The following is a 112,000-nucleotide window of genomic DNA, read 5'->3' on the forward strand; positions in this document are numbered from 1 at the left end:
ATGGATTCACCCTACAGAGCGGGCAGTACGGGCAGGAGCCCGCCGTCGCATTCAAGGCCGCCGCCCTCGCGGCGGCCCGCGAGCCAGCCCAGAAGCGCGGGCGCGGGGCCGATGACCGAGACCGGTTCGCCGTCCGTGCGGCCGGTGCTCCACTGCCCGCCGTCCGTCGAGGTGATCAGGATCCGGGGGACGGCCGCGTGGCCGGCGAACCGGTCCGCGAGGAAGGAGATCTCGCGGCGGGTGAAGTCCGCCGGCAGGTCTTCGAGCTCGTAGCCGATATTGAGGTCCACGTGATGCAGCTCGACCTCGATGAGACGGCGGAAGGGCAGCCGGGAGGCGCTGTCCGTGACGCCGTTGCGCAGCTCCACGGTGCGCGACCAGTCGGTGACCGCGGCGGCCGCCTCCTGGAACCGCTCCGCGCTCTCGCGTACGTCGGCAAGCTGCTCGGCCGGCGGGCGGGGCGCGTCGCGCTCGATGTCGCCGTCGCGGGCCTCGGCGCTGACGTACATCGGCCGCCCGGCGAGCACGTTGACGAGGGCGTCGGCGTTGCGGGCGAGATGGGCGAGGACATGGCCGCGGCTCCAGCCGGGCAGGCGTGACGCCTCGCCGGTTGCCGCGTTGTCCAGTTTGGCCGCTGCGGTGAGCAGTCGGTCCGTCGCTTCACGTACTGAGACCAGGTCGCGCACATGATCATTCATGGGCCCGACGATAGTCCTGCCACTCAATCGGGTGAAGGTGCCGGACCGCCCCCTTAAATCGAATGCGCGTGCTATAGGCTCGGTCGAGGCATCCTTGGCCGTCGGAATTCGAAGCGGTGCCGAGCAGTTTCAATCAGTGCAGTCCATGCAGTCCATCGCTGTGGCGGCCCCCCATAGTCTTGTGGGACGGGGGCCCCGCCCCCGCTTCTCTAGTGAAAGGTGCGGACCGGCGTGGCCGACCGTCTCATCGTCCGTGGCGCGCGCGAGCACAACCTCAAGAATGTCTCGCTCGACCTTCCGCGCGACTCGCTCATCGTCTTCACCGGTCTGTCCGGTTCGGGGAAGTCCTCGCTCGCGTTCGACACGATCTTCGCCGAGGGCCAGCGCCGGTACGTGGAGTCGCTCTCCTCGTACGCCCGGCAGTTCCTCGGCCAGATGGACAAGCCCGACGTCGACTTCATCGAGGGCCTCTCTCCGGCCGTCTCCATCGACCAGAAGTCCACCTCGCGCAACCCGCGCTCCACAGTCGGCACCATCACCGAGGTCTACGACTATCTGCGCCTGCTGTTCGCCCGCATCGGCAAGCCGCACTGTCCCGAGTGCGGCCGCCCCATCGCGCGCCAGTCCCCGCAGGCCATCGTCGACAAGGTCCTGGAGCTCCCCGAGGGCAGCCGTTTCCAGGTCCTCTCGCCGCTGGTGCGCGAGCGCAAGGGCGAGTTCGTCGACCTCTTCTCGGACCTGCAGACCAAGGGCTACAGCCGCGCGCGGGTGGACGGACAGACCATCCAGCTCTCCGAGCCGCCGAAGCTCAAGAAGCAGGAGAAGCACACCATCGAGGTGGTCGTCGACCGCCTCACTGTGAAGGACTCCGCCAAGCGCCGCCTCACCGACTCCGTGGAGACCGCGCTCGGGCTCTCCGGCGGCATGGTCGTGCTCGACTTCGTCGACCTCCCCGAGGGCGACCCGGAGCGCGAGCGGATGTACTCGGAGCACCTCTACTGCACGTACGACGACCTCTCCTTCGAAGAGCTCGAGCCCCGCTCCTTCTCGTTCAACTCGCCCTTCGGCGCCTGCCCCGACTGCACCGGCATCGGCACGCGCATGGAGGTCGACCCCGAGCTGATCGTGCCCGACGAGGACAAGTCCCTCGACGAAGGCGCCATCCACCCCTGGTCGCACGGCCACACCAAGGAGTACTTCGGCCGTCTCACCGGCGCCCTCGCCGACGCCCTGAGCTTCAGCACCGACACTCCTTGGGCGGCGCTCCCGCAGCGCGCCAAGAAGGCCCTGCTGCATGGCCACAAGACCCAGATCGAGGTCCGCTACCGCAACCGGTACGGAAGGGAGCGGGTCTACACCACGCCCTTCGAAGGCGCCGTCCCCTTCGTGAAGCGCCGGCACAGCGAGGCCGAGAGCGACGCCAGCCGTGAGCGCTTCGAGGGCTATATGCGCGAAGTGCCCTGCCCCACCTGTGAGGGCACGCGCCTCAAGCCGATCGTGCTCGCGGTCACCGTGATGGGGAAGTCCATCGCCGAGGTCTCCGCCATGTCCATCGCCGACTGCGCGGAGTTCCTGGCCGAGCTGACGCTCAACGCCCGCGACAAGAAGATCGCCGAGCGAGTCCTCAAGGAGGTCAACGAACGGCTGCGCTTCCTGGTCGACGTAGGCCTGGACTATCTCTCCCTGAACCGCGCCGCGGGCACCCTCTCCGGCGGCGAGGCCCAGCGCATCCGGCTCGCCACCCAGATCGGCTCCGGTCTCGTCGGCGTGCTCTATGTCCTGGACGAGCCCTCCATCGGCCTGCACCAGCGCGACAACCACCGCCTCATCGAGACGCTGGTCCGCCTGCGCGACATGGGCAACACCCTGATCGTCGTCGAGCACGACGAGGACACCATCAAGGTCGCCGACTGGGTCGTCGACATCGGCCCCGGCGCCGGTGAGCACGGCGGCAAGGTCGTCCACAGCGGCCCCTTGAAGGAGCTCCTGAAGAACGCCGAGTCGATGACCGGGCAGTACCTCGCGGGCAAGAAGTCCATCCCCGTGCCCGACATCCGGCGGCCCGCCGACCCGGCCCGCCGCCTCACCGTGCACGGCGCCCGGGAGAACAACCTCCAGGACATCGACGTCGCCTTCCCCCTCGGTGTGCTCACCGCCGTCACCGGAGTCTCCGGATCCGGTAAGTCGACGCTGGTCAACGACATCCTGTACACCCACCTGGCGCGCGAGCTGAACGGCGCCCGCAATGTGCCGGGGCGGCACACGCGCGTGGACGGCGACGACCTGGTCGACAAGGTCGTGCACGTCGACCAGTCGCCCATCGGCCGTACGCCCCGCTCCAACCCGGCGACGTACACCGGAGTCTTCGACCACGTCCGCAAGCTCTTCGCCGAGACCACCGAGGCGAAGGTCCGCGGCTATATGCCCGGACGCTTCTCCTTCAACGTGAAGGGCGGCCGCTGCGAGAACTGCTCGGGCGACGGCACCATCAAGATCGAGATGAACTTCCTGCCGGATGTGTACGTGCCGTGCGAGGTGTGCCACGGCGCGCGCTACAACCGCGAGACCCTGGAAGTGCACTACAAGGGCAAGTCCATCGCCGAGGTCCTGGACATGCCCATCGAGCAGGCCCTCGACTTCTTCGAGGCGGTGCCCACCATCGCGCGCCACCTCAAGACGCTCAACGAAGTCGGCCTGGGGTACGTCAGACTGGGCCAGTCCGCGCCCACGCTCTCCGGCGGTGAGGCCCAGCGCGTCAAGCTCGCCAGCGAGCTGCAGAAGCGCTCCACAGGCCGCACCGTGTACGTCCTGGACGAGCCGACCACCGGTCTGCACTTCGAGGACATCAGCAAGCTGATCAACGTCCTGTCCGGCCTGGTCGACAAGGGCAACACCGTCATCGTCATCGAGCACAACCTCGACGTCATCAAGACCGCCGACTGGGTCGTCGACATGGGCCCCGAGGGCGGCAGCGGCGGCGGTCTCGTCATCGCCGAGGGCACACCGGAGCAGGTCGCCGGGATCCCGGCGAGCCACACCGGCAAGTTCCTGCGCGACATCATCGCGGCAGACCGGATCAGCGACGCGAGTGTGCCCGCGGCGCGGAGCAGGGCGAAGGCCCAGGCCAAGAAGACAGTGGCGGCGAAGACGGGTACCGCCGCCGCGAAGAAGACGGTCTCGGCGAAGACCTCGGCGAAGACCTCGGCGAAGACCGGCGCGGCCGCGAAGAAGACGGCCAAGGCCCCTGCGAAGAAGGGGGCCCGGGCGCGTAAGGCCTGACCGTGAGTGTCCCTTCCCGGGACCGGGGCGGGGGGCCCACCCCTCCCCGGGACCCGGGGGGACCGTCGATCGGTCCCGCTTCACGCGCACCCGCACCCCGCCCGGCCTAGCGTGGACCCATGTACAACCTGGGGCGGCATGTCGAAAACGCGGCAGGCAAGGTCGTGGCCTTCGCCCGGCACCCCGTCAAGGACCGCCCCGACGAGAGCTTTCTCGTCCGTCGCTGGCCGGATCTGACCGCCACCTGTGTCGCCACCGTCTTCTTCTGGCTGTCGCTGACACCGTCCCTCGTGCCCAGGCCCTGGCTGCTGCAGGGCGTCATCGGCGGTATCACCGCCGCGATCGGATACGCCGTCGGCTCGGTGCTGAGCTCCCTCTTCCGCGCCGTCGTCCACAGACGTCCGAGCGAGCGCACCCGTATGCGCTGCTGGCAGGTGTACTGGGTGCTCAGCCCCGTCATGGCGGTCTGGCTGATCTCGGAGAGCGCACACATGCAGCGGCAACTGCGTGCCCTGCAGGGGCTGCCGCCCTCCCTGACCTGGCACACCCCGATGATCGCGCTCATCGCCGTGGCGATCTGGCTGCTGATCCTCCTGGCCGCTCGCGCCATCAGGCTCGGTTCGAGCAAGCTGATCCACGGGCTCGACAAGCTGCTTCCGCGCCCCGTCGCCGTCGGCATCGGACTGCTGCTCAGCGCGATGATCGTCACCGTCGGACTGCGCGATGTGGTCTTCGACCGGGGCGTCATCGACGTGGCCGACCGGATCGCGAAAGCCACCAACTTCGGTACCAAGGAAGGCATCGGCAAGCCCACCTCCCGCTTTGTGTCGGGCGGCCCCGACTCCCTGATCCGCTGGCAGGACCTGGGCCTTCAGGGGCGTAACTTCACGGGCTCCGCCCTGACGAGCGAGAAGATCACCGACCACACCGGACGGCCCGCCAAGGATCCCGTGCGCGTCTACATCAGCTCGTCCGCGCCCGAGGCCTTCAGCGAGGACGAACCCTTCAAGGCACAGGCGCAGCTCGCCGTAAGGGAGTTGAAGCGGACCGGGGCGTTCGACCGCAAGGTTCTGGCCATCGCCGGAACCACAGGTTCCGGCTGGATCGACGCCAATGTCGCCGAGTCACTGGAGTACATGTACGGCGGTGACACCGCGATGGTCGCCGTCCAGTACTCGTATCTGCCGAGCTGGGTCTCCTTCCTGGTCGACAAGGAGAAGGCGGGGGAGGCCACCCGTGAGCTGGTTTCGGCGGTACGCGAGGAACTCGCCGCGCTGCCCGCCGACCGCCGCCCCAAGCTGGCCGTCACCGGTGAGAGCCTCGGCGGCTATGCGATCGAGGACTCCTTCGGCAGCGTCGACGCACTCCTGCGGGGCACCGACGGCGCGCTGCTCCTCGGCGTACCGAACTTCTCGCCCGTGTCCGAAGAGCTCCGCGCCCGGCGCGACGAGGGCAGCCCGGTGTGGCGGCCGCAGTTCGAGGACGGCCGGAACGTGCGGTTCGCGCAGTTCCCCGAGAAGGATCTGAAGCGGCCGCCCGCCGCGTGGGGCCACCCGCGCGTGGTGTATCTGCAGAACGCCTCGGATCCCATCGTCTGGTGGTCGCCCGACCTGCTGTTCAAGCGCCCCCAGTGGCTGAACAAGCCGCTCGGCCCCGACATCACCCCGGAGATCAACTGGTTCCCGTTCGTGGGCTTCTGGCAGACCACGGTGGACATGGCGGTCTCGTACGGGGTCGACGCACCGCACGGCCACCGCTACGGCGCCGGCTCGGTGGACGGCTGGGCCGCCGTGCTGCCCCCCGAGGGCTGGACGGACCGGGACACCGAGCGGCTGCGGGAGTTCATCGCGGGACGCAAGACGCCGTACTGACGCTCCGGACGGCGCTGTACCGGTCATGTGCACGGCGCCCACCGGCCTCACCGGCCCTATCGGCCCCACCAGTCCTACCGGCCCCACCGGTTCTACCCGTCCCACCGGTTCCACCCGTCCCACCGTCGGACGCAGCGATCTGTGCCGGTATCGTCGGGTGCGTCACCGACGCCCCTGAGCACCTCTGACCACCTCTGACCAGTGGAGACTCCATGTCCGGCAAGGCCGCAGCCCGTCGCACCGTCCTGAAAGGGGCCGCCCTCGCGGGAACGGCGGGACTCGGAGTCGCGGCCTGCTCGACCGAGTCGAAGGTGGGGCACGCCAAGACCCCCACGCCCACCGCGCCCGTCGACCTCGGTGACGCCGAGGCCGTCCCGGCCGACGGAGTGAAGCTGTACCGCGAGGAGCGCCTGGTCGTCAGCCGCTCCGCCGACGGTGAGTACAAGGCGTTCAGCGCCCAGTGCACACACGCCGGGTGCGTCCTCGACAAGATCGAGAAGGACGAGGGCAACTGCCCCTGCCACGGCAGCCGTTTCGATGTGCGCACCGGTGAGGTACTCAAGGGCCCGGCCACGGTGCCGCTGCCGAAGGTGCCGGTGCGTACGACCAAGGACGGCAAGCTGATCGCGGGCCCGGACGCCTGAGGTCCGGCTCCCGGCTCACGAGGGAGCAGGCCTCACTCCCAGTCCCATCCGATCCCCAGAATCCCGCCCCGCACCTGCGGCTCCACCAGATGTACGGAGCGGTGCTGGCCGTTCAGGGTGAGGTCATGGCGGGCCGAGCGCGGCGCTGTCGCCGAGTGCTGGGCGAAGCGGTGGCAGCGCACCGGCAGCGCGTCGGCGTCGAAGCGCACCTGCAGCGCGTACTGGCCGCCCGTGAAGCTGAAGCCACGGACGTACTCGCTGCTCGGGCCCGCCGTGCCGTCCTCGAAGCCGTAGCGGAACAGATGGGTGTCGCCGGCGCGGAGACGGGCGTCGAAGAGCAGTTCGGTGATCAGCATCCCGGACTCGTGGTGCCAACGCACCCGCCCCGTACGGCAGTTCTCCAGGGCGCGCACCGTCACCCGGTCCGGCGCGCAGCCCGGGTCGCCGTGGTAGATGGCCACATAGCGGTCCACGCCGTCACGGTGTGCGCGCACGATGTGCTGGGAGTCCCGGCCGAGCAGTTCACGCGCCGCGCCGATGCGGACCCGCTCATGGTGGCCGACGGTGTGCAGTCCGCCGTCGAGGGGTGACTCCAGTTCCCCCAAGAGCGTCTCCAGGACACCGGACACATCGAGCAGGGAGCGGTACGAACGGGTCGGCGGCCGTTCCGTCTCCGGGCCGCCGCGCTCAAGGAGACGAAGCAGTGACTCCTCCGGCAGCTGCAGCACCTGCTCCAGCACGCGCACGGCTCGCAGCGACTCGGGGCGCTGCGGCTTGCGCGCCCCCTGCTGCCAGTAACTCAGGCTGGTCACACCGACCTTGACGCCGCGGTTGGCGAGATGGTGCTGGACGCGGTGCAGCGGAAGGCCGCGTACGCTGATGGCTGCGCGCAGAGCGACATGGAACGGTCCGCTGCGCAGTGCCGACGCCAGCTCGGCGCCGTCCTGGGTGTACTGGATGCTCCGCATGCCCGCCGCCCCTCCCTGTGCCCCTGCACTTCGTGCCGCATACCGCGTACCGCGTGTCGCATACTGCGTGCCGCGTGCCGTGCGTCCCGGACCTCGGCGCTCCTGTGAACATTCACGGCTGCCTCATCGCCGGTGGCTGCTCAAGGGCGCTGTGGCCTGGTCGGCGCGTTGCCGCGTTCACTTGCGTACACCCCTGTTCACGGTCCGCGCCACCCCGCATTGAAGCGTGTTGACCTGCACTCGACAACACCCGATGCTCCTCCCAGCGTCCGGACGCGCTCCTCCACCCCACACCCCCCGCCTTCGGGAGGAACGCGATGCGCAACCGAAAGAGACGGCTGCTCGCCGCGGCCGCGATCGCCACAGCGGCGGTCTTCGCCGCACCCACGGCCCAGGCGGACTCCGCCGCACCCATGACGAACCCCGCCGTACCCACGGCCCAGGAGGAACCGGCCTCGGCCGACTCCTCCTCCCTCTCCTCCTCCGTAGTCGCCGCGAAGCGTCTGAACATCACGATGCAGGCGCAGCAGAAGTCCAACTGGTGCTGGGCGGCGGCCGGGAACACCATCGCCGCCTACCTCGGCAAGAACTACTCGCAGAACCAGTTCTGCAACGCCGCCTTCAACCGCCAGCAGGGCACCGAATGCCCCAACAACCAGGCCACCTTGGGCAATGTGCAGACCGCCCTGCGATGGATGGGCGTGAACCAGGGCTCGTACGTCAGCGGCTGGCTGCGCTACTCGACCGTGCAGACGGAAGTGAACGCCAACCGGCCCGTGGAGACCCGTATCCAGTGGTCCAACGGCGGTGGCCACATGCATGTGATCTACGGCTACGACGACGCCCGCAGCTGGGTGTACTGGGGCGACCCCTGGCCCTCGAGCGACCGCTACAACTGGGCCTCGCACTCCTGGTACGTGAACAACAGCACCTTCTCCTGGACCCACTCGCTCTACCGGATCGGGGCGTGAGCGCGATGATGACCCGACACGCTCCCGCGCGAGCGGTCCTCGCCGGTTCCGCCGCCGTCCTGCTGCTCGGCCTCGCCGCGCCGAACGCCGCCGCCACGCCGGACACCATCGCCCCGGACAGCACCGCACCGAGTGCCACACCCGCCGGGGACGACGCCCCGAGCACCGCCGCCCGGGCCGCCGCGCACGAGGCCGCCGGGGCGCCCGCCACGCTGGACACCCTGTCCCGCTTCTTCTCGCGCGAGGGTGCCGTCACGAAGGCGGCCGCCGACCCGCGCGTCCAGGGCCGGGCCGCCGTGCCCGTGTACTACCTGTCGCCGGAGTTCGTCGCCGGCGAGAAGGGCGCCCCTGTGGCACGCCTGGAGTTCCTCGCCAGCAAGGCGGTCTCGTCCGACGGCCAGGAGGCCTCGCTGTGGACCGTGAAACAGGGCGGTGAGTGGCAGGTGGTCAATATCGCGACCGGGGACGACGAGACGCACTACGCGCGCGTGGGCGCCGACAAGCTGCCCGGCGGCAGGGTCTTCCACGAGCCGCAGATCGACGCCTGGTACGTCGAGCGCCACGCGCGCGTGCTCCCCATCGACAAGGACGCGGCCCAGGCCATCGGCTCCGCGGGTACCTCACTGTCCGCCTACCAGAAGCGAGTTGAGCGGGCCTACGGCGACAAGCTGCCCGGCTCCGCGTACGCCGAGTCCGGCAAGGCGGGCGGCTACGCGCCGCGGCCCGCCGCTCCGCCGCCCGAAGCCCGGGACGACGCTCCGCCCGCTGCGCAGGGCGACGCTCCGGCCGCCGCCACGCGCGCGCAGGCCGTCGCCACCCGCGCCCAGGGCGGCACCGGCGTCGACCCGGCGCTGACGGTGGCCTCTGCGGCGGCCGGTCTCGGCGCGGCCTGTGCCCTCGCGCTCGGCGCCGCCCGGGCCGTCCGCGTACGCCGCAGGAACACGGCCGGCTGACGGCCCTTCGAGCCCCGCGATGCCGCCCGCCTCCCCGCGGCGGCATCGCGGTGCCCCGCCCCGCCTGTCGGTCCCCGCCAGTAGGGTGAGGGGCATGGCAGACCCCTCCACCTACCGCCCCAAGCCGGGACAGATCCCCGACTCTCCCGGGGTCTACAAATTCCGCGACGAGCACCGCCGGGTGATCTACGTCGGGAAGGCCAAGAGTCTGCGCCAGCGCCTCGCCAACTACTTCCAGGACCTGGCGAATCTGCACCCGCGCACCCGCTCGATGGTGACGACCGCCGCGTCCGTCGAGTGGACCGTGGTCTCCACCGAGGTCGAGGCGCTGCAGCTGGAGTACACCTGGATCAAGGAGTTCGACCCGCGGTTCAACGTCAAGTACCGCGACGACAAGAGCTATCCCTACCTCGCTGTCACCCTCAATGAGGAGTTCCCGAGGGTCCAGGTCATGCGCGGCGCCAAGAAGAAGGGCGTCCGCTACTTCGGTCCGTACGGCCATGCGTGGGCGATCCGCGAGACCGTCGACCTGATGCTGCGCGTCTTCCCCGTACGCACCTGCTCCGCGGGAGTGTTCAAGAACGCCGCCCGCACCGGCCGCCCCTGCCTGCTCGGTTACATCGGCAAGTGCGCGGCCCCCTGCGTGGGCCGCGTCAGCGCCGAGGACCACCGTGAACTGGCCGAGGACTTCTGCGACTTCATGGCCGGCCGCACGGGTGCGTATCTGCGCCGCCTCGAGAAGGACATGACGGCGGCCGCGGAGGAGATGGAGTACGAGCGGGCGGCCCGGCTGCGCGACGACATAGAGGCGCTCAAGCGCGCCATGGAGAAGAGCGCCGTAGTCCTCGCGGATGACACGGACGCCGACCTGATCGCCCTCGCCGAGGACGAGCTGGAGGCGGCCGTGCAGATCTTCCACGTCCGCGGCGGCAGGGTGCGCGGTCAGCGCGGCTGGGTCACGGACAAGGTCGAGGCCGTCACCACGGCCGACCTGGTCGAGCACGCGGTGCAGCAGCTCTACGGCGAGGAGAGCGGCGACGCCGTGCCCAGGGAGGTCCTGGTGCCCGCGCTGCCCGACCCGGTGGCCCCCGTACAGGAGTGGCTCGCCGAGCGCCGCGGCAGCGGTGTCGATCTGCGGGTGCCGCAGCGCGGTGACAAGCGTGCCCTCATGGAGACGGTGCAGCGCAATGCCCAGCAGGCGCTCGTCCTGCACAAGACCAAGCGCGCCTCCGACCTGACCACCCGCTCCCGCGCCCTCGAGGAGATCGCCGCGGCCCTCGACCTGGACGGCGCGCCGCTGCGTATCGAGTGCTTCGACATCTCGCACCTGCAGGGCGACGACGTGGTGGCGTCCATGGTGGTCTTCGAGGACGGCCTGGCCCGCAAGAGCGAGTACCGGCGCTTCCAGATCAAGAGCTTCGAGGGCCAGGACGACGTCCGCTCGATGCACGAGGTGATCACCCGCCGCTTCCGGCGCTATCTCGCCGAGAAGGAGAAGACGGGGGAGTGGGCCGAGGAGTCCTCGGAAGGGGGGCTCACCGAGGAGGACGGCCGCCCCAAGAAGTTCGCGTACCCGCCCCAGCTCATCGTCGTCGACGGCGGCCAGCCGCAGGTGGCGGCCGCCAAGCGGGCCATGGACGAGCTGGGTGTCGACGACGTCGCGGTGTGCGGTCTCGCCAAGCGTCTGGAGGAGGTCTGGCTGCCGGACGAGGAGGATCCGGTGGTCCTGCCGCGCTCCAGCGAAGGCCTGTATCTGCTCCAGCGTGTACGGGACGAGGCGCACCGTTTCGCCATCAGGTATCAGCGCACCAAGCGGACGAAGCGCTTCCGCGCGAGTCCCCTCGATGCCGTGCCCGGCCTGGGCGAAACCCGTAAGCAAGCGCTCATCAAGCACTTCGGTTCGGTGAAAAAGCTGCGATCCGCCACAATTGAGCAGATCTGCGAGGTGCCCGGGATAGGTCGCAAGACGGCCGAGACGATCGCCGCGGCCTTCGCCGGGGCGGCCCCGGCCGCTCCCGCGGTGAACACCGCGACCGGAGAGATCATTGAAGACGAGGCACCCGCACACGCGGACGCCTCGCAGAACGAGGCGCCCGCACCGGCGGAAGCTTCGCAGGGTGAGGGACCCGCATCGGCGGATCCCTCGCCGGACGGGGTACCCGCGACAGCGGAGACCCCGCAGGACGGGGCAGCCGCACCGGCGGAGACCTCGCAGGACGGGGCAGCCGCGACGGCGGACGCCCCGGAGGCCCCCGTGCCCACGGGAGCCTCGGAGAGACGGGGGCAGGAAACATGACCGAGCACGACGAAGACGGAGCACAGGTGAGTACGGGCACCACCATCGAGCCCGGCGAAGCAGCCGAGGCGGCGATCCCCGAGCTGGTGATCATTTCCGGTATGTCCGGCGCGGGCCGCTCCACGGCGGCCAAGTGCCTGGAGGACCTCGGCTGGTTCGTGGTCGACAACCTGCCGCCCGCGCTGATCCCCACCATGGTGGAGCTCGGCGCCCGCTCGCAGGGCAATGTGGCGCGTATCGCGGTCGTCGTGGACGTCCGCGGCCGGCGCTTCTTCGACAACCTCCGGGAGTCCCTCGCGGACCTGGAGTCCAAGAACGTCACGCGGCGGATCGTCTTCCTGGAGTCCTCCGACGAGGCCCTGGTGCGCCGCTTCGAGTCGGTGCGCCGCCCGCACCCGCTGCAGGGCGACGGCCGGATCACCGACGGCATCGAGGCCGAGCGCGACCTGCTGCGCGAGCTGCGCGGCGACGCCGACCTGGTGATCGACACCTCGAGCCTCAACGTGCACGAGCTGCGCGCCAAGATGGACGCCCAGTTCGCGGGCGACGAAGAGCCCGAACTGCGCGCCACGGTGATGTCGTTCGGCTACAAGTACGGCCTGCCGGTCGACGCCGACCTGGTTGTCGACTGCCGCTTCCTGCCCAACCCGCACTGGGTCCCGGAGCTGCGCCCGTACACCGGCCTCAATGAGGAGGTCTCGGGCTATGTCTTCAACCAGCCGGGCGCCAAGGAGTTCCTCAACCAGTACTCCGAGCTGCTCCAGCTGATCGCGACGGGCTACCGCCGCGAGGGCAAGCGCTATGTGACCATCGCTGTCGGCTGCACCGGCGGCAAGCACCGCTCCGTCGCCATGTCGGAGAAGCTCGCCGCCCGCCTCGCCACCGAGGGCGTGGAGACCGTCGTCGTCCACCGGGACATGGGGCGCGAGTGAGTCCCCGAGCCCGACGGGTCCGGATCGCCCGCATCAGCCGCAGGCGGTCCGCCCAGCCCAAGGTCGTCGCGCTCGGTGGCGGTATGGGCCTGTCGGCCTCGCTCACCGCGCTGCGCCGGATCACCGGTGACCTCACCGCTGTGGTGACCGTCGCCGACGACGGCGGCTCCAGCGGCCGGCTGCGCGACGAGCTCGGTGTGCTGCCCCCCGGCGATCTGCGCAAGGCCCTCGCCGCGCTGTGCGGCGACGACGACTGGGGCCAGACCTGGTCCCGCGTCATCCAGCACCGCTTCCAGTCCAAGGGCGATCTGCACGAACACGCGGTCGGCAATCTGCTGATCGTCGCCCTGTGGGAGCAGCTCGGCGACCACGTCCAGGCCCTCGACCTGGTCGGCAAGCTCCTGGGCGCGCACGGCCGGGTGCTGCCCATGTCGGCGGTGCCGCTCGAACTGCAGGCCCTGGTCCGCGGCCACCACCCGGACCGGCCGGACGACGTCGACACGGTGCGCGGCCAGGCCACCGTGGCGCTCACCCCGGGCGAGGTGCAGTCCGTGCACCTCGTCCCGCACGACCCGCCCGCCGTGCCCGAGGCCGTCGCCGCGGTGCTCGACGCGGACTGGGTGGTGCTCGGTCCCGGGTCCTGGTTCTCCTCGGTGATCCCGCATCTTCTGGTGCCGGAACTGCTCGACGCGCTCACCGAGACCAAGGCCCGCAAAGTCCTCTCGCTCAACCTCGCGCCGCAACCCGGAGAAACCGATGGCTTCTCACCGCAGCGTCATTTGGAGGTTTTGGGACGACACGCCCCTAAACTCGCCCTGGACGTGGTGCTGGCCGATGAGGCCGCCGTGCCCGACCGCGACAGTCTGACCGATGCAGCCAAGCGTCTCGGAGCCGCGGTCGAGCTGGCCCCTGTGGCCAGGACCGACGGTTCTCCGACGCACGACCCGGAGCTGTTGGCCGCCGCGTACGACCGTATTTTTCGGATGCATGGAAGGATCGGCCCATGGCGATGACGGCAGCGGTGAAGGACGAAATCTCCCGGCTTCCCGTCACCCGGACCTGCTGCAGGAAGGCGGAGGTCTCGGCGATTCTTCGGTTCGCGGGAGGCCTCCACCTGGTCAGCGGCCGCATTGTGATCGAGGCGGAGCTGGACACGGCCATGGCGGCCCGCAGGCTCAAGAAGGACATTCTGGAGATCTTCGGGCACAGCTCGGAGCTGATGGTGATGGCCGCGGGCGGACTGCGGCGCGGCTCGCGTTATGTCGTACGCGTCGTCGCGGGCGGTGATCAACTGGCGCGCCAGACCGGCCTGGTGGACGGCCGCGGCCGCCCCATCCGCGGGCTGCCGCCACAGGTCGTCTCCGGCGCCACCTGTGACGCGGAGGCCGCGTGGCGGGGCGCGTTCCTGGCCCACGGCTCGCTGACGGAGCCGGGCCGCTCCTCCTCGCTCGAGGTGACCTGCCCGGGCCCGGAGGCGGCGCTCGCCCTGGTCGGCGCGGCCCGCCGGCTCTCCATCGCGGGCAAGGCCCGTGAGGTGCGCGGCGTGGACCGTGTGGTCGTCCGTGACGGTGACGCGATCGGTGCCCTGCTGACCCGGCTCGGCGCCCACGAGTCGGTGCTGGCCTGGGAAGAGCGCCGGATGCGCCGGGAGGTGCGGGCCACCGCCAACCGCCTGGCCAACTTCGACGACGCCAATCTGCGCCGCTCCGCGCGGGCCGCGGTCGCCGCGGGCGCCCGGGTGCAGCGCGCCCTGGAGATCCTCGGTGACGAGGTGCCCGAGCACCTCGCGGCCGCGGGCCGGCTCCGTATGGAGCACAAGCAGGCCTCGCTCGAGGAGCTGGGCGCGCTCGCCGACCCGCCGCTGACCAAGGACGCGGTCGCGGGCCGGATCCGCCGTCTCCTGGCGATGGCCGACAAGCGGGCGCAGGACCTGGGGATTCCGGGTACGGAGTCCAACATCACGGAGGAGATGGCCGACAACATGGTCGGCTGACCCTCCCCGGGGCGGACCGCAGCGCCGCACCCGCACGCATCCCAGCACAGAAGCCGTCGGTGTCCGGATCTCTCCGGACACCGACGGCTTTTCTGTACGGTCATGGCCCATCCGCCATATTGACATGATCATGCTGCCTCACGAGCCTGGGCGTCCGCGCACAAATGTGCGGACAACCGCAAGGGGGGCTCATGAGACGAAACGAAGGCCGGAAACCCGGCCGGAGAGCCGGCGCGAGAGCAGTCATCGCCGCAGCCGCGCTGCTGGTCGGAGGCCTGCTCTCGGCACCACTGGCCCAGGCCGAGGCGCCGTCGGCGGACGATCCCGCGGCCGACGCCGTGAAGGTCTTCCGCGCCGAGGTCACCAAGGAGCAGGTGCCGCTGCTCCTCAAGGCCGGGCAGGACGCCCACGAACTGTCCGAGCAGGCGCCGGAGAAGGGCACCGCCACCGTCGAGGTGTACCTGACCGACACCCAGGCGGGGAAGCTGCGGAAACAGGGCGTCGACCTCGCCGAGCACAAGATCTCCGCCAGGGCCGAGGACCGGCTGAAGGCCGCGGGGGACGGCGTCTTCAGGCCGTACGGCGGAAAGGGCGGACTCAAGGAGGAGATCGTCAGGACCGGGCAGGCCCACCCCGGCCTCACCAAGGTCGTCTCCATCGGCAAGTCGCTCAAGGGCGAGGACATCCTCGCGCTCAAGCTCACCAAGGGCGCCAAGAAGGTGAAGGACGGCTCCAAGCCGAGCGTCCTGTACCTCTCCAACCAGCACGCCCGTGAGTGGATCACGCCGGAGATGACCCGGCGCCTGATGCACCACTACCTCGACGGCTACGGCAAGGACGAGCGGATCACGAAGCTCGTCGACTCGACCGAGCTGTGGTTCGTGCTCTCCGCCAACCCCGACGGCTACGACTACACCTTCACGCCCGACGGCCGGCAGTGGCGCAAGAACATGCGCGACAACGACAAGGACGGCACCCACACCGCCGCCGACGGCGTCGACCTCAACCGCAACTTCGCCTACAAGTGGGGTTACGACAACGAGGGTTCGTCCCCCGACTTCTCCTCCGAGACCTACCGCGGCACGGCCGCGCTGTCCGAGCCCGAGACCGTCGCCCTCGACCGCTTCCAGAAGCGCATCGGTTTCGCGTACGGCATCAACTACCACTCCGCGGCCGAGCTGATCCTCTACGGCGTCGGCTGGCAGGTCGCCATGCCGACCCCTGACGACGTGCTCTACAAGGCGCTCGCCGGCACGCCCGAGAACCCCGCGATCCCCGGCTACCGGCCGCAGGTCGCCTCGGAGCTCTACACCACCAACGGCGAGGCCGACGGCCACGCCGGCAATGTCAACGGCATCGCCATGTTCACCCCGGAGCTGTCCACCTGCCAGACCGTGTCGAACCTCGACCCGAACGACGCCTGGAAGGCCGAGGACTGCGCGTCGATCTTCACGTTCCCGGACGACGAGAAGCTGATCCAGGACGAGTTCGCGAAGAACGTGCCCTTCGCGCTCGCCGTCGCCGAGTCCGCGACGCACCCCGACCAGCCGTCGTCGCCGGTCGGCATCGACGCCCCGGACTTCACACCTGACGCCTTCACCACTTCGTACGCCCGCGGAAGCGAGCAGGAAGTGGCGGTCACCGCGCGCAAGTCGGTGCGCGACAAGGAGCTCAACTACCGGATCAACGGCGGCCGTACCTGGGACCAGAAGCTGGAGCCCTGGGAGGGCGGCGAGACCTACGGCGGCGAGGACAACCTCTACTTCGACGAGTACCGGGCCGAGGTGGAAGAAGTCGATCCGGGTGACAAGGTCGAGGTCTGGTTCACCGGCCGGACGAAGCAGGGCAAGCCCACCGCCAGCGAGCACTTCACGTACACCGTCGCCGAACGCGGCAAGGGCGCGGTCCTCGTGGTCGCCGAAGAGGGCGCCGAGGCCAAGCACGCCCAGAAGTACGTCGACGCCCTCAAGTCGACCGGGCGCAACGCGGTGGTCTGGGACGTAGCCACACAGGGCGCCCCGCACCCCCTCGGCATCCTGAGCCACTTCTCCGCCGTCGTGCACTACACCGGCGACCCCGCACCCGGCGGCCCCACCCAACTCGCCCTGCGCGCCTACCTCAACGAGGGCGGCAAGCTGATCGAGGCCGGTGAGCGGGCGGGCGGCAACACCCGCATCGGCCGCGCGGTGTCCAATGACTTCGCGCAGTACTACCTCGGTGCCTACGAGCGCCTCGCCACGCCGGGCGCCACGTCCTTCACGGGCAGCGGCCCCCTCGCGGACACCGGCACGCCGCTCGCCGGAGCCGAGGGCAACCCGCTGGACAGCGCGGGCCGTTACACCGTCACCTCCGACTCGCTGCCGCCCGCGCAGTTCCCGCAGTTCAAGAGCGCGGCCGCGGGCTCGTACCCCGGCACGGTCAATCCGTACGCCCCCCGCACGGGCACCGGAATGGCCTCCGCCACCCACAACGACCGCGACTGGAAGCGGCTGACCCGCACCCTCGACCTGACCGGGGTCACCGCGGCCGACGCGCCCGAACTGCGTCTCGCCCTCAACTGGAACACCGAACCCGGCTACGACCACGCGGTGCTCGAAGCGCACACCGTGGGCGCCGAGGACTGGACGACGCTGCCCGACAAGGGCGGCAGCACCTCGATGACCGTGCCCGAGGAGTGCGAGGCCGGGTACTTCATCGCGGGCCATCCCTTCCTGCGCCACTATCTGACGCAGACCGCGGGCGGCTGCACCGCCTCCGGAACGAGCGGCGCCTGGAACAGCTTCACCGGCTCGTCCGGCGGCTGGAAGCAGGTCGCCTTCGACCTGAGCGCCTACGCCGGAAAGAAGGTCGAGCTGTCCTTGAGCTCGATCACCGACCCGGGCAGCGGCGGCCGCGGTGTCTTCGCCGACGACGTCTCCTTTGTGGCCGGCGGGGCCGCCCGTGAGACCGAGGGCTTCGAGAGCTCCCTCGGTCTGTGGACCGCCGCCGGCGCTCCGGCCGGAAGTCCTCAGATCACAGGCGATTGGTCCAGGACCGGAGAGCTTTACCGGCCCTTCGCCGCGGTCACTGCGCGTGACAGTGTGCTGCTCGGATTCGGTCTCGAACACGTCCCCGGCAGCGCCGACCGGGCCCGTCTTCTGGGCAAGGCGCTGACCTCGCTGCGCCGCTGACGCTGTGTGACGAGGACCTAGGTCCCGGCGGCCCGTGCTGCTCAGATGAGCATGGGCCGCCGCGACCCGGACGGACCCGCTCGATGTCACCCGAACGTCTCGGGAGAGGTAGGGTCGGAGGCGGTCGGGGACATCCCATACAGCTCGCCGGCGGACAGACCGGCGTACCAACGAGGAGATCGGTTCGTGACGATCCGCGTAGGCATTAATGGCTTCGGTCGCATCGGCCGCAACTACTTCCGGGCGCTTCTGGAGCAGGGTGCGGATATCGAGGTCGTAGCGGTCAACGACCTGGGTGACACCGCGACCACGGCGCACCTGCTGAAGTACGACACCATCCTGGGCCGGCTCAAGGCCGAGGTGACCCACACCGAGGACACCATCACCGTCGACGGTCACACCATCAAGGTGCTGTCCGAGCGCAACCCGGCCGACATCCCGTGGGGTCAGCTGGGCGTCGACATCGTGATCGAGTCCACCGGCATCTTCACCAAGAAGGAAGACGCCGCGAAGCACATCGCCGGCGGCGCGAAGAAGGTCCTCATCTCGGCTCCGGCCAAGGACGAGGACATCACCATCGTGATGGGCGTCAACCAGGACAAGTACGACGTGGCGAACCACCACGTCATCTCCAACGCCTCCTGCACCACCAACTGCGTGGCGCCGATGGCCAAGGTTCTCGACGAGAACTTCGGCATCGTCAAGGGCCTGATGACGACCGTGCACGCGTACACGAACGACCAGCGCATCCTGGACTTCCCGCACAAGGACCTGCGCCGCGCCCGTGCCGCCGCGGAGAACATCATTCCGACCACCACCGGTGCCGCGAAGGCCACCGCCCTGGTGCTCCCGCAGCTGAAGGGCAAGCTGGACGGCATCGCCATGCGCGTTCCGGTCCCGACCGGCTCGGCCACCGACCTGGTCGTCGAGCTCGGCCGTGAGGTCACCAAGGACGAGGTCAACGCCGCGTTCAAGAAGGCCGCCGACGGCGAGCTCAAGGGCTACCTGTACTACACCGAGGACCCGATCGTGTCCTCGGACATCGTCAGCGACCCGGCCTCCTGCACCTTCGACTCCTCCATGACCATGGTCCAGGAGGGCAAGACGGTGAAGATCCTCGGCTGGTACGACAACGAGTGGGGCTACTCCAACCGACTCGTCGACCTCACCACCTTCGTCGGTGGCCAGCTCTGATCCGTCGCTGATACGGACAGGCACCTCGATGTGAGCTACGGGGCTCGGGCAGCGCAACTCAGCGCCGTCCGGGCCCCGTAGCTGTTGCTTGTAGCTTCCAAGGAGTCCTTGAGTCATGAAGACGATCGACGAACTTCTCACCGAAGGGGTCGCCGGCAAGCGGGTCTTCGTCCGCGCCGACCTCAACGTGCCGCTGGACGGCACCACCATCACCGACGACGGCCGTATCCGCGCCGTACAGCCCACCGTGCAGGCCCTGGCCGAAGCGGGCGCACGCGTGATCGTCGCCTCGCACCTGGGTCGCCCCAAGGGCGCCCCGGACCCGGCCTCCTCGCTCGCCCCCGCCGCCAAGCGGCTCGGCGAACTCCTCGGCGCCGACGTGGCGTTCGCGACCGACACGGTCGGCGAGTCCGCCAAGTCCGTGGTCGCGGGTCTCACCGACGGCCAGGTCGCCGTCATCGAGAACCTGCGCTTCAACGCCGGTGAGACCGCCAAGGACGACGCCGAGCGCGGCGCCTTCGCCGACCAGCTCGCCGAGCTCGCCGACGTGTACGTGGGCGACGGCTTCGGCGCCGTGCACCGCAAGCACGCCTCGGTGTTCGACCTGCCGGCCCGACTGCCGCACGCCGCCGGCTACTTGATCGCCAAGGAGGTCAGCGTCCTCAAGAAGCTGACCGAGGAGGTCAAGCGCCCCTACACCGTGGTGCTCGGCGGCGCCAAGGTCTCCGACAAGCTCGCCGTCATCGACGAGCTGCTCGGCAAGGCCGACCGCCTCCTCATCGGCGGCGGCATGGCGTACACCTTCCTCAAGGCCAAGGGCTACGAGGTCGGCATCTCGCTGCTGCAGGAGGACCAGGTCCCGACGGTCAAGGAGTACATGGACCGCGCCGAGAAGAACGGCGTTGAGCTCGTGCTCCCGGTGGACGTCCTGGTCTCCACCGAGTTCCCCGACCTGAAGACGAAGGCCCCGGCGGACTTCGACACCGTCGACGCGGACAAGATCCCCGCGGACAAGGAGGGCCTGGACATCGGCCCCAAGTCCCGTGAGCTGTTCGCCTCGAAGATCACCGACGCCGAGACGGTGTTCTGGAACGGCCCCGTCGGCGTCGCCGAGCACCCCGACTACGCTGGCGGCACGACCGCAGTCGCACAGGCCCTGCTCGACAGCAAGGGCTTCACGGTGGTCGGCGGTGGCGACTCCGCCGCCGCCGTCCGCAACCTGGGCTTCGACGAGACGAAGTTCGGCCATATTTCGACCGGTGGCGGTGCCTCCCTCGAATACCTCGAGGGCAAGACCCTGCCCGGCCTCGCCGCACTGGAGGACTGACCCTTAATGAGCACGCGTACGCCCCTGATGGCGGGCAACTGGAAGATGAACCTCAACCACCTCGAGGCCATCGCGCACGTCCAGAAGCTCGCCTTCGCGCTCGCCGACAAGGACTACGAGGCCGTCGAGGTCGCCGTTCTGCCGCCCTTCACCGACCTGCGCTCCGTGCAGACCCTGGTCGACGGCGACAAGCTCAAGATCAAGTACGGCGCCCAGGACATCTCGGCGCACGACTCCGGCGCGTACACCGGCGAGATCTCGGGCCCGATGCTGTCCAAGCTGAAGTGCACGTACGTGGCCATCGGCCACAGCGAGCGCCGTCAGTACCACAACGAGACCGACGAGCTCTGCAACGCCAAGGTGAAGGCCGCCTTCAAGCACGGCCTGACCCCGATCCTGTGCGTCGGTGAGGGCCTGGACATCCGCAAGGCCGGGCAGCAGGTCCAGTACACGCTGAACCAGCTCGACGGCGCCCTCAAGGAGGTCCCGGCCGAGCAGGCCGAGTCCATCGTGATCGCGTACGAGCCGGTGTGGGCCATCGGCACCGGCGAGGTCGCCACCCCCGAGGACGCCCAGGAGGTCTGCGGCGCCATCCGTGGCCGGCTCGCCGAGCTGTACGACCAGGAGCTCGCCGACAAGGTGCGCATCCAGTACGGCGGCTCCGTGAAGTCCGGCAATGTCGCCGCGATCATGGCGCAGGCCGATGTGGACGGCGCCCTGATCGGTGGCGCGGCCCTGGACGCCGACGAGTTCGTCAAGATCGTCCGCTTCCGCGACCAGTGAGTATGCGGTAGAGCGGATCCGTCGTACCCTTGCGGGGGCCTGAGGCTCAATTCCGAGCCCGGGCCCCCGTCGTCCGTACACGTCCGAGGAAGTTGGTTCAGCCGTGGTTATGGGGTTCTCGATTGCCCTGATCGTCTTCAGCGGGCTGCTCATGCTGCTCGTGCTGATGCACAAGGGCAAGGGCGGTGGCCTCTCCGACATGTTCGGTGGCGGTATGCAGTCCTCCGTGGGCGGCTCCTCGGTGGCCGAGCGCAACCTCGACCGGATCACCGTCGTGGTCGGTCTGCTCTGGTTCGCCTGCATTGTCGTGCTCGGTCTGCTGATGAAGCTGGACAGCTGACGCGTTATCGCTGTCCGGCTTTGACGTAACTCTTGCCGCACGGCTTTTATGCGCGGCTTATCATGGCCGTGCGTCTTCGAGGTGGGGGTGTAACTCCAATCACTGGACGCGCGTTGGGCCTTACGTAGACTGGGGCACCCGCGGCGCAGCCGCCGGTTAGACGCTGTGCAGCACTGTTACGCAGGGAGTTACGACCGTGGCAAGTGGCAACGCGATCCGAGGAAGTCGGGTCGGAGCGGGGCCGATGGGCGAGGCCGAGCGGGGCGAGTCCGCGCCGCGCCTGCGCATCTCCTTCTGGTGCTCCAACGGGCACGAGACGCAGCCGAGCTTCGCCAGCGACGCGCAGGTCCCGGAAACCTGGGACTGTCCGCGCTGCGGATTCCCGGCCGGGCAGGACCGGGACAACCCACCGGACCCGCCGCGCACCGAGCCGTACAAGACACACCTCGCGTATGTGCGCGAGCGGCGCAGCGACGCGGACGGCGAGGCCATTCTCGCCGAGGCCCTGGCCAAACTCCGGGGCGAAATCTAGAAGTTGAGAACCGGCCGGACACCTTCGGGTGCTCCGGCCGGTGCTGTTTTGCGCCGCGTCCCGGGCTCGTCCCCGGCGCGGCACCGATTGTCAGTGCTGCCCCGTACGGTCTTGAAGCAGCGGACCAAAAGGGGGAGTTGTGCCGGCAGTCGAAGCAGTGCGGTCACAGGCGCCGTCGTGGCGCGGCGGATTCGGGCGGCTGTGGACCGCCGCGGTCGTCTCGCGCTTCGGTGACGCCCTGCGGATCGCCGCGCTGCCGCTGCTCGCCGCCTCGCTGACGGACAAGCCGCTGCTCGTCGCCCTCGTCACCGCCTCCGGCTATCTGCCGTGGATCCTCTTCGGCCTGGTGGGCGGCGCGGTGGCGGACCGGGTCGACCAGCGCCGGGCGATGTGGGTCGTCGATCTCGTACGGGGACTGCTGCTCGCCGCCTTCGCCGTGGCCGTCGCCCAGGGCGCGGCGACGATCGGGCTGCTCATCGTCCTGGCCTTCGCCCTGACCACCCTCCAGACGCTCTTCGACAACGCCGCCACGGCCCTCCTGCCCGCCCTGGTGGATGCCGGGGGCCTGGGCAGTGCGAACGCCCGTCTGCAGACCGGACAGCAGGTCGCGGGCGCCTTTCTCGCGACGCCGCTGGTGCCCGTGCTGCTCGCTCTGGGCGCCGCGATGCCCTATGCGGCGGACGCGGCCACCTATCTGCTCGCCGCGGCCCTCATCGCCTCCCTGCCGGTCAGCGCTTCGCGCGCGGGGGCGCGGGGCGGTCTCCACGGCACCCTGCGCGCCGACATCGCCGAGGGCCTGCGGGTGCTGTGGCGGGACCGGACGCTGCGCGGCCTGTGCGTGGCGACCACGCTGTGCAACATCGGCATCGGCGGCCTCATCGCCACTCTCGTCCTGCTCGTCACCGGCAGGCTCGGCGGGAGCGAGACGGCGTACGCCCTGTGTCTGTCGGCGTACGGCGTGGGCAGTGTCGTCGGCGGCTTCTGCGCGAGCCGGGTGGAGCGGCGCCTCGGCCGAATACGGAGCGTGTTCCTCGCGGGCAGCGTGCAGATCGTGCCGCTGCTCGTCATCGGCACGGCCCACAGCGTCCGGGCGGTGGCCGCGAGCTTTGTCGTCTTCGGGTTCATGGGCATGGTGTGGAACGTGAACCAGGTGACCCTCATGCAGCAGCGCGCCCCCGTGGCCATGCTCGGCCGCATCAGCGCCGCCTTCCGCACTCTGTCCCTGGGCGGCGCCCCGCTGGGAGCGCTGCTCGGCGGGGCTCTCGCGGCGGCGTGGGGACTGAACACCCCGGCGTTGTTCGCGGCCGCGCTCTTCGTGCTCGCGGTCGCCGCGCTGTTGCCCGCGCTCAAGTCCGCCGCCACTTGTCCTTAAGTCGGCCGACAGGGGACAGACAGCTCATACCGCTCCCTGATCAATTAGGTTGGGAGGGCAGCGGGGAAGTTCGCAGGCTTAGGGCAGAGAGAAGGCTGAAGTCCGAGATGAACGCAGCAAGCCGCACCAGGCTCAACCAGTTGCCGGAGTGGACGGCACTCGCCAAACACCGGGAGCAGCTCGGCGATGCGCACCTGCGTGAGCTGTTCGCCGCGGACCCCGACCGTGGCGGCGGTTACACCCTGCAGATCGGCGATCTGCACATCGACTACTCCAAGCACCTGGTCACGGACGAGACCCTGCAGCTTCTGCGGGAGCTGGCCGCGGCCACCGATGTCGCCGGGCTCAGGGACGCCATGTTCCGCGGTGACAAGATCAACACCACTGAGGACCGCGCCGTCCTGCACACCGCCCTTCGCGCCCCGCGCGACGCGGTGATCGAGGTCGACGGGGCGAACGTGGTGCCGGATGTGCACGCCGTGCTCGACAAGATGAGCGCCTTCTCCGACAAGGTCCGCTCCGGCGAGTGGACGGGCCACACGGGCAAGCGCATCAAGAACGTCGTGAACATCGGCATCGGCGGCTCCGACCTGGGCCCTGCGATGGCGTACGAGGTGCTGCGCTCCTTCACTGCGCGTGAGCTCACGTTCCGCTTCGTCTCCAATGTCGACGGGGCCGATCTGCACGAGGCCGTAAGGGACTTGGACCCGGCGGAGACGCTGTTCATCATCGCCTCCAAGACCTTCACCACGATCGAGACGATCACCAACGCCACCTCGGCGCGCGACTGGCTCCTGAGCGGTCTGCGGGCCGGGCAGGAGGCCGTCGCCAAGCACTTCGTGGCGCTCTCCACGAACGGCGAGAAGGTCTCGGACTTCGGTATCGACACGGCCAACATGTTCGAGTTCTGGGACTGGGTGGGCGGCCGTTACTCCTATGACTCGGCGATCGGCCTGTCCTTGATGATCGCCATCGGCCCGGAGAAGTTCCGCGAGATGCTCGACGGCTTCCACCTCGTCGACGAGCACTTCCGCACGGCGCCCGCGGAGGCCAACGCACCGCTGCTGATGGGCCTGTTGGGCGTCTGGTACGGCGCGTTCTTCGACGCCCAGTCGCACGCGGTCCTGCCGTACTCGCACTACCTGTCCAAGTTCACCGCGTATCTGCAGCAGCTGGACATGGAGTCCAACGGCAAGTCGGTGGACCGTGACGGCAACCCGGTGGAGTGGCAGACCGGACCCGTGGTGTGGGGCACGCCGGGCACCAACGGGCAGCACGCGTACTACCAGTTGATCCACCAGGGCACCAAGGTCATCCCGGCCGACTTCATCGGCTTCGCCGAGCCGGTCGCCGATCTGCTGCCCGGTCTCGTCGCCCAGCACGACCTGCTGATGGCCAACTTCTTCGCCCAGACCCAGGCTCTGGCCTTCGGCAAGACGCCGGACGAGGTGCGGGCCGAGGGCGTTCCTGAGGAGCTGGTCGCGCACAAGACGTTCCAGGGCAACCACCCGACGACCACGATCCTCGCCGGTGAGCTCACGCCGTCCGTGCTCGGGCAGCTGATCGCCCTCTATGAGCACAAGGTGTTCGTGCAGGGCGCGATCTGGAACATCGACTCCTTCGACCAGTGGGGTGTCGAGCTCGGCAAGGTGCTCGCCAAGCGGGTGGAGCCGGCCCTGACGGAGGGGGCCGAGGTGCCGGGGCTCGACGCGTCGTCGAAGGCCCTGGTCGCCAAGTACCGGGAGCTGCGCGGGCGTTGAGGCGCAGAAAAGGGGCGGGACCGGGGATTTCCTCCCCGGTCCCGCCCCTTCCCGTAACGTCCTCAATCTCCCCCAGCTACCGCTGTGAGGTGCCCCCAGGACAGGCTGATCATGGCGACGCCGGGGGATACAGATCCCGCGGCAGCTGGGACGCCGCCGCCGAGTCCAGGAGCCACAGCGTGCGCGAGCGGCCGTAGGCACCCGCGGCCGGGGCCTGGATCTCGCCCGCCCCCGAGAGGGCGATCGCCGCGGCCTGCGCCTTGTCCTCGCCGGCCGCGAGCAGCCACACCTCGCGGGCGGAGCGGATCGCGGGCAGCGTCAGGGAGATTCGGGTCGGCGGCGGCTTGGGCGCCCCGTGCACCCCGATCACGGTGCGCTCGGTCTCGCGTACCCCCGGATGCTCGGGGAACAGCGAGGCGACATGGGTGTCCGGGCCGACGCCGAGGAGCAGCACGTCGAAGGAGGGTGCCTCCGCGTGGTTCTCCGGCTGCGCGGCGGCGGCCAGTTCGGCGGCGTACGCCTCCGCCGCGGCGTCCGCGTCACCGCCGTACGGGCCGTCCGAGGCCGGCATCGGATGAACCCGGGCCGGGTCGAGCGGCACCGAGTCGAGCAGCGCCTCGCGGGCCTGGGTGACATTGCGCTCCGGGTCGCCGTCGGGCAGGAAGCGCTCGTCGCCCCACCACAGGTCGAGCCGGGACCAGTCGATCGCGTCCCGTGCGGGGGACGCGCCGAGCGCGGCCAGCAGACCGTTGCCGTTGCGGCCGCCGGTGAGGACCACGGACGCCGAGCCGCGGGCGGCCTGTGCGTCCACGATCTTCGTGATCAGCCGGGCCGCCGCGGCCTGTGCCATCAGCTCCTTGTCGCGGTGGACGACGAGCTGCGGTGCCGTGGTCACTTGGACGCCGCCTTGGTCGATCCGGAGCCCGAAGCGGCCTTCTTGGCAGGGGCCTTGGCGGCCTTCTTGGCGGGAGCGGCCGCGGTGCCGTCGGCCGAGTCCGGGCCCGAAGCCGTGGCCGCGGGGACCGTCTTCGCCTCGGCCGGCTCGCCCAGCCGGTCCACGCCGTACTTCAGCGCGGAGGCGTAGGTGTCGTCCGGGTCGAGCCGGCGCAGCTCCTCCGCGATCAGCTCGGCCGTCTCGCGCCGCTTGAGCGCCACCGCGCGGTCCGGCTGGCCCTGCATCGAGAGCGTCGCCAGGGAGCCGTCGGCGCGGTCCAGGACGATCGGACCGCAGTCGGTCTCCATGCGGACGGCTGTCAGACCGGGGCCGCTGGAGAGCGAGCGCTTGACCGGGACGTCGAGCCGGTCCGCGAGCCACATGGCGAGCAGCTCGCAGCTCGGGTTGAACTCCTCGCCCTCCACCTCGACCGATGTGACCTGGCAGGTCACCTGGTCGAGCGCGGCGGCCAGCATCGAACGCCACGGGGTGATCCGGGTCCAGGACAGGTCCGTGTCACCGGGGGTGTAGGTGTCCGCGCGTCCGGCCAGCTCCTGGATGGGCTGCTCGGCCGAGTAGGTGTCGGTCACACGGCGCTGGGCGAGCGCGCCGAGCGCGTCGCCGGCCGGGTCGAGCGGTGCGTTCACCGGCCACCACACGACCACCGGGGCGTCCGGCAGGAGCAGCGGCAGGACCACCGACTGGGCGTGGTTGATGACATCGCCGTACAGGCGCAGGATCACCGTCTCGCCGGTGCCGGCGTCCGCGCCCACCCGTACCTCGGCGTCGAGACGCGAGGAGGTGCGGTCACGGGGCGAGCGCGAGACCCGCTTGATGACGACGAGGGTGCGCGAGGGGTGCTCGCGCGAGGCCTCGCTCGCCGCCTTCAGGGCGTCGTACGCGTTCTCCTCGTCGGTGACGATGACCAGCGTGAGCACCATGCCGACGGCGGGGGAGCCGATGGCACGGCGGCCTTTCACAAGGGCCTTGTTGACCTTGCTGGCTGTGGTGTCCGTAAGGTCGATCTTCATGGCCGACGCCAGCTCCGTCCGTCTCGTTCGAGCATTTCGTCCGCCTCGACGGGGCCCCAGGTGCCCGACGCGTACTGCGCGGGCTTGCCGTTCTTCTCCCAGTGGTCCTCGATCGGGTCGAGGATCTTCCAGGACAGCTCGACCTCCTCGGTGCGCGGGAAGAGGTTCGAGTCGCCGAGCAGGACGTCCAGGATGAGGCGCTCGTACGCCTCCGGGCTGGACTCCGTGAAGGACTCGCCGTACGCGAAGTCCATGGACACGTCCCGGACTTCCATCGAGGTGCCGGGCACCTTCGAGCCGAACCGCACGGTGACACCCTCGTCCGGCTGCACCCGGATCACCAGGGCGTTGTGCCCCAGCTCCTCGGTCGCGGTGTGGTCGAAGGGGGAGTGCGGGGCGCGCTGGAAGACCACGGCGATCTCGGTGACGCGGCGGCCGAGGCGCTTGCCGGTGCGCAGATAGAACGGGACGCCCGCCCAGCGGCGGTTGTCGATCTCCAGCTTCACCGCGGCGTAGGTGTCGGTCTTCGACTTGGCGTCGATGCCGTCCTCTTGGAGGTAGCCGATGACCTTCTCGCCGCCCTGCCAGCCGGCCGCGTACTGGCCGCGGACTGTGTCCTTGGACAGGTCCTTGGGCAGCTTCACCGCGCCGAGGACCTTGGTCTTCTCGGCGGCGAGCGCATCCGCGTCGAAGGAGGAGGGCTCCTCCATCGCGGTCAGGGCGAGCAGTTGGAGGAGGTGGTTCTGGATGACGTCACGGGCGGCGCCGATGCCGTCGTAGTACCCGGCGCGGCCGCCGATGCCGATGTCCTCGGCCATGGTGATCTGTACATGGTCGACGTACGACCGGTTCCAGATCGGCTCGAAGAGGGTGTTGGCGAAGCGGAGCGCCAGGATGTTCTGGACGGTCTCCTTGCCGAGGTAGTGGTCGATACGGAAGACCTGGTCGGGCTTGAAGACCTCGTGCACGATGGCGTTGAGCTCCTGCGCGGAGGTCAGATCGTGCCCGAAGGGCTTCTCGATGACCGCGCGGCGCCACGAGCCGTCGTTCTGGTCGGCCATGCCGTGCTTCTTCAGCTGCTGCACGACCTTGGGGAAGAACTTCGGCGGCACCGACAGATAGAAGGCGAAGTTGCCGCCCGTGCCCTGTGCCTTGTCGAGTTCCTCGATCGTGCCGCGAAGGGTTTCGAAGGCCTGGTCGTCGTCGAAGGTGCCCTGCACGAACCGCATGCCCTGGATGAGCTGCTGCCAGACCTCCTCACGAAAAGGGGTCCGGGAGTGCTGCTTGACCGCGTCGTGCACTTCCTGCGCGAAGTCCTCGTCCTGCCACTCGCGGCGGGCGAAGCCGATGAGCGAGAAGCCCGGCGGCAGGAGCCCGCGGTTGGCCAGGTCGTAGACGGCGGGCATCAGCTTCTTACGGGACAAATCGCCCGTGACGCCAAAGATCACCAGGCCCGACGGCCCCGCGATACGCGGGAGCCGTCGGTCAAGTGCGTCACGAAGCGGGTTGGCTCCGTCGACTGTGGGGGACACGGTCTCAGGCCTCCGAAGGGGCGAGGCGCTTGAGCTCCGCCTCGGTGGACTTGAGCAGGTCGTTCCAGGAGGCCTCGAACTTCTCGACGCCCTCGTCCTCCAGGAGCTGCACCACGTCGTCGTAGGAGATCCCCAGCTTCTCGACGGCGTCGAGCTCGGCGCGGGCCTCGACATAGGTGCCGCTCACCTTGTCGCCGGTGATCTCACCGTGGTCGGCGGTGGCCTCGAGGGTCGCCTCCGGCATGGTGTTCACGGTGTTCGGCGCGACCAGGTCGTCGACGTACAGGGTGTCCTTGTACGCCGGGTCCTTCACACCGGTCGACGCCCACAGCGGACGCTGCTTGTTGGCGCCGGCCTTGTCCAGGGCCGCCCAGCGGTCGGAGGAGAAGACCTCTTCGTAAGCCTGGTACGCCAGACGGGCGTTGGCCAGGGCGGCCTTGCCGCGCAGCTCCTTGGCGGCGTCCGAGCCGATGCCCTCCAGGCGCTTGTCGATCTCGGTGTCCACGCGGGACACGAAGAACGACGCCACCGAGTGGATCTGCGACAGGTCGAGGCCCGCGGCCTTCGCCTTCTCCAGACCCGCCTGGTAGGCGTCCATGACCTCGCGGTAGCGCTCGAGCGAGAAGATCAGCGTGACGTTGACGCTGATGCCCTTGCCGATGACCTCGGTGATCGCGGGCAGACCGGCCTTGGTCGCCGGGATCTTGATCAGGGTGTTGGGGCGGTCCACCAGCCAGGCCAGCTGCTTGGCCTCGGCGACCGTGGCCGCGGTGTTGTGCGCCAGGCGCGGGTCGACCTCGATCGACACCCGGCCGTCCTTGCCGCCGGTGGCGTCGAACACCGGGCGCAGGATGTCGGCCGCGTCCCGTACATCCGCCGTGGTGATCATGCGGATGGCTTCCTCGACGGTGACCTTGCGGGCGGCGAGGTCGGCGAGCTGCTGCTCGTAACCGTCACCGCTGGAGATCGCCTTCTGGAAGATCGACGGGTTGGTCGTGACGCCCACGACGTGCTGCTGGTCGATCAGTTCGGCCAGGTTGCCGGACGTGATCCGCTTGCGCGACAGGTCGTCCAGCCAGATCGCGACGCCTTCTTCAGAGAGGCGCTTCAGTGCGTCTGTCATGGAAATTGCATCTCCTGCTGTTTGGGATAAGTCGTCGTATATGAGCGTCAGCGCCGAGCGGCTTCGAGAGATTCCTTGGCGGCGGCGGTCACCGCGTCGGCAGTGAAGCCGAACTCGCGGAAGAGGACCTTGCCGTCGGCGGAAGCGCCGAAGTGCTCGAGGGAAACGATGCGTCCCGCGTCGCCGACGAACCGGTGCCAGGTGAGCCCGATGCCGGCCTCGACCGCCACACGCGCCTTCACCGCGGGCGGCAGCACCGAGTCCCGGTACCCCTGGTCCTGCGCCTCGAACCACTCCACGCACGGCATGGAGACCACGCGCGCCGGGACACCCGCGGCCTGCAGCTGCTCGCGCGCCTCGACGGCGAGCTGCACCTCGGAGCCGGTGCCGATGAGCACGACCTGCGGGTCGCCGCCTTCGGCCTCGAAGAGCACGTAACCGCCCTTCGCCGCGTCCTCGTTGCGCTCGTACGTCGGCACACCCTGACGCGTCAGGGCCAGACCGTGCGGGGCGCCCTTGCCGAACTCCTTGGTGTAGCGCTTGAGGATCTCGCGCCAGGCGATCGCCGTCTCGTTGGCGTCCGCGGGGCGGACCACGTTCAGCCCCGGGATGGCCCGCAGCGTGGCCAGGTGCTCCACCGGCTGGTGGGTGGGGCCGTCCTCGCCGAGGCCGATCGAGTCATGGGTCCAGACGTAGGTCACCGGGAGGTGCATCAGGGCCGACAGGCGCACCGCGTTGCGCATGTAGTCGGAGAACACCAGGAAGGTGCCGCCGTAGATACGCGTGTGGCCGTGCAGCGCGATGCCGTTCATGGCCGCGGCCATGGCGTGCTCGCGGATGCCGAAGTGGATGGTGCGGCCGTACGGGTCCGCGCCCGGCAGCGGGTTGCCCGCCGGCAGGAACGAACTCGTCTTGTCGATCGTGGTGTTGTTGGAGCCCGCCAGGTCGGCCGAGCCGCCCCACAGCTCCGGGATCACCGCGCCGAGGGCCTGCAGGATCTTGCCGGAGGCCGCCCGGGTCGCCACGCCCTTGCCGGTCTCGAACTCCGGGAGCTTCTCCTCCCAGCCCGCGGGCAGCTCGCTCGCCTGCATCCGGTCGAACTCGGCGGCGCGCTCCGGGTTGGCGGTGCGCCACGCGGCGAAGGACTTCTCCCACTCCGCCTTGGTCTGCTCACCGCGCTCAACGGCCTTACGGGTGTGGGAGATCACCTCGTCCGCGACGTCGAAGGACTTCTCGGGGTCGAAGCCCAGGACGCGCTTGGTGGCGGCCACTTCCTCGTCGCCGAGCGCCGAGCCGTGCGCGGCCTCGGTGTTCTGCGCGTTCGGCGCGGGCCAGGCGATGATCGAGCGGGCCGCGATGAACGACGGGCGCTCGGTCTCCGCCTTGGCCGCCTGCAGCGCCTTGAACAGACCCTCCGGGTCCAGGTCGCCGCTCGGCAGCTGCTCGACGCGCTGCACGTGCCAGCCGTAGGCCTCGTAGCGCTTGAGGGTGTCCTCGGAGACGGCGGTCTCCGTGTCGCCCTCGATCGAGATGTGGTTGTCGTCCCACAGCATCACGAGGTTGCCGAGCTTCTGGTGCCCGGCGAGCGAGGACGCCTCCGCGGAGATGCCCTCCTGCAGACAGCCGTCACCGGCGATGACCCAGATGGTGTGGTCGAAGGGGGACTCGCCCGCGGCGGCCTCCGGGTCGAACAGACCACGCTCGTAGCGGGCGGCCATGGCCATGCCCACGGCGTTCGCCACACCCTGGCCGAGCGGGCCCGTGGTGGTCTCGACGCCGGTCGTGTGGCCGTACTCCGGGTGGCCCGGGGTCTTCGAGCCCCAGGTGCGGAACGCCTCGAGGTCGTCCAGCTCAAGGCCGTATCCGGCCAGGTACAGCTGGATGTACAAGGTCAGGGACGAGTGGCCTGCGGAGAGCACGAACCGGTCGCGGCCCACCCAGTCCGCATCCGCCGGATCGTGCCGCATCACCTTCTGGAAGAGGGTGTACGCGGCGGGAGCGAGGCTCATGGCCGTACCGGGATGGCCGTTGCCGACCTTCTGCACGGCATCCATGGCCAGGACGCGGACGGTGTCAACGGCCCGCTGGTCCAGATCGGTCCACTCGAGTTCTGTGGTGGTCGGCTTGGTGCTCACCCTGGGTCAGGGCTCCTCTCCACATGCTCTACATGTCGAATCCATGTAATTCCCCAGCGCCGTCGCGCACCGGGTGCTGTCGAGCCTACCGCCGCGCGAGCGTGCATTTTTTCGAGTCATTCCAGACTGCAGGGGCTGTGGCATGTTCGCCTCTTGAGCAGTCTTTTCACTGATCTCCTGAGCGCTTTGCCGCTCATTCCGCGCGGCGGTGTCCCGGCCCCGTGACCGCGCCCGGTTCACCCTCGGGAACAGCGGCCGATTCCTCCTTTGCGGCACCCCGGCCAACACGACCCACCCCCGCGAAGAGCCGGGTATGGGCAACGTCTACAGTGGCGTGGTACGCGCGAGCCTTTACCGGGTCTTCACGTCAGGTGACACCGATCGGTCGGCTTGCTGGGAGTCTGTGTCAGGGGTGTGCGTGACGGCCGTTGAATCCCGTCCTGCGGGTGGGGGCACCGCCGAAGACCCGGCGGCTGCGGAGGAGCTCGGGACGAGCCCGGGCAATCCGTCGTTCAGGGCCCGCGTCATGGCGTTCGTGGCCCTGACGAAGCCGCGCATCATCGAACTGCTGCTCATCACCACCGTTCCGGTGATGTTCCTCGCCGAGCAGGGTGTGCCCAACCTGTGGCTGGTCTTCGCCACCTGCTTCGGCGGCTATCTGTCCGCTGGCGGCGCCAACGCGCTGAACATGTGGTACGACCGGGACATCGACGCGCTCATGGAGCGCACGGCCAACCGGCCGCTCGTCACCGGCGTCGTCAGCCCCCGCGAGGGCCTGGTCTTCGGTATCGCCCTCGCCGTGGTCTCCACGGTCTGGTTCGGCCTGTTCGTCAACTGGTTCTCGGCCTGGCTCGCGCTCGGCGCCCTGCTCTTCTACGTCGTGGTCTACACGATGATCCTGAAGCGCCGGACCGCGCAGAACATCGTGTGGGGCGGGATCGCCGGGTGCCTGCCGGTCCTCATCGGCTGGTCGTCGGTGACCAACTCCCTTTCCTGGGCGGCGGTCATCCTCTTCATGGTGATGTTCTTCTGGACGCCGCCGCACTACTGGCCGCTGTCCATGAAGGTGAAGGACGACTACGCGCGCGTGGGCGTGCCGATGCTGCCGGTCATCGCCTCCAACAAGGTCGTGGCCCGGCAGATCGTGATCTACAGCTGGGTGATGGTCGCCATCTCGCTGCTGCTGCAGCCGCTCGGCTACACGGGCTGGTTCTACACCGCGGTCGCGCTCCTGACCGGTGGCTTCTGGCTCTGGGAGGCGCACGGCCTGCAGGCCAGGGCCAAGGCCGGGGTGACGGGCGGGAAGCTGAAGGAGATGCGGCTCTTCCACTGGTCGATCACCTACGTGTCGCTGCTGTTCGTCGCGGTCGCCGTGGACCCGTTCCTGCGCTGACCTCCGTGACGCCGCGAAGCCGGGCGGGACTCCTGAGGGAGTCCCGCCCGGCTTTTGCGTGGCCGAGGCCACGTCACCCGGCCGTCGCCCGTTCGTTTACCCGCCGGTAGCATCCTGCTCATGGCAGACACCAAGGCTGAAGAGACCCCCGGCACCGACGCTCGCGCCGAGCGGAAGGTGGCCAGGCTGGCCCGGCAGATCGACACCTTCGCCAAGGCCCACGGCGGTGCCGAGGCGCAGGTCGCGTACATCGGGCAGCGCGGTTCGCGGATCGTGCTCGTCGGCGAGGACGGCGCCTGGGGCGACCTCGTGGCCCCCACCGACGCCCTCGCGCACAAAGCCGTGGAGAAGGCCGGGATCACCGTGCACGAGGCCTTCGACGGCGAGTTCGCGGCGAAGGTGAAGACCGGCCCGTACGAGTGGTCGCGGATGGCGGGCATCCAGGTCGGAGGCCCGAGCAACACCTGAGGCCGGGTTCACCCGTTAGGACCGTAGAGGCACGACGGTCCACGAGGACCGCAGCGGCATGACGGTCCACGCACGGGAGCCCGGATGATCGAGACACCGCCCCTGGTGGACCAGTACTGCCATGGGGTGCTGCGTACGGAACTGGGGCTCGGCACCTTCGAGGCCCATCTCGGCCGGGGCGACGGCCCGCCCGCCCCCGGCACCACCTTCTTCGACACCCAGACGGGCTTCGCGGTACGCCGCTGGTGCCCGCCGCTGCTCGGTCTCGAACCGCACTGCCCGCCCGCCCGCTATCTGGCCCGCCGCCGTGAGCTCGGTGTCATCGAGGCGGGCCGGCGGCTGCTGCGGGCCACCGGCATCAGCACCTATCTGGTCGACACGGGCCTGCCAGGCGATCTCACCGGACCGCCCGAACTGGCCGCGGCGGGCGCTGCGGAGGCCCACGAGATCGTCCGCCTGGAGTTACTGGCCGAGCAGGTCGCCGACACCTCGGGGACCGTCGAGTCCTTCCTCGCCAACCTCGCCGAGTCCGTGCACGGCGCGGCCGCGGGCGCCGTCGCCTTCGCCTCGGTCGCGGGCGCGCGGCACGGCTGCGCCCTCGCGCCCGAGCCGCCGGGAGCGGGGGAGGTGCGGGGCGCGGCGGCCCGCTGGCTCGCCGCCCGTGAGGTCGGCGGGCAGCTCAGCGACCCCGTGCTGCTGCGGCATCTGCTGTGGATCGCGGTCGCGTCCGGCCTGCCGCTGCAGCTGCACGCGGGCTCGGGCGACCCGCAGTCCTACGTCGGGGAGTTCGCCCGGGCCACCGCAGGGCTCGGCACCGATGTGGTGCTGCTGCACGGCTACCCGTACCACCGCCACGCGGCACATCTCGCGGGTGTCTTCCCGCATGTCTACGCCGACCTGGGCCCGGCCCTGGTGCGCACCGGGGCGCGGGCGGCGAGTCTGCTCGCGGAGGTGCTCGAACTCGCCCCGTTCGGCAAGCTGTTGTTCTCCAGCGGCGCCCACGGCCTGCCCGAACTCCATGTGGTCGGGGCCCATTTGTTCCGTGAGGCGCTCGGCCGGGTGCTCGGCGGCTGGGTCGCCGAGGGCGCCTGGTCGCGTGGTGACGCGGACCGGGTGGCGGGACTGATCGCGGCGGGGAACGCCCGCAGGGTGTACGGGCTCGCGGCGGCTTGAGGGCCCGGCGGGCGGACCCGGCGTACCGGCGTACCGGCCTAGCGCGCCGCGGTCAGCTCCGGGTCGTCGCTCTGTGCCGGGATACCGGGCTCGCTCAGCGGCCGCTCACGCATCGCGAGCAGCACCCGGATCACCGCGATCCACACCAGGCAGGAGCCCAGCATGTGGGCGCCGACCAGGACCTCCGGCAGATCCGTGAAGTACTGCACGTATCCGATCACGCCCTGCGCGAGCAGGATCAGGAACAGCTCACGGGTGCGGGAAAGGGGGCCCTTGGGGGCGTCGACGGCCTTGAGGACGAACCACAGCGCGAACGTCAGGGTCACCACGATCCAGGCGAGCACCGCGTGCAGCTTGCTGACGGTCTCCCAGTCGATCGGCATCCGCGGTACGTCGCTGGAGTCGCCCGCGTGCGGTCCCGCACCGGTGACCACGGTGCCGACGGCGACGAGCAGACCCGCGGCCACGGTCAGGAACCAGACCAGCTGCAGCACGGCCTTGCCGACCAGCGGGCGCGGTGCCGCGTCGCCCTCGCGGGTACGGGTCCACATCACGGTGGCCACCGTGATCAGCGCGGTGGAGAGCAGGAAGTGCGCGGCGACCGTGTACGGGTTGAGGCCGACGAGGACCACGATGCCGCCGAGGATCGCGTTACCCATGACCAGCCAGAACTGGAGCCAGCCCAGACGGGTCAGATCCCGGCGCATCGGCTTCTGGGAGCGGGCCGCGATGATCGCCCAGCCGACGGCCGCGCACAGTACGTACGCCAGCATGCGGTTGCCGAACTCGATGACGCCGTGGAAGCCCATCTCGCTGGTCGCGGTCAGGGAGTCGGCGGTGCACTTGGGCCAGGTCGGGCAGCCGAGGCCGGAGCCGGTCAGCCGGACGGCTCCGCCGGTCACCACGATGACGCAGCTCATGACGAGCGCGGAGAGCGCCGCGAGCCGGACCGTCCGGGTTTCGGGAGTCCAGCGCTCGGCGATGAAGGCCAGCGGATTGCGCGCGGCTTGAGCCAGTTCGGCTCGGGTCAACTTCGGCACGCGCCCCATCGTAGAGGGGGCCTTGTGCATCCGTTCACGAGGGGCGCGTGAAGCGGGTCACCGGGCTTTTCCGCCGGCTTTTCTGCCGCTTTTTCCCGCGGCTTCGCGGCGAAGGCTCCGCGGCGGAGGCCCCCGCCGTTCCCCGCTACTCCCAGCGGAAGAAGCGGGCCGCGGCGCCGAGTCCGAGTACCGCCCACACGGCGAGGATTCCGGCCGCGCCCCACGGCGTCGCCGCGCCGTGCTGCAGGACGTCGCGCAGCCCGTCCGAGAGCGCCGAGATCGGCAGCAGGCCGAGGACCGACTGCGCGGTGTCGGGGAACTTGTCGAGCGGCACGATCACACCGCCGCCCACGAGCAGGAGCAGGAAGACCAGATTCGCGGCGGCGAGGGTGGCCTCGGCCTTCAGGGTTCCCGCCATCAGCAGCCCGAGCCCGGAGAAGGCCGCGGTGCCGAGGACGAGCAGGAGGAGTACGGCGAGCGGGCCGCCCTGCGGCGACCAGCCGAGGGCGAGCGCGATCACCGTGAGCAGCGCGATCTGCAGCACCTCGGTGACCAGGACCGACAGGGTCTTCGCGGTCATCAGCGCCCAGCGGGGCAGCGGTGAGGTGCCGAGCAGCTTGAGTACGCCGTAGCGCCGCTCGAAGCCGGTGGCGATGGCCTGCCCGGTGAACGCCGTCGACATCACGGCCAGGGCCAGGACGCCGGGCGCGAGGAAGTCGACCGCCTTGCCGTCGCCCGTGTCGATGATGTCGACCGTGGAGAACAGGACCAGCAGGAGCGAGGGGATGACGACGGTGAGCAGCAGCTGCTCGCCGTTGCGCAGCAGCATCTTCGTCTCGAGGGCCGTCTGCGCCGCGATCATCCGCCCGACCGGGGCGGCCCCCGGCTTCGGCGTATATGTGCTCAGGACGCGGTCGCTCATCCGCGCAGCTCCTTACCGGTCAGCTCCAGGAAGACGTCTTCGAGGGTGTGCCGCTCCACCGAGATCTTCTCCGGCATGACTCCGTGCTGGGCGCACCAGGACGTGACCGTGGCGAGCAGCTGGGGGTCGACGGTGCCGGTGACCCGGTACGAGCCGGGGGTGAGTTCGGCCGCGGCGGTTTCCATGGGCAGGGCCTTGAGGAGCGAGGCGATGTCGAGCCCAGGGCGGCCGGTGAAGCGCAGGGTGTTCTCGGCGCCTCCCTTGCACAGCTGCTCGGGGCTGCCCTGGGCGACGACCTTGCCCTCGTCGATGATCGCCACGTCGTCGGCGAGCTGCTCGGCCTCGTCCATGTAGTGCGTGGTGAGGATGGTCGATACGCCGTCGGTGCGCAGATCGCGCACGAGATCCCAGGTGGCGCGGCGGGCCTGTGGATCGAGGCCCGCGGTGGGCTCGTCGAGGAAGACGAGCTCGGGGCGGCCGACGACGGCCATCGCGAGGGCGAGGCGCTGCTGCTGCCCGCCGGAAAGGCGTCGGTAGGTCGTACGGCCGCAACTGCCGAGCCCCAGGCGTTCGATGAGGGCGTCCACGTCCAGGGGGTGGGCGTGCAGTTTGGCGATGTGGCGCAGCATCTCGTCGGCGCGGGCACCGGAGTAGACGCCGCCGGACTGCAGCATCACGCCGATCCGGGGCCGCAGGGCGGCGGCCTGCGCGATCGGGTCGAGGCCGAGGACGCGGACCTGCCCCGCGTCCGGGCGGCGATAGCCCTCGCACGTCTCGACCGTTGTCGTCTTGCCCGCGCCGTTGGGGCCGAGTACGGCGGTGATGCCCGCGCGGGCCGTGAGGTCGAGGCCGTCGACCGCGGTCTTCGATCCGTACCGCTTCACCAGGCCGCGTACCTGGAGGACACCGCCATCGACGGGCTCTTCATGCATGCCGCGCAGTCTAGAGAGGGGTCCTAGGTCCTGGGGACAGGGGTCCCGGGGGCCTGGCATCTGGTGACGTTCACAGGCAGACCGGGACGGGTCGGTGCTCGTAGCGTCGAAGGAGTGATCAGCATGGCGAAGAACCTCGACGAGACGACCCTGCAGGCGGTGCACAAGGCCCACGAGCTGCGGCGGCCACCGCGCTATCTGGTCTCCGCGATGCTCGCCGGCGCCTTCATCGGTGTCGGTGAGGTGCTGCTCCTGACGGCCGCTTCGCCGCTGGTGGCAAGTCACTCGGCGGCCACGAAGCTGGTCGAGGGCGCGGTCTTCCCGCTCGCCATCACGATGGTGATGTTCGCGGGCGCCCAGCTGTTCACCAGCAATGTGATGGTGATGCTCTTCGGCGCCCTGTCGGGGCGCACCGGCGTCAGGGACCTGGTGGGGTCCTGGTCGCTCTCGCTCTTCGGGAACTTCCTGGGCGCGCTCGGCTTCGGGGCGATGGTGCACGCCTCGGGGGTCACTTCGAGCGGCCCGGCACAGGCGATGCTCAAGGAGCTGGTCGCCGGCAAGAACGCGCTCGACGGCGGGCAGATCTTCTGGCGCGCGGTGCTCTGCAACATGCTGGTCTGCCTCGGCATCTGGATGTTCACCCGGGCCCAGGGCGACGGCGCCAAGTCGTTCGTGCTGTGGCTGCCGGTCTTCGTGTTCGTGGCGGCGGGCTTCGAGCACTGCGTGGCGAACATGTCGCTGTACGGCCTGGCGATCTTCGACGGCAGCGCGTCGTTCGCCGATCTCTTCCGCAACCTGGCCTTCTCGGTGCCGGGCAACATCGTGGGTGGCGGGCTCCTCGTGGCCGGTGCGTACTGGTTCAGCACGGGGGCCAGGCGGGCGGAATTCGGGCGCCGGGACGCGGTGGCCGCGGGGGAGCCGGTGGTGCCGGTGGTGCCGGTGGTGTCCGAGGCGCCGGCGGTGTCCGAGGTGCCCGCCGGGGGAGAGCCGGTGGCGCCGGTGGCGCCCGTCGCGGCGGCCGCGCAGGAGCTGGTGGGTTCTGACCAGCGGTGACCCCCGGGATGCCGCTCCCTTCGTGGCAACGTACACAAATTAGGTAACCCTTAGTGATCGAGGCCACCGGAGGGTGGCTTGAGCGCGGGTTGTCGGGGCCTGAGGAATTACGCAACAATGGCGTTGTGAAAAACGTCGGCGAGGCTCCGCAGGAGGAACTCGCGACCGGGGAGCGCAGCACGCGCAACCGTGTCGCGCGGTCCATCCTGGACCACGGCCCGTCCACCGTGGCCGAGCTCGCGGGACGTCTCGGTCTCACCCAGGCGGCGGTGCGCCGTCATCTCGACACCCTGGTCGCCGACGATGTCGTGGCCCCCCGTGAGCAGCGCGTTTACGGTACGCGCGGCCGGGGCCGCCCGGCCAAGGTGTTCGCGCTCACCGACTGCGGCCGGGACGCCTTCGACCAGTCCTACGACAAGCTCGCCGCCGAGGCCCTGCGCTGGATCTCCCAGTCGGCCGGCGGCGGTGACCTCGGGGAGGCCGCGGTCGCGGCCTTCGCCCGGGCCCGGCTTGCCGCCACGGCCGAGAAATACAGCGAGCAGCTGGCCGGTGTCGCGCCCGAGGAGCGCGCGGAGGCCCTGGCCAGGGCACTGACGGCCGACGGGTACGCTGCTACAGCGCGTAGCGCACCGGTCGGCGAGCAGCTGTGTCAGCACCACTGCCCGGTCGCCCATGTCGCCGAGCAGTTCCCGCAGCTGTGCGAGGCGGAGACGGAGTTCTTCAGCCATCTGCTCGGTACTCATGTGCAGCGACTGGCCACCATCGCCCACGGGGACGGAGTGTGCACCACATTCATTCCCCGTAAAGAGACCGTCCGCGAGACCGTCTCGCCACAGCCACAACCGAAGACCACCACAGCATCTGCAAGCACGGCCGGGAGGAACCCCGCATGACTCTCCCCATCGAGGAGACTGCCCACCCCGAACTCGAGGGTCTGGGCAAGTACGAATACGGCTGGGCCGACTCCGACGCGGCCGGTGCCGCAGCCAAGCGCGGTCTGAACGAGGACGTCGTCCGTGACATCTCGTCCAAGAAGGACGAGCCCGAGTGGATGACCAAGCTCCGTCTCAAGGGCCTCAGGCTCTTCGAGAAGAAGCCCATGCCCAACTGGGGTTCGGACCTCTCCGGCATCGACTTCGACAACATCAAGTACTTCGTGCGGTCCACCGAGAAGCAGGCCCAGTCCTGGGAGGACCTGCCCGAGGACATCAAGAACACCTACGACAAGCTCGGCATCCCCGAGGCGGAGAAGCAGCGCCTCGTCGCCGGCGTCGCCGCCCAGTACGAGTCCGAGGTCGTCTACCACCAGATCCGTGAGGACCTGGAGGAGCAGGGCGTCATCTTCGTCGACACCGACACCGCCCTGAAGGAGCACGAGGAGCTCTTCAAGGAGTACTTCGGCACCGTCATCCCGGTCGGCGACAACAAGTTCGCCTCGCTCAACACCGCGGTGTGGTCCGGCGGCTCCTTCATCTACGTGCCGAAGGGCGTGCACGTGGAGATCCCGCTCCAGGCCTACTTCCGCATCAACACCGAGAACATGGGCCAGTTCGAGCGGACGCTGATCATTGTCGACGAGGACGCCTACGTCCACTACGTCGAGGGCTGCACCGCGCCGATCTACCAGTCGGACTCGCTGCACTCCGCGGTCGTCGAGATCATCGTCAAGAAGGGCGCCCGCTGCCGTTACACGACCATCCAGAACTGGTCGAACAACGTCTACAACCTGGTCACCAAGCGTGCCGTGGCGTACGAGGGCGCGACCATGGAGTGGGTCGACGGCAACATCGGCTCCAAGGTCACGATGAAGTACCCGGCCGTCTACCTGATGGGCGAGCACGCCAAGGGCGAGACCCTGTCCATCGCCTTCGCGGGCGAGGGCCAGCACCAGGACGCCGGCGCCAAGATGGTCCACATGGCCCCGAACACCTCGTCCAACATCGTCTCCAAGTCGGTGGCGCGAGGCGGCGGCCGTACCTCGTACCGCGGTCTGATCGAGATCGGCGAGGGCGCACCGGGCGCGAAGTCCAACGTCCTCTGTGACGCCCTGCTCGTCGACACGATCTCCCGCTCGGACACGTATCCGTACGTGGACGTGCGCGAGGACGACGTGTCCATGGGCCACGAGGCCACCGTCTCCAAGGTCTCCGAGGACCAGCTCTTCTACCTGATGAGCCGGGGCATGAGCGAGTTCGAGGCCATGGCGATGATCGTCCGTGGCTTCGTCGAGCCCATCGCCAAGGAGCTGCCCATGGAGTACGCGCTCGAGCTCAACCGGCTGATCGAGCTCCAGATGGAGGGCGCGGTCGGTTAAGGCCCCCGGTGCCCGGGGCCTGCGCGGCCCCGGGCGCACGGCGCCGACTGCCGTTCCCGTCCCCCTACTTACGTAAGAAAGAGAGCATTACGACAGCCATGGCTGAGGCTCAGAACATCCCGGTCGGATCCACGACCACCGGCTCGATCGCGGTAGCCGCCGAGTCGACCGTCGCCACGCGCATGAGCGCGCCCCCGTCGTTCGACGTGGCCGACTTCCCCGTCCCGCACGGGCGCGAGGAGGAGTGGCGGTTCACTCCGCTGGAGCGCCTGAAGGGTCTGCACGACGGCACCGCGAAGGCCGACGGCGCCCTCAAGGCCGAGATCGACGCGCCCGACGGCGTCACCGTCGAGTCCGTCGGCCGTGAGGACGCGCGGATCGGCAAGGCCGGCACGCCCGTCGACCGGGTCGCCGCCCAGGCTTTCTCCTCCTTCGAGAAGGCCACCGTCGTCTCGGTCCCCAAGGAGCAGGTGCTCACCGAGCCGGTGCGGGTCACCCTGCACGGCGAGGGCGGCACCACCTTCGGGCACACCGTCTTCGACGTCGGCGCCTTCGCCGAGGCTGTCATCATCATCGACCACACCGGTGACGCCGTCCGCGCCGCCAACGTCGACTTCCTCGTCGGCGACGGCGCCAAGGTCACCGTGGTCTCCGTGCAGGACTGGGACGACACCGCCGTCCACGTCTCCCAGCACAACGCCCTGATCGGCCGCGACGCCTCCTTCAAGTCGGTCGTCGTGACCTTCGGCGGCGATGTCGTCCGGCTGCACCCGCGCGTCAGCTACGCGGGCCCCGGCGGCGAGGCCGAGCTGTTCGGCCTGTACTTCACCGACGCCGGCCAGCACCAGGAGCACCGCCTCCTGGTCGACCACAACGTCCCGCACTGCAAGTCCAACGTCGTCTACAAGGGCGCGCTGCAGGGCGACGACGCGCACGCCGTGTGGATCGGTGACGTCCTCATCGAGGCCGCCGCCGAGGGCACCGACACCTACGAGATGAACCGGAACCTGGTTCTCACCGACGGCTCCCGGGTCGACTCGGTGCCGAACCTGGAGATCGAGACCGGCGAGATCGTCGGCGCCGGGCACGCCTCGGCGACCGGCCGCTTCGACGACGAGCAGCTCTTCTACCTGATGGCCCGCGGCATCCCGCAGATCGAGGCCCGCCGCCTCGTCGTGCGCGGCTTCTTCGCCGAGCTGGTCCAGCAGATCGGTGTCCCCGACATCGAGGAGCGCCTCCTCGCGAAGATCGAAGAGGAGCTGGAGGCGTCGGTCGCATGACCGCTATCGACCGTGCCCGTTTCGTGCGGGCCTGTGGGCTGAGCGAGCTGGAGGAGGACACCCCGAAGCGGGTGGAACTCGACGGCACGCCGGTCTCGGTCGTCCGCACCGAGGGCGAGGTGTACGCGATCCACGACATCTGCTCGCACGCGAACGTCTCCCTCTCCGAGGGCGAGGTGGAGGACTGCCAGATCGAGTGCTGGCTGCACGGCTCCGCCTTCGACCTCCGCACCGGCAAGCCGTCCGGTCTTCCCGCGACGCGCCCCGTCCCCGTATACCCCGTACAGATCGAAGGGGACGACGTGCTCGTCTCCCTCACCCAGGAGTCCTGAGGCACCCATGGCAACGCTTGAAATCCGAGACCTGCACGTCACCGTCGAGGCCGACAACGCCACGAAGGAGATCCTCAAGGGTGTCGACCTGACCGTGAAGCAGGGCGAGACCCACGCCATCATGGGCCCGAACGGCTCCGGCAAGTCGACCCTCGCCTACTCGCTCGCGGGTCACCCCAAGTACACGATCACGCAGGGCACCGTCACCCTCGACGGCGAGGACGTCCTGGAGATGTCCGTCGACGAGCGCGCCCGCGCCGGTGTCTTCCTCGCCATGCAGTACCCGGTCGAGGTCCCCGGTGTGTCCGTCTCCAACTTCCTGCGCACCTCCGCCACCGCCATCCGCGGCGAGGCGCCCAAGCTGCGTACCTGGGTGAAGGAGGTCAAGGAGGCCATGGAGCGCCTCAACATGGACCCCGCCTTCGCCGAGCGCAACGTCAACGAGGGCTTCTCCGGCGGTGAGAAGAAGCGCCACGAGATCCTTCAGCTCGAGCTGCTCAAGCCGAAGATCGCGATCCTCGACGAGACCGACTCCGGCCTGGACGTCGACGCCCTGCGCACCGTCTCCGAGGGCGTCAACCGCGTCCGCGAGACCGGCGAGGTCGGCACCCTGCTGATCACCCACTACACGCGCATCCTGCGCTACATCAAGCCCGACCACGTGCACGTGTTCGCGAACGGCCGGATCGCCGAGTCCGGCGGCCCCGAGCTCGCGGACAAGCTGGAGGCCGAGGGCTACGAGGCCTACACGAAGGGTGGCGTATCAGCGTGACACAGCTGCCGGGCCTCCTCGACACCGAGGCGATCCGCAAGGACTTCCCGATCCTGGATCGCGTGATCCACGACGGCAAGAAGCTCGTGTATCTGGACAACGCGGCGACCTCGCAGACCCCCCGCCAGGTCCTCGACGTCATGACCGGGTACTACGAACTGCACAACGCCAACGTCCACCGCGGCGTGCATGTCCTCGCCGAGGAGGCCACGGCGCTGTACGAAGGCGCCCGTGACAAGGTCGCCGAGTTCATCAACGCGCCCAGCCGGGACGAGGTGATCTTCACCAAGAACGCCTCGGAGTCGCTCAACCTCGTTGCCAACATGCTGGGCTGGGCCGATGAGCCCTACCGCGTGGACAGCGACACCGAGATCGTCATCACGGAGATGGAGCACCACTCCAACATCGTTCCGTGGCAGCTGCTCTCGCAGCGCACCGGCGCGAAGCTGAAGTGGTTCGGCCTCACCGACGACGGCCGTCTCGACCTGTCCAACATCAACGAGGTCATCACCGAGAAGACGAAGATCGTCTCCTTTGTGCTGGTCTCGAACATCCTGGGCACCCACAACCCGGTCGAGGCCATCGTGCGCCGCGCCCAGGAGGTCGGCGCCCTGGTCCTGATCGACGCCTCGCAGGCCGCGCCGCACATGCCGCTCGACGTGCAGGCACTGCAGGCCGACTTCGTGGCCTTCACCGGCCACAAGATGTGCGGCCCGACGGGTATCGGCGTGCTGTGGGGACGGCAGGAACTCCTGGAGGACCTGCCCCCGTTCCTCGGCGGCGGCGAGATGATCGAGACGGTCTCGATGAGCTCCTCGACGTACGCACCCGCGCCGCACAAGTTCGAGGCCGGTACACCCCCGATCTCCCAGGCCATCGGTCTGGGCGCGGCGGTGGACTACCTCAGCTCGATCGGCATGGACAAGATCGCCCAGCATGAGCACGCGATCACGGAGTACGCGGTCAAGCGCCTCCTGGAGGTGCCGGATCTGCGCATCATCGGCCCGGTGACGGCCGAGGACCGCGGCGCCGCGATCTCCTTCACGCTCGGCGACATCCACCCGCACGACGTGGGCCAGGTACTCGACGAGCAGGGCATCGCGGTGCGCGTGGGCCACCACTGCGCGCGCCCGGTCTGCCTGCGGTACGGAATTCCTGCGACCACGCGAGCGTCGTTCTATCTGTACTCCACGCCGGCCGAGGTGGACGCCTTGGTCGACGGCCTGGAGCACGTACGGAACTTTTTCGGTTAGTGGACACAGTGGTTGAGGACGGACAGGGCTGACTGGTGAAGCTGGATTCCATGTACCAGGACGTGATCCTGGATCACTACAAGCACCCGCACGGGCGCGGTCTGCGTGACGGCGACGCCGAGGTGCACCACGTCAACCCGACGTGCGGCGACGAGATCACGCTCCGCGTGAAGTACGACGGCGAGCGCATCGAGGACGTCTCGTACGAAGGCCAGGGCTGCTCGATCAGCCAGGCCAGCGCGTCCGTCCTGAACGAACTGCTCGTCGGCAAGGAGCTGTCCGAGGCGCAGAAGATCCAGAGCGTGTTTCTGGAGCTGATGCAGTCCAAGGGCAAGATCGAGCCGGATGACACGATGGAAGAGGTCCTGGAGGACGCCGTGGCGTTCGCCGGGGTCTCCAAGTATCCGGCGCGCGTGAAGTGCGCCCTGCTGAGCTGGATGGCGTGGAAGGACGCGACGGCCCAGGCCCTTGGTCCTGACGCCGACGCGGAGAGGAAAAGCGCATGAGCGACGAGACCGCAACCCTGAAGCCGGCCTCCGAGGAGGAGGTCCGTGAGGCGCTGATGGACGTCGTCGACCCCGAGCTGGGTATCGATGTCGTCAACCTCGGCCTCATCTACGGCATTCACATCGACGACGCGAATATCGCGACGATCGACATGACGCTGACGTCCGCGGCCTGCCCGCTCACCGACGTCATCGAGGACCAGGCCAAGTCCGCCACCGAAGGCATCGTCAACGAGATGCGGATCAACTGGGTCTGGATGCCGCCGTGGGGCCCGGACAAGATCACGGACGATGGCCGTGAGCAGCTGCGGGCGCTGGGCTTCAACGTCTGAGATCTGCTGCCCGTATACCGGCCGAGGCCCCCCGGAGTTCATCTCCGGGGGGCCTCGTCGTGTCGGCGGCTCGTCGTGTCAGCGGTTGTACGGCTGTTCAGTGACCGTACGGCTGTGGTGCGGGTGTGGTGAGCGGAACCCCCGCGGCCTCGGCGAGGGTGACGTCCAGGCTCTCCTTGCGGATGCGCTGGTCGACGTAGAGAAGGCTGATCGCCAGCTGCGGGAAGAGCGAGGTCACCAGCTGGCCGACCAGCGAGCCGAGCAGGATGATGACCATGAACAGGCCCATGACGGCCAGGACTTCGGCGGCGGCCGGCTCGGGGCCCAGGTCGTTCATGCCCGGGATCATCGTGAAGCTGCCGATCACGTTGAACGGGACCTGGATGAAGTACGCGGTGACCGAGGCGATGGCGTAGACGAGCAGCGTGATGCCGAAGACCCGCCACCAGGAGTCCTGCACCAGACGGGCCGAGCGGCGCAGCGCCGTGACCGGGCCCGCCGACTCGAAGACCGCGGCGGCGGGGGCGAGGCTGAAGCGCACCCACAGCCAGACCGCGAGCGGCACCGCGACCAGCAGGCCGAGGAACCAGAACGCGAACGCCGGGCCGGGTGCGGCCTGTTGGCTGAACGAGGCGATCACGAGGCCGATGAAGGCGCCGAAGAAGAGCAGAAACGGGATCGCCACGATCAGCCCGGCGAGCAGCGCGGTGCCGAACACCGAGGGCAGCCGTGCCGTCGTGCGCCGCCACACCGCGCCGAAGGTGGCCGGCCTGCCGAGGACCGCGTCCTGGAGGGCGGCCGGGCAGGCGGCCGCGACCATGGCCGAGGCGACCATCAGGGCGAGTACGGCGATCACCCACACCGCGCAGAAGGCGATAAGCAGCGGGCGGAACTCCGCCCACGCCGCGTCCTGGCTGTGCGACGCGTCGATCAGGGCCCGGAAGTCGTCGTAAACGAGCGCGTACGCGCCGAACAGCGCGGCCACGACCACGAGGATCGCACCGCCGTAGGCGATCGCGGCTATCCCGAACAGGGCTTTCCAGCAGCGACCCATGGCGGCGAAGGCGCCGCTGAGCAGATCGCCGACGCCGAGCGGGCGCAGCGGTATGACGCCCGGCTTGGGCGCGGGCGGCGGACCGGCCCACGTGCCCCATCCCGGGGGCGCCCCGTAGGGACCGGGAACGGGGCCGGGGCCCGGCGCGCCCGGGTACGGTCCGGGGCCGTGTCCGTAGGGACCGGCCCCCGGGTAGGGACCGGCCCCCGGGTAGGGACCGGGTCCCGGGTAGGGACCGGGTCCCGGGTACGGGCCGGGGGCCGGGGGTGGTGGCGGGACCGCGTCCCCGGAGCCTGGGCCTGGGCCTTGGTCCTGGCCTTCGGCCTGGCTCTGGCCTTCCGCCTGGTTCTTCGGGTCGTTCGGGTCGTCGTCGGGCCCCTCGGCCCCGCCCCGCCCCACGTCGTACGACATCGTGCTCGCTCCTGTGTCTCGTCCCCTCGGGCCGGGACACCGTAGCCCGTCGCAGCCGTCAGCGGGGGGCGAGGGTGTGGGCCAGGTGTTCCTTGCGCAGCCGGCGGTCCACGTACAGGAGCGTGCTGGCCAGCTGGGGGAAGACCGTGGTGAGCGTCGAGGCGACGGCCGCGGTCACGGTGGTGAGCGCCGCGTCCAGGAGACCGGAGTCGTCGGTGAGCCAAATGCCCGGATCGCCGTCGGGGCCGGACTCGGAGGCGGAGAAGCTGAAGGGGACGTCGACGGCGTACGCGACGACTCCCGTCAGGAGCAGCATCAGCGCGCTGACCGTGAAGATCCGCCACCAGGCGCCCCGCACCAGGCGGGCCGAGCGGCGCAGCGCCCTCAGGGGGCCCGCGTTCTCGATGACGGCGGCGGCCGGGGCCAGGCTGTAGCGCGTCCAGACCCAGAGCACGAACGGCACGGCGAGCGCGCCGACGAGCAGTCCGCCGGGGCCCGCGGCCAGAGTGAGCAGGGCCGCGGCGAGCACGGCGCCGAAGGAGAGGAGCAGGGGCAGCGCGAGGGCTCCCAGCACCGGCAGCATCCGGGCGAGGGCCCGGTGCCAGACCTCGCGCGTGGGGGCCGGGCTGCCCAGGGCGGCGTGCTGCAGGACGACCGCGCAGACCGCGTGGACGAGGGCGTAGGCGCAGGCGGTCAGGGACACGGCACAGAACATGACCATCGCCGCGACGACGAGCAGCGGGGTGCCCACGGTGTCGTCCTCGAAGAGGAGCAGTGCCTCGTCCCCGGCCGCGTAGAGGCCGACGGCGAGTGCGCCGTGGATCAGGGCGTGGGCGACGCCGAACACCAGCAGGCTCAGGCCGAGCAGCTGGCGGCGGTAGCGCCCTGTGGTGCTGCACAGGCCGCGGCACAGGTCGCCGAGGGAGAGCGGCCGGAGCGGGATCAGTCCTGGCTGTGATGCGAACGGCGATGCGGATGCGAACGGCGATGCGGACTGCGGTCCTGGCGGTGGTCCGGACTGCGGTCCTGGCTGCATGGGCGGGTCCTGGTCCTGACGGGGAGGGAGGCGGCGAAAACAGGGCAGACCTGTTCACGGTAGGCAGCGCGAGGCGGTCGGCTTCGTGGGGCGAAAGTCCCGTCCCCGGTGCGTGAAGTCCCGACTTCGCGATTTTGTGTACGGGTGTACATAACGTTGTGTACGCTCGTACGCATGGGATACGGACTGCTTGCCGCGGCCATCGCGGCGGAGGTGGCCGGCACGACGGCCATGAAGTACAGCGAGGGCTTCACCCGGCTCTGGCCCTCGATCGGCACGGTCGCCGGCTATCTGCTCGCCTTCACGCTGCTCGCCCAGACCCTGAAGACCATGCAGGTCGGCACCGCCTATGCGATCTGGGCCGGAGTCGGCACCGCGGCCGTCGCCGCGATCGGGATCCTCTTCCTCGGGGAGACCGCCGGGCTCGCCAAGATCGCGGGAATCGTGCTCGTCATCGGCGGTGTCGTGCTGCTCAATCTGGGCGGAGCGCACTGATGGGGGCGCGGCGGTACGACCCCGAGCGGCGCCAGCGCATCATCGACGCCGCGATCCGGGTGGTGGGAGCGAAGGGCATCGCAGGGCTCAGTCATCGCTCGGTGGCGGCCGAGGCGGATGTGCCGCTCGGTTCGACGACGTACCACTTCAAGACACTCGACGATCTGATGGTGGCCGCGCTGCGGCAGGCCAACGAGGGCTTCGCGAAGGTCGTGCGCGAGGACGGCGGCGCCCTCGCCGATCCCCGCGCCGACCTGGCCGCGGAGCTGGCCCGGCTGACGGGCGCGTGGCTCGCGGGTGACCGCACGGGTGTGGAGCTGGAGTACGAGCTCTATCTGGCCGCCCTGCGCCGTCCCGCCCTGCGCCCCGTCGCCGCCGAGTGGTGCTGGGGCATCACCGACCTCCTGGCCGACCGCACCGACGAAGTGACCGCGCGGGCCGTCGTCGCGCTGCTCGACGGGATCTGTCTGCAGGTGCTGCTGACGGGGAGCGCGTACGAGGAGGAGTTCACGCGGGAGATGCTGGCCCGGGTCATCGACGGGCGCGGCGGGGGCGGGGCCGGGAGTTGAAGTTCGTTGTGCCCCGAAGAGGCGCGGGTGCGGGGTGCCGGGATCGCGCCCGGACGGTGAGACCGGTTCGCCTCCGCGGGGGCGTGCCGGTTAAGTTGCCTGCATGACTGACCTCGACACCACTGCTTCGCGCACCACCGGCGCCGTCGCCGCCGGCCTCGCCACCCTCACCGCCGACGGCGCCGTCCTGGACACCTGGTTCCCGGCCCCCGAGCTCGTCGCCGAGCCCGGCCCCGCGGGCACCGAGCGGCTGACCGCCCAGAGCGCCGTCGAGCTGCTCGGCGAGGGCGCCGCCAAGGCCGTCGGACAGGACGCCCGCCGGGGCGTGGAGATCGTCGCGGTCCGCACGGTCATCGCCTCCCTCGAGGACAAGCCGCTGGACGCGCACGACGTCTACCTGCGCCTGCACCTGCTCTCGCACCGCCTGGTCAAGCCGCACGGCCAGAACCTCGACGGCATGTTCGGCTTCCTCGCCAACGTCGCCTGGACCTCGCTCGGCCCGGTCGCCGTCGACGACATCGAGAAGGTCCGCCTCAACGCCCGCGCCGAGGGCCTGCACCTGTCGGTCACCAGCGTCGACAAGTTCCCGCGCATGACGGACTACGTCGCACCCAAGGGCGTCCGTATCGCCGACGCCGACCGGGTGCGCCTGGGCGCGCACCTCGCCGAGGGCACCACGGTCATGCACGAGGGCTTCGTCAACTTCAACGCCGGCACCCTCGGCACCTCCATGGTCGAGGGCCGTATCTCCGCGGGCGTCGTCATCGGTGACGGCTCCGACATCGGCGGCGGCGCCTCCACCATGGGCACCCTCTCCGGCGGCGGCAAGGAGCGCATCTCCATCGGCGAGCGCTGCCTGATCGGCGCCGAGGCGGGCATCGGTATCGCGCTGGGCGACGAGTGCGTGGTCGAGGCCGGTCTCTACGTCACGGCCGGCACGCGCGTGACCATGCCCGACGGCCAGATCGTCAAGGCCCGCGAGCTGTCCGGCGCCTCCAACATCCTCTTCCGCCGCAACTCCGTGACCGGCGCGGTCGAGGCCCGCCCGAACAACGCGGTGTGGGGCGGGCTCAACGACGTGCTGCACAGCAACAACTGAAGGTTCCGAAGGCCGGCTTACGGGCGGCTTGCGGGTGCTGACGACCTGGGCACCGCAAGCCGCCCTCCGGGCTCGTCCGCAATCGCCGGGCGGGCTCCATCAGCCAGGGCCTCGTATGTCGCGCGAAGTTCCGCCACGCGCACCGGGTCCGCCGCCCGCAGGGGCGCCCGTACCGGGCCCGAAGGCAGGCCGAGTTCGGTGAGCAGGGCCTTGGCCGTGACCGTGCCCGGCAGGCCCGCGGCCATCATCTGTTCCATCAGGGGCAGCGCCAGGCGCTGGAGCAGGGCCGCGCCCGCCGTGTCGCCCGCGTCGAACGCGTCGATGATCGCGCGCAGTTCGGCCGGTGCAGCGTTGGCGACCGTGCTGATGTAGCCCGCGCCGCCGAGTGCGTACAGCGGCAGGATGAACTCCTCGCAGCCCGTGTAGTACGCCAACTCTGTGCGGGCCAGGACCGTTTGGGTGCCGAACAGGTCGTACGCGCAGTCCTTCACGCCGGCGATCCGCGGATGCTCCGCGAGGCGGATCATGGTGTCCGGCTCGATGCGGGTGCCGGTGCGGCCGGGGATGTCGTAGAGCAGCAGCGGGAGACCGGTGGCGTCCGCGACCGTGCGGAAGTGGTCCGCGAGAGCGTCCTGCGGCGGGCGGCTGTAGTACGGCGTGACCACCAACAGGCCGTCCGCACCCGCCCGTTCGGCCTGCCGGGCGAGCTCGGCGGTGTGGGCCGTGTCCGCGCTGCCGACGCCGGCCACGACCGCCGCCCGGGCGCCCACCGCCTCGACGACCGCGCGGACGAGGGCCGACTTCTCGGCGTCGCTCGTGGTGGGGGACTCACCGGTGGTGCCGGACAGGACGAGCCCGTCGCAGCCGCCGTCGACCAGACGCTCCGCCAACTGCTGCGCGCCGTCCAGGTCGAGGGTTCCATCGCCGTCGAAGGGCGTGATCATCGCGCAGAGGGCGCGGCCGAAGGGTGCGGTCATGGGTGCAGTCTCGGTACCACCGCGGCATGACTCCACTTAATTCTGCTTCAGGGTATGCGTAAGCGGCGCTACCCGCTCCGGTCGCGCGGGGCGGTCCGTGAGGGCTTAACGGCGCGGTCCTGGGTACCCGGGGTGTCCCCCTGCCCGAAGGGAGACGGACACCGTGACCAGGGTCACCGACCGGCAACCTCAGCACTCGGAGAGCTCTGCGCGCACCGAACCCGTGGAGCACGCGGAGCACTCGGTGGGCGAGCTCGTCAACCGGGCCACCGAGCAGCTCTCCCAGCTCATCCGTGACGAACTCCGCCTTGCCGGGCTCGAATTGGCCGCCAAGGGCAAGAACGCGGGCCGCGGCGGCGGACTGCTCGGCGCCGCGGGCGCCGTCGCCTATGCGGGCCTCATGGCGGTCGCGGGCACCGGCGTCGCCGCCCTCTCGCTGGCGCTGCCCGTATGGGCTGCCGCGCTGATCATCGCCGTCGTCCTCTACGCCGTCGCGGGCGTGCTCGCCCTGGCCGGGCGAAGCCGCCTCGCCAAGGCGGCGCCGCCGCTGCCCGAAGAGGCACTCGGCAGTGTCAGGGCCGATGTCGAAGAGATCAAGGAAAGGGCGCACCGATGACGGAAAGGCCGGCCGCCGGTGGCGCACAGGGTGCCGGTGGCGCACAGGGTGCCGGTGGCGCACAGGGCGCCAAAGGGCCCGATGAGCTGCGGCGGCAGATAGAGCGGACCCGCGGGCAACTAGGCGAGACCGTCGAGGAGTTGGCGGCCAAGGCGGATGTGAAGGGCCGTGCGCAGGCGAAGGCCGCGGCGGCGAAGGAGCGAATGCGCGAGAGGGTGGCACACGTGACGAACGGCAAGGGCAAGGGCAAGGGCAAGGCCACGGAAGCCACGGTCAAGGCCCGGGGCAAGGCCACGGCGGTGACCGGCAAGGCCCGGGGCAAGGCCGCCGAGGCCGGCTCGCAGATCAAGGGCGCCACGGCTCAGGCCCAGGAGAAGGCGGCGCAGGTCGCGGGGCGTGTGCAGGACAGCACCCCGGAGCCGGTGCGCACCGCGGCGACGGACGTCGTGCAGGCGGGCCGCCGCCACCCGGGCCGCATACTCGTGGCCGCCGGCGCGGGCGCGGTCGTGGTGGCCGGAGTGCTGCGGCGCCGCGGCAATGGGACCGGCGGAAAGTCGGGGGCTCGGAAGCACTGACGCGGGACGTCCGGTATTTGTGCATCTGCGGGTGCGTCGTGGCTGGGCGCGCAGTTCCCCGCGCCCCTTTGGGACGCGGACTCCTGCCTTGACTTCAACCGAAGTTGAAGTTCAACGATGGTGATCACCGGCCGCAGAACGGGGCCGGAGCCGAAGGAGGTCACCATGTCTGTGCAGCTCAGCACTCTTCCCGACCCTCGCAGGTCCGGCGTCGGCGTCGTTCTTGTCAGTACGTGGCGGGTCGGCACCGCCGAGCGGCAGAAGGAGGTCGTCGAGGCGATCGCCGATGCGTGGGAGAGCCGGGAGTGGCCGCATGAGGGGCTGCTGTCGTACAGCGTCTACACGGGCACCGACGGGGACACCCTGCTGCACTACTCGCAGTGGCGGGACCTGGCGGCATACGAGCAGTTCTTCGCGGCGAGCGACAACGGGCGGAGCGCGCGCAACGCCGATATCGACGCCGCCGTGCCCGGCATCCGGCGGATGGGGCTCAACAAGTACGAGCTGTACCGCAGCGGTTCGCTCGACAGGCAGCGGGACGCGCGCGTGCCGGGGTGCATCGTCATCGTCGATGTGGAGTTCGAGGGGCCCGACGCCGCGCGCCAACGCGACTGGATCGACACCGTCTTCGAGGCCCTGGGGTCGGAGGAGCACCCGCACCCCGGCGGTATCTCCGGGCACTTCCACACCAGCCTGGACGGCACCCGGGTGCTCAACTACGCGGAGTGGGAGAGCGAGCAGGCTCATATCGAGGCACTGGTCGCGCCGGGCGAAGGCGTGGGATCGGGGAGCGAGCTGTGGCGCCGGGTGCAGCAGTACCCGGGGCTCACCAGCGGCGGCAGCGTGCGGCGGTATCTGCCGGCAGTGAGTTTCAGGGCCGCCTGAGGGGGAGCGGGAGGCGGGGCCCGGCGCCGGCGCCGGGCCCCGCCGAGAGGGCCGGTCAGGGCCTGAACCGCAGCACCTGCGGGTCGTGGTCGCTGTTCTGCTGTGCGAACTCCGCGTTGATGTGCACGCTGTCGTACGCGAAGTCACCGACCGCCGGGCTGGTCAGGATCTGGTCGAGGACCTGCGAGTTGCCCTGGTAGACGTACGAGTAACGCTCCGAGCGCGGCAGGGACTTGACGGCCGCCGTGAGTGCGCCGCCGTCCGTGAGGGCCTTCGTCGTCGCCGAGAACTCGAAGTCGTTGATGTCGCCGAGCACCACCACGTCCGCGTTCTTCTGCACCTTCTGGATCTTGCGGACGAAGGTGTTCACGGCCTTGGCCTGCTGCAGCCGCTTCGTCTCCGACGAGCGGTTCGGGGGCTGGTGGTGCGAGGTGAGGCCCTCGTCGCCGCCCTTCGAGCCGAAGTGGTTGGCGATCACGAAGACCGTGCGGCCGCGGAAGGTGAACTCACCCGCGAGCGGCTTGCGGCTGTCCGCCCAGGCCGGGTCCGCCGGGGCGATCCGGCCGGGGGAGTGGGTCAGGGCGGCCCTGCCGCCGCTGCGGACGACATCCGTCGCGGTCGTCGCGTCGCCGCCCGGGCGGTCCTTGAAGGAGACCCGGTCGGGGTTGAAGAGGAACACCTGGCGGATGTTGCCGCCGGGCTCGCCGCCGTCCTTGTTGTTCTGCGGGTCGACCGAGCGCCAGTCGTACGCCGGGCCGCCGGCCGCCTCGATGGCCGCGGTGAACTTCTTCAGGGTCTCGTCGGCGGCCACCGTGCCGTCGTTCGTGGCGCCGTTGTTGTCCTGGATCTCCTCCAGGGCGAGGACGTCGGGGCTCGCCAGGTTCGTCACGACCGCCTCGGCGAGCGCGTCGAACTTCTCCTGCGGGTCCTTCGGGTCCAGGTTCTCGACGTTGTACGTCGCCACCGCCAGCTCGCCCGAGCTCTGCTTGCGGGTCTTCTCGCGGGCCAGGCGCTTGTCGGTGACCGTGCCGAGGGTGCGCGCGGTGAGTGTGTAGCCGCCGAACTGGTTGAAGTCCAGGGGCCCTTCGGTCGTACCCGTGAGGACATCCCCGACGTTCGCCTTGGGGAAGGGCTTCTCGGCCACCGGGGCCAGTGACTGGATCTGCAGGCGTCCGGTGTTCTGCGCGGTGTACGAGCCGTAGACCGTGCCGCCGCGCCGGTTGCGGTGCTCGTCCGGCTTCACCGTGATCCACAGCTCGTGGTACGGGTCGGTGGCGCCGACGACGCGCGAGGTGCCGACGGAGACGTTCATGCCTTCCAGGGACTCGTAGAAGTCCAGGGCGTACTTGTCCGGGGCGAGCGGCAGCTTGTTGATGCTGCCGCCGTCCGCCGCGTCACCGTCCGGGGCGTAGGCCGAGGGCACGGCCGCCGCGTCGATGCGCTGCGGCTGCGGCACCGGGTTGCCGGACGACTCCACGGTCACCGTCGGCTTGGTGATCTGGGTGAGGGACTGGTTGCCCGAGGACGCGCCGCCGGGGACATACTCCGTGACGGTGCCCGAGACCAGGACCGCGTCGCCCGGCTTGACCGTCGGGGTTGTGGAGCCGGTGAAGACGAAGACGCCCTCACTGGTCGCGGTGTCGGCGTCGGGGGCGGTGTCCTGGATCCAGAAGCCGCGCGAGCCGTAGCCGCGTACGCCCGTCACGGTCCCGGGCACCTCGGTGACCTGCTCGCCCGCGAGCGGCGAGAGCCGGGTGGTGCCCTGGATGTCGTGCACACGGACCTCGGCCGCCGCGGCGGAACCCGTGTTCGCGACGGTGATCAGACCCGCCGCCAGAGCGGTGGCGACGACGGTGGACACGGCCGCTGATCTACGGGACAGGACGGCCGGCGATCGACGGGATATACGCGGTGGCATCGGAAGCACTCCAGGAGGGCGAGGAAGGATCTGGGAGCTCTACGCGCGTCAATCTCTTGTGTCGTCAAGGCAGTTGTCAAGGCTCTGTGGATGGACGGCGTCTGACGGGTACATGAACCGGGCGTCTTGGGATGAAATCCGTCTACGCTGGGGGCCGCCATGCCCTGACCGTCCGAGGAGAACCAGTTCATGTCCTCAGAACGCTCCACCCTGCCGCCGCTGCGGCTGACTTCCGAGGCGGAGCTCGCGCGGGACGCGCTCGCCACCCCCCTGCTCGCCCGCGCCGTGCGCCTCGCCCGCTGGGCGGGCCCGGCGACCCGGGTCGGCGCGGGCGGCGAACTCGTCGACGAGCAGCTGCCCGCCGCCGCGGAGCTCCTCGGATACGCGGCCGATGACGAGGACGGGCCCGCGTATGCCAGCGAGGCCTGGCGGGTCGCCGTCGACACGGGGCTCGTGGAAATCGAAGACGGCGAGGACGGTGCGGAAGGGGACGGCGACGCCGAGGGCACCGTGACCCAGGGCGAGGAGCTCGCCCTCATCGGCTCCGGCGGCCCCCAGGACATCCTCGGCATCTGGCTCGGCGCCCTCGACACCGTCCTCGCCGACGCCTCCGTACCCGATCTGGACGATCTCGTCGACGCCCTGCAGGACGGCGGCGACATCGATCTGGACGAACTCGGCTGGGACCCCGAGGCCGAGGCCGACTTCCTCGAGGGCGTCCTCGGCAACCTCTATCTGCTCACCGTCAGCGAGGGCGGCCCCGCGGACGAGGCGGTGCCGCTGCCCGCGCTCGCCGCGTCCATGATCGTGCCGGACGACATGGGGGAGCCCACGGACGACGTCCTGGAGCAGGTCTCGGACGCGATGATGCGCCTCGACGACCAGTTCCGGATGCTCGAACCGGTCGGGCTCGTCGAGTTCACCCCCGTCGACGAGGCGCTGATGGCCGAGGCGGGCGAGGAGCCCGCGGAGATCTCCCCCGAAGAGGAGGACATCACCCGCTACGGCATGGTGCGGCTCACCCCGCTCGGCCTGTACGGCGTCCGCGCCCGGATGCTGGACGCCGGTTTGGACGCGCCCGCCGTGGGCGACCTCGCCGACAAGGGTGCCGACGTCCTGCTCGCCGAGACCGCCGGCTTCCCCCAGGGCGCCGCCCGCGACGAGACCGAGCAGTGGCTCGCCCGGCGCGAACACCTGCCCGCGGCACGGGAGTTGCTGGCCGCGGCCAGGGGTGACGACGAGGACGCTCCGCTGCGGCGGCTCCGCTGCCAGCAGGCACTCTCCCTCGTCGGCGCCGAGGCGGAGCCCGCGCTGCGCGAGGTGCTCGACGACGCGGAGCTCGGCGGTCTCGCCCGGGTGTGGCTCACCGAGCAGGGCGCCGCCGATGTGCCGCCGCCGTCCGAGGAGATGGTCTACTGGCTGACCGTCGACACGGTCGCCGCGCAGCTCGCCGCCGAGGGCAACTCCGATGAACTCCAGGGCCTGGTCGAGGGGTTGTCGCAGCAGCACGCCGGGTTCTTCGACACGGCATGGCGGGTACGGCACCCCGCCACCGCCGATGTCCTGGAGGCGATGGGGCGGCTCCACCCCGACAAGAAGGTGGCCAAGGAGGCCCGGAAGGCGGCGTTCAAGGCCCGCTCGCACCGGTAGCTCGGCGAGGTTTCGTGGTCATCTGCGGGCGTACTGTGGCTGGGCGTGCCCGCGCGGCGGAGCCGCACATCGACACAGCCCCGCGCCCCTTTTCGGACCGCACCGGGCATGGGCGGGGCCCTTCCGGGTCCCGCCCATGCCGGTGTGCCTGCGATGTCAGCTCTCAGCACTGATAGAGCGACGTGTGCTTGAACGACGACGTCGCGCCGTCGAAGCCGTACGTGCCCCGGTACGCCGGCGGGTTCTGGTACTCGCCGACGATCGTGATGGTGTTCGCACAGGAGCCCTGGCCCGCGCGCTTGGCGTCGAGGCGCATGTTCTGGCCGATGAAGCCGCCCGTGATGTCCCACGGGGCGCCGCAGATACCGGAGGTGATCTGGCCGCCGGTCACCACATGCGGGTACGTGTTCGGGTTGTACTTCACCGTGAGGGCGAAGGTGACGGCGCCGTTGTGCAGCGTGAGCTTGCACTCCGTGGAGACCGCCTGGTCGGTGATGTCCAGCTGCTGCTGCGCGGCGAACGCCTCGTCACGCGTCTTGACCTCGGCGCCCTGCGGGTTGTGGAAGCGGTGCTCGGCGCGGGTCTGGCCCTTGCCCTTGCGTGCCTGGGTGCTCATGGTGCCTCCCTTCCGAGGAGCCGTCGTCAGGCCAGCTGCTCGGCGATTTCCACGCGGAGCAGCGCGCGGACGTTCTCGATGTGGTTGATCACGGTGACGACGGACGAGCCCGCGAAGAGCAGACCGAGCGCCACATTGTCCTGCGACGTGACGAGCGAACCGGAGTCGCCGCCGGCGGAGATGTTCGTCGTCAGGATCTGGTCCTTGAAGCGGGCCGTGCCCGCCGTGCCGTAGTTGACGTCGATGGTCGCGTCGACCGAGATGATCCGGCCGAAGCTGATGTTGGTGGTGCGCCCGGACTTCTTCACCAGGTCGCCGACCGCCACATTGGCCTTGCGCCGCCAGGCCCGCGGGGCGCCGCTGAAGTACTGCTCACGCGTGGCGTCCTGGAACTCGACCCGGCCGAGGGCCGCGTCCACCACGTTGTTGTGCCGCTCCAGCGGGATCTGCGGGGCGAACTGGATGGTGATGAAGCGCTCCAGGGTCCCGATCCGGTCGGCCGGGTCCTGCCCGCCGTCGAAGACGCCCGGCTGCACGATCGCGCTGCCCAGCTGCGCCCGGTTGGAGTCGGCGAGCACATGGTTGTTGGACAGGATGTAGAACTTCGACGGTACGCCGAGGCCGGCGCCCGGCGGGTCGATGGCGGCGCCCGGCAGGAAGTCGTACACCACGCTGCCGAGGGTGCCCGCCGTCACGCGGACATTGCCCACCGAGAAGCCGGAAGGGCAGGGCCGCATACGGCGCTTGAGGATCTGCGGCTCGAACGCGCCGAGTCCGCCGAGTTCCTGGAGCAGCGGCTGGGACAGGCCCGCGAGCTGCTCGGTGACACCGCCGTCGGACTGGTACATCTCGTCCGGCTGGTCCGTCGCCCGGCGGCCGCCGGAACGCTTGCCGGAGGCCCGCTGGGCCGCGACATGGCCGACCGCGACGACATCCGTCGGGGTGCCGTCGTCCATCTGCCGGGGCACGACATCGCGCTCCGGGAGCATGGACTCGGGGACCTTCTGGGTCACGAAGACAAGCACCGCCTGCTCGCCGGTGGGCTGTCCCTCGACCCACTTCACCCCGTGGCCGAAGCCGACCACGTTGGCCAGCGGCTGCTGCGGCCGAAGGAAGTCGGAGTTCGCCTGCTGACGGGAGCTGTCACTCAGCTGACCGCCGGTCGGTCCTCGCATCAATTCGGGCTGGCTCGTCACGCCAGACCACCTCTTCCCCTTGCTTGAAGCGCGGGGGTCCCCCACCGAACCCGCTTTTCCGTGCGGGCAGTTGTCGTTCGGGTGCCGTTCTGCCCGTGCGGCTCAGCTGTCGCTCTGGGCGTCGACGTGACCGATCGGGAGCACGCGAACGGGCACGCCTTCGAGTTCATCGGGAACCACGTCTTCGGGCCGGAGCTGTGCACGGGGCACTGTGCGGGTCACGAAGACGACTAGTACGTCCTCGCCCGAGTGCTCGTCCCTCCCGGTGCCGACTCCGGTCACGTTGGCCAGCCTCATCAGCCGGCTCTCATGGAGTGCGCGTGCCTCGTGTGCGTCCACCGGGCTCGCCTCTCCGCGGGTACTTCAGGTGTAGGGATGTGTCTATTGCCGCTTGCGCGCAGGGTCAAGCTGTTCTGCACGAATTCTTGGGTTTACAGGCGGTCCGCTCCCGATGACCTTGTTTACGAAGATTCGGCAGCGCAGATGAGTGGCTCAAGTGCGCAGATGTGACGCCCCGTTGAGGTCGAGCACCGTGCCCGACGACCATTCCGCCTGTGGCGACGCCAGCCACAGAACGGCCGCCGCGATCTCCTCCGCGCTCGCCACCCGGCCGAACGGCGACTGGGCGCGGATCGCCTCGCCCTCCGCGCCGCTGAGCCGGTGCGCGACCCGCTCCGTGTCGAAGAAGCCGGGCGCCACGGACGCGACGCCGATGCCGTACGGCGCGAGCGACACCGCGAGGGACTGGCCGAGGGCGTGCACCGCGGCCTTGGTCGCCCCGTACGCCGGGTGGTCGGGCTCGCCGCGGAAGGCGCCGCGCGAACCGATGTTGACGATCCGCCCGCCCGTGCCCTGGTCGATCATCCGGCGGGCCGCCAGATGGCTGAGGTTGGCGGTCGCGAGCAGATTGACCGAGACATGGCGCTGCCACTGCGCGGCCCACTCGTCGTAGTCCGTCTCCGCCAGCGGGTGGCGCACATTGACGGCCGCGTTGTTCACCAGGACATCGATGCCGCCGAGCCCGTCGAGCGCCTCCTTCGCGACCTGCGCCGCCCCGTCGGGAGCGGAGATATCGCCCCCGACCAGGACATGTCCCGTACCGCTCAGGGAGTCCAGGGTCTTCTCGGCCTCCTCGCGGCGCGAGCCGTAGTGGACGGCGACCCGGTCGCCGCCCGCGGCGAAGGCCTGGGCGACGGCCCGTCCCAGGCCGCGGGAGGCTCCGGAGACGACGACACGGCGGGCTGTGGCTGGCAGGTTCATTGAAGGAGCACTCCAGACGTCGGACAGTGTTCAACCGCCGTTTATACGCGGCCGGGACCGTGAGGCCGCAGCCACCCCCGCCCGGGAAGACCTGGACCACCGCTTCGGGAGAGACGATGCCGCTCAGCCGCAGGGAATTCGCCAGACGCTCCGCGATCACCGGAGCGGGAGTCGCCGTCGTCGGCACGGCCGGCGTACTCGCCACCACCGACGGTGCCCTCGCCACCCAGGACGTCGAGCCGGAGGCGGACGGCGCCGACGAGGGCGCCGACAGGGGGCCCGGATACGGACCGCTCGTCCCCGACCCCGCGGGCATCCTCGCGCTGCCCGCCGGGTTCACCTACCGCGTCCTCACCCACAGCGGAAAGACGAAGCTGGAGAGCGGCGAGTTCACCCCGTCCAACCACGACGGCACCGCCACCTTCGAAGGCCCGCGCGGCACCACGCTGCTCGTCAACAACCATGAGCTCAAGGGCCCGCGGTCGAAGTGGAAGTACCCGGTGCCGCTCACCGAAGGGCTGGTGTACGACCCGGCCGCGTCCGGCGGCTGCACGGTCGTCGAGGTGCGGCCCGGCGGCGAGGTCGCCGAGTGGGTCGGTATCGCCGGTACGTCCACCAACTGCGCGGGCGGTCGCACCCGTTGGGGTACCTGGCTGACCTGCGAGGAGAACTCCGACCGGGCCGGCGAGAACGGTATGACCAAGGACCACGGCTATGTCTTCGAGGTCGACCCCCTCGACCGGCGCGCCAACCGCGACCCCAAGCCGCTGAAGTTCTTCGGCCGCTACGACCACGAGGCCGTCGTCGTCGACCCCAAGCGCGGCCACGCCTACCTCACCGAGGACGCGAGCGGACCCAACGGCCTGTTCTACCGCTGGGTGCCGCCCAAGGGCTTCGAGCACGGCCGCGGCCAGTACCGGAAGCTGGCCGACGACGCGGGCGTGCTGCAGGCGCCGCGCTGCTACGACTCCGGGGGCCGGTTCGTCGACGACCTGTCCCGCGCCGCGAAGACCGGCACCGTGTTCGGCGTCGACTGGGTGGACGTGCCCGACCGCGACGCCAAGTCCGTCGATGTGCGCGAGCAGTTCAAGGACGGCCAGGTCACCCGCGCCCGCAAACTGGAGGGCATGTGGTGGGCCGACGGCGGCGCGTACGTGGTGTCGTCGTACGCCCGCGAGGAGAGCCCCGCCGCGCACGACGGGCAGGTCTGGTTCTACGACCCGCGGCGCCGGACGCTGACCCTGAAGGTGCGGCTCGGGGTGAACCCCGACCCCGCCAAGGACGGCGCCTTCGACGGCCCCGACAACATCACCGTCTCGCCGTACGGCGGCCTCATCCTCGCCGAGGACGGCGAGGGCGTACAGCATCTCTTCGGCGCCACGGACAGCGGCCGCACCTATCCCATCGCCCGTAACGACCTGAACATCGGCACCGAAGAGGAGCCGGAGTACAGCGAGTTCGCGGGAGTCGTGTTCTCCCCTGACGGCAGGACTCTTTACGCCAATATCCAGGACCCCGGACTCCTCCTCGCCATCACGGGACCCTGGAAGCGCCAGCGCTAAGCGCTCCGCGGGAAGTCCGGTGCATCATCTGCGGGTGCGCCGTGGCCGGTCGCGCAGTTCCCCGCGCCCCTTGGGGGCACGACGACCCGCATCGGACTTCCCCGACGCGGCGGTCGCCGGGAAAAACCCTTGGCGTCCGCGGTGTTCTGGCTTCTAGAGTCTTTCTTGTCCGGGTGCGCAGGCAGGACTTACTTCCACTGCTAATGGGGAGGCCGCGGGTTCGAGTCCCGCCGCCGGTACTCGTGCCGGTGTAGCTCAGGGGATAGAGCACCTGATGTCAGTTCCGCCGAACTGTCCTCCGGACAGCACAACTTCATGCACCTCCCGGTGCGCAGGCTGCGGCTACTTCCTTCTCAGAAATCACGCCGCCGCCACCTTTGATCTCGGGAGGCCCGAATACCGGAGCGCCCCCGGCGCTTTCCGGTCACTGCCGCCTCCCCCCATTTGAACCACTTGAATTCGGGGGAATTCTCATGGCTCGTTTCAACACCAGGCAGGCGCGTCCGCGCGGCACTTCCCGCGTGACCTCCACCGGCCGCACCCTGCGGACCTACCAGGGCGGCCGCGGCCATGAGAGGGACGCGCGCTCCGAGCTCTTCCTGCTCTCGCTCGCCAACTTCGTGGCGCAGAAGACCTTCTACGAGAGCGGCCAGGCCCGTGACGACCGGTTCGCCGCACTCGTGCGCCGTCTCGCCGTCGAGGACCCGGGGTGGACCGCGGGCCTGCTCGACTGGCTGCGCGGCGAGGGCAATCTGCGTACCGCCGCGCTCGTCGGTGCCGCCGAGTACGTCAAGGCCCGCCTGGACGCGGGGGTTTCGGACGGCCCGGCGAACCGTCAGGTCATCGCGTCGGTCCTGCGCCGCCCCGACGAGCCCGGCGAGCTGCTCGGCTACTGGACGGCGACATACGGCCGCGCCCTGCCCAAGCCCGTCAAGCGCGGTGTCGCGGACGCGGTGCGCCGGCTCTACCACGGCAAGTCCCTGCTGAAGTACGACACTTCGGGCAAGGGCTACCGCTTCGGCGATGTCCTCAACCTGGTGCACGCCGTTCCGGACCCGGACAAGCCGTGGCAGGGCGACCTCTTCCGGTACGCCCTTGACCGGCGCCACCACCCGGACACGGCCGTGCCGCCCGCCTCGGTTCCCGTCCTCGCCGCACACCGTGAGCTGATGGCGCTGCCGGTGGCCGGGCGCCGCGCGGTGGTCACCGCTCCCGACGGGCCCGAGCGGCTCGCCGCGGCCGGGATCACCTGGGAGGCGCTCGCCGGCTGGCTGCAGGGGCCGATGGACAAGGCCGCGTGGGAGGCCGTGATTCCGTCGATGGGCGCCATGGCGCTGGTAAGGAATCTGCGGAACTTCGACGAGGCCGGGGTCTCGGACGAGGCGGCGCAGCGGGTCGCGGCGAAGATCGCGGACCCGGTGGAGGTCGCCAAGTCGCGGCAGTTCCCGTTCCGTTACCTCGCGGCGTACCAGCACGCTCCGTCGCTGCGCTGGGCGTACCCGCTGGAGCTGGCGCTCGGCCACTCGCTCGGCAATGTGCCGGAGCTGCCGGGCCGGACGCTGATCCTGGTGGACCGGTCGGGGTCGATGTTCCACTCGCGGCTCTCGGACCGTTCGGAGCTCAACCGGGCGGATGCCGCCGCCGTCTTCGGTACCGCTCTGGCGATGCGTGCCGAGCGGGCGGAACTGGTGCAGTTCGGCTCCACCAGCTCTTCGGTGACCTGCCGCAAGGGCGAGTCGGTCCTGAAGGTCCTGGAGCGCTTCGGCGATCTGGGCGGCACCGACACGACCGGGGCGCTGCGGCGCTTCTACCGCGGGCACGACCGGGTCCTGATCGTCACCGACGAGCAGTACGCGTACAGCCGTCACGGCGACCCGACCGAGCAGGTCCCGGCGGACATTCCGGTCTACACCTGGAACCTCGCCGGTTACCGCGCGGGCCACGGTGAGTCGGGGCGCCCGAACCGGCATGTGTTCGGGGGCCTTTCGGATGCCGCGTTCCGTATGGTTCCGCTCCTGGAGCGGGGTCTGGACGCCGACTGGCCGTGGGCCGGATAGACGGCGGTGTGCCCGTCCCGCACGGGGGTGGGGACGGGCACACCGCGTACTCAGACGGTCAGGGTGCGGATCAGCTTGTCGCGCCTGAAGTCCCTTGATTCGACCGTGAGTCTGCCGTCCGTGCCGACCAGGACCCGCAGTCCCTGGGACTCGGCGCCCGACAGCGCCTCCTCACCGCCGCTGCCGTCCGGGCCGTACATGGTCTGGATGAAGCCGGTGTTGACCACGGTGAAGCCGGCCGGGTCGCCGCCTTCGACGATCTTCTTGGCGGCCCAGTCGGAGCGGCCCAGGTCCCAGTGGGTGTGGCCGGAGAAGAACACCACGTTCTTGTGCTGACCGAGGATGGTGAGCAGGTCGGTCTCGTCCACGAAGTCCTGGTCGTAGAAGCGCGCCGCGTCGCCGCCGACGGTGCCCGAGACCGTGCCCGGCAGCACGTGGTGGCTGAAGACCAGGACGTACGGCTTGTCGGCGTGCGACTTCAACGTGCTGTCCAGCCATGAGAGTTGCGAGGCACCGAGGGTCACGAAGGGCGGGCTCGTGCCGTTCTTCGCGGGCGCCGTCGTGCCGATGAACAGCAGCGGCAGACCGGCCGCCGTGGTCTGCGAGTACACCTCGGGCATGCCGGTGTACTGCAGGAACCGCTTGACCTGGGTGTCGAAGGGGTCGGAGTTGTACTGCTCGTGGTTGCCGAGCGCGGCGAGCACCCGGTCGGGGTGGCTGTGGTCGGCGAGCGTCGCGTACAGATCCTCGTACTGCTGCACCGTGCCCTGCGCGACCAGGTCGCCGGCTATCACCAGTGCCTGTGAGGTGCCGAGCGCGGCGAGGTTGTCGAGGGCCCTGCCGAGGTCGGCCAGATCGCCCTGGATGTCGCTGATGACATCGAGTGACGCGGCCGCGGACACCTTCGGCCGCGTGGCGGCCTGGGCGGCGGTGAGCCCGCCGAGCGGAAGGGTGGCGAGGGCGAGGCCGCCGGCCGTCAGGATGGTTCTCCGGGTGGGGGGAGTCATGGGGCGCAAGGTAACTCGCCCTGTGTGACGGGTCCTTGGACTGAGTGTGGCCGGTTGTTGGACTCATGTGGACGGGTGGGCTTGCGTGGCGCGGGGACGCGCACGGCGTATGGACTTGCACCGCGCGTGGACTCGCATACGGAAGGGCGGGGCGGCCCCCTGCCGGGACCACCCCGCCCTTCGCCGTGAGTCTGCCGACCGCTACGGCTGCAGCGACGGTCCCGGCTACAGCGCCTGGGCCGAGGGCTTCACCATGCCGCGCACGGTGCGGGACTTCACGAAGTCGCCCATGCCCGTCATCTCCCATTCGCCGGAGAACTGGCGGATCAGCTTCGCCATCATCACGCCGGTCTGCGGCTCGGCGCCGGTCAGGTCGAAGCGGACCAGCTCTTCGTCGGTGGCCGCGTCGATGAGACGGCAGTAGGCCTTCGCCACCTCGTTGAACTTCTGGCCCGAGAAGGAGTTGACCGTGAAGACCAGACCGCTGACCTCCTGCGGGAGACGGCCGAGGTCGACGACGATCACTTCGTCGTCACCGCCGCCCTCACCCGTGAGGTTGTCACCGGAGTGCTTGATCGCGCCGTTCAGGATCGACAGCTTGCCGAAGTAGCAGCTGTCGATGTGGTTGCGCTGCGGGCCGTACGCGATGACCGAGGCGTCCAGGTCGATGTCCTTGCCGCGGAACGCGGGCTCCCAGCCGAGGCCCATCTTGACCTGGGTGAGCAGCGGGCGGCCGCCCTTGACCAGGGACACCGTCTGGTTCTTCTGCAGGCTGACGCGGCCCTTGTCCAGGTTGATCTTGCCGGTGCCGGGCTGCGCCGGGGCGGGCGCGGGCGGTGCCGACGGTGCGGACGGCGGCGTCTGGGCCGTGGCACGGGCGGGCGCGGGGGCGGCGGGCGCCGGGGGCGGGGTCTGGACGGGCGGGGCCACCGGGGCGGCGGGGGCGGCCGCGGGCTCCTCGTCGACGCTCACGCCGAAGTCGGTGGCGATGCCCGCCAGGCCGTTGGCATACCCCTGGCCGACGGCGCGGGCCTTCCACGCGCCGTTGCGCAGATAGATCTCGACGATCACCAGGGCGGTCTCGGGGCCGAGCTGCGGCGGGGTGAAGGAGGCGATGGCGCTGCCGTCGTCGGCGTTGCGCACGGTGGCCGTGGGCTCGATGCCCTGGAAGGTCTGGCCCGCGGCGTCCGGGCTCGCGGTGACCACGATCTTCTCGATGCCGGCCGGGACCGCCGTCGTGTCCACGATGATCGCGTCGGGTGCGGTGCCGCCGCCCGAGCGGTAGCTCACACCGGGGCCCTGGGGCTGGTTGTAGAAGATGAAGTCGTCGTCGGAGCGCACCTTGCCGTCGGCGGTGAGCAGCAGGCCCGATACGTCGAGCCGCACCGGAGCGGCGACGTCCACCGCCACGCGGGAGGCGGAGAGAGGGATGTTCGAGCCGGGGGTCATAGCTGTCATGCTCGGGTTAACGAACCACCCCGCTTTGCCGTTCCCTTACTTCGGCGTCGAGTTGCGGCGAGTTTGCCCGCACCGCCCCGGTGCCCGCCGTGCCGGTGCCGACCGTCGCCGTGAGGACCCCGAGGACGCAGACCGCGGTGCCCGCCAGGGCGAGCGCGCCCGGTGCCTCGGCGAACATGACGTACGCCCACAGCATGGTCGTGGGCGGGGTCAGATAGATGAGCGCGCTGGTGCGGGTGACGCCGCTGCGGCGCAGGCTGAGCCAGTAGAAGCCGTAGCCGCCGACGGTGGACAGGAGCACCACCCAGGCGACCGCCGCCCAGAAGCCCGGGTCCGCGGGCGGGGCCGCGCGCCCGCCGGCCGCGGCGACCGCGGTGAACAGGACGGCGCTGGTCAGGCAGTGCAGGGGCAGCGCGTCCACGGGCCCGAGCGGCGACTTGGCCCGCCGCTCCAGGAAGCTGGCGGCGAGCAGCGCGGCCATGCCGGTGAAGGGCAGGGCGTAGGCCCAGGGCGGTGCCTCCGTGGCGGTGCCCAGGTCGCCGCGTACGACGAGGGCCACCCCGGCGAGGCCGACGGCCAGCCCCGCCCACTGGCGCCGGGTCACGCGCTCCCCGAGCAGCGGTCCGGCGAGGGCGCCCGCGGCGAGCGGCTGCAGCGCGGCGATCAGGGCGGAGGTTCCGGCGGGCACTCCGAGGCCCACGGCCCAGACGACCGAGCCCAGATAGGCGCCCTGCGAGAGCGCCCCGATCAGGGCCTGTCCGGCGAGGGTCCGGCCGGTCGGGAGGGCCGTGTGCCGGTGCCCGAGCCCGAGCCCGAGCCGGCGCAGGATCAGCCAGGCGCCGCCGAGCAGTGCGGTCGCCGCGATGAAGCGCCACATCAGGAGCGTGTCCGCGGTGGCGTGCCGGGTGCCGAGTTCGGCGCCGATGAAGCCGGAGCTCCACAGGACGACCAGGCCGACGGGGATGACGGGGGAGGCAGGGGCGGCGGGGGTGCTCGCGGCGCTCATGGGTGTCCTGACGGAGAGACCTGAGTAAACCGATCGGTTTACCTCACGCTCTCGAGTGAACTAGACAGATCGGTTTACAGTCAAGGGGAGGAGGAGGTGGCGACCATGACGTCCACAGCGGGCGAGGCCCTCACCCCGGGCGCGCGGAAGATCCTCGACGCGGCGTCCGAGCTGTTCTACGGCCGGGGCATCAATGCCGTCGGCGTCGACCTGATCGCCCAGCGGGCCGGGGTCACGAAGAAGACCCTGTACGACCGCTTCGGCTCCAAGGAGGCGCTGGTCGCGGCGTATCTGCGGGAGCGGGACGAGCGCTGGCGCACGCTGCTCACCGAGCGCAGCGCGCGGGGCACGGGGGCCGAGCGGATCCTCGCGACGTTCGACGCGCTCGGGGAGTGGATGCGGCGCGAGAACCCGCGCGGGTGCGGGTTTGTGAACGCCGCGGCGGAGCTGGCGGACGCGGGGCATCCGGGCCGGGCGGTGATCGCCGGCCAGAAGCGGTGGATGCGGGGGTATCTGGGGGAGTTGTGCGAGCTGACGGGGGCCGGTGATCCCGGACGGCTCGCGGACGAGTTGCTGCTTCTGCACGAGGGGGCGACCGTGCTGAACGGTCTTGATGTGGTGCGGGAGGCGGCGGGGGTGGCCCGGGAGATGGCTGCGGCGGCCTTGGAGCGTGCGGGTGGCGGGCGGTGAGAATTCCCCGCCCCCGCCCCGCCCGGCCCCGCCCTGCCCCTTCCCGTAACCGGGCCCGCGGGGCTGATCGGTCAGCCCGGTATCACCACCGTCTTGCGGCCCACGCCCGCCGCGAACTGCTCAAGTGCCTGCGGGTAGCGGGAGAGCGGCAGACGGTCGCTGATGAAGATCTCCGGGTCGAGAACGCCTGCGGCGAAGAGTTCCGCCGCCCGTTCGTAGCTGTGCAGAACCGCCATCGAGCCGGTGACGGTGATCTCCTGGTTGTAGATGCGGTACGGCGAGATCGTCGCCGTCGTCGCGTAGTCGGCCACGCCGAACTGCAGGAACGTGCCCGCCTTCGCGACCCGGTCGAGGCCGTCCTGGATCGCGGCCGCGTTGCCGGTGGCGTCGACCACGATGTCCCAGCCGGCGGGGCGGTCGAGCTCGTCCGCCGACCCGGCCGTCGCCGAGACGCCCAACTGCCGTGCGGTGGTGAGGCGTTCGGGGTTGATGTCCACCATGTCGACCCGGGCCGCGCCGGTCCGCTTGGCCAGTTCCAGCATCATCAGGCCCATCGTGCCCGAGCCGTAGATCAGCACGTGGGAGCCGAGCCGGGCGCGCAGCACGTCGTAGCCGCGTACCGCGCAGGACAGTGGTTCGACGAGGGCGGCGTCGGCGGTGCGGATGTGCTCGGGCAGGCGTAGGCAGTTGGCGGCGGGGGCCACCGCGTACTGGGCGGCGCCGCCCGCGGTGGTCACCCCGATCGCGGCCCAGCGCTCGCACAGGTTGTTGTGGCCGGTGCGGCAGTAGCGGCACTCGTAGCAGTAGAGGGAGGGGTCGACCGCGACCTGGTCGCCGATGCGCAGACCGGTCACCTCGCTGCCGAGGCCCACCACCTCGCCCGCGAACTCATGGCCCGGGACGATCGGCAGCGAGGGCGCGAACTCGCCCTGCAGGATGTGCAGATCGGTGCCGCACAGACCGCAGGCGGCGACCTCCACGACGACCTCGCGCGGTCCCGGGGACGGGTCGGGGACCTCGGCCACGGTGGCCTTGCCGATGGACTCGATGACGGCTGCCTTCATTTCACGGCTCCGAGCGACAGGCCCTGGACCAGCTTGTCCTGGGCGGCGAACCCCGCGGCGAGCACCGGCAGGGAGATCACGAGCGAGGCGGCGCACACCTTCGCCAGGAACAGGCCCTGGCTGGTGATGAAGCCGGTCAGGAACACGGGCGCGGTCTGGGCGACGACGCCCGTGAGCACCCGCGCGAAGAGGAGTTCGTTCCAGCTGAAGATGAAGCAGATCAGGGCGGTCGCCGCGATCCCCGGCAGGGCGATGGGCGCCACCACGCGGGTCAGGACCGTCGGCAGTCGCGCCCCGTCCACGCGTGCCGCCTCGATGACGGCGACCGGCACCTCGGCGAGGAAGGACTGCATCATCCACACGGCGATCGGCAGGTTCATCGACGTGTAGAGCAGGACCAGGAGCCAGATGTTGTCGAGGAACCCGGTGTTCTTCGCGAAGAGGTAGATCGGCAGCAGGCCCGCCACGACCGGGAGCATCTTCGTGGACAGGAAGAAGAACAGGACGTCGGTCCACTTCTTCACCGGGCGGATGGACAGCGCGTACGCCGCCGGGAGGGCCAGGAGCAGCACGCACAGGGTCGAAATGACCGATGCCGCCGTGGAGTTGATGAGCGCGGGCCAGGGGCTCGCGCCGCCGTCCGCGCCGAAGAACTCGCGATAGCCGCCGAGTGTGAGCGGCGCCGCCACCGAGGGCGGGTTGGTGGCCGCGTCCTGCTCGGAGTGGAAGGAGGTCAGGGCCATCCAGGCGAGGGGGAGCGCGAAGGCGATACCGGCCAGCCAGGCGACCACGCCGAGCCCTGAGCGCCTGATACGTGCGGGGAGGTTCATACCCGGGACGCCTCCTCGCGGAACAGCGACGACACCACGCGCAGGGCGAAGGTCGCGATGATGATCGAGCCGATGACGACCAGGACGCCCGCCGCCGAGGCGAGGCCGTTCTCGTGGGCCTGGTAGAAGGACTGGTAGACGGTGTACGGCAGGTTGGCCGTGCCCAGGCCGCCCGAGGTGATGGTGAAGACCGCGTCGAAGTTCTGCACGATGTAGATCGAGCCGAGCAGGGCGCCCAGTTCGAGATAGCGGCGCAGATGCGGCAGCGTCATATGGCGGAAGATCTGCCAGTCGTTCGCACCGTCGATACGGGCCGCCTCCAGGAGTTCGGGGGAGCGGCTCTGCAGCCCGGCGAGCAGGATCAGCATCATGAACGGCGTCCACTGCCAGATCAGGGAGGCCTCGATCGCGAGCAGCGGCGTGTTCGACACCCAGTCCGGCTGCGGGCCGCCCACAACACCCAACAGGCCGTTGAACAGGCCGTATTCGGGGTTGTAGAGCACGTGCTTCCACAGCAGGGCCGCGGCCACGGGGACCAGCAGGAAGGGCGCGATCAGCAGGGTGCGTACGACACCGCGGCCGGGGAAGCGGCGGTCGAGGAGCAGCGCGAGCCCCAGGCCGAGCCCCAGGCTGACCAGGACCACCGTCGCCGTCAGGAGGATCGTGGTGAACACCGAGCGGCGCAGGTCGGGGTCGGTGAGCACCTCGGTGTAGTTGGCGAGGCCCGCGAAGCTGCGGGCCTGCGGGTAGAGGGCGTTCCAGTCGAAGAAGGAGATCACCAGGGTGGCCACGAACGGCAGTTGGGTGACCACGACCATGAAGACCAGGGCGGGCAGGAGCGGGGCCCTGGTGGCCCAGGAGCGCAGCCGGCCGCCCGGTGGCTTCGCGGCGCGCGTGGTGGCGGCGGTGGTGACGGGGGGTGCGGCGGTGGCGGTCATCGTCCCTCGTACTCCTCGGAGATCTTCTCGGCGAGCCGCTGGGACTTGGCCAGGGCGCTGTCCACGGACTGACGGCCCGCGATGGCCGCGCTGATCTCCTGCGAGACCTTGGTGCCGAGGTCGGTGAACTCGGGGATGCCGACGAACTGGATGCCGGGCGCGGGCCGCGGCTGTACGCCGGGGTCGCGCGGCCTGGCCGAGGCGATGGCCCGCCGGGTGACGTCCTGGAAGGCGGCGGCCTCGGTGCGGTAGTCCGGGATCTCATAGGTGGAGGCGCGCTTGCCGGCCGGGACGTTCGCCCAGCCGAACTTCTCGCCGACGAGCTTCTCGTACCCCTTGCCCGACGCCCAGGAGATGAACTTCCAGGCCTTGTCGGGGTTCTGGGAGGCCTTCTGCAGGCCCCAGGCCCAGGTGTAGAGCCAGCCGGAGCTGCTGGTCTTCTGCACCGGCGCCGGTACGTAGCCGATCTTGCCCTTGACCGGGGATCCGGCGGCCTCCAGGGAACCGGCGGCGGCCGTGGCGTCGTACCACATGGCGGTCTTGGACTGGGTGAGGTTGTTGAGGCACTCGGCATAGCCGGACTGGGCGGCGCCCGACTGGCCGTGCTCGCGGACGAGTCCGACGTAGAAGCGGGTCGCTTCCTTGAACCCCTCGTCGTCCAGGCGGGCCGTCCAGTCCTTCTCGAACCAGGTGCCGCCGAAGGTGTTCACGACGCTCGTCAGGGGCGCCATCAGCTCGCCCCAGCCGGGCAGTCCGCGCAGGCAGATGCCCTTCATGCCGGGATCGGCCCCGTCCACCCGGGCGGCGAGCTTCGCCACCTGCTTCCAGGTGGGGCGCTTCGGCATGGTCAGTCCGGCTTCGGCGAAGACGTCCTTGCGGTACATCAGGAACGACGATTCGCCGTAGAAGGGCTGGCCGTACAGCTTGCCGTCGTCGGCGGTCAGCGACTGGCGCATGGGCGGCAGGATGTCGGACTGGTCGAAACCCTCGTCCACGCGCGCGTAGTCACCGAGTTCGTGCAGCCAGCCGTTCTTGGCGTAGATCGGTATCTCGTAGTTGCTGAGGGTGGCGACGTCGTACTGGCCCGCCTGGTTGGCGAAGTCCTGGCTGATCTTGTCGCGGACGTCGTTCTCCGGCAGGACCGTGAAGTTCACCTTGATGCCGGTCTTCTTGGTGAAGTGGGCGGCGGTGAGCTTCTGCAGCTCCATCATCTGCGGGTTGTTGACCATCAGTACGTCGATGGAGTCGCCGGAACCGGTCCCGCCGGCTCCGGTCCAGCAGCCGGAGAGCAGCAGCGCGCCGACCGTGCCCAGACTGGCCGCGGCGAGCGGTGCGCGCGGCCTCCGTCGGCTCGTGGTTCGCATGGGTGCTCCTGGACCTTTCGGTGGAAAACGGGTGAGGGACGGGTGTGCGGAACCGGACCCCGGGGTGCGGGGCCGGACGGATTGCGGGGCGGTGCGCGGCCGGCCGGGGGGAGAGAGAGTTGCGGTCGCCGTCAGACGCGGATGACCTGCGGGCCCTGCAGGGAGTAGCGATGGGCCTCGGGGGCGGGCAGCTGGCTGTCCGTGACGATCGCCTCGAAGTCGCTGACGTGCGCGAAGCGGCAGAAGCTCACGGCGCCGAACTTGGAGTGGATACCGGCGAAGACATGGCGCCGCGCGGCCCGTACGGCCGCCGCCTTGACCTCGCCGACCGCGGGGTCGGGGGTGGTGAGCCCGTACTCGCGGGAGATGCCGTTGGCGCCGATGTAGGCCAGGTCGATGACGAAGCCGGACAGCATGCGGGTCGTCCAGTGGTCGACGGTGGCCAGGGTGCCGCGGCGGACCCGGCCGCCGAGCAGCAGCACGCTGGTGTCGTTCTCGCCCTCCGCGAGGGCGCTCGCGGTGGCGAGCGACGCGGTGAGCACGGTGAGCGGCCGGTCGGCCGGCAGGGCCTCGGCGATGAGCTGCGGGGTGAAACCCTCGTCGATGAAGACCGTCTCGGCGTCGCCGAGCAGATCCGCGGCGGCGGCCGCGATCCGCCGCTTCTCGGGTACGTGCATGGTGGTGCGGTAGGCGAGCGTCGTCTCGAAACCGGCGCTCTCCACGGGGTAGGCGCCGCCATGGGTGCGGCGCACCAGGCCGTGGTCCTCCAGGGCCCGCAGATCGCGCCGCACGGTCTCCTTGGCGACGCCCAACTGGAGCGCGAGCGTGGTGACATCGACGCTGCCCGCACGTCTCGCGGCCCTGACGATCTCCCGCTGCCGTTCCTCGGCGCTCACCGCGACTCCTCTCCTGTGACCCGGGCCCGATGCCCGTTCGGGCCCCGTGAGGAGAGTTCTACCGGCCATGCACCTGGGCGAACAGGCCTGTTACGGCGGGGATCCGGCCCGTATCGGCCCGCTTCCCGGGGGCGGCCGCCCAGGCAGGCAGAGCCTGACCGGAGCGCATCCGGCGCTTGAGACAGGGCCCGTCCGGGGTTCGGGGGCGAGCCCGGGGGTGATCAGGGATGTGCCCGTTCTCCGGCCGCGCGCGCCCGTTGCGCGCCCGTTTCGGTCTCGGGGGCCCGATCGGGCCCGCCGCTCCCGCCGGCCGCCGCGGGCGCTCAGTGCGGCCAGATCGGCGGGTTGGTGCAGAAGTGACCGCCCAGATACGCGTGGTCCGGGTTGGCGTCATCGAGCTCGCCGTGCTCGGCGATCAGCTTCTCGGCGTAGCCCTCGGAGTCGTCCCGCGGTTCGTAGCCGAGGGCACGTGCGCTCGAAAGGTCCCACCACAGGCGGGTGTTGGCGGACGAGCCGTACACCACGGTGTGGCCGACGTCCGGCGCGGTGAGCGCGGCGTGGAAGAGCCGGGCGCCGTCACCGGGGCTCATCCAGACGGAGAGCATGCGTACCGAGGTGGGCTCCATGAAGCACGAGCCGATCCGCACGGACACCGTCTCCAGGCCGAACTTGTCCCAGTAGAACTGGGCGAGGTCCTCGCCGAACGCCTTGGACAGGCCGTAGTACGTGTCGGGGCGCCGCGGGGTCTGGACCAGGATCGGCTGCTCGCCCGCGCGCGGGCGCGGGGTGAAGCCGACGGCATGGTTCGACGAGGCGAACACCACGCGCCGTACGCCCTCTTCGCGCGCCGCCTCGTAGAGGTTGTACGTCCCCTCGATGTTGGAGCGGAGGATCTTCTCGAAGGGGGCTTCCAGGGAGATGCCGGCGAGGTGGATGATCGCGTCGACGCCCCGCACCGCCTCGCGCAGCGCGTCCTTGTCCGCGAGATCGGCGGTGATGGCGTCCGGCTCGCCCTCGATGGGCGTGACGTCGAAGAGGCGGAGGTCGTAGCCGTAGGCGGGCAGCAGACCGCGCATCAGGCTGCCGAGGCCGCCGGCGGCGCCGGTGAGCAGGACGGTGCGGGGGGCGGCCATGGCGTATCTCCTCGGTGAGTGGACCGGTGACCGATGGGCTTGCGTGGCTCGCCCTTGGCTCGCATTCACATGCGTGGACAAGCTAGGGAGGGGTGTCCGGGGCCGTCAAGAGGGCAGCGGAAGTGGGGTGTTCCTGAGCTGCTCATGTGCTTGACCGGTGCAGGCATACCGTCTTAGCGTGACGTGGTTCAGAAATATGGACGCGGATCAGAAACGTGCACGGGGGTGGCGTTCAGCCCCCCGGGTGCGAGCTGGCCGCCGCTGCCCAGGGAGAGCCCGTGACGTCAGCCCCCCTCGCCGCCCGACTCCGCATCCCCAGCGGACCGTTGTTCTTCCCGGTCACCGCCTTCGGACCGGACGGCGCGGTCGATCTCGGCGCCTACCGCGCGCACGTACGGGCCGGCATCGACGCGGGCGGCGCCGCGGTCTTCGCCTGCTGCGGCACGGGGGAGTTCCATGCGCTCACGCCCGAGGAGTTCCAGGCCTGCGTGGCCGCCGCGGTCGAGGAGTCGGCGGGCCGGGTGCCCGTCGTCGCGGCCGCGGGCTACGGGACGGCGCTCGCGGTGCGCTACGCACGGCTCGCCGAGGAGGCCGGCGCCGACGGGCTGCTCGCGATGCCGCCGTACCTGGTCGTGGCCGAACAGGAAGGACTCCTTCGGCACTACACCGAACTGGCCGACGCCACCGGCCTCGACGTCATCGTCTATCAGCGCGACAACGCCGTCTTCACGCCCGCCACCGTGGCCCGGCTCGCCCGCCACCCGAGGATCATCGGCCTCAAGGACGGCCGCGGCGACCTCGACCTGATGCAGGGCATCATCAGCGCCGTACGCACCGAAGGCGAAGGCGTCGACGAGTTCCTCTACTTCAACGGCCTGCCGACCGCCGAGTGGACCCAGCTCGCCTACCACGGCATCGGCGTCACCCTGTACTCCTCGGCCGCCTTCTGCTTCGCGCCCGAGGTCGCCCTCGCCTTCCACGGGGCCCTGAACGCCGGGGACACGGCGCTCGCCACCCGGCTCCTCGACCGCTTCTACGGCCCGCTGGTGCGGCTGCGCGACTCCGGTCGCGGCTATGCGGTGTCCCTGGTCAAGGCGGGCGTACGCCTGCGCGGCCTGGACGTCGGGCCGGTGCGGCCGCCGCTGACCGAACCGGACGAGGCGGCGGTGAAGGCGCTGACGGATCTGATCGAAGAGGGGCGGGCGGCCGCTGCGGCGGGCGCGGGCGCGGCTGCCGGGCCCGAGGGTCCGCAAGGCGGTGTCGCGTGAAGAGTTCCGCCTTCCTCTACCCCTGGGACGTCAACGGCGACCCCGACGCCCCGGCCCGGATCGCGGACCTCGGCGTCCGGCAGGTGACGCTGGCCTCCGCCTACCACTCCACGCGCGCCCTGACCCCGCGCCACCCGCGCCACCGCATCGTCACGGCCGCGCACGCCGCCGTCCTCTACCCGCCCGGCGCGCACTGGCAGCGGCGCGAGCTGCGGCCGTACGCCGCCGGCGACTGGGCCCCCGGCGACGCCTTCGGCACGGCCGCGGCGGCGCTCGCGGACGCGGGCGTCGAGGTCCACTCCTGGGTCGTCCTGGCCCACAACTCCCGTATGGGCGCGGACCACCCGGAGACCTCCGTGGTGAACGCCTACGGCGACCGCTACCCCTGGGCGCCCTGTATCGCCCAGGCCGCCACCCGTGCCTACCTCGTCGACCTCGCCGCCGAGGCCGCGGCCCGTCCCGGCGCGCACGGCACCGAGCTGGAGTCCTGCGGCTGGTACGGGCTCGCGCATCTGCACGCCCACGACAAGATCGCCGGAGTGCCGCTCGGCGACGCCGCGCAGTACCTGATGTCCCTGTGCTTCTGCGCCGCCTGCGCCGAGGGGTACGCCGCACTCGGGCTCGCGGCGGACGAACTCCCGGCCGCCGTGCGGAGCGCGCTCGAACCGGTGTGGCGTGGCGCGGCCCTCGGGGACGCCACGATCGCCGACCTCATCGGCGCCGAACTCGCCGCCGCCACACTGGAGTTCAGGACGGCCGCGGCGCGCTCCCTCCAGGAGGAGGTGGTCGCGGCGGTACGCGCGGCGGCACCTGCCGGGTTCCAGGTGCTGCTGCACGCGGACCCCGTGCCCCACCACTGCGGAGCCAACGCCGGGGTCGATCCCGCGCACATCCTGTCCGTCGCGGACGGCGTGGTCGTCCCCTGCACGGGCGGGCCCGAACTCCTGGCGCCCTTCGCGGCGGTCTCCGAGGGGCAGGTGATCGCGGCGAATCTCACGGTGGTGAGCGGCATGGGCGGCTCCCCGGGAACGCTGGGCCGGGACGCGGAGGCCGCGGCGCGGCTCGGCGCGACGGAACTCCGCCTGTACCACGCGGGGTTGGCGGGGGCGGAGGACCTGGCGGCGGTGCGGGGGGCGCTGAAGCACTGAGGGGTATTTCTTCCCCGTACGGCGATGAGTCCTCGGGCCGGCGGGAGTCTCAGTAGTCACAGCAGGAGAGACCTACTGACCAGGAGACCCCCATGGCAGACAAGCCCGGCACCCTCGACTTCGCGGCCCAGACCCGCCTCGTCGCCCACCTCGCCGACCACGTCCGCGACATCCAGCTGGAGGATCCGACCCCCTGTCACGACCTGGCCGTACGCAACCTCCTCGGCCACCTCGTGCAGCTGAGCGCCGCCTTCCGGGACGCCGCCCGCAAGGAGCTCGGGCCGACGACCGACACCGATCCCGGCGCCGTCACGCCCGACATCGAAGAGGGCTGGCGCGCCGAACTGCCCAAGGTGCTCGCCGAACTCGCCGAGGCCTGGCGGGACCCGGCCGCCTGGGAGGGCGAGACGCGGGCCGGCGGTGTCACGCTGCCGGGCGAGGTCGCGGGCCAGGTGGCTCTCAATGAACTCGTCGTGCACGGCTGGGACTTGGCCCGGTCCACGGGCCAGAGCTATGCCCCGGACCCGGAGAGCCTGGCCGTGTCGTACGCGCTGCTCGACGCCTCCCGCGACCCGGAGTCCCGGGGGGACATCTTCGGGCCGGTCGTCGACGTACCGGACGAGGCGCCGCTCCTGGAGCGGGTGATCGGCCTCAGCGGTCGTGCTCCCGACTGGACCCCGCCGGTCCGGCCGAACGCGTGAGCCGCGCCCGTCGCGCGTAACACGCCGAAAACCTGAACCGCCCCTCGCAGGGGAACAATCCAGCCACCACGGATTGCCGTCCCTGCCGAGGAGTGCCATGCCGGAACAGCCGGAACAGCCGGAACAGCCGGAACAGCCGGAACAGCCGGAACAGATCGAGGACAAGACGGACGGGCCACGAGGAGGGGCTCCCGGCGCCGTCGACCGGTTCTTCAGGATCAGCGCACGCGGCTCGACGTACGCGCGGGAGATACGCGGCGGGTTCGCCACCTTCTTCACGATGGCGTACATCCTCGTGCTCAACCCGATCATCCTCGGCAGCGCCAAGGACAAGTTCGGTGACCAGCTCGACCCCGCCCAACTGGTCACCGTCACCGCCCTGGTGGCCGCCGTGATGACCGTGATCATGGGGGTCGGCGGCAATCTGCCGCTCGCCCTCGCCGCCGGACTCGGACTCAACGCCGTCGTCGCCTTCCAGATCGCCCCGCTCATGAGCTGGCCCGACGCCATGGGCCTGATCTTCCTCGAAGGGCTGCTCATCTGCGTTCTGGTGGTGACAGGGCTGAGGGAAGCGGTCATGCACGCCCTGCCCGCCGCGCTCAAGCACGCCATCAGCGTCGGCATCGGCCTCTTCATCGCGTTCATCGGGTTCATCGACGCCGGGTTCGCCACCCGCATCCCCGGCGACACCGGTTCCGTACCCGTCCAACTCGGCCTCGGCGGCCGCCTCGTGGGCTGGCCCGCACTCGTCTTCTGCTTCGGACTGCTGCTCACCGTGGCGCTGCTCGCGCGCAAGGTGCGCGGGGCGATCCTCGTCTCCATCGTCGTCACCACGGTGCTCGCGGTCGTCATCGACGGACTCGCGGACATCAAGGCCGCCGCCTGGGGACTGACCGAACCCAGCGTGCCCGACGACGTGGTGGCGAGCCCGGACTTCGGGCTCGTCGGCGCCTTCAGCCCGTTCGGTGCCTTCGAGCAGATCGGTGTGATCACCCTCGTCCTGCTGGTCTTCACCCTGATCCTCAGCGACTTCTTCGACACCATGGGCACCGTCGTCGGCATCTCCAGCGAGGCCGGGCTCCTCGACGAGCGCGGCAGGGTGCCGAACCTCGGCCGGGTGCTGCTGATCGACGGGGCCGCCGCGGTCGCCGGCGGCGCCGCATCCGCGTCCTCCAGCACCTCCTACATCGAATCCGCGGCGGGCGTCGGCGAGGGCGCCCGCACCGGCTTCGCCAACCTGGTCACCGGCTCGCTCTTCGCGCTCGCCCTGTTCTTCGCGCCGCTCGCGACGGTCGTGCCCGCGCAGGCCGCCGCGCCCGCGCTCGTGGCGGTCGGATTCCTGCTGATGGCACAGGTGCGGTACATCGACTGGGAGCGCTGGGACCTGGCGATCCCGGCGTTCCTGACCGTCGTCGTGATGCCCTTCACGTACTCGATCACCAATGGCATCGGCGCCGGCTTCCTCGCGTACGTCGTCATCAAGACGGTCCTCGGCAAGGCCAGGGACGTGCACTGGCTGCTGTGGGGCGCGGCGGCGCTGTTCCTCGTGTACTTCGCGATCGACCCGCTGGAGCAGCTGCTCGGGGTGAAGTGAGTGCGCTCGCGGGGAATCGGGGGCATCGTGGCGGTCACGGCGGGCAGCCGTCAGGCAGCCGCCCGCGCACAAGGAGCGAGGCTGTCCGCGCACCGAGCGAGGGGAACTCCCATGCCGAACAAGGGCATCGAGAAGGTCCACGCCGTCATCTGCGTCACCGACTTCGACGCGGCCCTCGACTGGTACGAAGCGCTCCTGGGCCGTGGCCCGGACCAGGAGCCCATGGAAGGGCTCGCGGAGTGGTATCTCGGCGGGGCCGGCGCGATCCAGGTCTTCCGCGACCCGGACCGCGCCGGCGCCGGACTGCTCACGCTGTCCGTGAGCGACGTCGACAAGTACGCCGCCGTCCTCGGCTCGGGCGGCCTCGACGTCGCCGAGCCGCAGGACACCGAGGGCGGCTTCCGGGTCACCACGCTCGCCGACCCGGCGGGGAACACGGTGACCCTGGCCCAGCGCGCCGCTACTTGAGCGCGGCCTGCATCATCGCCTTCGCCACGGGCGCCGCCAGGCCGTTGCCGCTGACCTCGGAGCGGGCGGCGCCCGAGTCCTCGATCAGGACGGCGACGGCGACCTGCTTGCCGTCCGAGCCCTTGGCGTAGGAGGTGAACCAGGCGTACGGCGTCTTGGAGTTGTTCTCGCCGTGCTGCGCCGTGCCCGTCTTGCCGCCCACCGTCGCGCCGGAGATCTGGGCGTTGGAGCCGGTGCCCTTGGACACCACGGTCTCCATCGCCGACTGCAGCTGCTCGGCGGTGGCCGCGCTCACCACCCGCTTCGACGCGGCGTCGCCGAAGTCCTGCAGGGTGGAGCCGTCACCATCGGTGATCTTGGAGACCATGTGCGGGTCGACCAGCTCGCCGCCGTTGGAGAGGGCCGCCGACACCATCGCCATCTGCAGCGGCGTCGCCGTCACATCGAACTGCCCGATACCGGTCAGAGCGGTCTGCGCCTTGTCCATGCCGGACGGGTAGACGCTCTCCGACGCACGCACCGGGACGTCCTGCTCCTTGTCGTCGAAGCCGAACTTGTCCGCCATCGCCTTCACCTTGTCCTGGCCCAGGTCGGCGGCCATCTTCGCGAAGACGTTGTTGCAGGAGTACTGCAGGGCGGTGCGGATCGTGGCGTTCTCGCACGGCGCCGAGGCGTTCTCGTTCTTCAGGGGGGTGCTGGTGCCGGGCAGCGTGTACGGGTTGGGGCTGTCCGTCTTCTCGTCGACCGAGCCGTAGAGCCCGTTCTCCAGCGCGGCCGACGCCACGACCAGCTTGAACGTCGAGCCGGGCGGCAGCGGCTGGCGCATGGCCCGGTTGACCATCGGCTTCTCCGGGTCGTCGCCGAGCTGCTTCCAGGCGTCCCCGTCCGTGCTCCCGCTGATCTTCGACGGGTCGTACGAGGGCGTGGAGACCATGCCGAGGATCTTGCCGGTGGCCGGATCGATGGCGACGGCGGCGCCCTTGGTGTCGCCGAGCGCCTCATACGCGGCCTTCTGCACGGCCGGGTCGAGGGTCGTGACCACATCGCCGGGGTCGGCCCGCTTGCCGGTCACCGTGTCGACGGGGTTCTTCAGCTTGCTGTCCGTGCCGTCGAGGAGGTCCTTGTAGATCCCCTCCAGCTGGGTGGCGCCGTACACCTGCGAGCTGTAGCCGGTCACGGCCGAGTACAGCTTGCCGTTCGTGTACGTGCGCTTGTACGCGAGGTCGCTGCCCTTGGTCCTCTCCGAGCCGGTGACCGGGTCGCCGGCCACGATGATGTTGCCCAGCGGGTACGCGTACTGCTCGATCGCGTTCCGCCGGTTGTGCTTGTCGTCTGCGAGCGCTTTGCCGTCGTAGAACTGCACCCACGTCGCCCGGATCAGGAGGGCGAGCACGAGCAGCAGCGAGAAGACCGAAGCGCGCCTGATCGTCTTGTTCATCCCACTGGATGACGAACGGACCGGAGCGGATCGTTCCGCGCTGCCGGGTTTCTCAGGTTCTTCTCATATCGGGGCATGTCGTGGCCTATGTCACGGCGCTCGGCCCTCGGCGCTCGGCGCTCGGCCCTCGGTCCTCGCCCCTCGCCCCTCGGTCCTCGGTCCTCGGTCCTCGGTCCTCGGCTCACGATGAGTCCGCCGCGAGCCCCGCCTCGTACGCCGCGATCACCGCCTGGGTGCGGTCCCGGGTGCCCGTCTTCGCGAGCACCGACGCCACGTGGGTCTTCACCGTGGCCGGGCCCACGCCGAGGAGGCCGGCGATCTCCGCGTTGGTCAGGCCCTTCGCCATCAGGCGCAGCACCGTCGACTCGCGCTCGGTGAGCCGGGCCACCCAGGCGGGCGGCGCCGGGCGGGCCCTGGCGTGCTCGGCGGCCAGGGCGCGCACCGCGGCGGGGAAGAGCAGCGAATCGGTGGTCGCCACCAGGCGCACCGCCTGGACGAGCTGATCCGCGTCGGCCCGCTTCAGGAGGAACCCGGAGGCGCCCGCGCGCAGCGCGTCGTAGACGTACGCGTCGTTCTCGAAGGTCGTGACGACGACGATGCGCGGCGGCTCGGGCAGTGTGGCGAGGATCTGCTCGGTGGCGCGGATGCCGTCGATCTCCGGCATCCGCACATCCATCAGGACGACGTCGGGCCGCGCCGCGCGCACCACGGACACCGCTTCGGCCCCGGTCGCGGCCTCACCGACGACCTCGAAGCCCGGCTCGGCGTCGAGGATGACCCGCAGGGCGGTGCGCACCATGCGCTCGTCGTCGGCGAGCACGATGCGCAGGACGGGGGTGTCGGTCATGGCGAGCTCTCCACGGGGAGTCGTACGTGCAGGGTCCAGACCGCGCCGGACGATTCGGGCTGTGTCTGGGCGGCCTGTGCCGGGGCGGCCTGTGCCGGAGCGGCCGGTGGTGGTCCGGCCGATGGCGGCCCGGCCTGTGACGGCCCTGCCCGCGAGCTGCCGCCGAGCAGCCGGGCGCGCTCCTCGATACCGCGCAGGCCGCGGCCGCCGCCGGTTCGCGGGCCGCCGTCGGGGTGCGGGGCGCCGTCGGGGTGCGGGGCGCCACCAGGTACCAGGGGATTGGTCAGGGTGAGCGCCAACTCCCCGTCCGCCAGGGCGATCCGCAGGGTCACCGGTGCCCCGTCGGCGTGCCGCAGCGCGTTGCTGAGGCCCTCCTGGACGATGCGGTACGCCTCGCGGCCGATGACGGCGGGCAGCGCCGCCAGATCCGCGTTCACCGCTGCGTCGACGGACCGGCCCGCGGCCCGGGTGCGGGCGAGCAGTGCGTCGAGGTCGGCGGCGAGCGTCGGCGCGGCCGTGCCCGGCGCGGCGCTCTCGTCGCAGGGCCGCAACAGGCCGAGTACCGCGTCGAGTTCACCGACCGTGCGCCGGGCCGTGTCCTCGATCGCGGCGAGCGCCTCGCGGACGAAGCCGGGGTCGCTGTCGAGCACCCGGCGGGCGGCGCTCGCCTGCAGTGTGACGGCGCTCAGGGCATGGCCCACCGAGTCGTGCAGCTCCCGTGCGAGCCGGCCCTGCACCGCCAGGTCGGCGGCGCGGGCCTCGGCCGCCGCGAGCCGGTCCGCGGGCGTCGGCCCGAGCAGCGCCGGCGCCCACCGCGCGAGCAGCGCCGCGGCCCCCGCCGCACAGGCCGCGAGGGCGATCAGACAGGCGGCGCCGGCGACCGGGGCGAGCGCCAACCCCCAGGAGCCGACGAAGAGTTCGGGCACACCGAGGCGTGAGTCGCGCAGGGCGGGGACGAGCGGAAGCACGATCAGGACGAGGGCGAACGGCGGGACCGCGAGTGTCATCGCGCTGATGACCGCGCCGACGCCGAGGTGCAGCGTGCACCAGCCCGCCGTGCGTACCCGGGCCGCCCGCGACCGCGCGGGCCCCTCGGCCAGTTGCTCGCCCGGCACCCCGCACAGGGCCTGTACCAGAGCCGCCGACAGTGACCTGGCGAGCGGGAACAGGGCGGTGAGCGCGACGAGCGGCAGCGCCACGGCGTAGGCGGTCAGCTGCAGCCCGAGCGAGCCGAGGAGGACCGGCTCGGCGGGGAAGAGCGGACCGACGAACACCGTGGCGAGCAGGATGTACGGCATCAACAGGGCGCCGCCGAGCACCAGATGGACCCAGCGGAGCCTGGCCCGCCGCCCGAACAGCACACGGGCCGCGCCGGACACGCCTGCCGCGCTCGCCGCGCCCCTCGGGCTCATCAGGGGCGCCGGGCCGCGGCGTGCTCGGTGAAGTGGGTTCGCTCCGTGGAGTGGGCGCTCTCCGCGCGGTGGGTTCGCTCCGCGAAGAAGTAGGCGCCGATGGTGATCACGAGCATCCCGACGATCATCTGGACAGCGTAGGTCAGGCTCATCAGGGCGGTCGGCCGGTCGGCGAGGTCCTCGACGCCGGTGAGCGCGGCCAGGCTCAGCCAGCCGCCCCAGCAGGCCATCGCGCCCGAACCCACCCAGGCCAGGGCGAGCGGCACCTTCAGGGGCAGGGTGCGGCCGCGGCGGAAGGCGAGCATCAGGACGCCCGCGACGGTGGCGGCGGCGAACAGCACGTGCATGGCTTCCACGGCGTGGAAGTCGCCGGTACGTTGCGCGATCCGGCCGCTGTCGAGTCCGGTTGCCGCCCCGCAGGCCCACAGCGCGTGCATCGTGGCGGGCAGCAGGGCGAGCACCGCGGCGGCCGTGGCGGCGGTCCGCTGTGCGGCCCGGGTACTGCCGGAGCAGGGCAGTTCCCCCACGCTGCCGCGCCACAGCCGGCCCCAGCGGCGACGGGCGTACGCGGTGAAGAGGACGCCCAGGGCCAGGCCCTGCACGATGAAACCGGTGTAGACGACGCCGAAGACCCACTCGTCGAGGAACGCCCCCGATCCGTCGGCGGCGGCTGTGGAGCTGCCGCCGCCGAGCGCCCGTACCAGCAGCTGCAGCGGGAAGCCCACCATGATCGGCGCGAGCAGCCCGGTCGCCGCCCACATCGGCAGCGCGAGGAGCCAGGCCTTCACACGCATGCCCCAGGCCTGGGTGAGGAGCAGGGCGAGCACCACCACGGCGGCGTCCATCAGCACGGTCAGGCTGTTGGCGACGGCCATGGTGGCGCGGTCGTCCAGGAGGGAGCTGCCCCGCGGGATGCCGACCTCGCTGCCCGCCACCCAGGCGACCTTGAGCGCGACATAGGGCAGACAGGCCAGAACGGCGACGGCCCGGACGGCTTTGAGGAAGCGGCCGGGAGGTGGCGCGGCGGGGGCCGCCGGCGGTGCCGGGGTGGTGGAGGCGGCGGTGGCGGTAGCGGCGGCGTTTGCGGTGGAGGTGCTCTGCGATGTCATGCCCACCACGCTCCCGGCCGGCGAACCGGTGGACCTCCTGCCAGGCGATGAACCGCCTCCACCGCACGGGGGAGACGGCCTGCCCGTCAGGCCCCGTCGAGCCGCATGACGACCTCGGGGATCTCCTCGCCGCGGGCCTCCGCGTAGCCGCTCTCGCGTGCCGTGACCAGGAAGCCGCACTTCTCCAGGACCCTGATCGACCCGAAGTTGTCCGCAGCGGCGCGAGCGTACAGCGGGCGTTCCCGGACATCGGCGAGGAGTGCCCGCAGCGCACGTGTCGCGATGCCGCGGCCCCAGGACGGGCGGTCGATCCAGTACGTCACCTCGCGCTCGCCCGGCTCGCCGTACACCGCCGCGTGCCCCACCACGTCGCCGTCCGCGAGGACGGTGCGGACCTCGGTGTCCGCGGCGGTGCGGATACGGTCCCAGTGCCCCTGGAAGTGGTCCCAGTCCGCGGCCTTCGGTGAGGTGAACGCGGCCACGCGGGCGGCCTCGGGATCGTTCATCTGCCGGAAGAACACCGGCAGATCGCTGTCGTGCACTGCCCTCAGGGACACGGTCACTTTCAGAGCCTCCGGGTGGCGAGCGTCAGGCGGTCACGGGCGTCGAACAGCGCGTCCTTGATCATCTGCTCATGTCCCGGGGTCAGCCGGGCCACCGGCACCGAGCAGCTGATGGCGTCGCGCGCGGGGGTGCGGTACGGGATGGCCACGCCGAAGCAGCGCAGGCCGAGGGTGTTCTCCTCGCGGTCCACCGCGAAGCCCTGCTCGCGCACCTGGTGCAGTTCCTCGATGAGTTGCTCGCGGTCGGTGAGAGTGTGCTCGGTCAGCGGTGCGAGCGTCTCGGGCAGCATCTTGCGTACCTGCTCGTCGGTGTGCGTGGCGAGCAGTGCCTTGCCGAGCGAGGTGGAGTGGGCGGGGAGCCGGCGCCCGACGCGGGTGAAGGGCCGCAGATAGTGCTGGGACTGGCGGGTGGCCAGATAGACCACGTTCACGCCGTCGAGGCGGGCCAGGTGGATGGTCTCCGTGGTGTCGTCGGAGAGCCGGTCGAGGGTCGGGCGCGCGGCCGCGACCACTTCGTCACCGTCGATGTAGGAGGTGCCGACGAGCAGGGCGCGGACGCCGATGCCGTACCGCGTGCCTGTGGCGTCCGTCTCGACCCAGCCGAGCTCCACGAGCGTGCGGAGGAGCATGTAGAGACTGGACTTGGGGTAGCCGACGGCCTCCTGGACCGCCGCCAGGGAGTGCATTCCGGGCCGGCCTGCGAAATACTCGAGCAACTCCACGGTCCGCACAGCGGACTTGACCTGCGCCCCACCGCCGGTGTCGGCAGCCGACATCGCCCTTGACCCCTTCGTTCGCCTGCACATAGCCTCCGGGTTCACCATCGGAGACGGCGTTCACCATATCGAACGCCCCTGATCGTGGCAGCATGTCGGCGGCATCACATCCGGTCCCATGGTGGCCCATCTTCTGGTCTCATGGCGGCCTCGCACCTGGTCACACCTGACCTCATATCTGGTCACATCTGGAGGAACCGGCCGTGGCAGCACCCGTCCCCGCATCAGTCTGGAGTGTCGATCCCCGTACCGGGAAGCCGCGTGAGCAGGTTGCCGTCGAGGCCACGCCCGAGGAGATCGACCAGACCGTGCGCTCCGCCCACGCCGTGCGCACCGCCCTCGCCGACCGCACCCGCCGCGCGGCGTTCCTGCGCGCCGCCGCCGACCTCCTCGACGAGAGCGCCGGCCATGTGATCGAGGCCGCCGACGCCGAGACCGCCCTCGGCCCCGGCCGGCTCACCGGTGAACTCGCCCGCACCACCTACCAATTGCGGTCGTTCGCGGACATCGTGGACGAAGGTGCGTATCTCGATATCGTCATCAACCACGCCGACGCCGCCCAGACCCCGCCCTGGCCGGATCTGCGCCGCCTCAAGGTGCCGCTCGGTGTCGTCGCCGTATACGCGGCCTCCAACTTCCCGCTCGCCTTCTCCGTGCCCGGCGGCGACACGGCGAGCGCGCTGGCCGCGGGCTGCCCCGTGGTCGTCAAGGCACACCCCGACCACCCCGCCACCTCCGAACTCTGCGTCGACGCCCTGCATCGCGCCGCCGAGCGGGCCGGACTGCCGGGCGAGGTCGTGCAGTTGGTGCACGGCTTCGACGCGGGCGTGGAACTCGTACGGCATCCGCTGGTGACCGCCGCCGGGTTCACCGGTTCCGTACGCGGTGGCCGCGCGCTCTTCGACGCCGCCGCGGCCCGCCCGCACCCCATCCCCTTCCACGGCGAACTCGGCTCCCTCAACCCGGTGGTGGTCACCGAGGCCGCGGCCGTCGAGCGCGCCGAGCAGATCGGCGAGGGGCTCGCGGGTTCCATGACGCTCGGCGTCGGCCAGTTCTGCACCAAGCCGGGCCTCGTCCTCGCGCCCGCGGGGGCGAACGGCGACCGGCTGCTCAAGACCCTCACCCACGAGGTCAGCGAGGTCGAGGCGGGTGTGCTGCTCGACCACCGGATGCGGGACGCGTATGTCGCGGGCGTACGGGAGCGGGCCGGGCTGCCGGACGTGGAGGCCCCCGTGACGCCCGGCGCGGGCGGCGCGCACACCGTGGGCGCCGGCTTCCTCAGCGTGCCGGCCGCCCGGCTCGCCGCCGAAGGACCGCACGACCTGCTCCTGGAGGAGTGCTTCGGCCCGGTCACGGTCGTCGCCCGCTACACCGACGAGGCCGAGATCACTGCGGTGCTCTCCCGGCTGCCCGGCAACCTCACCGCGACTCTGCAGCTGTCCACGGCGGAGGCCGGCGACCCGGCGGGCCGCGGCGCCGAGCTGCTCGCCGTGCTCACCCCGCTCGCCGGGCGGGTGCTGGTCAACGGCTGGCCCACGGGCGTCGCCGTCGCCCCCGCACAGCAGCACGGCGGCCCCTACCCGGCCACCACCTCCACCTCCACATCGGTGGGCTCCACCGCCATCGAACGCTGGCTGCGCCCGGTCGCCTACCAGAGCACCCCCGCGGCCCTGCTGCCGGCCGAGCTCCACGACGCCAACCCGCTCGGGCTCCCGCGCCGCGTGGACGGCCGCATGGAGCCGGGCCCGACGGAACAGGCACCGACGGCACCGTGACCACGGGCGCCCGCGGTGGGACGAGGGCCGCGCTCGGCGGACGTGACCGGCCCGGCCGGCTGACGCCGGGAGCACGCCGCCGCGAAGGCCTCTGCGAGACTCGGCGCATGCTGATCATCAGGGATGCCGAAGAGCGGGACTGGGAGCGCATCTGGCCGTTCTGGCGGCAGATCGTCGAAGCCGGGGAGACCTACGCCTGGGACCGGGACACCCCGAAGGACGCGGCGCGGGCCCTGTGGATGGGGCCGGGCGCCCGGGTCTTCGCGGTGGCCGACGAGAGCGCTCCGGAGCACGTCCTTGCCTCGGCGTATGTGAAGCGGAACTACGGCGGTCCTGCGGCCCGCGTCGCCAACGCCGGATTCATGGTCGACCCCGCCCACGCCGGGCGCGGCATCGGGCGCCGGCTGGCCGAGCACGTCCTGGAGCAGGCCGCGAAGGACGGGTACGAGGCGATGGTCTTCAACGCCGTCGTCGAGACCAACCCCGCCCTCGCCCTGTGGAAGTCCCTCGGTTTCACCGTGATCGGGACGGTGCCCGAGGCGTTCGAGCACCCCACGCGGGGGCGGATCGGCCTGCACGTCATGCACCGGCGACTGTGAGCCGGGGGCGCGGGCGGGGGAATGCACGGCCCCCGACGTGACGTTCAGCGGGAACGGAGGTGGCCTCCGGACCGCTCGCGGTCACCGGCCCGAGCCGGCAGACCCGGGCTCGGCCGCAGAGGCCCGCCCCGCCCCGCCCCCAGGAGAGAAGGCACAAGAGAGATGCGCGTCGAGATCTGGAGCGACATCACCTGCCCGTGGTGCTACATCGGCAAGGCCCGCTTCGAGCAGGCCCTCGCGACCTTCGCCCACCGCGACCAGGTCGAGGTGGTGCACCGCTCGTTCGAGCTCGACCCCGGCCTGGCCAAGGGCGACACCGCTCCGGTCGTCGACATGCTGGCCGAGAAGTACGGCCGCACCAAGGACGAGGCACGGGCCATGGAGGAGCACGTGGCCGGCAACGCCCGCGCCGAAGGGCTCGCCTACCGCACCGAGGGCCGTGAGCACGGCAGCACCTTCGACATCCACCGCCTCCTGCACCTGGCCAGGGCCCGTGGCCGCCAGGCCGAGCTGCTCGCGCTCGCCTACCGCGCCAACTTCGCCGAGGAGCGCTCGGTCTTCGACCCCGAAGTGCTGGTCGCGCTCGCCGTCGAGGCGGGGCTCGACGAGGCCGAGGCGCGGACGGTGCTCGCGGACGACACGGCCTACGCCGATGACGTCCGTGAGGACGAGCGTGCGGCCGCCGAACTGGGCGCCACCGGCGTGCCCTTCTTCGTCCTCGACCGCCGCTACGGCGTCTCCGGCGGCCAGCCCGCCGAGGTCTTCACGCAGGCACTCGAACAGGCCTGGGGCGACCGTGCGCCGCTCACCTCCGTCGGCGTGGCCGGGGGAGAGGCCTGCGGGCCCGCGGGCTGCGACGTACCGCAGAAGTAGCCGCTCGCGCCGGCCGCCCGTACTCCCGCCCCCGCAGGTCAGCCGCCACGTATAAGCGACTCTTAGGGATTCCCCGGAAGAATTCGCAATGGACGGGGAGTTGGCGCGCACCGCACAGTAGAGCCATGGAGAGCCTGGGAGGTGCGGCCTTCGCGCCGCAGACGACGTATCTGAACACCGCGAGCACCGGCCTGATCCCGGCCGCCGCAGTGAGCGCCATGCAGGACGCGGTCACCGCCCTCGCGGCCGGCCGCGCCACGGATATGTTCGCCGACGTGGAGGCCGCGCGGGCCGGGTTCGCCCGGCTCGCACAGGTGCCCGCGGCACGGGTGGCGACCGGTAACTCCGTCGCCGTGTACGTCGGGATGATCGCCGCCTCGCTGCCCCAGGGCGCCGAAGTCCTGGTCGCCGAGGACGACTTCAGCTCGCTGGTGATGCCGTTCCACGTGCGCGCCGACCTCAAGGTGCGCACCGTGCCGCTCGAAGGGCTCGCGGAGGCGGTGCGGCCGGGGACCGCCCTCGTCGCGTTCAGCTCGGCGCAGTCCGCGGACGGCCGGCTGGCGGATCTCGCCGCGGTGCGGGCCGCCGCCCGCGCGCACGGCGCCCGTACGCTGGCCGACGCATCGCAGTCGGCGGGCTGGCTGCCCCTCGACGCCGGCGCGGACGACTACACCGTGGCGGTCGGCTTCAAGTGGCTGCTCTGCCCGCGCGGCGTCGCTTTCCTGGTCGTGCCCGAGGACCTCGGCGGCCTCACCCCGGTGTTCGCGGGCTGGGTGGCGGGCGAGCGCCCCTGGGACAGCTGCTACGGCCCGATCGAGGAACTCGCCCACTCCGCACGGCGGTTCGACGTCAGCCCCAGCCTCTTCGCGTATGTCGGCGCACGCCACGGCCTCGATCTGATCGAGGAGACCGGAGTCGAGGAGATCCACGCCCACGACACCGCGCTCGCCGCCCGCTTCCTGGCAGGACTGGCATCGCTCGGCCACGAGCCGGTCCCCGCGCCCGGCTCGGCGATCGTGTCCGTGCCCGGCCTCGGCGCCCGGCAGGCGGAGTTGAGCCGGGCCGGGATCGAGGTGTCCGACCGCGCGGGCAATCTGCGGGCCGCCTTCCACCTGTACAACTCGGCGGCGGACGTCGACCGGCTGCTCGACGCGCTCTCCGGCTGAACCCCGGCGCGCCGGGCTCCGGCCGACCGGACCCTGGCGCGCCGGGCTCCGGGACGCTAGGAAGGCACCACGAGGTGGTGGTGCCGGTGGAGCCGACCCCTGAAGTCCCGCTCTCCGACGGAGAGTTGCACCGACGGCTGGTGTACGGCGACGAGTCCGCGCTGACCGAGGCATACGACGCTTACGGTGGACTCGTCCGCGCCGTGGCGCTGCGCGTCACCCGCTCCCCGGCCGGAGCGGACGACGTGTCACAGGAGGTCTTCGCCCAGCTGTGGTCCCGGCCCTACGCCTTCGACGCCGCCCGCGGCACGCTGCGCACCTGGCTGTCCATGCTCGCCCACCGGCGGGCCGTGGACTGGGTGCGCGGCGAGGAGCGGCACCGCAAGGCGGTGCACGCGGACGAGGAGACGCTCTACGCCATCCCGGCCCAGGGGCCGGGGCCCGGCGAGCTGGTCATGGCCAGGGAGCGCGCGCTGCTGCTGCACTCCGCGCTCGCCGAACTCCCGCTGCCACAGCGGCAGGCGGTGCATCTCGCGTACTTCGGCGGCCGTACGTACCGGCAGGTCGCGGCGGAACTTGGCATTCCCGAAGGAACTGCCAAGACCCGACTGCGATCCGCCCTGCACCGACTGGCCGAACTCCTGGCAGAACCACCGGAGTCGGCCGTGGAGCAGGGGGCGTGATGCGTGGCCGGCGCCGGTACCGTGGGGCGAGTCACGACGAGGGAGGCCGGACATGAGTGCCGACCACGACGGCGTACGCGAACTCATCGGCGCCTGGGCCCTGGGTGCCGCCCCCGCCGCGGACGAGCCCCGCATTCTGGCCCATCTCGCCGAATGCCGCTCCTGCACGGCGGAGGCACGACGCCTGCGCGAGGTGGTGCACGCACTCGACGGCGCCCCGGACCACGGAGGGCACCCCCGGGCGGCCGGAGCCCCGGAAGGCGCGCAGGCCGACGGGTCCGCGCCCGCCGGTGAGACCGTGCATGCCCCTGAGCCCGCTCCCGCCGGTGAGACCGCGCACGCCGATGAGCCCGGTCCCGCCCGGCGCGCTCCGCTCCTCGCCGCCGCCCTGCGCACCCGCCGTGTCACCCGGGTCGCCGCGCACGCCGCCCCCTACGCGGCTGCGGTGAGCGGACTCGAGGCGTTGCTGCGGGAGGTGGCCTCGGGCGCAGGGGAGGAGGCCGGGGACGACGACCGCGGTAGGCGCGGCGGGGACATCTGGCGTACGCCCGTCGTGCACGACTGGGACGTGCACGCCACGCTCGCCCATCTGATCGCCGCCGACGAACCGCTCGCCCGCCACCTGGGCCTGCCGACGTCGGCCCGGCCCGCGGCGACTGCGGACACCGAGATCCTGGCCGGCCGGGGGTGGCGGGAGGCCTGGGCGCGACGGAGCGCCGAAGTGATCGCGTACGAGCACCGCCACGCACCCGGCGACACCCTCGCCCGCTGGCGGCGCCAGACCGGGGCGCTGCTCGCCGCGCCCGCCGCGCACGACCCGGAACTCGCCGCCCGGGCCACCACACTGCTCGGGGCCCGGCTCCCCGTCGCCGACCACTATCTGGTGCGGGCCTTCGAGACCTGGGTGCACACCGATGACATCGGCCGCGCGCTCGGCAGGTCCGTGCCACCGCCGCCCGACCCGCTCCTGTGGCAGCTGGTGCGGCTCGCGGTGCGCATCCTCGGCCTGGCGCTCGGCAGCGGCGCGCCACCGGTGCTGCTCACCGTGGCGGGTGCGGGCGACGAGACGGAGTGGGTGCTCGGCTCGGAGGCGGACCCGGTGGCCGCCGAACTCGTCCTGGACCCGGTCGACTTCTGTCTGCTCGTCGGCGGCCGGCAGGACCCGGCGCAGGTGCCGCGCGGCCTGGCCGGCGACCCGGGTGTGGCCCGCGGCGTCCTCGACCGGGCGGCGGCACTGGCCTGGCTGTGAGCCGTGGCGGTGAGCCGTGAACTGTGAGTCGTGACCTGCGACCTGTGAGCCGACCTACGCCACGGCGGGTGGCGGGCCGCCTGCCGTGGCTCAACGACCGCCCCGCACAAGACAGTTGGCCCGGCTCCCGCACGGGGAACCGGGCCGACCGTCACATCACTGGGTCACCGCAGGAGCTCACCGTACCGGGGTGAAGTCCCGCGCGCCGATGTAGTCCGGGCGCCGCACGGGCGCCGCGAAGGGATCCTGAGCAGTGTTTTCCACGCTGTTGAACACGAAGAAGACATTGCTCCGCGGGAACGGTGTGATGTTGTCACCGCTGCCGTGCATGGTGTTGCAGTCGAACAGGACGGCCGAGCCGGCCTTGCCGACCCACTGGGCGATCCCGTGCTCGTCCGAGAGCTGGCTCAGCGCCTCGTCGGACGGGATGCCCGCGTCCTGCATCTGCAGGGACCGCTTGTAGTTGTCCTTCGGAGTGGCTCCCTCGCAGCCGAGGAACGTCTTGTGCGAACCCGGCATGAGAAGAAGGCTGCCGTTGTACGCGTAGTTCTCGGTGAGGGCGATGGACACGGACACGGTCCGCATGTTCGCGAGCCCGTCCTCCGCGTGCCACGTCTCGAAGTCGGAGTGCCAGTAGAAGCCGGTGGCGCCGAAGCCGGGCTTCACATTGATCCGGGACTGATGGATGTAGACGTCGGAACCCAGGATCTGCCGGGCCCGGCCTACGACGCGCGGGTCGGCCGCCAGTTTGGCGAAGACCTCGCTGATCTTGTGCACCTCGAAGATGGAACGGATCTCCTGCGAGCGGGACTCGACGATGGAACGCTCGTCGGCGCGCATCGTGGGGTCCTGGGTCAGGCGCTCCAACTCCGCCTGGTAGATGCCCACTTCGTCCCCGGAGACCAGCTCGTCGACCTGGATGAAGCCGTCCCTGTCGAACGCCGACAGCTCCGCGGCCGCGAACGGCCCCTGCGTACCCGGCTCGGACCACACAACGGGGTCCTGGCGCTTGGTGAGCACCTCGGCGGCGCCTCGGGTCGGGTACAGGTCTGCGGTGCGTTCGGGTGCGGTGGTCATGGTGTTGCCTGCCTCTCCTCTCGTACGGCCCTGTTCGGGATGTACCCGGCCGCCGTCGCCTCCCGCCCCCGAGGCGGGGTGCGGCGGCGGCCGGGAGTCAAGTGGGGCTCACGCCCCAGGCATTGTGGGGGGTGCTCAGCCCTCGTCCGGCTCCGTGAGCAGCGGGTACACGCCGTTCTCGTCGTGGTCCTCGCGCCCGGTGACGGGCGGGTTGAAGACACAGAGACAACGGAAGTCCTGCTTGATCCGCATCGTGTGCTTCTCATGCCCGTCGAGCAGGTACATCACGCCCGGCGTGATGGTGTACTTCTCGCCGGTCGTGTCGTCGGTCAGCTCCGCCTCGCCCTCGACGCAGACGACGGCCTCGATGTGGTTCGCGTACCACATCGACGTCGTCGTACCCGCGTACAGGATGGTCTCGTGCAGCGAGAAGCCGACGCGCTCCTTGGCGAGCACGATCCGCTTGCTCTCCCACGTGCCGGAGGCGGACTTGACGTGCCGGTCGGTGCCTTCAATGTCCTTGAACGAACGGACGATCACGGTGAGTTGGTTCCTTTTCTCTTACGTTGCGGAGTGCGGGGTGGCGGCGCCGCTCAGGCGGTCTCGCGCACCGCGCGGGCGAGGGTGCGCAGGCCCTCGTCGAGCTCGTCCGGCGTGATGGTGAGCGCCGGCAGGAGCTTGACGACCTCGCTCTCGGGACCGGAGGTCTCGATCAGCAGGCCGAGCTCGAAGGCGCGCTTGGCGACCTTGCCCGCCCGGTCCTTGTCGTGGAACTCCAGGCCCCAGACCAGGCCGCGGCCGCGGTACTCCTTGGTGGCCTCGGGGTGCTCCGCACGGATCGCGGACAGCGCCTGCTCGACCTGCTCGCCGCGGGCCAGGGTCTGCTTCTCCATCTGGCCGTCGGCCCAGTAGGCGTCGAGCGCGGCGGCCGCGGTGACGAACGCCGGGTTGTTGCCGCGGAATGTGCCGTTGTGCTCGCCCGGCTCCCAGATGTCCAGCTCCGGCTTGAACAGGGTGAGCGCGAAGGGCAGTCCGTAGCCGCTGATGGACTTGGACACGGTGACGATGTCCGGCACGATGCCCGCCTCCTCGAAGGAGAAGAACCCGCCGGTGCGGCCGCAGCCCATCTGGATGTCGTCGACGATCAGGAGCATGTCCCAGCGCTTGCAGACATCGGCGAGCTGGCGCAGCCACTCGGCGCGCGCGACATTGATGCCGCCCTCGCCCTGGACCGTCTCGACGATCACGGCGGCCGGGGTGTTCAGACCGGAGCCGGAGTCCTCCAGGAGACGCTCGAACCAGATGAAGTCCGGGGTCTGGCCGTCGAGGTAGTTGTCGAACGGCATCGGGGTGCCGTGCACCAGCGGGATACCGGCGCCGGCCCGCTTGAAGGCGTTGCCGGTCACGGCGAGCGAGCCGAGCGACATGCCGTGGAAGGCGTTGGTGAAGGACACGATCGACTCGCGGCCCTTGACCTTGCGCGCCAGCTTCAGCGCGGACTCGACGGCGTTGGTGCCCGTCGGGCCCGGGAACATGACCTTGTAGGGCAGGTCACGCGGCCGCAGGATGGTGTTCTGGAAGGACTCCAGGAAGGCGCGCTTGGCCGTGGTCGACATGTCCAGGCCGTGCGTGACGCCGTCGCGCTCGATGTAGTCGATCAGGGCGCGTTTGAGGACCGGGTTGTTGTGCCCGTAGTTGAGCGATCCGGCTCCGGCGAAGAAGTCGAGGTACTCGTGGCCGTCCTCGTCGTACATGCGGCTGCCCTGCGCGCGGTCGAAGACCGTCGGCCATCCGCGGCAGTAGCTGCGCACCTCCGACTCCAGGGTCTCGAAGACGCTCAGGTCCGGCTGGGTGATGGTCACAGCGAATCTCCTCCTGGGAGATGAAGGCGTGGGGGGTCCGATGGAAGGTCTGGGACAGGGAACTCTGGGTCGGGCGCAGGCTCAGAAAGACAGGGGGCCGATGCGGTAGAGCACCTCCGGGTCATGGCCGCCGTCGCCGTCGGGGAACTGCTCCGTGTGGAACAGCACCTCACGCTCGACGGGTACGCCATGGCGCTCGGCGTACGAGAGGAACAGGCGCTCGGACGGGGTGTTGCCCGGCGTGATCGTGGTCTCGACCGTGCGCAGTCCGTGCGCTCCGGCTATGCGGGCCGTCAGGCCGTCCAGCATCGCGGCGGCGAGTCCACGGCCGCGCTGGCTCTCGTCGACGGCGACCTGCCACACCAGGAGGGTGTGCGGGCGCTCGGGTCTGATGTAGCCGGTGATGAAGCCCACCGGGTCTCCCTGCGCGTCGCGCGCCACCACGGACGTGCCGGCGAAGTCACGGCACCACAGCAGATAGCTGTACGAGGAGTTGAGGTCGAGGGTCTTCGAGTCGCGGGCAATCCGCCAGAGCGCGGCTCCGTCTGTCACCTCCGGGGTGTCGAGCCGCAAGTCCCCCGGCATTTCACGAAAAGCGGTACGGGCACTTGCAAGGTCTGCTTGTGCGGCTGTCATGCGGATTGAATTTACCCACCCAAAATTGAAATTGCATCGTGGGAAGGGGTTACCTGAGAGCGCTCTTTGTGTTATCACGCGGGCGTGCGCGCTCGCGCTGTCCTCGGCGCTATGTCCGGGTTCGTCAGGGAATTACGGGTCAAAGCGGACCTCATGTGGCGTCGGTCACAAGCTCGTAACTCCTGCGAGATGTGCCCGAATTACGTCGGTTCGTGTTCGCAAAATCTTTGCGTTTAGGTCGAGGGAAACGGGGCAGAAGAATACGGGAAGCTGCGCTGGAAATGCGGCTTCCCGTATTCATTAAAACAGTGTCAATTTATGAAGCCGAGGCAACGGAAAAGGGCGCAACTGCCGTCTGTGCGGTCACATTCGTCACTGTGGGCACGCCAGTTGTCACGGCTGTGGCCGTCAGGCCCAGGCGGCGGTGACCGCGCGCCGGGCCGCCTCCAGGTCCACCTGGATCCCCGCCTCGCCCAGAGCCGCCCCGAGCGCCGCGAGGCTCGCGTGCACGACGCCGCGCGTGGCGTCCGGGCCGTAGTGGTTGACCCGGATCATCTCCTTGGCCAGGGCGCCGCCACCGGCCACCAGCGGCAGTACCGGATCGGCGGCGAGCGCCCGCGCCACGATGCCGGCCGCGTCCACCCCGGCCGGGGTGCGCAGCGTGGTGGCCACGGGCGCCGCGTCAGCCGCCGCGTACACATACGGCTCCAGGCCCCCGCCCAGCGCCACGGCGCCGGCCCGGGTGGCCGCGGCGGCGGTGGCGTGCCGCGCCATCACCGCGTCGAGGCCCTCGCTCTCGATCCGCTCGACGCACGCCTCCAGGGCGAGCATCTCCAGCTGCGCGGGTGCGTGCAGGAGCGCCTTGCGGCCGCCGTCGATCCAGCGCTCCTTCCAGTCGAGGAGCGACAGGTACGAGCGCCGCGGCGCCTGCGGATTGGCGGCGAACCGCTGCCAGGCCCGCTCGGACACCGACACCGCCGAGACACCCGCGGGCCCGCCCATCGCCTTCTGCGCGCCGATCACGCACAGGTCCACGCCCCACGCGTCGGGCAGCAGCGGCTCGGCGGCCACCGAGGCGACCGCGTCCAGCATGAACAGGGCGCCGTGCTCGCGCACCACCGCACCGATCTCCGCCACCGGGTTGGTGTTGCCGGTCGCTGCCTCGGCATGCACGAGCGAGACGAAGTCGATCTCCGGGTGCTCGGCAAGCGCGATGCCCACCTGCTCGGCCGTGACCGCCGTGTGGAAGGGCACGGCCAGATCCACGACGTGCGCGCCGCAGTCCCGCAGCCAGTTGCCGAAGGTCTGCCCGTACGGGCCCGTGACCACGTTCAGGGCGGTGGAACCGGGCCGCGCCCCGGAGCGGATGCAGGCCTCGAGCGGAAGGAGCGCCTCGCCCTGCATGATCACGACGTCCTGTTCGGTGCGCAGCAGTCTGGCCACCCGCCGCTCGATCTCGGCGAAGTGCGCGGCGCTCAGAGGGGGCAGGTCGAGGAACGGGTGCGTCACGGCGGAGCTGCTCTCTTGTCGTGCGACGTGCCAACCGGTTGTCGTGTCCCGGCTGTCGTGTCTTGTTGTGTTCGGGGCGTCGCTTCGAGCGTACCGAGTGCGTTCTACGCTGCCGTACATGAGCGATCACGCGGTGCTGAGGGTGAAGGGGCGGGTGCTCGTCGGGCCCGATGACGTACGGGACGAGCTGTGGGTCGTCGGCGGCAGGGTCAGCCACACAGCGCCGCCCACCGCCCGTGACGTGCGCACCGTCGAGGGCTGGGCGCTGCCGGGCCTGGTCGACGCGCACTGCCACGTCGGGCTCGACACCCACGGCCCGGTTCCCGCCGACGTCGCCGAGAAGCAGGCCCTCACCGACCGGGACGCGGGCACCCTGCTGATCCGTGACGCGGGCTCGCCCTCCGACACCCGCTGGATCGACGACCGCGAGGACCTGCCGAAGATCATCCGGGCCGGCCGGCACATCGCCCGCACCAAGCGCTATATCCGCAACTACGCCCACGAGATCGAGCCGTCCGACCTGGTGGCCCAGGTCGGCCGTGAGGCCCGGCGCGGCGACGGCTGGGTGAAGCTGGTCGGCGACTGGCTCGACCGCGGCACCGGCGATCTGTCGGCCTGCTGGCCGCGCGGCGAGGTCGAGGCGGCCATCGCGGAGGCGCACCGCCTCGGCGCGCGCGTCACCGCCCACTGCTTCGCGGAGGAGTCCCTGCGCGACCTCGTCGAGGCGGGCATCGACTGCATCGAGCACGCGACGGGGCTTACGCAGGACACCATCCCGCTGTTCGCCGAGCGAGGCGTCGCCATCGTGCCGACCCTGGTGAACATCGCGACCTTCCCCAAGCTCGCGGAGAGCGGCGAGCGCAAGTTCCCGATCTGGGCCGACCACATGCGGCGCCTGTACGAGCGGCGCTACGACACCGTGGGCGCCGCCCACGACGCCGGTATCCCGGTCTTCGTCGGCACCGACGCCGGCGGCTCCCTCGCCCACGGTCTCGCGGCCGCCGAGGTCGCCGAGCTCACGAAGGCCGGCATCCCGCCGTTGCAGGCGCTCTCGGCGGCGACCTGGGGCGCCCGTGAGTGGCTCGGCCGTCCCGGCCTGCGCGAGGGTGCCCCCGCCGACCTGGTGGTCTACGAGTCCGACCCGCGCGCCGACGTACGTGTCCTCGCGGCGCCCCGGTGCGTCGTCCTGAACGGGCGCGTGATCGCGTGACCACGGTGGTGCTCACCCGGGACAGCGTGGCGGCGGGCGACGACGCGACGGCGCCGCACGAGGAACTCCGTTCGTACCCGGGGGAGTCGACGCTGTCCGCGGTGCTGGCGTCGGTGCTCGCCGGGTACTACCTGCCCACGGTGGCCGGTGGGCGGAGCACGTGGGTGCTGCGGTCCGGCTCCTCGGCCCTGGCCGTGGTCTCGCAGGAGTGGCCCGCGCCCCGGTATGCCGCATCGGAGGGGCATCGGCTTGAGGGGGACCGGGTGCGGCTGCACTTCTCGTACGAGGGTCAGCGGGATCCGGAGGAGGTGTGGGCGGAAGCCGGCCCGTCCGGGGGCACCTCCCGGCCGAAGGCTGGGGGAGGTTGAGGACGAGCCCGAAGGGCGACTGAGGGGCCGTGACGGGGCGTGGCGGGGCGGAGGAACATCACGCCGCGGCGCCGAACCCGCCGCCTTCCCCCAGCACCGGCACCACCTCCGACACCCCGAGCTCCACCGCCACCGCGACATCCTCCGCGAAGCCGCCCGCCGCCAACTCCCGCCCCGACGCGCAGTCGTGGACGGCCGCCGCGACATCGGACGTCGAGGCGTACGCCCCGGCGGCCGCCGAAGCCTCGGGTGAGCACGCCCCGGCGCCCACGGCGGAGATCACCGCTCCGGCACCCAGCAGGTCCTCAAGGGCCGGACGCAGCGCCCCCTCGGGCCATCGCTCGCCGGCGGCGATCACCGCCACGGGCCGGTCCTGCGTGCCGAATCCCGCTCCGGCCAGCCACCGCCCCACCGCCTCCGCGTTGCGCAGGCTCGCCGCCACCACCACCGAGCCCGGCGCGGCCGCCGCGGCGATGGCGGAGCCGTTGGGTGACGGCAGCACCAGCCGGGGTGCGAAGGGCGCACGGCGCAGGGCCGCGGGGGAGAGGGACCAGGGCGCGGCCGGTCCCGACGCCCGCCGCCCCACGGCGAGTTCGGCATCCCGCTCCGCGGCGAACGAGGCCGCCGACGCGTCCCGCCACGCGTAGGGGAACACCCGTGTACCCGCCTCCACCGCCACCTCGACCGCCGTCGTGAAGGACAGCACGTCGACCACCACCAGACAGGCGCACTCCGGTGCGAGCCGCTCCGCCCCGGCGGGCCCCCAGTCGAACCGCACCCCGTGCCCCTGCTGCAGCGCCCAGTCAGCCATGGCACGGATCATGCCGCACCGGGCCGCGCAAGGCCGCAAGTTGACGCAGCGTGACGTCGTACCGCACCCGCTCGTTCAACACGATTCGCGCCCCGCCGGAACTCCGGGGGCGTGGGGGAACAGCTGGGAACGTCCGTGCCGTGAGATTCGAATACGGGGGCGGAAACCCCACGTTGGAGTGAAGTAACCCGGTGCAGCCGCCGATTCACTCTCAGTGCGTAAAGATTCCGGAGTCGAGGTCGTCGGCGCCGCACAACTGTCCCCGTGCACAGGCGCCGTCGGCCGCTGTCCCAGTTGACTCCGGACGGGGCGGCCTTCGGGCTGCCCCGGACGCTTCCCGTGGGGGTTCCACCACCGTGATCAGCAACACCTTCCGCACGCCCGCGCCGCACCTTCGGCGCCTCGCCGCCACCGCGGCCGCCACGGCCCTGGCCGCGGCGCCCGTGGCCCTCGCCGGGCCCGCCCACGCCACGGGCGGCGACGGCGGCAGCGGCGGCAAGTCGAGTGCGGTCGTCCTCCGTGCGGGACTCGACGTCTCGCTGCTCAACAAGACCGTGAACGTCCCGGTCAAGGCCGCGCTGAACGAGGTGCAGGCCCCGGCGAGCGCCGAGAAGACCGCGCTCACCGTCGATGTCGAAGGCATCGACCAGGGGCGGCCGTTCAGCATGGTGCACGCCGATGTGGCCTCCGCGAAGGCGACCGCCGACCGGCACAAGGCCGAGGGCGCCACCCATCTCGCCCGCGCCCAGGTCCATGCGCCGGGCCTGCCCGCGCTACCGCTGCTCGAACTGGAGAAGGTGACCTCCAAGGCGTCCTGCGTCGCGGGTGAGCGGCCGGTCGCCGAGTCGAACGTCCTCGGCGCCGTGACCGTGCTCGGCAAGCGCGTCACGCTCTCCTCGGGCGGCACGACCCGCGTCGAGGTGCCCGGCGTGGGCGAGGTCCGCCTCGACCTGTCGAAGACCCACACCACTTCGCGTACCGCCGCCGCGTCCGCGCTCGAACTCAAGGTCTCCCTCAACCCGTTGAAGCTGAACGTCGCCGAGGTCGAAGGCCTCGTGACCCTCGCGGGCGCCACCTGCGAGGCACCGTCCGCACCCGAGAAGGAGCAGCCGAAGCCGGAGCGCCCTGACGAGCCCGGCGAGCCGGAGGAGGGCGGCAAGAAGGACGTGCGGCCCCAGACGGGCGCCGCGCCGCAGCAGAACCTGGCGGAGACCGGCGGCAACTCCACGACGCCGTACGTCGCGGGCGGCGCGGTCGTGCTCCTCGCCGCGGGCGGCGGCGCCCTGTTCCTGGCCCGCAGCCGCCACAAGGCCTGACGGTCCGTGCGCGGTGCGGCCGCCGTGCGCGACAAGGCCTGACCGCCCCTGACGTGAGGGGGAGGCGGAGCGAGTCCCTCTTCCCTGCGCCGCCTCCCTCTCGCACCCCGAAGTCCAGGACGCGCCCCCTCGGCCTCAACGGGGCGCCAGCACCAGCGCCTTGTCCAGGGCCTGCAGAAACCGGCCCGTCGTCGCCCGGTCGCGCACCGCGAGCCGCAGCCAGCGGTCGTCGAGCCCCGGGAACGTATCGCCGCGGCGCACCGCGAAGCCCAGGGTGCGCAGCCGTTCCCGCACCCCGGCGGCGCCGTCGAGGCGGATCAGGACGAACGGCCCCGCGGCCGGCGCCACCGCCGTCACCTCCTCGAACTCCGCGAGCCCGGCGAGGAGATGAGCCCGGTCGGCCGCGACCTGACCGGCCACCGCCTCCGCCTCCGCGAGGGCACGCGGCGTCATGCACGCCTGCGCGGCGGCCAGCGCCGGTGTCGACACCGGCCACAGCGGCTGCGCCCGCTCAAGCTCCCGTACCGTCTCCGGCGCGGCCAGGACGTATCCGATGCGCAGCCCCGCAAGACCCCACGTCTTGGTGAGGCTGCGCAGGACCACGAGCCCCGGCACATCCCTGCGCCCGGCCAGGGCCTCGCGCTCACCCGGCACCGCGTCCATGAACGCCTCGTCCACGACGAGGACCCGCCCGGGGCGGGCCAGTTCGGCGACGAGCGCGGCCGGGTGCAGCACGGACGTGGGATTGGTGGGGTTGCCGATCACCACCAGGTCCGCGTCGTCGGGCACCGCCGCAGGGTCCAGGCGGAAGCCGTCCTCAGCCCGCAGCAGCACCCGGCCCACCTCGTGCCCGGCGTCCCGCAGCGCCGCCTCCGGCTCGGTGAACTGCGGATGCACGACGACGGGGCGGCGCACCCGCAGCGCCCGCGCGAGCAGCACGAACGCCTCCGCCGCACCCGCCGTGAGCAGCACCCGCTCAGGCTCCACACCGTGCCGCCGCGCCACCGCCGCCCGTGCCGCCCGCCCGTCCGGGTAGGCGGCGAGGGACGTCAGGGACGCGGCGATCTGCTCGCGCAGCCACGAAGGGGGCGTGTCCGCCCGGACGTTGACCGCGAGATCCGTCAGGGCGCCGCTGCCGTCGCGGACCTCCGCGTCACCGTGATGGCGCAGATCATGGCCGTCGGAGGCGTGCCCGTGGCCGGGTCCGTGCCCGTCGACGGTGCCCTCGTGCCCGTATCCGCCGACGGCGCTCCCGCGGCCGTCAGTGGGCGTGGGCATGGCCGCCGTGGTGGTGATGCCCGTGGCCGTGCCCGTGGTGGTGACCGTCGTCGTCCGGGTGGAAGTGCGGCTGCTGCGGCAGACCCACCTTGTCCTCGAAGCCGGGCAGCGCGATCCGGTACACGCACGAGTCGCAGTTCATCCGCAGATCGCCCTCCACGGCCTCCCGGTAGCGCTCCATCACCAGGTCGAGCAGCTCCGGCTCGGGGCCGATCACATCCGCCGAGCGCACCTCGATCCCGGGGTGCGCGGCCGCCCAGCCGTCGGTCTGGTGCCGCACCCGGTCCGGCAGGATCCCGGTGAACAGGAAGTACGGCAGCACCACGATCCGCTTCGCGCCGAGCTTCACGCACCGGTCGAGGCCGCTCGGCACATCCGGCGCCGCGAGCGAGACGAACGCCGTCTCCACGCCCGCGTAACCCCGGCCCTCCCACAGCAGCCGGGCCGCCTTGTGCACCTCGGCATTGGCGTCCGGGTCGGTCGAACCCCGGCCCACCAGGAGGACCGTGATGTCCGCGCGGTCCTCGGGGGAGCGGACCGAGTCGCCGAGCGCCTCGTCGAGCCGTCGCTCCAGGACCTTCAGGAGCGCCGGGTGCGGACCGAGCGGACGGCCGTAGGTGTACGACACCGAGGGGTGCCGCTCCTTCTCACGGGCCAGGGCGGCCGGGATGTCGCCCTTGGCGTGCCCGGCGGAGACCAGCATCAGGGGCACGGCGGCGAACCGTTTCACCCCCCGCTCCACGAGCTCGGTCACGGCCTCGCCGAGCGGGGGCGGCGACAGCTCGATGAAGCCGCCGGCCACGGGCAGTTCGGGGTTGCGGCGGCCCAGCTCGCGCACGAAGTCCCGGAACGCCTCGGCGCCCGCCTCATCCCGGGTGCCATGGCCGGCGATGAGCAGGGCCGGCTTGGCGGCCTGAGGGGTGGTCACACGATCTCCTCGGAAGTGGGGTGGTACAGAAGGGCGTTGAGCGCGGCCGCGGCGACCGCGCTGCCGCCCTTCTCGGAAACATTGCTGACGGCGGGCAGCCCGCTCTCGCGCAGCGCCGCCTTCGACTCGGCCGCGCCGACGAAGCCGACGGGAAGCCCGATCACGAGCGCGGGCGCGGCGTCCAGGGTGAGCAGCTCCTCCAGTGCGGTGGGAGCGCAGCCGATCACCCAGAGGGCGCCGGGCCCGACCTGCTCGTACGCGAGCCGTATCGCGTGTGCCGAACGGGTAAGGCCCGGACCGGACTCGGCGTCCTTCAGGCGGCACACGGTGTCGCGCCGGGTGATGCCCGCCGCGACCATCTCGACGTCCACGACGACGGGCGCGCCCGCGTGCAGCGCCGCGTGGGCCGCGGTGAGCGCGTCCTCGTCGGTGACGAGGTCGTCGGCGTACTCCAGGTCGGCGGCCGAGTGGATGACCCGCTCGACGACGGCCCGGGTGAGCGCCGGGAAGCGGGAGGTGTCCAGGCGGGCCCTGAGCCGGCGGAAGGACTCCTCCTCGATGGGATGGACGACACGGTTCACTTGCCCTGCCCTCCGTCTGCCGGGCTCTGCCAGCGGTAGCCGCGCGGCGTCACCATACGGCCCGCGATCTCCCGTGTCGCCGTGTTGCCCACGGTGACGACGGTCATCATGTCGACGGTCGCCGGGTCGAGCGCGGCGAGCGTCGTAAGGCGTGAACTCTCGTCCGCCCGCGAGGCGTTGCGCACGACACCCACCGGTGTGTGCGCCGCACGGTGCCCGGCGAGGATGCCGAGGGCCTTCGGCAGCTGCCAGTCACGTCCGCGCGAACGCGGGTTGTAGAAGGTGACCACGAGATCCGACTCGGCCGCGGCCCGCACCCGGCGCTCGATCACCTCCCACGGCGTATGCAGGTCGGAGAGGCTGATCGACACATGGTCGTGGCCGAGCGGCGCGCCCAGGATCGCCCCGGCGGCGAGCGCCGCGGTCACCCCGGGCACGCCCACCACGTCGATGTCGGCGCCCGCCTCGGCGAGCGCGGGCGAGGCCATCGCGTAGACCCCGGCGTCGCCGCTGCCGATGAGGGCCACGGCCTGCCCCTTGCGGGCCTCGTCGACGGCGGTACGCGCCCGCTCCTCCTCGGCGCCGAGGCCCGACTCCAGGATCCGGGTGCCCGGCCGGAGCAGGTCGCGGATCTGGTCGACGTACTGGTCGAGCCCGACGAGTACGGAGGCGCGGCGCAGCTCGTCGCGTGCCCGGGGCGTCACCAGATCCCGCGCGCCGGGGCCGAGCCCGACCACGGCGAGCCGTCCGCGCGCCGGGCGCCGCACCACCGCGCAGGTCGCCATCGCCGCCCGCCCCTCGGGCGCCGACTTCCGCTTGGGCACGAGCAGTTCACCGCCGCGCACCAGCGCCGCGGCCTCGGCGACGGAGGGGGTGCCGACCGCGTCGAGCGGGGCGTCCGAAGGGTTGGGCACGGTGACAGCGGCCAGTTCATCGGCGGCGTAGGTCACCAGCGGCACCCCGAACGCCTCGGCGGCCGCGACGATCCCCGGCTCATCGGCCTTGGCGTCGACGGTGGCCAGCTCGGCGACCGAGAGGGCGGAAAGCCCGGCGTCGCGCAGCGCCTCGCGGACGAGTCCGGTGACCTCCTCGGCCGGGGCGTCCTTGCTCGCGCCCACACCGACGACGAGCGACGGGGGCCGCAGGACGACCTCGCCCGCGCCGGGCTCGACGGCACGGTCACTGACCCGGATCACGCCCCCGCGGCCCTCCTGCGACGCCTCCTGCGGCGCGCCGGTGCGGCCACCGTCCGCCGACCGGACGTGGCCCGGCCGCACATGGTCCGGCAGCGCGGGCAGCGGCCACGCCAACTCGGCTTCCAGAGCGACCGGTTCACCGTCGAGCACCGCGCGGGACACCCCCGCCACATCGCCCTCGACGGGAAAGCCGAGGGTGTCGAGGCCCGGCACGGACACCGCGTCGGTGGCGGTGGTCACCACGGCCTCGGCCCCGAGCACCTCGGCGACCTCACGGGCCAGGGCATTGGCGCCGCCCCCGTGCCCGCCCACCAGGGCGACCGCGTACCGCGACGCCTCGTCGACGCACACCACACCCGGGTCCGACTCCTTGTCGCCGAGCAGCGGCGCGAGCAGCCGCACCGTCGCACCGGCGGCGAGGAAGCACACCACCCCCGAGCACTCCCCGAACGCCCGCCGCACGGCGTCCGCCACGGGCCCTTCGTACACACGGGCCCGAGCGGGCCAGGCCTCGGCGAGCCGTGCGCTCGCGCGAGCTCCGGCCGCCGTGGCGGATACCAGGCCGATCACTGAACTGCTCCTTCACGCTGGGGAGTCGTGGGGCGACGGTCGCCCCACAACAGGAAGACGGGATTGTTCGCGGCGAGCCGGGAGACATCGCCCGGCAGCGGCGCGAGCCGCGAGGACTGCAGCAGTACGCCGTCGACGTCGTACCCCGCGTCGGCGAGCGCGGACCGCACCGCCGGCACCCGGTCGAGCGCCGCCAGGGCGACCACCACGGTGCGCCGGGTCCGGCGGGCGCAGATCTTCACGATGCCGGGCAGATCGCCGCCACCGCCGCCGACGAACACCGCGTCCGGGTCGGCGAGATGGGACAGAACGGTCGGCGCGGCCCCGTGCACGGGCCGTACGTCGACACCGTGCGCGGCCGCGTTGGCGCGGATCCGGTCGATGCCGTCGGAGGTCTTCTCGATCGCGACGACCGCCGCCCCGAACCTGGCGCACTCCACGGCCATCGAACCGGACCCGGCGCCCACGTCCCACACCAGATCGCCCAGGCGCGGCCCCATCCGCGACAGCGCAAGGGCGCGCACCTCGAACTTGGTGATCATCGAGTCGCGGTGGCCGAACTCGCTCTCGTCCAGGGCCCACCGGCCAGGCCCCGGCTGCGCCCCGGCCACGGTACGCACGGGCGCCACGGAGCGCGCCTCGTCCAGGCAGAGCACCACGCTGACCGCGTCGCCCCAGTCGTCACGGGCCGCGGCCTCGGCGGCGGAGACCCACTCGACCCGCTCGTGCTCGGGGTCGCCGAGCGCGGCGGCGACGACGAGCGTTCGGTTCGCGGCGCGGTGCACGAGCTCGGCCCCGATCTCGGCGGGACCCGCGCCGGGGCCGGTGAGGACCGCGGCCTTGGGGTGGGCCCGGCACACGTTCACGGCCGTCCGCAGATCACGCCCGTGCGCGCTGACCACGACCGCGTCGTCCCAGGGAAGCCCGGCACGGGCGAACGCCATGGCCACCGACGAAACCCCGGGCCGTACGTCGAGCGTGGCAGGGCCGAAGCGCTCAGCGAGCGCCCGCACGATCCCGAAGAACCCCGGGTCGCCGGAGGCAAGGACCACGACCGGGCCGCGCCCTGCCTCACGGTGCTTCTCGACGGTGTCCAGGGCGGGCGCGAGCGCCCCGAGCACCACCTGCTCGACGCCCGCGCGGAACTCCCCGAACCGCTCCCTCGCGGCGTTCAGGTGCCGCTGCCCGCCGACCACGAGCGTGGCCCCGGCGAGCGCGGCCTCAGCGGCGGGATCGAGGGGCGCCCCCGTCCCCGTACCGATGACACTGATCTTCACGGCTTGGCCTCCGCGCCCTGCGAGACCCGCTGCGACCTGAGGGCCCGGCGGGCCTCCGGGTCGGCCTTGCGGAAGCCGTGGAAGTGCCCCGGGTGGTACAGGTGCGAGCGCGTGCCGGTGGCGTCGAGGGCCGGGCCGACCAGGAAGAGCGTGTGCTTCCAGAGCTTGTGCTCCTTGACGGTCTCCTCCAGGGTGCCGACGGTGCAGCGCACGATCAGCTCCTCCGGCCAGGTCGCCTGGTAGGCGACCACGACGGGCGTCGACGTCGGATAGCCGCCCTCCAGGAGCTCCCGCACCAGTTGTCCCGAGCGGGCCGCCGACAGGAACAGCGCCATCGTCGTGCCGTGCTTGGCGAACTCCCGTACCTCCTCGCCGGGCGGCATCGGCGTCTTGCCGCCGCCGAGCCGGGTCAGGATCACGGACTGGGCGACCTCGGGAATGGTCAGCTCGCGCTGCGCGAGCGCCGCGACCGCGGAGAACGCGGACACGCCCGGCACGATCTCCACCTCGATCCCGAGCGCACCGCAGCGGTCGACCTGCTCCTGCGTGCCGCCCCAGAGGGCCGGGTCGCCGGAGTGGATACGGGCGACCTTCAGGCCCTGCGCGTGGGCGCGTTCGTACACGGCCACGACGTCTTCGAGCGACATGGTGGCCGAGTCGAGGATCTCGGCGTCCGCTCGCGCGTGCTCCAGGACCTCCGCCTGCACCAGGCTGGCCGCCCAGATCACGACATCGGCGTCCGCGATGGCGCGTGCGGCGCGGAAGGTCAGGAGATCGGCGGCGCCGGGCCCGGCGCCGACGAAGGTCACCTTGCCGGTCGTGGCTTCGGCCATGGGATGGGTCCTCTCGGATCGAACAGGTAACGGGGTGGGACGGATTGGAGCAGTTGGCCCCGGGGACGTGCGGGGCGGTGGTCAATCGGCTAGCAAGAGCCCATGGCGGTGTTCGTCGCGCTCGGCGCGTTCCTGATGACGTTGGCCGGCGGCTGGACGGCGCAGCGCGTCACCGACCGCCGCCATCTGGTCCTCGGCTTCGCCGGCGGCCTGATGCTCGGCGTCGTCGGCCTCGACCTGCTGCCGGAGGCGATGGAAGCGGCGAGCGAGAAGGTCTACGGGGTGCCGCGGGCCCTGCTGCTCTTCGTGGCCGGCTTCCTCGTGGCGCATGTCGTGGAGCGCCTCCTGGCGGTACGCCAGACCGCGCACGGCGCGGAGGAGGGGAGAGTGCCGCAGGTGGGCCTCACCGCGGCGGCCGCGATGGTGGGGCACAGCCTGATGGACGGCATCGCGATCGGCGCGGCCTTCCAGGCGGGCGGCGCGATGGGCGCGACCGTGGCGCTCGCCGTCATCACCCATGACTTCGCGGACGGCTTCAACACGTACACGATCACGAGCCTGTACGGGAACGAGCGCCGCAAGGCCCTGGCCATGCTGTTCGCGGACGCTGCCGCCCCGGTCGTCGGCGCCGCGTCCACGCTCCTCTTCACCCTGCCGGAGGAACTCCTCGGCAGCTATCTGGGCTTCTTCGGCGGCGCCCTGCTCTATCTCGCGGCGGCCGAGATCCTGCCCGAGGCGCACCACGACCACCCGGCACGCTCCACGCTGCTGTGCACGGTCGCGGGTGTGGGCTTCATCTGGCTGGTGGTGGGCGCGGCGGGCTGAGCTCGCCGGGCACTCGTCGTACCGGGTCACAACTTGCCCCCGCGGCCGCCGTCCCGCCGCGCGGGCGCGATCAGCGTCGACAGATACGGCAGCGGTCCCTCGTCGAGTTCGGCCGCGGGCCGGATCGACTCCTCGGCGAGACCGAGCGCCGAGCCCCACACCGCGCCCTCGATCCGCCCGGTCTCGCGCAGCGCGGCGGCCACTTCGTGCGCGAGGCGGCCGAACTTGTACGCCACCACGGTGCCGGGACCGTCGAGGGCGTCCTTCAGTACGGCGCTGCCGGCGGTCACCGGGACCAGCGTCAGCGGCTCGGTGCCCTCGGTGAGCACGGCGCCGCTGCGGGCGGCGAGGTCCTGCATGGCGGTGATGCCGGGCACGGTCTCGACGACGGTGCCCGGCACCGACGCCCCGACCGTCTGCGCGAGATACGTGAACGTCGAGTACACATTGGGGTCGCCGATGGTCGCGAACGCCACGGACCCGTGCTTCTCGAGAAGCACGGCCACCTGCTGCCCGGCGGCGTCCCAGGCGGCCTCGCGCCGGGCACGGTCGGTCCGCTCGTTCAGCGCGAACACCACCCGTACGACCTTGTCCTCGGGGACGTAGTGCAGCACGGTCGCCTCGGCCCGGCCACGTTCACCGGTGTCCATGACCGGCACCACGACGACATCGGCGTCCCGAAGCGCGTTGACGCCCTTCACGGTCACCAACTCCGGGTCGCCGGGGCCCACTCCGACCCCGATCAGCCTGCTGCCGCTCATCCCGTGCACCTTTCGACAAAACGGTGGGCGAAGCCGGGTGTCGCCGCCCAGTGGGTGTGCAGATAACTGGCGTGCACGGCGCCCTGGACAAAGCCCTCGACGCGCCGCTCCGGCTGGTGCAGCCCCCACGCGGGAGCCGCACCGGCACCGGGTTCGAGCACGGTCCGGTGGAATTCGTGCCCCCGCACCCGCGTACCGGTCCGCGCCAGCACACTGTCCGACACGGCGACGGCCTCCCGGTAACCGAGCGTCAGCCGCTCCGACATCCGCGCATCGGCGTCGAGCACCCCGCACATCGGCTTCCCGTCCAGGGACCGCGCGAGATACAGCAGCCCCGCACACTCGGCCGCCACCGGCCCCCCGCCGAGCACCAGCTCGGCAACGGCCTTGCGCAGCTGTTCATTGGCCGACAACTCGGGCGCGTACACCTCGGGGAACCCGCCCCCGATCACCAACCCGGCGGTCCCGTCCGGCAGTTGCTCATCACGCAACGGATCGAACGGCACGACATCGGCCCCGGCGGCGCCGAGGAGCTCCGCGTGCTCGGCGTAGGAGAAGGTGAAGGCTGACCCGGAGGCGAGAGCAATGACAGCCCGTCCGGCGGTTGGCGTCTCAGCCCGACCGGCGGTTGGTCTTTCAGCCCGTCCGGCGTTTGAGGACGAGCCCGAAGGGCGATGGACGGGGTACGGGGCGGAGCCCCGGTTCAGGGAAGGGGCGGGGCGGGGAGAAAGCCCGCCGCAGGTGACCGCGGCCGCCGGCTCCCACGGCGCATCGGCCAACGACGGCGCGGACCGGGCCAGGGCAAGCAGCCCCTCCAGATCACACCCGCCCCGCACCTGCGCGGCAAGAGCACCGACCGCCTCGACCGCCTCCACCCGCCGCTCCGCCACCGGCACAAGCCCCAAGTGCCGCGAAGGCGCCTGCACTTGAGCCTCCCGGCGCAACACCCCGAGGACGGGAACCCCGGAAGAGTCGAGCGCTTCCCTCAGCAACTCCTCGTGCCGCGCGGACCCGACCTTGTTCAGGATCACGCCCCCGACCCGCACCTCGGGGTCCCAGGACGCGAACCCGTGCACCAGCGCGGCCACGGACCGCGACTGCGACGAGGCGTCGACGACGAGCACCACCGGCGCCCGCAACAGCTTCGCCACGTGCGCGGTGGAGGCCAGTTCACCCTGCCCCGCGGCCCCGTCGTAAAGCCCCATCACGCCCTCGACCACCGCGAGATCGCACCCCGCCGCGCCGTGCGCGAACAGCGGCGCGACCAGTTCGGGACCGCACAGGTACGGATCCAGGTTCCGCCCGGGCCGCCCGCAGGCGAGCGTGTGATACCCGGGGTCGATGTAGTCGGGCCCCACCTTGTGCGGGGACACGGCGAGCCCGGACTCCGTGAAGGCGGCCATCAGGCCGGTGGCCACGGTGGTCTTGCCGCTGCCCGACGAGGGCGCCGCGACGACGAGCCGGGGAACGGACGTCACCACTCGGTCCTCACCATTCGATGCCCCTCTGGCCCTTCTGCCCGGCGTCCATGGGGTGCTTGACCTTGCCCATCTCGGTGACGAGATCCGCGAAGTCCACGAGGCCGGCGGGCGCGTTCCGCCCGGTGATCACGACATGCTGCTGCCCAGGACGGTCCTTGAGGACGGACACGACCTCCTCGGTGTCCACCCACCCCCAGTGCATGGGGTAGGCGAACTCGTCGAGCACGTAGAGCCGGTACGTCTCGGCGGCGAGGTCGCGCTTGACCTGCTCCCACCCCTCGCGGGCCTTTTCCTCGTTGTCGAGCTGCGCGTCCCGCTGCACCCACGACCAGCCCTCGCCCATCTTGTGCCAGGCCACCGAGCCGCCCTCGCCCGAGTCACCGAGGACCCGCAGCGCCCGCTCCTCGCCGACCTTCCACTTCGCGGACTTGACGAACTGGAACACCCCGATCGGCCAGCCCTGGTTCCAGGCGCGCAGCGCGAGCCCGAAGGCGGCCGTCGACTTGCCCTTGCCGATGCCGGTGTGCACGACCACGAGGGGCCGGTTGCGGCGCTGGCGGGTGGTGAGGCCGTCGTCGGGGACGACGGCGGGCTGTCCCTGCGGCATTACGCGACCCTCCTGGCGTACTGGTGCTGCTGACCGTTCCGTACGTCCTGCACGAGACCGGCGATGCTGTCGGCGCGCAGCTCGTCGAGCGTGACGGCCGTAGCGCCCATGTCGGCCGCCAACTGCCCGGCGAGACCGAGGCGTACGGGCCCCGACTCGCAGTCCACGACGACCGCGGCGGTGCCCTCGGCGGCGTGCAGCCGGGCGGCCCGCGTGGCGAGCGCCACCGGTTCGGCACCCCCTGTGGCCCGCCCGTCGGTCACGACCACGAGCAGCGCCCGCCGTGACGGGTCCCGCAACCGCTCGACGCGCAGCACCTCGTGGGCCTTGAGCAGCCCGGCCGCCAGCGGGGTGCGCCCACCGGTCGGCAGCTGTTCGAGCCGGGCCGCGGCGGTGTCCACCGATGACGTGGGCGGCAGGGCGACCTCGGCGGCCTTGCCGCGGAAAGTCACGAGCCCCACCTTGTCGCGCCGCTGGTAGGCGTCGAGCAGCAGCGAGAGGACGGCGCCCTTCACGGCGCTCATCCGCTGCCGCGCGGCCATGGACCCGGAGGCGTCGACCACGAAGAGCACCAGATTGCCCTCGCGCCCCTCCCTGGTGGTCTGCCGCAGATCGTCCCGGCGTACGACGAGGCCGCGCCCGGAGCGCCCGCGCGCCCGCTGGTGCGGGGCCGCAGCCTGCACGGTGGCCGCCAAGTGCAGCTTGGTCAGGGCCCCTTGAGGCCGACGCGCCCCGGTCGTACGGCCGTGCTCGGTACGGGCACGCGAGCGCCGCCCGGCCGCGCCCGCACCCGTGCCGGGCACGCTGAGCAGCTTGGCCCGGAAGGGCTCGGCGGCACTGACGGGGGCTTGTTCGCCGCCACCGGAGGGGAGTCGAGTATCGGAGGAAGGGTCCTCCTGTGTGTCCTCGGCGGCGCCACCCTGCGACGGCACATCGGGCCCGCCGTCCGCGTCCGGACCGCCGTCCTGCGGCGGCTGCCCACCGCCGCCGGGCCCGTCCGGATCGGGGTCGTCCTCGGGCCCGTCAGAGCCTTCGGCGCCGTCCGGCTCCCCGAACTCCTCCAGCGTCTCGTCGAGTTTGTCCTCGTCGAGGCCCGGCGCGTCGAAGGGGTTACGGCGCCTGCGGTGCGGCAGGGCGAGCAGCGCGGCCTGCCGGACGTCCTCGGCGAGCACATCCTCGCGCCCCGCCCACGCGGCGAGCGCGGTGGCCGTCCTGGCCATCACGATGTCGGCGCG

General features: G+C 71.0%; 104 protein-coding genes (2 of these 104 only partly in view). 54 read left to right on the forward strand and 50 right to left on the reverse strand.

The annotated features are described in order from the left end of the window. Both ACFQVC_RS20390 and ACFQVC_RS20395 read right to left on the reverse strand, forming a co-directional pair. On the reverse strand, positions 1-2 hold a 2-nt sliver of the coding sequence (locus tag ACFQVC_RS20390; protein WP_381831974.1) for an MBL fold metallo-hydrolase. It extends 655 nt beyond the left edge of the window; just 2 of its 657 coding nucleotides fall inside the window; its start codon straddles the left edge of the window (only 2 of its three bases are visible, at positions 1-2); the stop codon falls past the left edge of the window. A gap of 9 nt (positions 3-11) precedes the next feature. Further along, positions 12-698, reverse strand: a complete 687-nt coding sequence (locus tag ACFQVC_RS20395; protein WP_381831976.1) for a maleylpyruvate isomerase family mycothiol-dependent enzyme — start codon at positions 696-698, stop codon at positions 12-14. Positions 699-929: 231 nt separating this feature from the next. Here ACFQVC_RS20395 and uvrA point away from each other — a divergent pair, with 231 nt between their 5' ends. The 3 genes from uvrA to ACFQVC_RS20410 all read left to right on the forward strand — a co-directional run bounded on the left by uvrA (position 930) and on the right by ACFQVC_RS20410 (position 6,492). Continuing rightward, positions 930-3,977 carry an excinuclease ABC subunit UvrA gene (gene uvrA, locus ACFQVC_RS20400; RefSeq protein ID WP_381831977.1) on the forward strand — a complete coding sequence of 1,016 codons (3,048 nt, stop codon included), beginning with the start codon at positions 930-932 and terminating at the stop codon, positions 3,975-3,977. 119 nt (positions 3,978-4,096) lie between these two features. Beyond that, positions 4,097-5,848 (forward strand): alpha/beta hydrolase, encoded by a 1,752-nt coding sequence (locus tag ACFQVC_RS20405; protein WP_381831979.1) that lies wholly within the window; start codon positions 4,097-4,099, stop codon positions 5,846-5,848. Positions 5,849-6,060: 212 nt separating this feature from the next. Then, positions 6,061-6,492: a Rieske (2Fe-2S) protein gene (locus ACFQVC_RS20410; protein WP_381831981.1), complete on the forward strand. Its 432-nt coding sequence runs from the start codon at positions 6,061-6,063 to the stop codon at positions 6,490-6,492. 32 nt (positions 6,493-6,524) lie between these two features. Here ACFQVC_RS20410 and ACFQVC_RS20415 read toward each other — a convergent pair whose 3' ends face one another. Beyond that, positions 6,525-7,460, reverse strand: coding sequence for a hypothetical protein (locus ACFQVC_RS20415; protein WP_381831983.1), 936 nt, complete (start codon positions 7,458-7,460; stop codon positions 6,525-6,527). Positions 7,461-7,777: 317 nt separating this feature from the next. On the opposite strand from ACFQVC_RS20415, the gene ACFQVC_RS20420 reads away from it, so the two are divergent. The 14 genes from ACFQVC_RS20420 (at position 7,778) to pgi (ending at position 25,083) form a co-directional block, all read left to right on the forward strand. Next, the gene (locus tag ACFQVC_RS20420; protein ID WP_381831984.1) at positions 7,778-8,431 is read left to right on the forward strand and encodes a papain-like cysteine protease family protein; all 654 of its coding nucleotides are present in this window, start codon (positions 7,778-7,780) and stop codon (positions 8,429-8,431) included. Positions 8,432-8,436: 5 nt separating this feature from the next. Beyond that, a complete protein-coding gene (locus ACFQVC_RS20425) occupies positions 8,437-9,384 on the forward strand; it encodes a hypothetical protein (protein ID WP_381831986.1) in 948 nt (315 codons plus the stop codon). A 94-nt stretch (positions 9,385-9,478) separates the two neighbouring features. Beyond that, positions 9,479-11,680 (forward strand): excinuclease ABC subunit UvrC, encoded by a 2,202-nt coding sequence (gene uvrC / locus ACFQVC_RS20430; protein WP_381831988.1) that lies wholly within the window; start codon positions 9,479-9,481, stop codon positions 11,678-11,680. Continuing rightward, positions 11,677-12,612: an RNase adapter RapZ gene (gene rapZ, locus ACFQVC_RS20435; RefSeq protein WP_381831990.1), complete on the forward strand. Its 936-nt coding sequence runs from the start codon at positions 11,677-11,679 to the stop codon at positions 12,610-12,612. Before uvrC ends, rapZ begins: the two co-directional genes overlap by 4 nt. Further along, positions 12,609-13,625 carry a gluconeogenesis factor YvcK family protein gene (locus tag ACFQVC_RS20440; RefSeq protein ID WP_381831992.1) on the forward strand — a complete coding sequence of 339 codons (1,017 nt, stop codon included), beginning with the start codon at positions 12,609-12,611 and terminating at the stop codon, positions 13,623-13,625. Before rapZ ends, ACFQVC_RS20440 begins: the two co-directional genes overlap by 4 nt. Beyond that, positions 13,616-14,605: a DNA-binding protein WhiA gene (whiA, locus tag ACFQVC_RS20445; protein ID WP_381831994.1), complete on the forward strand. Its 990-nt coding sequence runs from the start codon at positions 13,616-13,618 to the stop codon at positions 14,603-14,605. The genes ACFQVC_RS20440 and whiA overlap by 10 nt, the downstream gene beginning before the upstream one ends. 191 nt (positions 14,606-14,796) lie before the next feature. After that, positions 14,797-17,775 (forward strand): M14 family metallopeptidase, encoded by a 2,979-nt coding sequence (locus ACFQVC_RS20450; RefSeq protein ID WP_381831995.1) that lies wholly within the window; start codon positions 14,797-14,799, stop codon positions 17,773-17,775. A gap of 186 nt (positions 17,776-17,961) precedes the next feature. Then, on the forward strand, positions 17,962-18,969 hold the full coding sequence (gene gap, locus ACFQVC_RS20455; protein ID WP_381831996.1) for a type I glyceraldehyde-3-phosphate dehydrogenase: 1,008 nt from the start codon (positions 17,962-17,964) through the stop codon (positions 18,967-18,969). Between the two features lie 115 nt (positions 18,970-19,084). After that, the gene (locus ACFQVC_RS20460) at positions 19,085-20,296 is read left to right on the forward strand and encodes a phosphoglycerate kinase (protein ID WP_381831997.1); all 1,212 of its coding nucleotides are present in this window, start codon (positions 19,085-19,087) and stop codon (positions 20,294-20,296) included. Positions 20,297-20,302: 6 nt separating this feature from the next. Continuing rightward, on the forward strand, positions 20,303-21,079 hold the full coding sequence (gene tpiA, locus ACFQVC_RS20465; protein ID WP_381831999.1) for a triose-phosphate isomerase: 777 nt from the start codon (positions 20,303-20,305) through the stop codon (positions 21,077-21,079). 109 nt (positions 21,080-21,188) lie between these two features. Beyond that, complete coding sequence (secG, locus tag ACFQVC_RS20470; protein ID WP_282542781.1) at positions 21,189-21,419, forward strand: preprotein translocase subunit SecG; 231 nt, start codon at positions 21,189-21,191, stop codon at positions 21,417-21,419. Positions 21,420-21,615: 196 nt separating this feature from the next. Next, entirely contained in the window at positions 21,616-21,951 is a 336-nt protein-coding gene (locus ACFQVC_RS20475) for an RNA polymerase-binding protein RbpA (protein WP_003976875.1), read from the forward strand. Positions 21,952-22,090: 139 nt separating this feature from the next. Next, positions 22,091-23,323, forward strand: a complete 1,233-nt coding sequence (locus ACFQVC_RS20480; RefSeq protein ID WP_381832002.1) for an MFS transporter — start codon at positions 22,091-22,093, stop codon at positions 23,321-23,323. Between the two features lie 107 nt (positions 23,324-23,430). Beyond that, positions 23,431-25,083 (forward strand): glucose-6-phosphate isomerase, encoded by a 1,653-nt coding sequence (gene pgi, locus ACFQVC_RS20485; RefSeq protein WP_381832004.1) that lies wholly within the window; start codon positions 23,431-23,433, stop codon positions 25,081-25,083. A 109-nt stretch (positions 25,084-25,192) separates the two neighbouring features. On the opposite strand, the gene pgl is transcribed toward pgi, so the two are convergent. The 5 genes from pgl to tkt are packed head-to-tail and all read right to left on the reverse strand — an operon-like array spanning position 25,193 to position 31,838. After that, positions 25,193-25,978 carry a 6-phosphogluconolactonase gene (pgl, locus tag ACFQVC_RS20490; protein ID WP_381832006.1) on the reverse strand — a complete coding sequence of 262 codons (786 nt, stop codon included), beginning with the start codon at positions 25,976-25,978 and terminating at the stop codon, positions 25,193-25,195. Next, the gene (gene opcA / locus ACFQVC_RS20495) at positions 25,975-27,048 is read right to left on the reverse strand and encodes a glucose-6-phosphate dehydrogenase assembly protein OpcA (protein ID WP_381832008.1); all 1,074 of its coding nucleotides are present in this window, start codon (positions 27,046-27,048) and stop codon (positions 25,975-25,977) included. Before opcA ends, pgl begins: the two co-directional genes overlap by 4 nt. Further along, entirely contained in the window at positions 27,045-28,580 is a 1,536-nt protein-coding gene (gene zwf / locus ACFQVC_RS20500; RefSeq protein ID WP_381832010.1) for a glucose-6-phosphate dehydrogenase, read from the reverse strand. Before zwf ends, opcA begins: the two co-directional genes overlap by 4 nt. Positions 28,581-28,584: 4 nt before the next feature. After that, complete coding sequence (gene tal, locus ACFQVC_RS20505) at positions 28,585-29,703, reverse strand: transaldolase (RefSeq protein WP_381832012.1); 1,119 nt, start codon at positions 29,701-29,703, stop codon at positions 28,585-28,587. Between the two features lie 47 nt (positions 29,704-29,750). After that, positions 29,751-31,838, reverse strand: a complete 2,088-nt coding sequence (gene tkt / locus ACFQVC_RS20510) for a transketolase (RefSeq protein WP_381832014.1) — start codon at positions 31,836-31,838, stop codon at positions 29,751-29,753. Between the two features lie 418 nt (positions 31,839-32,256). On the opposite strand from tkt, the gene ACFQVC_RS20515 reads away from it, so the two are divergent. From ACFQVC_RS20515 to ACFQVC_RS20525, 3 genes are all read left to right on the forward strand, one after another. Next, on the forward strand, positions 32,257-33,231 hold the full coding sequence (locus ACFQVC_RS20515; RefSeq protein ID WP_381832016.1) for a heme o synthase: 975 nt from the start codon (positions 32,257-32,259) through the stop codon (positions 33,229-33,231). Between the two features lie 120 nt (positions 33,232-33,351). Further along, positions 33,352-33,699 carry a hypothetical protein gene (locus tag ACFQVC_RS20520; RefSeq protein WP_381832017.1) on the forward strand — a complete coding sequence of 116 codons (348 nt, stop codon included), beginning with the start codon at positions 33,352-33,354 and terminating at the stop codon, positions 33,697-33,699. Between the two features lie 84 nt (positions 33,700-33,783). Then, complete coding sequence (locus ACFQVC_RS20525; RefSeq protein ID WP_381832019.1) at positions 33,784-34,872, forward strand: amidohydrolase family protein; 1,089 nt, start codon at positions 33,784-33,786, stop codon at positions 34,870-34,872. A 38-nt stretch (positions 34,873-34,910) separates the two neighbouring features. Here the strand turns inward: ACFQVC_RS20525 and ACFQVC_RS20530 are convergent, their stop codons facing one another. The 3 genes from ACFQVC_RS20530 to ACFQVC_RS20540 form a co-directional block, all read right to left on the reverse strand. Continuing rightward, the gene (locus ACFQVC_RS20530; protein WP_381832020.1) at positions 34,911-35,921 is read right to left on the reverse strand and encodes a COX15/CtaA family protein; all 1,011 of its coding nucleotides are present in this window, start codon (positions 35,919-35,921) and stop codon (positions 34,911-34,913) included. Positions 35,922-36,057: 136 nt separating this feature from the next. Then, complete coding sequence (locus tag ACFQVC_RS20535; RefSeq protein ID WP_381832022.1) at positions 36,058-36,834, reverse strand: ABC transporter permease; 777 nt, start codon at positions 36,832-36,834, stop codon at positions 36,058-36,060. Beyond that, positions 36,831-37,766 (reverse strand): ABC transporter ATP-binding protein, encoded by a 936-nt coding sequence (locus tag ACFQVC_RS20540; RefSeq protein WP_381832023.1) that lies wholly within the window; start codon positions 37,764-37,766, stop codon positions 36,831-36,833. Before ACFQVC_RS20540 ends, ACFQVC_RS20535 begins: the two co-directional genes overlap by 4 nt. A 123-nt stretch (positions 37,767-37,889) precedes the next feature. Between ACFQVC_RS20540 and ACFQVC_RS20545 the strand changes: the two genes are divergently transcribed. The 9 genes from ACFQVC_RS20545 to ACFQVC_RS20585 all read left to right on the forward strand — a co-directional run bounded on the left by ACFQVC_RS20545 (position 37,890) and on the right by ACFQVC_RS20585 (position 45,608). Then, positions 37,890-38,819 carry a formate/nitrite transporter family protein gene (locus ACFQVC_RS20545; RefSeq protein WP_381832024.1) on the forward strand — a complete coding sequence of 310 codons (930 nt, stop codon included), beginning with the start codon at positions 37,890-37,892 and terminating at the stop codon, positions 38,817-38,819. Positions 38,820-38,944: 125 nt separating this feature from the next. After that, positions 38,945-39,712 carry a helix-turn-helix transcriptional regulator gene (locus ACFQVC_RS20550; RefSeq protein WP_381832025.1) on the forward strand — a complete coding sequence of 256 codons (768 nt, stop codon included), beginning with the start codon at positions 38,945-38,947 and terminating at the stop codon, positions 39,710-39,712. Then, positions 39,709-41,133, forward strand: a complete 1,425-nt coding sequence (gene sufB, locus ACFQVC_RS20555; protein ID WP_381832027.1) for a Fe-S cluster assembly protein SufB — start codon at positions 39,709-39,711, stop codon at positions 41,131-41,133. Before ACFQVC_RS20550 ends, sufB begins: the two co-directional genes overlap by 4 nt. A gap of 98 nt (positions 41,134-41,231) precedes the next feature. Then, entirely contained in the window at positions 41,232-42,413 is a 1,182-nt protein-coding gene (sufD, locus tag ACFQVC_RS20560) for a Fe-S cluster assembly protein SufD (RefSeq protein ID WP_381832028.1), read from the forward strand. Beyond that, positions 42,410-42,745, forward strand: a complete 336-nt coding sequence (locus ACFQVC_RS20565; protein WP_381832029.1) for a non-heme iron oxygenase ferredoxin subunit — start codon at positions 42,410-42,412, stop codon at positions 42,743-42,745. The genes sufD and ACFQVC_RS20565 overlap by 4 nt, the downstream gene beginning before the upstream one ends. 7 nt (positions 42,746-42,752) lie before the next feature. After that, on the forward strand, positions 42,753-43,517 hold the full coding sequence (gene sufC / locus ACFQVC_RS20570) for a Fe-S cluster assembly ATPase SufC (protein WP_381832030.1): 765 nt from the start codon (positions 42,753-42,755) through the stop codon (positions 43,515-43,517). Further along, positions 43,514-44,770, forward strand: coding sequence for a cysteine desulfurase (locus tag ACFQVC_RS20575; RefSeq protein ID WP_381832032.1), 1,257 nt, complete (start codon positions 43,514-43,516; stop codon positions 44,768-44,770). Before sufC ends, ACFQVC_RS20575 begins: the two co-directional genes overlap by 4 nt. Positions 44,771-44,805: 35 nt before the next feature. Then, positions 44,806-45,276: a Fe-S cluster assembly sulfur transfer protein SufU gene (gene sufU / locus ACFQVC_RS20580; RefSeq protein WP_381832033.1), complete on the forward strand. Its 471-nt coding sequence runs from the start codon at positions 44,806-44,808 to the stop codon at positions 45,274-45,276. Continuing rightward, positions 45,273-45,608: a metal-sulfur cluster assembly factor gene (locus ACFQVC_RS20585; protein ID WP_381832035.1), complete on the forward strand. Its 336-nt coding sequence runs from the start codon at positions 45,273-45,275 to the stop codon at positions 45,606-45,608. Before sufU ends, ACFQVC_RS20585 begins: the two co-directional genes overlap by 4 nt. Positions 45,609-45,705: 97 nt before the next feature. Here ACFQVC_RS20585 and ACFQVC_RS20590 read toward each other — a convergent pair whose 3' ends face one another. Both ACFQVC_RS20590 and ACFQVC_RS20595 read right to left on the reverse strand, forming a co-directional pair. Beyond that, positions 45,706-47,073: a DUF7847 domain-containing protein gene (locus ACFQVC_RS20590; protein WP_381832036.1), complete on the reverse strand. Its 1,368-nt coding sequence runs from the start codon at positions 47,071-47,073 to the stop codon at positions 45,706-45,708. 58 nt (positions 47,074-47,131) lie between these two features. Continuing rightward, entirely contained in the window at positions 47,132-48,109 is a 978-nt protein-coding gene (locus ACFQVC_RS20595; RefSeq protein WP_381832037.1) for a DUF7847 domain-containing protein, read from the reverse strand. Between the two features lie 174 nt (positions 48,110-48,283). On the opposite strand from ACFQVC_RS20595, the gene ACFQVC_RS20600 reads away from it, so the two are divergent. The 3 genes from ACFQVC_RS20600 (at position 48,284) to dapD (ending at position 50,272) form a co-directional block, all read left to right on the forward strand. Beyond that, on the forward strand, positions 48,284-48,604 hold the full coding sequence (locus ACFQVC_RS20600) for a DMT family transporter (RefSeq protein ID WP_381832039.1): 321 nt from the start codon (positions 48,284-48,286) through the stop codon (positions 48,602-48,604). After that, entirely contained in the window at positions 48,604-49,173 is a 570-nt protein-coding gene (locus tag ACFQVC_RS20605; protein WP_381832040.1) for a TetR/AcrR family transcriptional regulator, read from the forward strand. The genes ACFQVC_RS20600 and ACFQVC_RS20605 overlap by 1 nt, the downstream gene beginning before the upstream one ends. A 103-nt stretch (positions 49,174-49,276) precedes the next feature. Beyond that, positions 49,277-50,272, forward strand: coding sequence for a 2,3,4,5-tetrahydropyridine-2,6-dicarboxylate N-succinyltransferase (dapD, locus tag ACFQVC_RS20610; protein ID WP_381832041.1), 996 nt, complete (start codon positions 49,277-49,279; stop codon positions 50,270-50,272). Positions 50,273-50,289: 17 nt separating this feature from the next. Here the strand turns inward: dapD and dapA are convergent, their stop codons facing one another. Then, positions 50,290-51,249, reverse strand: a complete 960-nt coding sequence (gene dapA / locus ACFQVC_RS20615; protein WP_381832042.1) for a 4-hydroxy-tetrahydrodipicolinate synthase — start codon at positions 51,247-51,249, stop codon at positions 50,290-50,292. Positions 51,250-51,412: 163 nt separating this feature from the next. Between dapA and ACFQVC_RS20620 the strand changes: the two genes are divergently transcribed. The 3 genes from ACFQVC_RS20620 to ACFQVC_RS20630 all read left to right on the forward strand — a co-directional run bounded on the left by ACFQVC_RS20620 (position 51,413) and on the right by ACFQVC_RS20630 (position 53,325). Further along, a complete protein-coding gene (locus tag ACFQVC_RS20620; RefSeq protein WP_381832043.1) occupies positions 51,413-51,865 on the forward strand; it encodes a phage holin family protein in 453 nt (150 codons plus the stop codon). Further along, positions 51,862-52,440 carry a DUF3618 domain-containing protein gene (locus tag ACFQVC_RS20625; RefSeq protein ID WP_381832044.1) on the forward strand — a complete coding sequence of 193 codons (579 nt, stop codon included), beginning with the start codon at positions 51,862-51,864 and terminating at the stop codon, positions 52,438-52,440. The genes ACFQVC_RS20620 and ACFQVC_RS20625 overlap by 4 nt, the downstream gene beginning before the upstream one ends. A 165-nt stretch (positions 52,441-52,605) precedes the next feature. After that, positions 52,606-53,325 carry an antibiotic biosynthesis monooxygenase gene (locus ACFQVC_RS20630; protein ID WP_381832046.1) on the forward strand — a complete coding sequence of 240 codons (720 nt, stop codon included), beginning with the start codon at positions 52,606-52,608 and terminating at the stop codon, positions 53,323-53,325. Positions 53,326-53,380: 55 nt separating this feature from the next. On the opposite strand, the gene ACFQVC_RS20635 is transcribed toward ACFQVC_RS20630, so the two are convergent. Continuing rightward, positions 53,381-55,243, reverse strand: a complete 1,863-nt coding sequence (locus ACFQVC_RS20635; protein ID WP_381832048.1) for an endonuclease/exonuclease/phosphatase family protein — start codon at positions 55,241-55,243, stop codon at positions 53,381-53,383. Positions 55,244-55,432: 189 nt separating this feature from the next. Between ACFQVC_RS20635 and ACFQVC_RS20640 the strand changes: the two genes are divergently transcribed. Continuing rightward, positions 55,433-56,893 carry a hypothetical protein gene (locus ACFQVC_RS20640; protein ID WP_381832051.1) on the forward strand — a complete coding sequence of 487 codons (1,461 nt, stop codon included), beginning with the start codon at positions 55,433-55,435 and terminating at the stop codon, positions 56,891-56,893. 163 nt (positions 56,894-57,056) lie between these two features. Here ACFQVC_RS20640 and ACFQVC_RS20645 read toward each other — a convergent pair whose 3' ends face one another. The 4 genes from ACFQVC_RS20645 to ACFQVC_RS20660 form a co-directional block, all read right to left on the reverse strand. Further along, positions 57,057-57,509: a hypothetical protein gene (locus ACFQVC_RS20645; RefSeq protein WP_381832053.1), complete on the reverse strand. Its 453-nt coding sequence runs from the start codon at positions 57,507-57,509 to the stop codon at positions 57,057-57,059. A 26-nt stretch (positions 57,510-57,535) separates the two neighbouring features. Then, entirely contained in the window at positions 57,536-58,684 is a 1,149-nt protein-coding gene (locus ACFQVC_RS20650) for a chymotrypsin family serine protease (protein WP_381832401.1), read from the reverse strand. A gap of 123 nt (positions 58,685-58,807) precedes the next feature. Then, entirely contained in the window at positions 58,808-59,044 is a 237-nt protein-coding gene (locus ACFQVC_RS20655) for a hypothetical protein (RefSeq protein WP_381832056.1), read from the reverse strand. 153 nt (positions 59,045-59,197) lie between these two features. Then, positions 59,198-59,965, reverse strand: coding sequence for an SDR family NAD(P)-dependent oxidoreductase (locus tag ACFQVC_RS20660; RefSeq protein WP_381832058.1), 768 nt, complete (start codon positions 59,963-59,965; stop codon positions 59,198-59,200). Between the two features lie 116 nt (positions 59,966-60,081). On the opposite strand from ACFQVC_RS20660, the gene ACFQVC_RS20665 reads away from it, so the two are divergent. Together ACFQVC_RS20665 and ACFQVC_RS20670 are read left to right on the forward strand one after the other, a co-directional pair. Next, positions 60,082-61,527, forward strand: coding sequence for an alkaline phosphatase PhoX (locus ACFQVC_RS20665; RefSeq protein WP_381832060.1), 1,446 nt, complete (start codon positions 60,082-60,084; stop codon positions 61,525-61,527). Positions 61,528-62,000: 473 nt separating this feature from the next. Further along, positions 62,001-63,584: a TROVE domain-containing protein gene (locus tag ACFQVC_RS20670; RefSeq protein ID WP_381832062.1), complete on the forward strand. Its 1,584-nt coding sequence runs from the start codon at positions 62,001-62,003 to the stop codon at positions 63,582-63,584. A 50-nt stretch (positions 63,585-63,634) separates the two neighbouring features. Here the strand turns inward: ACFQVC_RS20670 and ACFQVC_RS20675 are convergent, their stop codons facing one another. The 3 genes from ACFQVC_RS20675 to ACFQVC_RS20685 form a co-directional block, all read right to left on the reverse strand. Beyond that, a complete protein-coding gene (locus ACFQVC_RS20675; protein ID WP_381832064.1) occupies positions 63,635-64,591 on the reverse strand; it encodes a DUF4073 domain-containing protein in 957 nt (318 codons plus the stop codon). Between the two features lie 225 nt (positions 64,592-64,816). After that, positions 64,817-66,049, reverse strand: coding sequence for a TerD family protein (locus tag ACFQVC_RS20680; protein WP_381832067.1), 1,233 nt, complete (start codon positions 66,047-66,049; stop codon positions 64,817-64,819). A gap of 7 nt (positions 66,050-66,056) precedes the next feature. After that, a complete protein-coding gene (locus ACFQVC_RS20685; protein ID WP_381832070.1) occupies positions 66,057-67,055 on the reverse strand; it encodes a DMT family transporter in 999 nt (332 codons plus the stop codon). Between the two features lie 105 nt (positions 67,056-67,160). Here ACFQVC_RS20685 and ACFQVC_RS20690 point away from each other — a divergent pair, with 105 nt between their 5' ends. After that, the gene (locus tag ACFQVC_RS20690; RefSeq protein ID WP_381832073.1) at positions 67,161-67,745 is read left to right on the forward strand and encodes a TetR/AcrR family transcriptional regulator; all 585 of its coding nucleotides are present in this window, start codon (positions 67,161-67,163) and stop codon (positions 67,743-67,745) included. Between the two features lie 71 nt (positions 67,746-67,816). On the opposite strand, the gene ACFQVC_RS20695 is transcribed toward ACFQVC_RS20690, so the two are convergent. From ACFQVC_RS20695 to ACFQVC_RS20720, 6 genes are all read right to left on the reverse strand, one after another. Continuing rightward, positions 67,817-68,809 carry a zinc-dependent alcohol dehydrogenase family protein gene (locus ACFQVC_RS20695; RefSeq protein ID WP_381832076.1) on the reverse strand — a complete coding sequence of 331 codons (993 nt, stop codon included), beginning with the start codon at positions 68,807-68,809 and terminating at the stop codon, positions 67,817-67,819. Beyond that, the gene (locus ACFQVC_RS20700) at positions 68,806-69,639 is read right to left on the reverse strand and encodes a carbohydrate ABC transporter permease (RefSeq protein ID WP_381832079.1); all 834 of its coding nucleotides are present in this window, start codon (positions 69,637-69,639) and stop codon (positions 68,806-68,808) included. The genes ACFQVC_RS20695 and ACFQVC_RS20700 overlap by 4 nt, the downstream gene beginning before the upstream one ends. Further along, complete coding sequence (locus ACFQVC_RS20705) at positions 69,636-70,577, reverse strand: carbohydrate ABC transporter permease (RefSeq protein WP_381832082.1); 942 nt, start codon at positions 70,575-70,577, stop codon at positions 69,636-69,638. Before ACFQVC_RS20705 ends, ACFQVC_RS20700 begins: the two co-directional genes overlap by 4 nt. After that, positions 70,574-71,941 (reverse strand): ABC transporter substrate-binding protein, encoded by a 1,368-nt coding sequence (locus ACFQVC_RS20710; protein ID WP_381832085.1) that lies wholly within the window; start codon positions 71,939-71,941, stop codon positions 70,574-70,576. The genes ACFQVC_RS20705 and ACFQVC_RS20710 overlap by 4 nt, the downstream gene beginning before the upstream one ends. Before the next feature lie 131 nt (positions 71,942-72,072). Continuing rightward, positions 72,073-72,837, reverse strand: coding sequence for a DeoR/GlpR family DNA-binding transcription regulator (locus ACFQVC_RS20715; protein WP_381832088.1), 765 nt, complete (start codon positions 72,835-72,837; stop codon positions 72,073-72,075). 323 nt (positions 72,838-73,160) lie between these two features. Then, positions 73,161-73,970, reverse strand: coding sequence for an NAD-dependent epimerase/dehydratase family protein (locus ACFQVC_RS20720; RefSeq protein ID WP_381832091.1), 810 nt, complete (start codon positions 73,968-73,970; stop codon positions 73,161-73,163). A gap of 278 nt (positions 73,971-74,248) precedes the next feature. Here ACFQVC_RS20720 and ACFQVC_RS20725 point away from each other — a divergent pair, with 278 nt between their 5' ends. The 5 genes from ACFQVC_RS20725 (at position 74,249) to ACFQVC_RS20745 (ending at position 79,149) form a co-directional block, all read left to right on the forward strand. Beyond that, positions 74,249-75,238, forward strand: a complete 990-nt coding sequence (locus ACFQVC_RS20725) for a 5-dehydro-4-deoxyglucarate dehydratase (protein WP_381832094.1) — start codon at positions 74,249-74,251, stop codon at positions 75,236-75,238. Continuing rightward, positions 75,235-76,386 (forward strand): hypothetical protein, encoded by a 1,152-nt coding sequence (locus tag ACFQVC_RS20730; RefSeq protein ID WP_381832097.1) that lies wholly within the window; start codon positions 75,235-75,237, stop codon positions 76,384-76,386. Before ACFQVC_RS20725 ends, ACFQVC_RS20730 begins: the two co-directional genes overlap by 4 nt. 92 nt (positions 76,387-76,478) lie before the next feature. Further along, positions 76,479-77,087: a TIGR03086 family metal-binding protein gene (locus ACFQVC_RS20735; protein WP_381832100.1), complete on the forward strand. Its 609-nt coding sequence runs from the start codon at positions 76,479-76,481 to the stop codon at positions 77,085-77,087. A gap of 97 nt (positions 77,088-77,184) precedes the next feature. After that, the gene (locus ACFQVC_RS20740; RefSeq protein ID WP_381832103.1) at positions 77,185-78,681 is read left to right on the forward strand and encodes an NCS2 family permease; all 1,497 of its coding nucleotides are present in this window, start codon (positions 77,185-77,187) and stop codon (positions 78,679-78,681) included. 111 nt (positions 78,682-78,792) lie between these two features. Continuing rightward, entirely contained in the window at positions 78,793-79,149 is a 357-nt protein-coding gene (locus ACFQVC_RS20745) for a VOC family protein (RefSeq protein WP_381832106.1), read from the forward strand. On the opposite strand, the gene ACFQVC_RS20750 is transcribed toward ACFQVC_RS20745, so the two are convergent. The 6 genes from ACFQVC_RS20750 to ACFQVC_RS20775 all read right to left on the reverse strand — a co-directional run bounded on the left by ACFQVC_RS20750 (position 79,142) and on the right by ACFQVC_RS20775 (position 85,294). Then, positions 79,142-80,587, reverse strand: a complete 1,446-nt coding sequence (locus ACFQVC_RS20750; protein WP_381832109.1) for a peptidoglycan D,D-transpeptidase FtsI family protein — start codon at positions 80,585-80,587, stop codon at positions 79,142-79,144. The two genes, ACFQVC_RS20745 and ACFQVC_RS20750, sit on opposite strands and share 8 nt — an antisense overlap. Positions 80,588-80,768: 181 nt before the next feature. Next, a complete protein-coding gene (locus ACFQVC_RS20755; protein WP_381832112.1) occupies positions 80,769-81,434 on the reverse strand; it encodes a response regulator transcription factor in 666 nt (221 codons plus the stop codon). Beyond that, positions 81,431-82,846, reverse strand: coding sequence for a sensor histidine kinase (locus ACFQVC_RS20760; RefSeq protein ID WP_381832115.1), 1,416 nt, complete (start codon positions 82,844-82,846; stop codon positions 81,431-81,433). Before ACFQVC_RS20760 ends, ACFQVC_RS20755 begins: the two co-directional genes overlap by 4 nt. Beyond that, positions 82,846-83,955 (reverse strand): hypothetical protein, encoded by a 1,110-nt coding sequence (locus ACFQVC_RS20765; protein WP_381832118.1) that lies wholly within the window; start codon positions 83,953-83,955, stop codon positions 82,846-82,848. The genes ACFQVC_RS20760 and ACFQVC_RS20765 overlap by 1 nt, the downstream gene beginning before the upstream one ends. A gap of 86 nt (positions 83,956-84,041) precedes the next feature. Continuing rightward, entirely contained in the window at positions 84,042-84,518 is a 477-nt protein-coding gene (locus ACFQVC_RS20770; RefSeq protein WP_381832121.1) for a GNAT family N-acetyltransferase, read from the reverse strand. A gap of 2 nt (positions 84,519-84,520) precedes the next feature. Beyond that, positions 84,521-85,294 carry an IclR family transcriptional regulator gene (locus ACFQVC_RS20775; protein ID WP_381832124.1) on the reverse strand — a complete coding sequence of 258 codons (774 nt, stop codon included), beginning with the start codon at positions 85,292-85,294 and terminating at the stop codon, positions 84,521-84,523. A gap of 203 nt (positions 85,295-85,497) precedes the next feature. Between ACFQVC_RS20775 and ACFQVC_RS20780 the strand changes: the two genes are divergently transcribed. From ACFQVC_RS20780 to ACFQVC_RS20805, 6 genes are all read left to right on the forward strand, one after another. Further along, on the forward strand, positions 85,498-87,069 hold the full coding sequence (locus ACFQVC_RS20780) for an aldehyde dehydrogenase (NADP(+)) (RefSeq protein ID WP_381832127.1): 1,572 nt from the start codon (positions 85,498-85,500) through the stop codon (positions 87,067-87,069). 110 nt (positions 87,070-87,179) lie between these two features. After that, positions 87,180-87,668 (forward strand): GNAT family N-acetyltransferase, encoded by a 489-nt coding sequence (locus ACFQVC_RS20785; protein ID WP_381832404.1) that lies wholly within the window; start codon positions 87,180-87,182, stop codon positions 87,666-87,668. 162 nt (positions 87,669-87,830) lie between these two features. Next, on the forward strand, positions 87,831-88,541 hold the full coding sequence (locus tag ACFQVC_RS20790; RefSeq protein WP_381832130.1) for a DsbA family oxidoreductase: 711 nt from the start codon (positions 87,831-87,833) through the stop codon (positions 88,539-88,541). Positions 88,542-88,666: 125 nt separating this feature from the next. Beyond that, the gene (locus tag ACFQVC_RS20795; protein WP_381832132.1) at positions 88,667-89,707 is read left to right on the forward strand and encodes an aminotransferase class V-fold PLP-dependent enzyme; all 1,041 of its coding nucleotides are present in this window, start codon (positions 88,667-88,669) and stop codon (positions 89,705-89,707) included. A 74-nt stretch (positions 89,708-89,781) separates the two neighbouring features. Further along, entirely contained in the window at positions 89,782-90,390 is a 609-nt protein-coding gene (locus ACFQVC_RS20800; RefSeq protein ID WP_381832134.1) for an RNA polymerase sigma factor, read from the forward strand. A 52-nt stretch (positions 90,391-90,442) separates the two neighbouring features. After that, positions 90,443-91,639, forward strand: coding sequence for a maleylpyruvate isomerase family mycothiol-dependent enzyme (locus ACFQVC_RS20805; protein ID WP_381832136.1), 1,197 nt, complete (start codon positions 90,443-90,445; stop codon positions 91,637-91,639). Positions 91,640-91,816: 177 nt separating this feature from the next. Here ACFQVC_RS20805 and thpD read toward each other — a convergent pair whose 3' ends face one another. The 5 genes from thpD to ACFQVC_RS20830 form a co-directional block, all read right to left on the reverse strand. Then, the gene (gene thpD / locus ACFQVC_RS20810; RefSeq protein ID WP_381832139.1) at positions 91,817-92,716 is read right to left on the reverse strand and encodes an ectoine hydroxylase; all 900 of its coding nucleotides are present in this window, start codon (positions 92,714-92,716) and stop codon (positions 91,817-91,819) included. Between the two features lie 135 nt (positions 92,717-92,851). Next, the gene (locus tag ACFQVC_RS20815; RefSeq protein WP_381832142.1) at positions 92,852-93,256 is read right to left on the reverse strand and encodes an ectoine synthase; all 405 of its coding nucleotides are present in this window, start codon (positions 93,254-93,256) and stop codon (positions 92,852-92,854) included. Positions 93,257-93,309: 53 nt separating this feature from the next. Then, complete coding sequence (gene ectB, locus ACFQVC_RS20820; protein ID WP_381832144.1) at positions 93,310-94,578, reverse strand: diaminobutyrate--2-oxoglutarate transaminase; 1,269 nt, start codon at positions 94,576-94,578, stop codon at positions 93,310-93,312. 81 nt (positions 94,579-94,659) lie between these two features. Further along, positions 94,660-95,214, reverse strand: coding sequence for a diaminobutyrate acetyltransferase (ectA, locus tag ACFQVC_RS20825; RefSeq protein WP_381832147.1), 555 nt, complete (start codon positions 95,212-95,214; stop codon positions 94,660-94,662). A gap of 408 nt (positions 95,215-95,622) precedes the next feature. Further along, positions 95,623-96,723 carry a pyridoxal-phosphate-dependent aminotransferase family protein gene (locus ACFQVC_RS20830; protein ID WP_381832149.1) on the reverse strand — a complete coding sequence of 367 codons (1,101 nt, stop codon included), beginning with the start codon at positions 96,721-96,723 and terminating at the stop codon, positions 95,623-95,625. Positions 96,724-96,841: 118 nt separating this feature from the next. Here ACFQVC_RS20830 and ACFQVC_RS20835 point away from each other — a divergent pair, with 118 nt between their 5' ends. Continuing rightward, positions 96,842-97,933 carry an amidohydrolase family protein gene (locus ACFQVC_RS20835; protein WP_381832152.1) on the forward strand — a complete coding sequence of 364 codons (1,092 nt, stop codon included), beginning with the start codon at positions 96,842-96,844 and terminating at the stop codon, positions 97,931-97,933. Beyond that, positions 97,930-98,301, forward strand: coding sequence for a hypothetical protein (locus tag ACFQVC_RS20840; protein ID WP_381832153.1), 372 nt, complete (start codon positions 97,930-97,932; stop codon positions 98,299-98,301). Before ACFQVC_RS20835 ends, ACFQVC_RS20840 begins: the two co-directional genes overlap by 4 nt. A gap of 58 nt (positions 98,302-98,359) precedes the next feature. Here ACFQVC_RS20840 and ACFQVC_RS20845 read toward each other — a convergent pair whose 3' ends face one another. Then, entirely contained in the window at positions 98,360-99,112 is a 753-nt protein-coding gene (locus ACFQVC_RS20845) for a 2-phosphosulfolactate phosphatase (protein ID WP_381832155.1), read from the reverse strand. Between the two features lie 356 nt (positions 99,113-99,468). On the opposite strand from ACFQVC_RS20845, the gene ACFQVC_RS20850 reads away from it, so the two are divergent. Next, positions 99,469-100,428 carry an SCO1860 family LAETG-anchored protein gene (locus tag ACFQVC_RS20850; protein WP_381832157.1) on the forward strand — a complete coding sequence of 320 codons (960 nt, stop codon included), beginning with the start codon at positions 99,469-99,471 and terminating at the stop codon, positions 100,426-100,428. Positions 100,429-100,563: 135 nt separating this feature from the next. Here ACFQVC_RS20850 and cobC read toward each other — a convergent pair whose 3' ends face one another. From cobC to cobM, 6 genes are read right to left on the reverse strand one after another with little or no spacing between them, the layout of a single operon-like run. Beyond that, positions 100,564-101,706, reverse strand: coding sequence for an Rv2231c family pyridoxal phosphate-dependent protein CobC (cobC, locus tag ACFQVC_RS20855; RefSeq protein WP_381832159.1), 1,143 nt, complete (start codon positions 101,704-101,706; stop codon positions 100,564-100,566). Continuing rightward, the gene (locus ACFQVC_RS20860; protein WP_381832160.1) at positions 101,690-102,634 is read right to left on the reverse strand and encodes a sirohydrochlorin chelatase; all 945 of its coding nucleotides are present in this window, start codon (positions 102,632-102,634) and stop codon (positions 101,690-101,692) included. The genes cobC and ACFQVC_RS20860 overlap by 17 nt, the downstream gene beginning before the upstream one ends. Further along, positions 102,631-103,215, reverse strand: a complete 585-nt coding sequence (locus ACFQVC_RS20865) for a precorrin-8X methylmutase (RefSeq protein ID WP_381832162.1) — start codon at positions 103,213-103,215, stop codon at positions 102,631-102,633. Before ACFQVC_RS20865 ends, ACFQVC_RS20860 begins: the two co-directional genes overlap by 4 nt. Continuing rightward, positions 103,212-104,981, reverse strand: a complete 1,770-nt coding sequence (cobJ, locus tag ACFQVC_RS20870; protein ID WP_381832165.1) for a precorrin-3B C(17)-methyltransferase — start codon at positions 104,979-104,981, stop codon at positions 103,212-103,214. Before cobJ ends, ACFQVC_RS20865 begins: the two co-directional genes overlap by 4 nt. Continuing rightward, positions 104,978-106,258: a precorrin-6y C5,15-methyltransferase (decarboxylating) subunit CbiE gene (gene cbiE / locus ACFQVC_RS20875; RefSeq protein ID WP_381832167.1), complete on the reverse strand. Its 1,281-nt coding sequence runs from the start codon at positions 106,256-106,258 to the stop codon at positions 104,978-104,980. Before cbiE ends, cobJ begins: the two co-directional genes overlap by 4 nt. Continuing rightward, positions 106,255-107,091 (reverse strand): precorrin-4 C(11)-methyltransferase, encoded by an 837-nt coding sequence (gene cobM / locus ACFQVC_RS20880; RefSeq protein ID WP_381832169.1) that lies wholly within the window; start codon positions 107,089-107,091, stop codon positions 106,255-106,257. Before cobM ends, cbiE begins: the two co-directional genes overlap by 4 nt. 102 nt (positions 107,092-107,193) lie before the next feature. Between cobM and ACFQVC_RS20885 the strand changes: the two genes are divergently transcribed. Then, the gene (locus ACFQVC_RS20885; protein ID WP_381832172.1) at positions 107,194-107,916 is read left to right on the forward strand and encodes a ZIP family metal transporter; all 723 of its coding nucleotides are present in this window, start codon (positions 107,194-107,196) and stop codon (positions 107,914-107,916) included. Positions 107,917-107,942: 26 nt separating this feature from the next. On the opposite strand, the gene cobI is transcribed toward ACFQVC_RS20885, so the two are convergent. The 4 genes in view from cobI to ACFQVC_RS20905 are tightly spaced (at most 10 nt apart) and all read right to left on the reverse strand, a layout consistent with a single transcriptional unit that may run on beyond the window. After that, on the reverse strand, positions 107,943-108,677 hold the full coding sequence (gene cobI / locus ACFQVC_RS20890) for a precorrin-2 C(20)-methyltransferase (RefSeq protein WP_381832174.1): 735 nt from the start codon (positions 108,675-108,677) through the stop codon (positions 107,943-107,945). After that, positions 108,674-110,155 carry a cobyrinate a,c-diamide synthase gene (locus ACFQVC_RS20895; RefSeq protein ID WP_381832176.1) on the reverse strand — a complete coding sequence of 494 codons (1,482 nt, stop codon included), beginning with the start codon at positions 110,153-110,155 and terminating at the stop codon, positions 108,674-108,676. The genes cobI and ACFQVC_RS20895 overlap by 4 nt, the downstream gene beginning before the upstream one ends. A gap of 10 nt (positions 110,156-110,165) precedes the next feature. Beyond that, the gene (cobO, locus tag ACFQVC_RS20900) at positions 110,166-110,765 is read right to left on the reverse strand and encodes a cob(I)yrinic acid a,c-diamide adenosyltransferase (RefSeq protein WP_381832178.1); all 600 of its coding nucleotides are present in this window, start codon (positions 110,763-110,765) and stop codon (positions 110,166-110,168) included. Beyond that, a protein-coding gene (locus ACFQVC_RS20905; RefSeq protein WP_381832180.1) for a putative cobaltochelatase crosses the window boundary here: on the reverse strand, positions 110,765-112,000 show its 3' portion. It continues 822 nt past the right edge of the window; only the last 1,236 of its 2,058 coding nucleotides appear in the window; its start codon lies off the right edge, out of view; the stop codon is at positions 110,765-110,767. Before ACFQVC_RS20905 ends, cobO begins: the two co-directional genes overlap by 1 nt.

Origin of the sequence: Streptomyces monticola, from assembly GCF_042665355.1 — a bacterium.
Taxonomy (GTDB): Bacteria; Actinomycetota; Actinomycetes; order Streptomycetales; family Streptomycetaceae; genus Streptomyces; species Streptomyces monticola.

What these genes read in the sequence shown, in the direction of transcription:
- ACFQVC_RS20395 (WP_381831976.1), bottom strand. Translation starts at nt 698, where the DNA reads ATGAATGATCATGTGCGCGACCTGGTCTCAGTACGTGAAGCGACGGAC.
- ACFQVC_RS20405 (WP_381831979.1), top strand. Translation starts at nt 4,097, where the DNA reads ATGTACAACCTGGGGCGGCATGTCGAAAACGCGGCAGGCAAGGTCGTG.
- ACFQVC_RS20410 (WP_381831981.1), top strand. Translation starts at nt 6,061, where the DNA reads ATGTCCGGCAAGGCCGCAGCCCGTCGCACCGTCCTGAAAGGGGCCGCC.
- ACFQVC_RS20415 (WP_381831983.1), bottom strand. Translation starts at nt 7,460, where the DNA reads ATGCGGAGCATCCAGTACACCCAGGACGGCGCCGAGCTGGCGTCGGCA.
- ACFQVC_RS20420 (WP_381831984.1), top strand. Translation starts at nt 7,778, where the DNA reads ATGCGCAACCGAAAGAGACGGCTGCTCGCCGCGGCCGCGATCGCCACA.
- ACFQVC_RS20425 (WP_381831986.1), top strand. Translation starts at nt 8,437, where the DNA reads ATGATGACCCGACACGCTCCCGCGCGAGCGGTCCTCGCCGGTTCCGCC.
- uvrC (WP_381831988.1), top strand. Translation starts at nt 9,479, where the DNA reads ATGGCAGACCCCTCCACCTACCGCCCCAAGCCGGGACAGATCCCCGAC.
- rapZ (WP_381831990.1), top strand. Translation starts at nt 11,677, where the DNA reads ATGACCGAGCACGACGAAGACGGAGCACAGGTGAGTACGGGCACCACC.
- whiA (WP_381831994.1), top strand. Translation starts at nt 13,616, where the DNA reads ATGGCGATGACGGCAGCGGTGAAGGACGAAATCTCCCGGCTTCCCGTC.
- ACFQVC_RS20450 (WP_381831995.1), top strand. Translation starts at nt 14,797, where the DNA reads ATGAGACGAAACGAAGGCCGGAAACCCGGCCGGAGAGCCGGCGCGAGA.
- ACFQVC_RS20460 (WP_381831997.1), top strand. Translation starts at nt 19,085, where the DNA reads ATGAAGACGATCGACGAACTTCTCACCGAAGGGGTCGCCGGCAAGCGG.
- tpiA (WP_381831999.1), top strand. Translation starts at nt 20,303, where the DNA reads ATGAGCACGCGTACGCCCCTGATGGCGGGCAACTGGAAGATGAACCTC.
- secG (WP_282542781.1), top strand. Translation starts at nt 21,189, where the DNA reads ATGGGGTTCTCGATTGCCCTGATCGTCTTCAGCGGGCTGCTCATGCTG.
- pgi (WP_381832004.1), top strand. Translation starts at nt 23,431, where the DNA reads ATGAACGCAGCAAGCCGCACCAGGCTCAACCAGTTGCCGGAGTGGACG.
- opcA (WP_381832008.1), bottom strand. Translation starts at nt 27,048, where the DNA reads ATGAAGATCGACCTTACGGACACCACAGCCAGCAAGGTCAACAAGGCC.
- tal (WP_381832012.1), bottom strand. Translation starts at nt 29,703, where the DNA reads ATGACAGACGCACTGAAGCGCCTCTCTGAAGAAGGCGTCGCGATCTGG.
- ACFQVC_RS20520 (WP_381832017.1), top strand. Translation starts at nt 33,352, where the DNA reads ATGGCAGACACCAAGGCTGAAGAGACCCCCGGCACCGACGCTCGCGCC.
- ACFQVC_RS20525 (WP_381832019.1), top strand. Translation starts at nt 33,784, where the DNA reads ATGATCGAGACACCGCCCCTGGTGGACCAGTACTGCCATGGGGTGCTG.
- ACFQVC_RS20530 (WP_381832020.1), bottom strand. Translation starts at nt 35,921, where the DNA reads ATGGGGCGCGTGCCGAAGTTGACCCGAGCCGAACTGGCTCAAGCCGCG.
- ACFQVC_RS20535 (WP_381832022.1), bottom strand. Translation starts at nt 36,834, where the DNA reads ATGAGCGACCGCGTCCTGAGCACATATACGCCGAAGCCGGGGGCCGCC.
- ACFQVC_RS20540 (WP_381832023.1), bottom strand. Translation starts at nt 37,766, where the DNA reads ATGCATGAAGAGCCCGTCGATGGCGGTGTCCTCCAGGTACGCGGCCTG.
- ACFQVC_RS20545 (WP_381832024.1), top strand. Translation starts at nt 37,890, where the DNA reads ATGGCGAAGAACCTCGACGAGACGACCCTGCAGGCGGTGCACAAGGCC.
- sufB (WP_381832027.1), top strand. Translation starts at nt 39,709, where the DNA reads ATGACTCTCCCCATCGAGGAGACTGCCCACCCCGAACTCGAGGGTCTG.
- sufD (WP_381832028.1), top strand. Translation starts at nt 41,232, where the DNA reads ATGGCTGAGGCTCAGAACATCCCGGTCGGATCCACGACCACCGGCTCG.
- ACFQVC_RS20565 (WP_381832029.1), top strand. Translation starts at nt 42,410, where the DNA reads ATGACCGCTATCGACCGTGCCCGTTTCGTGCGGGCCTGTGGGCTGAGC.
- sufC (WP_381832030.1), top strand. Translation starts at nt 42,753, where the DNA reads ATGGCAACGCTTGAAATCCGAGACCTGCACGTCACCGTCGAGGCCGAC.
- ACFQVC_RS20585 (WP_381832035.1), top strand. Translation starts at nt 45,273, where the DNA reads ATGAGCGACGAGACCGCAACCCTGAAGCCGGCCTCCGAGGAGGAGGTC.
- ACFQVC_RS20590 (WP_381832036.1), bottom strand. Translation starts at nt 47,073, where the DNA reads ATGTCGTACGACGTGGGGCGGGGCGGGGCCGAGGGGCCCGACGACGAC.
- ACFQVC_RS20595 (WP_381832037.1), bottom strand. Translation starts at nt 48,109, where the DNA reads ATGCAGCCAGGACCGCAGTCCGGACCACCGCCAGGACCGCAGTCCGCA.
- ACFQVC_RS20600 (WP_381832039.1), top strand. Translation starts at nt 48,284, where the DNA reads ATGGGATACGGACTGCTTGCCGCGGCCATCGCGGCGGAGGTGGCCGGC.
- ACFQVC_RS20605 (WP_381832040.1), top strand. Translation starts at nt 48,604, where the DNA reads ATGGGGGCGCGGCGGTACGACCCCGAGCGGCGCCAGCGCATCATCGAC.
- dapD (WP_381832041.1), top strand. Translation starts at nt 49,277, where the DNA reads ATGACTGACCTCGACACCACTGCTTCGCGCACCACCGGCGCCGTCGCC.
- dapA (WP_381832042.1), bottom strand. Translation starts at nt 51,249, where the DNA reads ATGACCGCACCCTTCGGCCGCGCCCTCTGCGCGATGATCACGCCCTTC.
- ACFQVC_RS20625 (WP_381832044.1), top strand. Translation starts at nt 51,862, where the DNA reads ATGACGGAAAGGCCGGCCGCCGGTGGCGCACAGGGTGCCGGTGGCGCA.
- ACFQVC_RS20630 (WP_381832046.1), top strand. Translation starts at nt 52,606, where the DNA reads ATGTCTGTGCAGCTCAGCACTCTTCCCGACCCTCGCAGGTCCGGCGTC.
- ACFQVC_RS20635 (WP_381832048.1), bottom strand. Translation starts at nt 55,243, where the DNA reads ATGCCACCGCGTATATCCCGTCGATCGCCGGCCGTCCTGTCCCGTAGA.
- ACFQVC_RS20640 (WP_381832051.1), top strand. Translation starts at nt 55,433, where the DNA reads ATGTCCTCAGAACGCTCCACCCTGCCGCCGCTGCGGCTGACTTCCGAG.
- ACFQVC_RS20645 (WP_381832053.1), bottom strand. Translation starts at nt 57,509, where the DNA reads ATGAGCACCCAGGCACGCAAGGGCAAGGGCCAGACCCGCGCCGAGCAC.
- ACFQVC_RS20650 (WP_381832401.1), bottom strand. Translation starts at nt 58,684, where the DNA reads ATGCGAGGACCGACCGGCGGTCAGCTGAGTGACAGCTCCCGTCAGCAG.
- ACFQVC_RS20660 (WP_381832058.1), bottom strand. Translation starts at nt 59,965, where the DNA reads ATGAACCTGCCAGCCACAGCCCGCCGTGTCGTCGTCTCCGGAGCCTCC.
- ACFQVC_RS20665 (WP_381832060.1), top strand. Translation starts at nt 60,082, where the DNA reads ATGCCGCTCAGCCGCAGGGAATTCGCCAGACGCTCCGCGATCACCGGA.
- ACFQVC_RS20670 (WP_381832062.1), top strand. Translation starts at nt 62,001, where the DNA reads ATGGCTCGTTTCAACACCAGGCAGGCGCGTCCGCGCGGCACTTCCCGC.
- ACFQVC_RS20675 (WP_381832064.1), bottom strand. Translation starts at nt 64,591, where the DNA reads ATGACTCCCCCCACCCGGAGAACCATCCTGACGGCCGGCGGCCTCGCC.
- ACFQVC_RS20680 (WP_381832067.1), bottom strand. Translation starts at nt 66,049, where the DNA reads ATGACAGCTATGACCCCCGGCTCGAACATCCCTCTCTCCGCCTCCCGC.
- ACFQVC_RS20685 (WP_381832070.1), bottom strand. Translation starts at nt 67,055, where the DNA reads ATGAGCGCCGCGAGCACCCCCGCCGCCCCTGCCTCCCCCGTCATCCCC.
- ACFQVC_RS20690 (WP_381832073.1), top strand. Translation starts at nt 67,161, where the DNA reads ATGACGTCCACAGCGGGCGAGGCCCTCACCCCGGGCGCGCGGAAGATC.
- ACFQVC_RS20695 (WP_381832076.1), bottom strand. Translation starts at nt 68,809, where the DNA reads ATGAAGGCAGCCGTCATCGAGTCCATCGGCAAGGCCACCGTGGCCGAG.
- ACFQVC_RS20700 (WP_381832079.1), bottom strand. Translation starts at nt 69,639, where the DNA reads ATGAACCTCCCCGCACGTATCAGGCGCTCAGGGCTCGGCGTGGTCGCC.
- ACFQVC_RS20705 (WP_381832082.1), bottom strand. Translation starts at nt 70,577, where the DNA reads ATGACCGCCACCGCCGCACCCCCCGTCACCACCGCCGCCACCACGCGC.
- ACFQVC_RS20710 (WP_381832085.1), bottom strand. Translation starts at nt 71,941, where the DNA reads ATGCGAACCACGAGCCGACGGAGGCCGCGCGCACCGCTCGCCGCGGCC.
- ACFQVC_RS20720 (WP_381832091.1), bottom strand. Translation starts at nt 73,970, where the DNA reads ATGGCCGCCCCCCGCACCGTCCTGCTCACCGGCGCCGCCGGCGGCCTC.
- ACFQVC_RS20735 (WP_381832100.1), top strand. Translation starts at nt 76,479, where the DNA reads ATGGCAGACAAGCCCGGCACCCTCGACTTCGCGGCCCAGACCCGCCTC.
- ACFQVC_RS20740 (WP_381832103.1), top strand. Translation starts at nt 77,185, where the DNA reads ATGCCGGAACAGCCGGAACAGCCGGAACAGCCGGAACAGCCGGAACAG.
- ACFQVC_RS20745 (WP_381832106.1), top strand. Translation starts at nt 78,793, where the DNA reads ATGCCGAACAAGGGCATCGAGAAGGTCCACGCCGTCATCTGCGTCACC.
- ACFQVC_RS20750 (WP_381832109.1), bottom strand. Translation starts at nt 80,587, where the DNA reads ATGAACAAGACGATCAGGCGCGCTTCGGTCTTCTCGCTGCTGCTCGTG.
- ACFQVC_RS20755 (WP_381832112.1), bottom strand. Translation starts at nt 81,434, where the DNA reads ATGACCGACACCCCCGTCCTGCGCATCGTGCTCGCCGACGACGAGCGC.
- ACFQVC_RS20760 (WP_381832115.1), bottom strand. Translation starts at nt 82,846, where the DNA reads ATGAGCCCGAGGGGCGCGGCGAGCGCGGCAGGCGTGTCCGGCGCGGCC.
- ACFQVC_RS20765 (WP_381832118.1), bottom strand. Translation starts at nt 83,955, where the DNA reads ATGACATCGCAGAGCACCTCCACCGCAAACGCCGCCGCTACCGCCACC.
- ACFQVC_RS20775 (WP_381832124.1), bottom strand. Translation starts at nt 85,294, where the DNA reads ATGTCGGCTGCCGACACCGGCGGTGGGGCGCAGGTCAAGTCCGCTGTG.
- ACFQVC_RS20790 (WP_381832130.1), top strand. Translation starts at nt 87,831, where the DNA reads ATGCGCGTCGAGATCTGGAGCGACATCACCTGCCCGTGGTGCTACATC.
- ACFQVC_RS20795 (WP_381832132.1), top strand. Translation starts at nt 88,667, where the DNA reads ATGGAGAGCCTGGGAGGTGCGGCCTTCGCGCCGCAGACGACGTATCTG.
- ACFQVC_RS20805 (WP_381832136.1), top strand. Translation starts at nt 90,443, where the DNA reads ATGAGTGCCGACCACGACGGCGTACGCGAACTCATCGGCGCCTGGGCC.
- thpD (WP_381832139.1), bottom strand. Translation starts at nt 92,716, where the DNA reads ATGACCACCGCACCCGAACGCACCGCAGACCTGTACCCGACCCGAGGC.
- ectA (WP_381832147.1), bottom strand. Translation starts at nt 95,214, where the DNA reads ATGACAGCCGCACAAGCAGACCTTGCAAGTGCCCGTACCGCTTTTCGT.
- ACFQVC_RS20835 (WP_381832152.1), top strand. Translation starts at nt 96,842, where the DNA reads ATGAGCGATCACGCGGTGCTGAGGGTGAAGGGGCGGGTGCTCGTCGGG.
- ACFQVC_RS20845 (WP_381832155.1), bottom strand. Translation starts at nt 99,112, where the DNA reads ATGGCTGACTGGGCGCTGCAGCAGGGGCACGGGGTGCGGTTCGACTGG.
- cobC (WP_381832159.1), bottom strand. Translation starts at nt 101,706, where the DNA reads ATGCCCACGCCCACTGACGGCCGCGGGAGCGCCGTCGGCGGATACGGG.
- cobM (WP_381832169.1), bottom strand. Translation starts at nt 107,091, where the DNA reads ATGGCCGAAGCCACGACCGGCAAGGTGACCTTCGTCGGCGCCGGGCCC.
- ACFQVC_RS20885 (WP_381832172.1), top strand. Translation starts at nt 107,194, where the DNA reads ATGGCGGTGTTCGTCGCGCTCGGCGCGTTCCTGATGACGTTGGCCGGC.
- cobI (WP_381832174.1), bottom strand. Translation starts at nt 108,677, where the DNA reads ATGAGCGGCAGCAGGCTGATCGGGGTCGGAGTGGGCCCCGGCGACCCG.
- cobO (WP_381832178.1), bottom strand. Translation starts at nt 110,765, where the DNA reads ATGCCGCAGGGACAGCCCGCCGTCGTCCCCGACGACGGCCTCACCACC.